The 85,177-nt window shown below is 45.6% G+C and carries 64 protein-coding genes; 36 read left to right on the forward strand and 28 right to left on the reverse strand.

Features of this window, described 5'->3' with window-relative positions:
- Positions 1-155 precede the first annotated feature (155 nt).
- The 15 genes from gspG to AAEY83_RS05650 all read left to right on the forward strand — a co-directional run bounded on the left by gspG (position 156) and on the right by AAEY83_RS05650 (position 17,823).
- Complete coding sequence (gene gspG / locus AAEY83_RS05580) at positions 156-617, forward strand: type II secretion system major pseudopilin GspG (protein WP_037058954.1); 462 nt, start codon at positions 156-158, stop codon at positions 615-617.
- Between the two features lie 307 nt (positions 618-924).
- The gene (locus AAEY83_RS05585; protein WP_025645103.1) at positions 925-1,497 is read left to right on the forward strand and encodes a protein-disulfide reductase DsbD N-terminal domain-containing protein; all 573 of its coding nucleotides are present in this window, start codon (positions 925-927) and stop codon (positions 1,495-1,497) included.
- Between the two features lie 55 nt (positions 1,498-1,552).
- Positions 1,553-3,799 carry a cytochrome c biogenesis protein CcdA gene (locus AAEY83_RS05590; protein ID WP_051397422.1) on the forward strand — a complete coding sequence of 749 codons (2,247 nt, stop codon included), beginning with the start codon at positions 1,553-1,555 and terminating at the stop codon, positions 3,797-3,799.
- A gap of 487 nt (positions 3,800-4,286) precedes the next feature.
- Positions 4,287-5,669: a phospholipase A gene (locus AAEY83_RS05595; RefSeq protein ID WP_025645107.1), complete on the forward strand. Its 1,383-nt coding sequence runs from the start codon at positions 4,287-4,289 to the stop codon at positions 5,667-5,669.
- A 23-nt stretch (positions 5,670-5,692) separates the two neighbouring features.
- Complete coding sequence (locus tag AAEY83_RS05600) at positions 5,693-6,538, forward strand: ComF family protein (RefSeq protein ID WP_025645108.1); 846 nt, start codon at positions 5,693-5,695, stop codon at positions 6,536-6,538.
- A 278-nt stretch (positions 6,539-6,816) separates the two neighbouring features.
- A complete protein-coding gene (locus AAEY83_RS05605; RefSeq protein ID WP_025645110.1) occupies positions 6,817-7,284 on the forward strand; it encodes a pilus assembly FimT family protein in 468 nt (155 codons plus the stop codon).
- A complete protein-coding gene (gene pilV, locus AAEY83_RS05610) occupies positions 7,284-7,925 on the forward strand; it encodes a type IV pilus modification protein PilV (protein ID WP_025645112.1) in 642 nt (213 codons plus the stop codon). Before AAEY83_RS05605 ends, pilV begins: the two co-directional genes overlap by 1 nt.
- On the forward strand, positions 7,925-8,860 hold the full coding sequence (locus AAEY83_RS05615) for a PilW family protein (RefSeq protein WP_025645114.1): 936 nt from the start codon (positions 7,925-7,927) through the stop codon (positions 8,858-8,860). The genes pilV and AAEY83_RS05615 overlap by 1 nt, the downstream gene beginning before the upstream one ends.
- A 13-nt stretch (positions 8,861-8,873) precedes the next feature.
- Positions 8,874-9,692 carry a hypothetical protein gene (locus tag AAEY83_RS05620; RefSeq protein ID WP_051397423.1) on the forward strand — a complete coding sequence of 273 codons (819 nt, stop codon included), beginning with the start codon at positions 8,874-8,876 and terminating at the stop codon, positions 9,690-9,692.
- Positions 9,693-9,778: 86 nt separating this feature from the next.
- Positions 9,779-13,693, forward strand: a complete 3,915-nt coding sequence (locus tag AAEY83_RS05625; protein ID WP_025645118.1) for a PilC/PilY family type IV pilus protein — start codon at positions 9,779-9,781, stop codon at positions 13,691-13,693.
- A gap of 57 nt (positions 13,694-13,750) precedes the next feature.
- On the forward strand, positions 13,751-14,338 hold the full coding sequence (locus AAEY83_RS05630; RefSeq protein ID WP_025645120.1) for a type IV pilin protein: 588 nt from the start codon (positions 13,751-13,753) through the stop codon (positions 14,336-14,338).
- Entirely contained in the window at positions 14,338-14,772 is a 435-nt protein-coding gene (locus AAEY83_RS05635) for a type IV pilin protein (protein WP_037058931.1), read from the forward strand. The genes AAEY83_RS05630 and AAEY83_RS05635 overlap by 1 nt, the downstream gene beginning before the upstream one ends.
- Positions 14,773-15,117: 345 nt before the next feature.
- Positions 15,118-15,609, forward strand: coding sequence for a pilin (locus AAEY83_RS05640; RefSeq protein ID WP_025645125.1), 492 nt, complete (start codon positions 15,118-15,120; stop codon positions 15,607-15,609).
- 220 nt (positions 15,610-15,829) lie between these two features.
- Positions 15,830-16,231 carry a prepilin-type N-terminal cleavage/methylation domain-containing protein gene (locus AAEY83_RS05645; protein ID WP_025645127.1) on the forward strand — a complete coding sequence of 134 codons (402 nt, stop codon included), beginning with the start codon at positions 15,830-15,832 and terminating at the stop codon, positions 16,229-16,231.
- A 98-nt stretch (positions 16,232-16,329) separates the two neighbouring features.
- On the forward strand, positions 16,330-17,823 hold the full coding sequence (locus tag AAEY83_RS05650; protein WP_025645131.1) for a fused MFS/spermidine synthase: 1,494 nt from the start codon (positions 16,330-16,332) through the stop codon (positions 17,821-17,823).
- Positions 17,824-17,867: 44 nt separating this feature from the next.
- Here the strand turns inward: AAEY83_RS05650 and AAEY83_RS05655 are convergent, their stop codons facing one another.
- The 4 genes from AAEY83_RS05655 to mutS form a co-directional block, all read right to left on the reverse strand.
- Entirely contained in the window at positions 17,868-18,971 is a 1,104-nt protein-coding gene (locus tag AAEY83_RS05655; protein ID WP_300314483.1) for an RNA-guided endonuclease InsQ/TnpB family protein, read from the reverse strand.
- A 174-nt stretch (positions 18,972-19,145) separates the two neighbouring features.
- Positions 19,146-19,469 carry a ferredoxin FdxA gene (gene fdxA / locus AAEY83_RS05660; protein ID WP_025646411.1) on the reverse strand — a complete coding sequence of 108 codons (324 nt, stop codon included), beginning with the start codon at positions 19,467-19,469 and terminating at the stop codon, positions 19,146-19,148.
- A gap of 41 nt (positions 19,470-19,510) precedes the next feature.
- Complete coding sequence (fdxA, locus tag AAEY83_RS05665; protein ID WP_025646412.1) at positions 19,511-19,834, reverse strand: ferredoxin FdxA; 324 nt, start codon at positions 19,832-19,834, stop codon at positions 19,511-19,513.
- A gap of 89 nt (positions 19,835-19,923) precedes the next feature.
- The gene (mutS, locus tag AAEY83_RS05670) at positions 19,924-22,941 is read right to left on the reverse strand and encodes a DNA mismatch repair protein MutS (protein ID WP_025646413.1); all 3,018 of its coding nucleotides are present in this window, start codon (positions 22,939-22,941) and stop codon (positions 19,924-19,926) included.
- Positions 22,942-23,224: 283 nt separating this feature from the next.
- Here mutS and secA point away from each other — a divergent pair, with 283 nt between their 5' ends.
- The gene (gene secA / locus AAEY83_RS05675) at positions 23,225-26,041 is read left to right on the forward strand and encodes a preprotein translocase subunit SecA (RefSeq protein WP_025646414.1); all 2,817 of its coding nucleotides are present in this window, start codon (positions 23,225-23,227) and stop codon (positions 26,039-26,041) included.
- A gap of 347 nt (positions 26,042-26,388) precedes the next feature.
- Positions 26,389-26,919, forward strand: a complete 531-nt coding sequence (locus AAEY83_RS05680; protein WP_025646415.1) for a hypothetical protein — start codon at positions 26,389-26,391, stop codon at positions 26,917-26,919.
- Between the two features lie 118 nt (positions 26,920-27,037).
- On the opposite strand, the gene AAEY83_RS05685 is transcribed toward AAEY83_RS05680, so the two are convergent.
- The 5 genes from AAEY83_RS05685 to AAEY83_RS05705 all read right to left on the reverse strand — a co-directional run bounded on the left by AAEY83_RS05685 (position 27,038) and on the right by AAEY83_RS05705 (position 32,922).
- Positions 27,038-27,724 carry a YsnF/AvaK domain-containing protein gene (locus AAEY83_RS05685; protein ID WP_025646416.1) on the reverse strand — a complete coding sequence of 229 codons (687 nt, stop codon included), beginning with the start codon at positions 27,722-27,724 and terminating at the stop codon, positions 27,038-27,040.
- Between the two features lie 171 nt (positions 27,725-27,895).
- The gene (locus AAEY83_RS05690) at positions 27,896-28,744 is read right to left on the reverse strand and encodes a DUF2382 domain-containing protein (protein WP_037059438.1); all 849 of its coding nucleotides are present in this window, start codon (positions 28,742-28,744) and stop codon (positions 27,896-27,898) included.
- Positions 28,745-29,174: 430 nt separating this feature from the next.
- Positions 29,175-30,356 carry a thiolase family protein gene (locus tag AAEY83_RS05695; RefSeq protein WP_025646418.1) on the reverse strand — a complete coding sequence of 394 codons (1,182 nt, stop codon included), beginning with the start codon at positions 30,354-30,356 and terminating at the stop codon, positions 29,175-29,177.
- Between the two features lie 145 nt (positions 30,357-30,501).
- Positions 30,502-31,827, reverse strand: coding sequence for a homoserine dehydrogenase (locus AAEY83_RS05700; RefSeq protein ID WP_025646419.1), 1,326 nt, complete (start codon positions 31,825-31,827; stop codon positions 30,502-30,504).
- Positions 31,828-32,058: 231 nt separating this feature from the next.
- Positions 32,059-32,922, reverse strand: coding sequence for a DsbC family protein (locus tag AAEY83_RS05705; protein ID WP_025646420.1), 864 nt, complete (start codon positions 32,920-32,922; stop codon positions 32,059-32,061).
- Positions 32,923-33,335: 413 nt separating this feature from the next.
- Here AAEY83_RS05705 and AAEY83_RS05710 point away from each other — a divergent pair, with 413 nt between their 5' ends.
- Positions 33,336-34,274: a DUF808 domain-containing protein gene (locus AAEY83_RS05710; RefSeq protein ID WP_025646421.1), complete on the forward strand. Its 939-nt coding sequence runs from the start codon at positions 33,336-33,338 to the stop codon at positions 34,272-34,274.
- A gap of 115 nt (positions 34,275-34,389) precedes the next feature.
- On the opposite strand, the gene AAEY83_RS05715 is transcribed toward AAEY83_RS05710, so the two are convergent.
- Complete coding sequence (locus AAEY83_RS05715) at positions 34,390-38,346, reverse strand: Rne/Rng family ribonuclease (protein ID WP_025646422.1); 3,957 nt, start codon at positions 38,344-38,346, stop codon at positions 34,390-34,392.
- A gap of 1,060 nt (positions 38,347-39,406) precedes the next feature.
- Between AAEY83_RS05715 and AAEY83_RS05720 the strand changes: the two genes are divergently transcribed.
- Both AAEY83_RS05720 and AAEY83_RS05725 read left to right on the forward strand, forming a co-directional pair.
- Entirely contained in the window at positions 39,407-40,417 is a 1,011-nt protein-coding gene (locus tag AAEY83_RS05720; protein WP_025646423.1) for an RluA family pseudouridine synthase, read from the forward strand.
- 64 nt (positions 40,418-40,481) lie between these two features.
- Positions 40,482-41,186 carry an HAD-IA family hydrolase gene (locus AAEY83_RS05725; protein ID WP_025646424.1) on the forward strand — a complete coding sequence of 235 codons (705 nt, stop codon included), beginning with the start codon at positions 40,482-40,484 and terminating at the stop codon, positions 41,184-41,186.
- Positions 41,187-41,297: 111 nt separating this feature from the next.
- Here the strand turns inward: AAEY83_RS05725 and yihA are convergent, their stop codons facing one another.
- Complete coding sequence (yihA, locus tag AAEY83_RS05730) at positions 41,298-42,056, reverse strand: ribosome biogenesis GTP-binding protein YihA/YsxC (RefSeq protein WP_037059442.1); 759 nt, start codon at positions 42,054-42,056, stop codon at positions 41,298-41,300.
- 270 nt (positions 42,057-42,326) lie between these two features.
- On the opposite strand from yihA, the gene AAEY83_RS05735 reads away from it, so the two are divergent.
- From AAEY83_RS05735 to AAEY83_RS05750, 4 genes are all read left to right on the forward strand, one after another.
- Positions 42,327-42,662, forward strand: a complete 336-nt coding sequence (locus tag AAEY83_RS05735) for a c-type cytochrome (protein WP_025646425.1) — start codon at positions 42,327-42,329, stop codon at positions 42,660-42,662.
- A 293-nt stretch (positions 42,663-42,955) separates the two neighbouring features.
- The gene (locus AAEY83_RS05740; protein WP_025646426.1) at positions 42,956-43,624 is read left to right on the forward strand and encodes a c-type cytochrome; all 669 of its coding nucleotides are present in this window, start codon (positions 42,956-42,958) and stop codon (positions 43,622-43,624) included.
- A 201-nt stretch (positions 43,625-43,825) separates the two neighbouring features.
- Positions 43,826-44,989 carry a hypothetical protein gene (locus AAEY83_RS05745; RefSeq protein WP_025646427.1) on the forward strand — a complete coding sequence of 388 codons (1,164 nt, stop codon included), beginning with the start codon at positions 43,826-43,828 and terminating at the stop codon, positions 44,987-44,989.
- The gene (locus AAEY83_RS05750; protein ID WP_227501903.1) at positions 44,977-45,348 is read left to right on the forward strand and encodes an RnfH family protein; all 372 of its coding nucleotides are present in this window, start codon (positions 44,977-44,979) and stop codon (positions 45,346-45,348) included. The genes AAEY83_RS05745 and AAEY83_RS05750 overlap by 13 nt, the downstream gene beginning before the upstream one ends.
- Here the strand turns inward: AAEY83_RS05750 and AAEY83_RS05755 are convergent.
- A complete protein-coding gene (locus tag AAEY83_RS05755; protein ID WP_037059445.1) occupies positions 45,345-45,791 on the reverse strand; it encodes an outer membrane protein assembly factor BamE in 447 nt (148 codons plus the stop codon). The genes AAEY83_RS05750 and AAEY83_RS05755 overlap by 4 nt on opposite strands.
- 298 nt (positions 45,792-46,089) lie before the next feature.
- Here AAEY83_RS05755 and fur point away from each other — a divergent pair, with 298 nt between their 5' ends.
- Positions 46,090-46,521 carry a ferric iron uptake transcriptional regulator gene (fur, locus tag AAEY83_RS05760; protein WP_025646430.1) on the forward strand — a complete coding sequence of 144 codons (432 nt, stop codon included), beginning with the start codon at positions 46,090-46,092 and terminating at the stop codon, positions 46,519-46,521.
- An 88-nt stretch (positions 46,522-46,609) separates the two neighbouring features.
- Here fur and AAEY83_RS05765 read toward each other — a convergent pair whose 3' ends face one another.
- The gene (locus tag AAEY83_RS05765) at positions 46,610-47,731 is read right to left on the reverse strand and encodes a PilT/PilU family type 4a pilus ATPase (RefSeq protein WP_025646431.1); all 1,122 of its coding nucleotides are present in this window, start codon (positions 47,729-47,731) and stop codon (positions 46,610-46,612) included.
- A 132-nt stretch (positions 47,732-47,863) separates the two neighbouring features.
- Positions 47,864-48,901, reverse strand: a complete 1,038-nt coding sequence (locus AAEY83_RS05770) for a type IV pilus twitching motility protein PilT (RefSeq protein ID WP_025646432.1) — start codon at positions 48,899-48,901, stop codon at positions 47,864-47,866.
- Between the two features lie 657 nt (positions 48,902-49,558).
- Between AAEY83_RS05770 and AAEY83_RS05775 the strand changes: the two genes are divergently transcribed.
- On the forward strand, positions 49,559-50,269 hold the full coding sequence (locus AAEY83_RS05775; RefSeq protein WP_025646433.1) for a YggS family pyridoxal phosphate-dependent enzyme: 711 nt from the start codon (positions 49,559-49,561) through the stop codon (positions 50,267-50,269).
- 56 nt (positions 50,270-50,325) lie between these two features.
- Here AAEY83_RS05775 and AAEY83_RS05780 read toward each other — a convergent pair whose 3' ends face one another.
- Together AAEY83_RS05780 and AAEY83_RS05785 are read right to left on the reverse strand one after the other, a co-directional pair.
- Positions 50,326-50,475, reverse strand: a complete 150-nt coding sequence (locus tag AAEY83_RS05780; RefSeq protein WP_264673171.1) for a transporter associated domain-containing protein — start codon at positions 50,473-50,475, stop codon at positions 50,326-50,328.
- A 146-nt stretch (positions 50,476-50,621) separates the two neighbouring features.
- Positions 50,622-52,334 carry an NAD+ synthase gene (locus AAEY83_RS05785; RefSeq protein ID WP_025646434.1) on the reverse strand — a complete coding sequence of 571 codons (1,713 nt, stop codon included), beginning with the start codon at positions 52,332-52,334 and terminating at the stop codon, positions 50,622-50,624.
- Positions 52,335-53,177: 843 nt separating this feature from the next.
- Here AAEY83_RS05785 and AAEY83_RS05790 point away from each other — a divergent pair.
- The 3 genes from AAEY83_RS05790 (at position 53,178) to epmA (ending at position 56,577) form a co-directional block, all read left to right on the forward strand.
- A complete protein-coding gene (locus AAEY83_RS05790; RefSeq protein ID WP_025646435.1) occupies positions 53,178-54,314 on the forward strand; it encodes an AI-2E family transporter in 1,137 nt (378 codons plus the stop codon).
- Positions 54,315-54,359: 45 nt separating this feature from the next.
- Positions 54,360-55,466, forward strand: a complete 1,107-nt coding sequence (locus tag AAEY83_RS05795) for a 4-phosphoerythronate dehydrogenase (RefSeq protein ID WP_037059447.1) — start codon at positions 54,360-54,362, stop codon at positions 55,464-55,466.
- A 91-nt stretch (positions 55,467-55,557) separates the two neighbouring features.
- A complete protein-coding gene (epmA, locus tag AAEY83_RS05800) occupies positions 55,558-56,577 on the forward strand; it encodes an EF-P lysine aminoacylase EpmA (RefSeq protein WP_227501902.1) in 1,020 nt (339 codons plus the stop codon).
- Between the two features lie 72 nt (positions 56,578-56,649).
- On the opposite strand, the gene AAEY83_RS05805 is transcribed toward epmA, so the two are convergent.
- The 6 genes from AAEY83_RS05805 to AAEY83_RS05830 all read right to left on the reverse strand — a co-directional run bounded on the left by AAEY83_RS05805 (position 56,650) and on the right by AAEY83_RS05830 (position 62,108).
- Positions 56,650-57,288, reverse strand: a complete 639-nt coding sequence (locus tag AAEY83_RS05805) for an NAD(P)H-binding protein (RefSeq protein ID WP_025646438.1) — start codon at positions 57,286-57,288, stop codon at positions 56,650-56,652.
- Positions 57,289-57,497: 209 nt separating this feature from the next.
- A complete protein-coding gene (locus AAEY83_RS05810) occupies positions 57,498-57,947 on the reverse strand; it encodes a YaiI/YqxD family protein (protein WP_025646439.1) in 450 nt (149 codons plus the stop codon).
- Complete coding sequence (locus tag AAEY83_RS05815; RefSeq protein ID WP_025646440.1) at positions 57,947-59,296, reverse strand: 5-(carboxyamino)imidazole ribonucleotide synthase; 1,350 nt, start codon at positions 59,294-59,296, stop codon at positions 57,947-57,949. Before AAEY83_RS05815 ends, AAEY83_RS05810 begins: the two co-directional genes overlap by 1 nt.
- Before the next feature lie 207 nt (positions 59,297-59,503).
- Positions 59,504-60,049, reverse strand: coding sequence for a 5-(carboxyamino)imidazole ribonucleotide mutase (gene purE / locus AAEY83_RS05820; protein WP_025646441.1), 546 nt, complete (start codon positions 60,047-60,049; stop codon positions 59,504-59,506).
- A gap of 143 nt (positions 60,050-60,192) precedes the next feature.
- Complete coding sequence (locus tag AAEY83_RS05825) at positions 60,193-61,137, reverse strand: metallophosphoesterase (protein ID WP_025646442.1); 945 nt, start codon at positions 61,135-61,137, stop codon at positions 60,193-60,195.
- 362 nt (positions 61,138-61,499) lie between these two features.
- Positions 61,500-62,108: a rhomboid family intramembrane serine protease gene (locus AAEY83_RS05830; protein WP_025646443.1), complete on the reverse strand. Its 609-nt coding sequence runs from the start codon at positions 62,106-62,108 to the stop codon at positions 61,500-61,502.
- Positions 62,109-62,603: 495 nt separating this feature from the next.
- Here AAEY83_RS05830 and AAEY83_RS05835 point away from each other — a divergent pair, with 495 nt between their 5' ends.
- Positions 62,604-64,274 (forward strand): hypothetical protein, encoded by a 1,671-nt coding sequence (locus AAEY83_RS05835; RefSeq protein WP_025646444.1) that lies wholly within the window; start codon positions 62,604-62,606, stop codon positions 64,272-64,274.
- 361 nt (positions 64,275-64,635) lie between these two features.
- Entirely contained in the window at positions 64,636-66,330 is a 1,695-nt protein-coding gene (locus AAEY83_RS05840; RefSeq protein ID WP_025646445.1) for an OmpA family protein, read from the forward strand.
- Between the two features lie 102 nt (positions 66,331-66,432).
- On the opposite strand, the gene nagZ is transcribed toward AAEY83_RS05840, so the two are convergent.
- Positions 66,433-67,554, reverse strand: coding sequence for a beta-N-acetylhexosaminidase (gene nagZ / locus AAEY83_RS05845; RefSeq protein WP_025646446.1), 1,122 nt, complete (start codon positions 67,552-67,554; stop codon positions 66,433-66,435).
- A 555-nt stretch (positions 67,555-68,109) separates the two neighbouring features.
- Here nagZ and AAEY83_RS05850 point away from each other — a divergent pair.
- Complete coding sequence (locus tag AAEY83_RS05850) at positions 68,110-70,332, forward strand: carboxy terminal-processing peptidase (protein ID WP_025646447.1); 2,223 nt, start codon at positions 68,110-68,112, stop codon at positions 70,330-70,332.
- A gap of 435 nt (positions 70,333-70,767) precedes the next feature.
- Here the strand turns inward: AAEY83_RS05850 and AAEY83_RS05855 are convergent, their stop codons facing one another.
- Positions 70,768-71,253, reverse strand: a complete 486-nt coding sequence (locus AAEY83_RS05855; protein WP_025646448.1) for an FKBP-type peptidyl-prolyl cis-trans isomerase — start codon at positions 71,251-71,253, stop codon at positions 70,768-70,770.
- A gap of 373 nt (positions 71,254-71,626) precedes the next feature.
- Here AAEY83_RS05855 and AAEY83_RS05860 point away from each other — a divergent pair, with 373 nt between their 5' ends.
- On the forward strand, positions 71,627-73,582 hold the full coding sequence (locus AAEY83_RS05860) for a M61 family metallopeptidase (RefSeq protein WP_156923976.1): 1,956 nt from the start codon (positions 71,627-71,629) through the stop codon (positions 73,580-73,582).
- 172 nt (positions 73,583-73,754) lie between these two features.
- On the opposite strand, the gene AAEY83_RS05865 is transcribed toward AAEY83_RS05860, so the two are convergent.
- The 4 genes from AAEY83_RS05865 to AAEY83_RS05880 all read right to left on the reverse strand — a co-directional run bounded on the left by AAEY83_RS05865 (position 73,755) and on the right by AAEY83_RS05880 (position 80,498).
- Positions 73,755-74,603, reverse strand: a complete 849-nt coding sequence (locus AAEY83_RS05865; RefSeq protein WP_025646450.1) for a DUF305 domain-containing protein — start codon at positions 74,601-74,603, stop codon at positions 73,755-73,757.
- A 194-nt stretch (positions 74,604-74,797) separates the two neighbouring features.
- Positions 74,798-75,424 carry a pseudouridine synthase gene (locus tag AAEY83_RS05870; RefSeq protein WP_025646451.1) on the reverse strand — a complete coding sequence of 209 codons (627 nt, stop codon included), beginning with the start codon at positions 75,422-75,424 and terminating at the stop codon, positions 74,798-74,800.
- Between the two features lie 153 nt (positions 75,425-75,577).
- A complete protein-coding gene (locus tag AAEY83_RS05875; RefSeq protein ID WP_025646452.1) occupies positions 75,578-77,797 on the reverse strand; it encodes an NADP-dependent isocitrate dehydrogenase in 2,220 nt (739 codons plus the stop codon).
- A gap of 481 nt (positions 77,798-78,278) precedes the next feature.
- Complete coding sequence (locus AAEY83_RS05880) at positions 78,279-80,498, reverse strand: NADP-dependent isocitrate dehydrogenase (RefSeq protein ID WP_025646453.1); 2,220 nt, start codon at positions 80,496-80,498, stop codon at positions 78,279-78,281.
- An 871-nt stretch (positions 80,499-81,369) separates the two neighbouring features.
- Here AAEY83_RS05880 and AAEY83_RS05885 point away from each other — a divergent pair.
- The 3 genes from AAEY83_RS05885 (at position 81,370) to glyA (ending at position 84,964) form a co-directional block, all read left to right on the forward strand.
- Complete coding sequence (locus AAEY83_RS05885; protein ID WP_025646454.1) at positions 81,370-82,683, forward strand: GNAT family N-acetyltransferase; 1,314 nt, start codon at positions 81,370-81,372, stop codon at positions 82,681-82,683.
- A 142-nt stretch (positions 82,684-82,825) separates the two neighbouring features.
- Complete coding sequence (locus AAEY83_RS05890) at positions 82,826-83,341, forward strand: chorismate--pyruvate lyase family protein (protein WP_025646455.1); 516 nt, start codon at positions 82,826-82,828, stop codon at positions 83,339-83,341.
- A 366-nt stretch (positions 83,342-83,707) separates the two neighbouring features.
- Complete coding sequence (gene glyA, locus AAEY83_RS05895) at positions 83,708-84,964, forward strand: serine hydroxymethyltransferase (protein ID WP_025646456.1); 1,257 nt, start codon at positions 83,708-83,710, stop codon at positions 84,962-84,964.
- The last annotated feature ends 213 nt before the right edge of the window (positions 84,965-85,177 follow it).

The raw sequence follows: 85,177 nt of genomic DNA on the forward strand, positions 1-85,177 counted from the left end.
CTTACCATTTTTATCTGCAAATCGCCTAAAAAATAGTCTCTGTCAGTGCCATGGTCGAATGTTCAACACGCCCTAAATTTTACAGCCCTTTATTACTGACTTTTATTATTAACCCAGTACGGATGCAAGCGATGACTAAGATGGATCAAGCGCAAATGATTAGCATAAAAGCACAACAGCATCAGCGCCACCTGACAAAAACAAGCTCACAAACCGGCTTTACCTTGATTGAGATTATGGTGGTTATCGTGATTTTGGCAATTTTGGCAGGCTTAGTGGTACCTAGAGTGGTAGGACAAAGTGACAAAGCACGAGTCAAAACCACGGAGACGGCGCTTGCGACCGTATCGAACGCGCTAGATATGTACAAAGTGGACAATGCGCGCTATCCGACGTCTGGACAAGGCTTGGATGCGCTAATCACGCCGCCAAGCGACGCCAAAAACTATCCGGAAGGCGGTTATATTAAGGGCGGCTATCCGACAGATGGTTGGGATAACGAGCTCCAATATGCCTCGCCTGGTAGCGAAGGGCGTCAGTATGATCTGTTCTCGTTAGGCGCTGATGGTCAGCAGGGCGGTGAAGGGCTAGACGCGGATATTTACGCACAAATATAGTTATCTACTGTCCATGGCTTCGATTAGCTTTTAGCCATACAGCTCTAGCCTATAAACACTCAATATCAATCAATAAGTCGTTATTGGTTGATATTTTTTATACGCAGCTATCATGAGTGACCATAATGGTAAAATAGAGTAATATATAAATTTATATTATAATAATTATTATGTTTTGCTCCGCGTTGTTTTCATCAATCTTCAATCACCATATGTAGGGTGTGCACCCATCACATTTAAGATTACAACGCAATATTTATCACTGAACACCGATAGCATTCAGAACTGCTATTAGAGGTCATTGTCTATGTCTATCAAAACGCTTTTGTCAGCGTCAGCTGTTATCAATAAAACTCACGTCAATAAAATGTGCTCAAAAACACCTCGTGTATGGGTCATTACTGTAGCCGCTAGTTTATCAGTGATCGGACTGTCAATGAGTGCGCAGGCTGCTGGTCTAAGCGATCTGTTTAGCAGCAGTAGCAGTAAGTCATCGAAGTTTTTACCAGTAGATGAGGCCTTTGATGTCTTAACTGACAGCAAAGCGACGAGTAAAGGCACGCGCCTAGCGATTACCTTTGATATCACGCCGGGCCATTATGTCTATAAAAACCAGCTCAAAGTTCGCTTTCCTAAAGGTATCAGCGCCACGCCTTTTACCTACAGTCAAAAGCCGGTGACTATCGATGATCCTACCTTTGGTAAAGTGCCGGTATTTAAACAAAGAACGGTTGTCGCGACCACCACTTTAGCAACCAAAAACGGTAAAGGTGCCAAAAATGCCCCGATCATTATCGATTGGCAAGGCTGCGCGACCGCAGGGCTATGTTATCCACCAGAAAAAGTAACCACTAAAATCAATATTCCGGCGACTCGTTAATAGTCTTTATCAGTACCTTGCTTGTGCAATATCAGTAATAAAAAGGTAGTCCTTTATGTCTATAAAGACGTCAATGAATCATCCTGCACCGACAAAAAAAGCCCGCTCAGCTGCCGCTTATCTACTGGCATTAGGGTTATCTAGTAGCTCGCTAGTAACCGGCGTGGCCGTCACAGGGTTGATGGCTGTTTCTACTACCTCGCAAGCGGCGTCCCTTAGCGATTTATTTGGTAATAAGAGCGCGGCGGCTCCTAAGTTCTTACCAGTAGGCGAGGCCTTTCAAGTCACGAGCAGCACTCAGCCTGTCGCTAAAGGCACACAGCTTTCTATAAATTTTGATATCACCCCAGAGCATTATGTTTATAAAGATCAGCTCAAGCTTGACTTGCCGGCTGGGGTAAGCGCCAGTGCGTTCAAGTTCAGCCAAAAGCCCGTTTCTATCGATGATCCGACTTATGGGCAAGTGCCCGTGTTTGACCAAGCCAATGTGGTGGCTAGCACGACGCTAACTAGCACCAACGGCAAAAGTGTGAATGCGGGCGAGGTGACGATAGGTTGGCAAGGCTGCGCCAAAGCGGGTCTGTGTTATCCGCCAGAAAAAATCAAAACCACAGTGTCTATTAATGCTGATGCTGATACTAGTGGGGACAGTAAAGGCAGTAATACGGCTACAATAGCAGCCACGAGCACTCAATCAGCCATGTCGTCTGCGCTCGCCACTGACGAAGCTATCGACTATGATGATTTAGACAGCGATGCGATTGATTACGATACTTTAGATAGTGGCACTTTGAAGAGTGGTACTTTAAATAGTGACATGACCGCGACTAGCTCAGTCTCTGGCGACGATAGCAGTATTGAGGCCGAAGATAGTGTCAGCCTTGCCAGTGACGGCACGACAACGAGTAGCCAGACTCACAATACTAGCAATACTAGCAATACTAGCAATACTAGCAATACTAGCAATACTAGCAATAACGGCATGATTAACGGCTTAGGTAACGAAGATCCGTTTGGGCTGGCAACGCATCCTTGGCTGGCTTTATTACTGTTATTCGTAGCAGGGTTAGGGTTAGCGCTGACGCCTTGCGTATTACCGATGCTGCCGATAGTGGCCAATATTGTCGCCCGTCAAGAGAACCCAACCGTCAAAAGGGGCGTTATCTTAACCACAAGCTATGCGCTAGGTGTCTCTATTGCTTACGGCCTGCTTGGCGCGGTGATTGCGATATTTGGCGAGTCGCTTGGCATCATTGGCTGGCTACAAAACCCTATTATCCTGATTAGCTTTGCCATTGTTTTTGTACTGCTGGCGCTGTATATGCTTGGCGTCTTTACAATTCGTTTGCCCCATGCTATGAGTAACAAGCTACACAAATTAAGCCAAGCCGGCGACAGCAAGCTTGGTAGTACTAGCGGTAGCTTAGTCACTGGGTTTTTATCCGCTTTAGTCGTCTCGCCTTGTGTGTCTGCGCCTTTGTTTGGCGCACTGTTGGCGGTTTCTACTATTGGCAGTCCGCTACTCGGTTTTATCGCTTTGTTTATGCTCGGTTTCGGTCTCTCTGCGCCGCTGATCTTAATTGGCGCGACGCAAGGCAAGATCATGCCCAAAGCTGGCGCGTGGATGGACTGGGTCAAGCAAGGCTTTGCGCTGTTATTATTCGCCGTAGCACTGCTAATGATTGAGCGGGTCTTTATCTCGCCGGTGATGCTTCTGGTTTGGGCATTATGGTTTATGGTGGTCGCGACTTGGGCGTGGAGCTGGGTCGGTCGGGCGCGTATGCTGACGCAAGCGCTAGGTTTAGTCGTCGGTATTTGGGCAACGATGCTGATTATCGGTGCCGCCTTAGGCAATGAGGATAGCTTACATCCTCTAGCGTCACTAACAGCAGCGCCAACGATGGTGTCATCAGCAGGACAAAGTACCAATCAAGCCTTAGGAACCAGCCAAGCCGCAGGAGCCCAAGCGACAGATGAGCATGTCACCACATTAGCAGAACTAGATACCATTATCGCCGCGAACCCTAAAGTTATCGTTGATGTCACTGCTGAATGGTGTATCGAGTGCCGTATTATGGAAAAAAACTTATTTCATAATCGCCCCGCGCAGATGCAGGACTGGCAATTGGTCAGACTCGATATCACTGAAACCACAGCGGACTCAAAAGCCATCTTAGCACGCTATCAGCTGTTTGGACCGCCTTCGCTGCTATATTATGTCGACGGAGAGCTCGTGAATAAGCAAGTCGGTGAGATCGGACGCCAACAGTTCGAACAGACTTTGACGGCTTTGAATAATTGATATCAGATTCAATCGTTTAAACGAGCGCGATACTTAACTTTTAGGTTGGATATCGCGCTTTTTTATGACCAGAGATAATCAACGTTATTAAGTCTTCTTAAATGCAGAATGCGTAATATTAAGTAGGGATAATGCTAGTATAATGTGCATAATTTTATTACAATAACGCAACAATATTTGATGGCTAATGCTATTGCCTTATTTCATATAGATTAAGCAGTAATAGTGTCTAAGAGCAGGCGATGACTTGTCTCTTATATCACTGACTATCACCGCTATAGTCGATTCAATCTAAAAAGTATGATGTGTTACTCAGATCACTCTGGTTCAGCGTCGAAAGTGAGCCGCGCGATAGAGAGACTGATATCAGTAATATACCAAAACTTTTGACCCTTTTTACTTTGAACTGAGTATAGTCTCTACTTATTTGTGCTGTCGTCAGCAGATAATATGCCGGCATCTTTGCCCCTCATGACCAAGGATTACTATGTTTGCTCAGGTTATTACCCGATATCAAGCTCAGCTTCAGCCGACTTTCAATACTGCATTAAAGACGCCTTTGAGCCTAGCTATAGGTGTCGCTTTAAGTTGCACCGCTTTGCAAGCCCAAGCCGCTAGCGAGGCGTCAGTCTACAATGAGATACCAGTAGCTGGGGCTAACGTAGAGTATTTAGGCGATGACGCTATTGAACCGAGCCAAATGCCTAGCGATGCTTTTATCGCGCAGCAAGCTCAGCTGTTTCTTGAATGTACCGAGGTTCAGACGAGCGCGGCACGTTTGGCTTGTTTTGATAAAGTAGCAGAGCAAGGCAAAACGCCTAGCTATACCATGAGTAAGCAGCCTGTAGATCTCGCCAAAACCCTTAAGACGACTATCTCCGGTAACCCGCAAGTGATACTCGCGCAAGACGACTTAGACGAGGCTGACGACACCTTAGACACGGAACAAGAGCAGACTAATACAAGTTTAAGTGCAGTAGGGCTGACAAAAAGAGAAGCAAAAGTATTAGAAGAGGTGGGAGTCACCCAAGAGCAGATAGAGAGATATTCGCCGCTAAGCTTAGCGTATGACTTAGATCAAAACAGCGAGCGCGGCACTTGGACGGTCAGACCGTATCGGCCAACTTATGTACTACCGCTATTTTATACCTTTGATCCTAATCTTAGCCCAACCCCTAGTAATCCAGATGAACCCGGTGAAACGTTTACTTCTAATGACGTTCGCAACACTGAGCTGAAATTTCAGTTATCGCTAAAGACAAAGGTTGGCGAGGATTTATTCGATACCAGTGCTGACTTATGGTTTGGTTATACTCAAGAGTCGCATTGGCAGGTCTATAACGAAGATAACTCAAGACCGTTTCGCGCGACGGACTATCAGCCAGAGATATTTTTGACTCAGCCAGTAGCTGCTGACTTACCTTTTGGCGGACGTTTGCGTATGCTAGGGGCGGGCGCGATTCACCACTCAAACGGTCAAGACGACCCTTTATCACGCTCATGGAACCGCGCTTATCTACTAGCCGGAGCGGAGTGGGGCAAGCTCTCAGTAGTACCGCGTCTATGGGCCCGCATCAACAATGAAGATGAGAGTAGCGAAGATAACCCAGATATCGAGGACTACATGGGCTACGGCGATATCAAGTTCTTATATGATCTACCTGATCAACAAAGCCTCAGTGGTACGCTGCGCTATAATCCAAGCACTAATAAAGGCGCGGCTCAAATTGACTATATTTATCCCTTGTCCGAAAACGTCAATGGCTATGTACAGCTATTCCAAGGGTACGGCGAGTCTATCATTGATTACAACCACGAAAACACCGCTATCGGCTTCGGTATAGTGCTCAACGACTGGAAAGGCTTTTAGGATAACTATTAGGAGTCTAGCCCTTGCGCCGCCCTGCACCTTATCAGCTCGGCTTATGGCTGGCAGAGTATGTCAATATACGCTGCCAGTTATGCGGCTGCTATCGTAAAGCACCCTATACTGAACCTGCAGATTCTAATCATGCAGACCTATCAGCCAGTCAATCTTCTAGCCTGTTTGCAACTGCTCATAAAAGCCTGCTTTGTAGTCGCTGTCAGCGCAGTATCGCTTGGCTACCGGCGCCTTTTTATGTTGATATTGCAGCATCCGTCACCTTGCCGATTCAAGCCGCTAGCTACTACGATTATCCGCTGCGCCAAGCCATTCGTGCTTTCAAACATAGTGAGGATATGAGCCGCCTACCTCTGCTGGTACATATGCTGCGGCAACTACCCAGGCCGAAAGGCTGTCATGCGGGTAACAGCGTCATCTTACCTATGCCCACGACCGATGACCGCTTACGTAAACGCGGTTTCGATCCGGTCACTATCCTCTCAATCCATCTCGCCAAACACTGGAAAATCCCCTTATGGCATGGGGTCGCGCGCATGGACGATACGGTTAGCCAGCAAGGCCTCACCCGAAGCGAGCGCCTAACCAATCTAAATGATGCTTTTGTACTGACTGAGACCCCGCCAGTCAAACGCTTACTGCTATTCGATGATGTCGCAACCACAGGTGCGAGCTTGCAAGCATTAGCGCGTGCCTTCTTACCAGACCAGCCTTATCTAACCCCTCTAGAAGCTACTAGAACAGCTCATGGTAGTATGAATTACGCTACTGATAGCGCCAGCCAGACTGCTGATGTTAAAACTAATAAGTACCATATTTCAGCGTACGCTCTAGCACACGGTAGTCAAAACCAATAATTCTTATAGACTGTATATCTATTGCTATAGTAAAGATGACTAGAGTCTTGACGTTTTTAGTGTTATTTTTGTATGTAATAAACCTCAATTGTTTTTGTATTATTTAAATGTGTAAAGGTATTCAGGCCGTATTGTCAGTAGCTAATAGCTTAGATAAACGGAACAAATATTGCATCTTTATAAGATATGACTGTTTTTATAACAGAATAAAAACAATAGCATTTCGCGAATTATTGCTAGTCAACTTAGCGCTAACTATAAGGTTTTAGGATTTGGATGTGACTACTGCTTTATCTAATTCGTCTTATAACAATAATCATTCGGCAGGGTTTACTCTGATTGAGCTGATGGTGACGATTGCGGTATTGGCTATTATTGTCGGTATCGCGGCGCCTAATATAAGTACGCAACTGGCCAATCAGCGAGTGAAAGCGACAACCGCTACTCTAGTGAGCGCATTGAAAGAAGCGAAAGCTGAAAGTGTTATTCGTCGTCAGGAGATTGAAGTCTCTATCGATGATGACGACTATAAAATCGAGATTGAAGATAATAGCTCAACTAGCATCGCAAGCTATACTTATAATACTAAGAGTGTTATAGATGGCGATGACGTAGTGTTTAAACCTAATAAAACTGCCGATGAAGAGACGCTGACTATCTGCGATAGCAATACCAATGCAAGTCCACGACTAGTCAAAGTGAGTAAGCTTGGACAGGTTAGCGTTTCTATAGGAGGAAGCTGCTAATGATGCATCGTCAGCGAGGCGTCGGACTGGTGGAAGTATTAGTGGCCGTGTTATTACTGTCAGTAGCGGTATTAGGGTTTAGTGCGCTGCAAATCAGAGCGGTCAGCGCCACCGATGAGAGCCTCGTGCGTACTAAGTCCATGACTTTAGTGCGAAACTTGTCTGAGGTGATGCGTGCCTACCCAGAAGCTTATGTGACAGGTAGTGGCACAGCTTTTACCACTGCCGCAGCTTCAGACCCTGGAGCTGTACCAACGATCCAAGCGGTTATAAGCGGTTCAGCGACTAGTACCGTTAAGGTTGACAATGATGATATCAGCATCACAGGCACAGACAGCTGTTTATCAACAAGCATTAAGACTGTTGATGACAAAAAAGTAGCTAAGCAAGCTTGCAGTATCAATCAGCTCGCAGCGCGCGATGCCCTTATGGTCAAAAAAATAGCGACTGACGAAGATATTAAGGTAAATGTAACCACCTGCCCCGGTACTACCACGCAAGCAATACAAACACAGATGTGTGTGATTACCGCTTGGAATAGCACTAAGGCGATACTTGATGACGATGACGAAAAAGCTTGCGCTGATAGCAATGGTGTCTATAAGAGCGGCAGCCAGTGCTTGATTTCGGAGGCCTACTAATGAATTATAGTGCTAAGCGTCAGGCAATGGCTGGGTTTACTCTAATCGAGCTGATGATATCGCTGGTATTAGGACTGCTGATATCTGCGGCAGTGATGCAAGTCTATCTGATTAATACTCGTACCATTACGGTGCAACAAAGCGCCTCAGAGGTACAAGACAGTAGCATCTTTGCTATGCAGAGTATCGAGGAGCATGTGCGCCTTGCCAATCTTGGCAATCCTATCAACTATATCACGGACAGTACCGATCATGGCGGCATCGTATTGGCTCAAGCTAATCTTGGTAATGCTAATTCTACAGACGTCAAATACTTCACTATTGATGCGAGTACGGGAGTGTCAAATATTAAAGATATTGCCAGCGATCAGCTGACGATTCAGTATAAAAACATTACCCCAGACGAGTTGTACGATTGTGAAGGGGGTAAGGTCGAACAAGGCGAAGCTGACTGGGTGGTAGAGCGTTACTTTGTGCGTCTTGCCAATGGTGCGAGCAGCTCAGACACAACTAAAAACTTGGTACTCGCATGCAGCGCTGGGCGCGTCGATGCTGATGGTAATGTCACTGCAGCATTTACAGACAATGGAGCGGTTGTGGTCGCAGCCGTTGATCAGTTCAAAGTGCTGCTCGGCGCACAAGCAGATGTTGATAAGCTCACCTACTTACCTCCAAGTGTCTATGCGCTAATAGACAAACCCACTGACGACGAAAAACCAGCCATCACTAGTGTCAAGCTTGGCATGATTGTCCGTAGTAACACGCCTTTGATCGCTGATGCTGACGCTGATGAATTTACCTTGTTAGGAGCTACTCATACCCTAAAGACAGATACCACGCGCAAAAAATACTACCGGCGCAGTTATGAGTCCACTGTACTACTACGCAGCGCTCGGGTGATGAGTGTTATCGCTACTGTCAATAGCTCCCCATAAAGGAAGAGATCAAATGTCTAATACGCTTCGCTCATATCCTCAGCAGCTGCCTACCACCCAACAAGGCGCTGTACTCATTGTGGTGCTGTTATTCTTAGTATTGATTATCTTTGCAGGCGTTATAGCCGTTAAGCAGAGTACCACCGATCTGCGTCTAGCGACTAGCGATCAGATTAATACCTTATTGTTACAATCAGCCGATAACGCCAATCAAAATATTGAGCAAAGTGTTAATGGTAGTAGTGATAAAGCCATCTATGATGATATGATCTCGCGCAGTGGCCCCTTTGGGCACTTTATGCTTAATACGGACAGTATTGATCATGAGTATATCTTTTGCTTTCGCCCGCGTGGGCAGTTCTTCGATATCAATAAAGCCTCGATTGTTGTGCCCTCAGGTAACTTGAATGATAAAGGCTACTGTAATCCTAATAATGCAGATGATTATGTCAGTGCGCGTAATGCCAGTATGACGCAGGTCAATGTCGCGCTGACCCCGCCCAATGCGACTAACGAGGCGTTTAGCAGCTATACCATTGGCCAAGACAGTAGCGAGATATCTAGTAAAGCCTTTACTTTTGATATCAATAGTACTGCCGTATTGCCGTCGTACGCTGATACCAAAGTCGATAATAAGGACTGTTTTGAGAAGACCAGCCGTCTACATTCTGTCACCGATAGCGCAGACACTATAGGCGGCTGTATGGTAAAAGCGGGCGTACCCAACGTGGTTGTTTATGAGATGGCCAATGTCGAAAACCAGTCCAAACGCACCAAATGCGTCGATTTTGGAAAAGGCAGCGGCAAACTATGTGCCTTGCCGGCCAGTTAATAGGATTTTGACAAAGCTAAAGCTATGTCTAGGTACAGCATTATCATTATAGAATAATTGCTTTTATCGCATATAAGGAATAGGTCATGAAACACAGAGATAAAGCACCATCTGATCGCCATGCATGGCCTGTTAAAGTATTGGCAGCAGCGATCATCACTGGGCTAATGACAACGCCCGCCTACACTGACAACAGCCAGATCAACCGCAAGCCCATTGGCGATCTGGAGATCTATGCTGCTGCCAAACCAGGTACGGCCACTATCTTTATGATGCTCGATATCTCAGGCAGTATGGACGAGCGCAGTATAGAAAATGACTATGGTGACGAATGTGAGAGCAAATATAAAAGCCAAAGCTCAGAAGAGATCACTGCAGTCATACGCGGGCGCGACGCTGATGGCAAGCTCAATAGCAACCTTGTTGAGAGTATTAATTTCACACCAAAGGGTTGTTATGTAGAAGATGACGATGATAATGATGTCATGCGCTTTGATAGACTAACGCGCCTACAAAAAGCGCTGATAGAAATGCTGGCTGACGAGGTTTATAAGGGCGACAAAATCAAAGCTAATAACAAGATCGAAGATAAAGACAAAGGCACATTACCAGATGATTATGAGGTAGGCGTGGGTGCCTTTAGTTACGATAGCGATGGTGACTCAGCATATGTATTAGCACCAACACGCGCTTTAACTCCCGATCAACGCATAGAGCTTATCAAGAAAATTAAAGAGTTAACAGCCAATGGCGGCACACCTACAGCGCCAGCTTTGACAGAAGCCGGTGCTTATATGATGGGTACAACTACTATTGACGATGTTACGGTCGCTGCTGAACGCGAGTATTATAGAGGAAATCCTTATTGGCGGCGCTGCTATAGTAATGAAAGCTCATTATCATACGATGATGAGTTAGATATATATGTTTATGATTGCCGTAATTGGGGCAGCTGGGATGATGAATATAGCTCAATCTCCGGTTATGTGAACTCTAGCTCTAATATTGATCATGATGATAGAGGTCGTACTTATTTTGCAGGTGATAATGAAAATAGTGGTTTCGCTGCCTCTATTACGACTTCTAAAGTAAAAAATGAAAATAAAAATGCGTATATCTCACCACTCAATGATGATGAGTGTAGTGGTAATGGCATATATCTGCTGACAGATGGTGTGCCGTCTAATAATATCAAGGACTCAGAATCAAAAGCGATAATGAACATGTCTTTGAAAGGCTCTACTTTATCAATAGACTCATGTGACAACAGCAGCTTAACAGGTCTATCAGGAAGCAGTAAGCAAGGCTGGGGCTGTATGGCAAGTTACTCTCAGCTATTACGTAACCCTGCTAATCCCGGTAAGTTACCTATTAAGACGGCTACGGTAGGCTTTGGTAAGACTTTTGATGGCCTGACAGGGACACGAGATATTATTACCAATGGCAAAAAAGTCAAAGTCGTTGATTGTGAAAGTGGTAGTGTAGGCACAAACGCCCGAAACCTATGTAGACTGGGCGAGCGTAAAGGCGACAATGAAGTTAAGACCTTTGGCGATGGCGGTTTTTATTACACTGAGGAGTCAAAAGACATCGCTGCCAGTGTAGCCGACTTCGCTGCAAACTTAGTACAAACGATCAATACCGCACCCTCGGGCACCATTACCATTCCAGATGATCCTTATCGCGCCGCCAATCAGCTGCCCTATGCTTATCTGCCTATGCTTGACCCCGATATTGCCTCAGCTGCTAGTATTTGGCGTGGTAATCTTAAAAAATATAACCTAGATGAAGGCACATTGTATGGTAAAAGCGATAATTTACTGTTTAAAAACATTGCAGGTGAACTTAATACAGGCACGCGGGACTTATGGCAAGATGGTAACTTTATCAAAGGTGGCAAAACCGCCAACAACGATATTATGGCAGGCGGCGTCTACGCACAACTAAAAACCCCAGCATCTGGGCTATCAAGTGTGCGTACGGTATATGTAGAAGACACCTCAAATAATCAACCTATCTTGCGTAAAGTATCGGTGGACAGTAATGGTAAGCCAGTAGGTTTTGATACGCTTGTTGATAATGTCTACAACAAAGGCGATGAGATTAATAAACGCCGCTTGCTAAGCTTTTTAGGCTTTGATGAAGTGCTTACCAATGACGGTCAGCCTACCAGTAATAAAGATGTCAATAAATTAAAGCTTGATAAGCCTGTTAAAGAAGTCAAAGTACTCGGCGGGGTCGTGCACTCGACTCCGACAGCGGTATCTTATGGTGCTGATCTTGATGGTAATGGCCGTATCACTGATACGCGCGACGATTACGTATTATTTGGCTCAATGGATGGGGCACTGCATTTGGTTGATGCGGAGACCGGTGAGGAAGAGTTTGCGATTATCCCCAAGCTGATGATGGAAACTCAGCCAAAAGCCTTAGTTGATGGCTCTTTCAAAGATGAAGTTGGCACGCCCTACTTTGGGGTTGATGCGCCGTGGTTAGTTGAGACTGATTATAACTATGATCTAGATAATAATAGAGTGACTGCCAGTAGCATGATGGCTTACGGCGGCCTGCGTATGGGCGGCGAGGCGTTCTATGGTATCGATATTAGTGAAAGGTCTAGCCCCAAGATTGAGTTTAGCATTACTCCTGAGGGTCTTAATGGTGACAAATCCACTAATTTTAGCCGCTTAGGTCAGATCTGGAGTAAACCCACCGCGGCCAAAATTCGTTTAACTAAAGGTTCAGAGACTAAGAAAAATACGGAGGCTACTGACGTGCTGATATTCGGTGGTGGCTATGATATGAGCTACGAAGATGCTGAATATTTACCCACTGCTAGTAAGCCTGCTCAAGGCAATGCTATCTACATGATCAATGCTAAAACTGGCGAGCTGATCTGGTCAGCTAGCAAGAGTGATAATGAAAATATGATTCACAGCTTCACGGGTGAAATTACGGTACTAGATAGAGATAACGATGGTTTAATGGACCACCTCTATGCCGCCGACCTCGGCGGGCAAGTGTTCCGCGCCGACTTCGAAAATGCGCGGATTGAACAGTTTGGCTTTGAAGCGGTCAGTAAGTTCGGCAATAAAGGCATCACCCGTATTTTACAGCCCAATAGCAACGATAAATATGCTTATCGTTTTTATAATCGTCCGGTGGTCAGTTTTTATCGTAGTGAAGGTGGCGTAAACAACGGTAAGATATTTGCTTTGGTCAACGTTATCTCTGGTAACCGCAGCTCGCCGCTATCGACCTTGCGTGATAACAACAAATATGCCAACCGTATCTATGGCATTATTGATAGCGACGTTACTAGTAACGATCTGTATAAAAACGGATTTAAGGCTTCCATAACAGAATTAAAAGATAGTGATCTGGTCAACCTAGCAGACAAGCTTGGAGCTCGGCCTAACGAGAAGAAAAAAACCACTACCAAAAACTTGATGATTACGGGTGATAAAAAAGGTTGGTATTATCCATTAACTCGCTTCGATGGCTATAACAACGTGCGCTATAATAAAGGCGTAGGCGGCATGACTGCGATCAATAACATCCTTTATACCACTGTTTATAATCCTGACAAGCTCTATGGCACAGTCTCAAGCTGTGCCGCACGGATTATGGGCGGCTCGGAGCGTCAGTTATACTGTCTGCCTTATGGTATCTGTATGGATGAAACCTCTATTACAGGTACTGGCGGTTTTATCCCAGCAGGGCAAGGTATCCAAGAGCTGACCCTTGGGGCCTATAATGCGGACAACAAAGACGTTAAAGTGTTGATCGGCACCACCACCATTACTGAACGTATTAAAGCGGCCAATCGTGCTGGTTACAATGAAGATAGCTTCAAAAACGATAGTAATATCAAGGATCTATATCCTGGCACAGGTAGTCCCACCTTCGTAGGCGGTGATGGCAGCGCTACCGAGTTTTTGTTCAATGAGCGCTATACTCTACAACCAAAAGCTTGGTATCAACAAAGAACGGGCGAATAATGCACTGGTGGCGAGTCGTGCTACTCCATAACGGTGAATAAGCGGGGACAACAGCAAATGGCAACTATGGCGACAGACCGCTTAGTATCAGAGCGTAGCGCTAGCGCAGGCTTCACCCTCATCGAGCTGATGATCATCGTCGTGATCATCGGTATCCTCGCGGCTATCGCTGTCCCTAGCTATCGCCGCTATGTGGTCATGAATGCTGAGCGCGATGCTCAGGCGAAGATGCTACAGCTACAGATTGATCTTGAGCGCTGGCGCGCGCGTGCCTTAACCTATCAAGGCTTTGAGCCACGAGTGATCGCTAATGATAGTACGGTGACTTATGGCTATGATGAAGCGGATAACACCACTATTTATGTGCCAGACGGGGCAGACTCTAGCAACTACCGCTACAAGATTACGCTAGTCGATGGTACAGCTACGGGCAATTCACTAGTCACTACGGTTGATCCTAACAAGCCAAATTTGGTCAATGCCACCACTGGCAGGTCGTGGAAGATGCTAGCGGAGAAGAGCAAGACGGGTATCACTCAAGATGCGAGTAATATCGTCCTAGCCAGTAATGGCCTACGCTGCCAAAACAAGAGCGCTATTGATATTGAAAAGCCTGATTGTGGTACAGGTCAGAAGGAGTGGTAATGCTAAAAAATACCAACGGCTTCACCCTAATAGAGCTGATGATCGTCGTCGCTATCATCGGTATACTCGCGGCTATTGCTTATCCAAGCTATCAGGGCTATGTGGAGCGAACCAACCGCGCTGATGTGATGAATGAGATGCAAAACATTGCTAATACAATAGAGAGCCGAAAGCTAGCACAAGGCAGCTATAGCACCATTAGCACGGCGGTGATGAGTGACTTCGATAATAAGGATTATCCGTCTCAGGGTACAGCGCTCTACACGGTGACGGTAACACCGGACCCATTGACTGCTAACTGGACTATTACCGCGACTCCAGTTGAGGGTGGTCAGATGGAAGCCGACGGCGTTTTAACTCTTAACCATTTAGGAGTTAAATGTCGAATGATCGATAATGTCAACACTTGCGGCAGCGGCGATCAGTGGAACTAAACGCCTTGAAATGGCAATGATGATATAAATTTTGTCAGTTGTCATAAGTAATTGACAAAAAACGTCAATCAAAGTTACGCTCTGTTATGTTAAGTGACTGAACTGACAAGAATTAGCAGGTTGACAGTAACATTATGTTAACGATACACTAACAAGCGGTCAAATTACTGTTATAAACGGTAAAAAATAGGGTAAAACCTATTATGTTCAATAAAGTCAGTGAGTTTTGATATTTGGCATGTAATATGCAGTTAATACTGTAAGGCGTAATAGCTAATTTTAATCTGTAAATTAAAGATAGGTCGTCTATAATCGACTGTCTCTATACTACCCTAAGGAGTTCTTATGAACACTGCTCAAAAAGGTTTTACCCTAATCGAACTAATGATCGTGGTTGCCATCATCGGTATCTTGGCGGCGATTGCTATTCCTCAGTATCAGAACTATACTGCTCGCGCTCAAGTATCTGAAGCCATGACCTTATTAGCTGGATTGAAAACGCCAGTTGTGGAAGGTATTTCTTCGAATGGTCTGGCAGCTTGTAGCAATTCAGAACCTGTTGAAGCGTCAGGAGAAGGTGAAAATAAAGTAGATGCTAAAGCCGCTGGTGCACTATATGAGATTACTACGGATGGCAAGTTTGTTGAGTCTATTACAGCTGCACCAAATGATACGGATAAAACCTGTGTATTAACAGCAAACTTTAAAGATGAAGGATTAAACGCTTCTGTAGCTGATAAAGATGTAAAGTTCACATATGATGAGGCTGCAGGAACATGGGAATGTACTTCTAATTTAGACCAAAAAGTTCGCCCAAAAACTTGTGATCAAATCTAATTACGCAAGCGTAGGCTGGGCTCTTAGCCCAGCTCAGGTAATACTGCTTTGCTAGACAACAGCTATCTCCTATAAAACAGCTTGTGAAGTGCCTCGCTTTATATAAAAAGCCAAACGAATTGTTTGGCTTTTTTATGTTTAATAACTGGCTAATCGCCGCAAACCTAACTGGCATACTCTCTGCACCATAGCAATTATCCCATTAATTGATAATAACGCTATGAAGTATCAACATCATACTGCCGCAAATCGTCACCTGACACAATCAGGCAGCGCGCAATCTGGCTATACCTTGATAGAGCTAATGATCGCCGTCGCTATCATCGGTATCTTGGCAGCGATTGCAATCCCCAGTTATAATCAACATATCGCGGAAGCCCAGCAGGGTGCATGTATGTCTGAGGCGAAGTCCTATAGCAACCATATCTATTATCTGCTCAACGACCAAGACGGCAACACTGTCGCCACCGCGCCGACACCTAGTGCCTGTCTCAGTATCACTGATGCAGCAGGCTGGACTACCGACACCGCGCAGCCTATCATTGCTGTTGCAAAATCGCCATCCAATGCCCGTATCGAGTGCGATATTCCTAATGGCTCGCCTTGTCGAATAATGCCTTAATTAAATTCTTTCTATTAAACCAAACAACCACTTCCCAAACACGCCCAACCCCAATAGTGTAAAATCACCTCATCTAAAATATGATGATGACTCATTTTATGCAAAAAAAGGTGTTAGGTGTTTGTCTCGCGATCGCCCTGCTTGAGGGCTTTGCCGGTTTGGGGATTGAGATATATGCCATTCGTATCTCCGCCACTTATATCGGCGCGTCCATCTCTATTACTGGCGTTATCCTCGCGATGGTGCTGATCGCCATTGCCTTAGGTTACTGGTATGGCGGTCGTCTCTCACAAGATATTCACACCCCAAGACAGGCATTACTTAAGGCCGGACACGTTTTATCCTTATCGGCTATCTCTCACGCCATTGCTTGTATTATTCAGCTGCCACTTCTTGCCGCCATGACCGCCAGTGTAGATAGTCCGATTATCGCTGCTATCGGCGTTGGGCTATTATTCGGGGTGGGATTGGCCTTTGGCTCGACCGCTATTCCGCTGATTACTCAGTTTTTATCTTTAAAGTATGAGAACGCTGACGGCGTTGATGCTGGCAAGAATGCCGGCATGATGGTGGCGGTTACTACTGTCGGTAGTGTGCTGGGCTCGACGCTGACGCCGATATTGCTGCTGCCTTATATTGGCCTAATGAGTAGCCTCGCGTTATTTATCGCCGCTTTGGCCATTAGCGCTTATTTATGTACGCGCTTAGCAGTGCAAATTGCGAGTGATGAGCCGCTAAGTTTATCGACCCATCGCATGAATTATAGCCTTGCGCTAGCGGCAGTCGCGGTGACTTTTATTTTTATATTCTTGAATAAAGTCGATACCGGCTATCAGACTGCGACAAACGCTTGGTTTATTAAGCAAACCGTCATCGATAAGCAATTAGCGGTGACTATTACCGATAAACCCGGACAGACGACCAGTAGCTGCTGGCTCTATCTCGCCAAAAAAAACTGCCATTGGTACGGTAAGATTACCGTCGAAGCCATTGATGACATCAAACCTGAGACTTTAGTATTCCTTGGCGGGGCAGGGATGGGCACACCTAGCGAAGTGGCGCATCATAATCCGGATATGGCGCTGACGGTTATCGACATTGATAAGGGGTTACCCGACATTGTAGAAGCGCACTTCTTAAAAGCACCAATCGCGCCCAATATTAAGTTCATCGGTGATGATGCACGTGGCTATTTAACCCGTCATCGCGAGGCGCGTTATGACTTTATGCTGATTGATGCCTTTCAAGGGCGTCATGTGGCAGGGAACTTGTACACTATCGAAGCACTACGCCAGTTTCAGAATAATAGTAGCTATATCATGGCCAATATGATCGGCAAGGCCAACGCAGAGCATGGCTATAGCCAAACGCTATTTAACAACTGGCATGAGGTATTCGGTGATGACGCTTATATTCTCACTAAAGCGACATCGAACCAGAGTAATCGCGAAGCGATACAGAACATCATGCTTTGCAATTTTCAATGTCCGGGTAGCGTCAAGCTTACGCAAGTGACGTTTTTTGAGCAGTCACAAGCGCTACACACCGATGATGTGCCGAGGTTGGATCGGTATTATTATCGGGCGATGTAGATACCGCTCAATGAAATGACTTACGGCTTGACTTCCTCCCCTCCCTAAAGTGAGGGGATTCCTTCTGCAAGACGGTCAAGCCCGACCGCAAGGATGTTCTTAGCGGCATTGATATCTCTATCATGCCATGTGCCACACTCAGCACACCTCCATCCTCTGATTCCAAGACCTGCTCTACCTTTCGGACTACTGGACATATCGCCACAGCACGAGCAGGTTTGGGTAGTGTATCTCTCATTTACTATCTCAAGCTGACAACCTGCATACTTGCATTTATATTCCAGTTGTCTTTTGAGTTCAAACCATCCTGCATCGTATGTTGATTTAGCTAGGTTGGTTTTCTTACTTGTGAATGAGCGTGATTTAACATCACCAACCACAATCAAAGCATTGTCTTTAACAAGCTTGGTGGTGAATTTGTGAATTGCATCTAACCTTGAATTTTTGATTTTGGCGTGTATTGCTTTGACACGCTGTTTGTTTTTCGCTCGTTGAGCTATTGCAAGCCTTTCAGCCCACTTTTGCGTTTGTTTGGTTGTCAGCTTGTCACCGTTTGATGTGGTAGCAGATTCCTTTAAGCCTAAGTCAATACCAACGCTGCCCATCCCACTTACTTGTCTAGGAAAATCTTTGACGGTAATACAGGCATACCAACGATTACGGCTGTCTTGCACTATCTCAAGCGTGTTGATTTGATACAGGCTTAGGTTGTAGCTATCAAAGACATCTATGATGAGCTTTTGACCCTTAGAGAGCGATAGCTGTATGGTTGATTTAAGTGCTTTCTTTCCCGTTTGTCTGGTGTGCAGATGTTTGATTGCTGACTTTTTAAAAGGAATCCAACCTAAACTTTTTCGCTTGGCATCGGGTCGGTTGGTTCGCCAATTTAGTTTGGCTTTTTTAAACTGCTTACGAGATTTGGTATGAGTTTCGTTTATGGCTTGCAGAGTTTGTGAGTGTAAGCCTAATAGTTCGCCACTGCCTTTGGTGTATTCGTTTAGGTCGTAGGCACTAAAGAATTTACCTGTTCGCTTTAGATGCTCAAAACTTAACGCATTAACATAGTTCCACGCATAGTTAACACTCCCAGCTATTTTGTTTAGCTGGTTTACGTGTTTGTCTTTGATGCGTAGCTTGAGGGTTTTCATACCTTTAGTATGGCGAGGTTAATTTCAACTTACAACCCTTTAAGTACTACTCACGACAGTATATGTCGCCTTATATCCACCCCCTGAAGTGGGTGGTTTTACGGCAACGTTGGATAAAAAAAGACCGCAGCAAAAGCTACGGCCTAATGTATAAAGATTTTGTTTATAGCGACATCACTTTTCTAAATACTGAATCTTACCTTCGACGCCATCCCACTTTTCGGCTTCTGGCAAGGGACCTTTCATCTCGGTAATGTTTGGCCACTTTTTTGCCAATTCGGCGTTGAGCTCAAAGAAAATCAGTTGGTCGTTGGGCACTTCATCGTCAGCGAATATCGCTTCGGCAGGACATTCGGGCACACATAATGCGCAGTCGATACACTCGTCAGGGTCAATGGCTAAGAAGTTTGGCCCTTCATAAAAGCAGTCTACTGGACAGACTTCTACGCAGTCGGTGTATTTACAAAGAATGCAGTTATCGGTCACGACGAAGGTCATAGCGAACTACCTGCTATCAAAGCGCCTATGGGTTAAATCGCCTACTTCTCTAAATACTGAATCTTACCTTCGACGCCATCCCACTTTTCGGCTTCTGGCATGGCTGGCTTCATCTCAGTGATATTTGGCCACTTTTGAGCAAGCTCGGCATTGAGCTCAATAAATATCTCTTGTCCTTTTGGCACTTCGTCTTCTGAGAAGATGGCATTGGCCGGACATTCAGGCTCACAAAGGGCGCAGTCGATACACTCGTCTGGGTCAATGACTAAGAAGTTCGGTCCTTCATAGAAGCAGTCCACTGGGCAGACTTCTACACAGTCGGTGTATTTACAAAGAATGCAGTTATCTGCAACGATAAAGGTCATAGAGGGCTACCTGTTATTGGTTTGACGAAATGCTAAATAGCAAAAATAACGCATATTTTAGCGCTTTTATAGTGTTTTCACAAACCCCTTTAACGACTAATGAGTTGTTTGAGACGATAGAGCATATCATGTGCTTGCTTGGGCGTTAGACTATCAGGATCGATACTGTCTAATTCACTCTGTAGCGTAAACCACTGATTTTGCTGCTGATTATCTATTGTATGAGTAGGCTGTCTATGGGGGCTATTGGCACTACTGTCTGCAAGGGTTTCATAAGGCTGCTGACGTTCTTCGATAATGGCATGAGTTAAGTCAGTTTTGTCATCAGTATGCGCGCCTTTGCTATGATCAGCAGCGCTAGTAGTAGCGGTGAGCGTATCGAGCAGATAGCGTTGTGCATCAGCGAGCACTGCCTTAGGAATACCGGCCATTTTTGCCACATGTAAACCAAAGCTAGAGCTAGCCGCGCCGTCTTTAATTTTATGCAGCAGTAATAATTGACCATCGACTTCGCTGGCCGCGACATGGACGTTACGAATACCTTTGTTCTGCGCTGCCAACTGGGTCAGCTCAAAGTAATGGGTGGCAAATAACGTCAAGCAGCCAATCTCGAGCAGTTTGTTAACACAAGCATGGGCGATTGCAAGGCCATCGGTGGTTGCGGTACCGCGTCCGACTTCATCCATGAGCACTAATGATTTATCGGTCGCTTGGTTTAGGATATTCGCCGTTTCTATCATCTCGACCATAAAGGTGGATTTGCCACCAGCGAGGTCGTCTGCCGAGCCGATACGGGTAAAGATACGATCGATATCACCAATATGGGCACTTTGCGCCGGGACAAAACTGCCACAGTGTGCGAGCAGTACAATCAGCGCAGTTTGGCGCATATAAGTGGATTTGCCGCCCATATTAGGACCAGTGATGAGCAGTAAACGCTCAGGATGCTCGCTTGCACCTAGCTGGCAGTCGTTAGCGACGAAATGATTAGGAGCAGAGTGAGCGTTGGACTTGGCATGATTCATCCTTTGTAGTACTGACTCGACGACGACGTGGCGTCCTGCGCGGATATCGATACGGGTTTGGCTATGGGCTTGAGAGTCGCTATCTTTACTCATCACCGGACGCTGCCAGTCATAAGTTATGGCCAGATCGGCCCAGTTAGCGAGCACATCGAGCTGTGCAATAGCGGCGCTCAGTTGCTGTAGCTCCGCTAAATGTTCGCTCAGCTCGCCAAGTAGCTGCTGATACAGCTGCTTTTCACGGGCTAGCGCTAAAGTCTGCGCGCTTAAGTACTCAGTCTCTAGCTCCTTTAGCGCTTCGGTGATAAAGCGCTCAGCGTTCTTCAGTGTTTGCCGGCGGATAAAATGAGCAGGCGCCAGCTTTGCTTGCATCTTTGGCAGCTCAAAATAAAAGCCGCTGACCTTGTTGAAGCCGACTTTTAGACTCGGCAAATTATGCTGTTGCCGCGCTTCATCTGCCATGTTATCGAGGGTGGCTTGAATATTATCATGCAAGTGCGTTAGCCGATCGAATTCTTCATCGAAGCCCGCAGCTAGCATCCCGCCATCGCGGATATGCGCTGGCGGCTCTGTAATGATAGCGCGCTCAATGCGCTGCGCAACTTGCTGCACGGCAGGTAAGTGGTCAGGCAACTGCTGCATGAGCATCGGTAATAGACCGCTTTGCTCAGCCTTGATACCAGAGGCAGTTAATAAGCGCGCGAGCTGTAGACTACTGGCGATACCGTCAGCGAGTTTGCGCAAGTCACGCGGTTTGGCGCTCATCAGACCAATACGGCTACTGATGCGCTCGATATCGCCGATGGTATTTAGAGTATCGCGTATCTCACTGATGAGCGACTGACTGGCTGCATGGTTGGCTGTATGGTTGGCCGCTAATAACTGCTCTATAGCGGCTAAGCGCAAATTGATACGCGTATGCTGACGTAGCGGCCGCTTCATCTGTTGCACCAGTAGGCGCTTACCCATCGGCGTTTGACACTGATTGAGCACTGATATCAAGGACGTGCCATTACTACTGACTGGGGTGAACAGCTCAAGGTTTTGCTGACTACCTCCATCAATGATCAGATAATCGTCGCTGTGCTCAATGATGAGCTGATTGACCTGCGGAATTTGCCGCTGCTGGGTTTGTCGCGCGTAGTGAATGAGCGCCGCACAGCTGGTTTGCGCAAGCGGCGAGCCGCTAATACCTAAGCCATCAAGGCGCTGCACTTGAAACTGCTCGCAAAGGGTGGCGCCGGCATGGTCCGGATGAAAATCGTTGGCCGCGACTTCGATAATAGAGCAGTCCAGTTCACTGCGTAGCCAAGCGAGCCACTGCTCATCGACGCCTTCACTAATGATACATTCACTGGGCGCAAACCGCGCTAGTACGGTAAGCATTTGCGTTTGTAGCTGGGCGCTAGCCGTATCATGATCGGCTAAGCGCTCTACCGTTAGCGTTTGTGTGGTCAGTGTACCGGCGGCTAAGTCGAGCTGACTGATCGCAGCTTGCAAAGGTTGTTTACTGCTTTTAGTCTTTGATGGTTCTACAAAGTCCGCCTGAATATCGATGGCAACGACGGTTGGCGTAGAGCCAGCGCTAATCAGCGCATCATCGGTGATAGTACCGGCGGTTAAGGTCTTGACTACTTCACGGCGCATGATGCCGCTAGCAGGCGTGGTTGCGGCATTCTTTTTTTGTTTATCGGCGAGCACGGGCGTATTATGATTGGCGGACTCATCGATTTGCTCGCAGACGACCACTGTCTCTCCCGCTGCAATCAGCCGCGCCATATAGCTATCGGCGGCATGAAACGGCACGCCGGCCATAGCGATGTTATTACCGGCTTTATCGTTGCCCCTGCGAGTTAAAGTAATATCTAATATCTGCGCGGCGCGTTTGGCATCATCAAAGAACAGCTCATAAAAATCGCCCATACGGTATAGTAACAAAGCGTTTGGATAGTTGGCTTTCATGGTCAGATATTGCACCATCATCGGCGTATGGTGCGCTAAGTCAAAGACGGTATCACTAATGGTTAATAGGGTATCTGAATTAGAGTTTGAATTAGATAAGGAGCTGACGGGCTTAACAGGCATGCATAATCTCTTATAAAGCTTTTATAGCGAAAGTTGAGGGGATAAAACCTCGGCGCTAGAGCGAAAAATAGTGTCTATTTTAACACGAGAGCGGGCGCTTCATGGCAGCGAATATCTAGTCGATGTCCCTTGTATTCATCAGCACCATAACCATATATAATGGCGACAGACTAAGCTGAGTAATGAAAAGTTGAGTAATGAAAAGTTGGGTAATAATAAAACGTTGGGCTACATCTGGGCTTACGCGCTTTAATTATTGAATATTTCCATAGGTTAATAAATTATGTTATCAAAGATTGTAGGCAGTGTGGTTGGCACCAAAAATGACCGTGAGCTCAAGCGTATGCGCAAAGTGGTCGCTAAAATTAACGCCCAAGAGGCTGGCGTGCAAGCCCTGTCTGATGAGCAACTGCAGCAAAAAACGGCGGAGTTTAAGGCTAGACATAAAAACGGCGAGAGCCTAGATGCGCTATTGCCAGAAGCGTTTGCTGTCTGCCGTGAAGCCTCACTGCGTGTCACCGGCATGCGTCATTATGACGTGCAGCTAATCGGTGGTATTACCTTGCACGAAGGTAAAATCGCTGAGATGAAGACCGGTGAAGGTAAAACTTTGATGGCAACCCTCGCCATGTACCTAAACGCCATCAGTGATAAAGGCGTGCACTTAGTCACCGTCAACGACTATCTAGCCGCGCGTGATGCCGACTTAAACCGGCCGTTATTTAGCTTTTTGGGTCTAAAGGTAGGCGTGATCTACTCGCAGCAGCCCGCGCAAGATAAGGTCGATGCTTATCAAGCGGACATCACCTATGGTACCAACAACGAATACGGCTTTGATTATCTCCGCGATAACATGGTCTTTAGCCTTGCAGAGAAAAAACAGCGTCCGCTAAACTTTTGTATTATTGATGAGATTGACTCCATCTTGATCGATGAGGCGCGTACGCCGCTGATTATCTCAGGGCAAGCGGAAGATTCATCACGCATGTATGCGCTGATCAATACGATTATCCCGCTGCTTAAACGCTCAAAAGATGAAGAAGCCAATAAAGAGAACGAAGACGAAGACTTCTGGATCGATGAAAAGAATCGCCAGATTGAGATTAGCGAAAAAGGCTACGAGAAGATTGAGCGCTTCTTAGTCAAAGTTGGCGAGCTTGGGGAAAACGAGAGTCTTTATAGCCCAAGCCGTCTACCGCTGCTGGCACACGTACAAGCTGCCATTCGTGCTCATCATGTCTTTGTCAAAAACGTCCACTATATCGTTAATGATGGTGAAGTCATCATCGTCGATGAAAACACCGGCCGGACGATGCCGGGCCGCCGCTGGTCAGAGGGCCTGCACCAAGCCGTCGAGGCCAAAGAAGGCGTCGAGATTCAGGCGGAGAACCAGACGCTTGCGACCACCACTTTCCAGAACTTTTTCCGTCTGTATGACAAGCTATCTGGTATGACTGGTACTGCCGACACTGAAGCGGCAGAATTTAAATCCACTTATGATCTAGACGTTATTGTCATCCCAACGCACAAGCCAATTGCCCGTATCGATATGGATGATCAGATCTATCTGACCAAATTAGGCAAGTATCAAGGCATCATCCGCGAGATTAAAGAGATTCAGGCCAAAGGTGCGCCAGTGCTCGTCGGTACTGCAACGATTGAAGCGAGCGAGGAGTTATCGTATTTGCTCGATCAAGAAGGCGTCAAGCATAATGTCCTAAACGCCAAGCAGCACGAGCGCGAAGCCGATATCATTGCGCAGGCAGGTAGCCCAAAGTCCGTCACTATCGCGACCAATATGGCAGGCCGTGGTACCGATATTATCCTAGGTGGTAACTGGGAGTCGTTTATCGCAGATCCAGAAGCAGTAAGTCCGGACGAGATGCAGCGGCTCAAAGCCCAATGGCAAGAAAAGCATGATCAGGTCGTCGCCGCAGGGGGTCTACATATTATCGGCTCAGAGCGTCACGAATCACGCCGTATCGATAACCAGCTGCGTGGCCGTGCCGGTCGTCAAGGTGATCCTGGTATGTCACGTTTCTTCTTGTCTTTAGAAGATGATCTGATGCGTATCTTCGCCGGCGACCGCGTGGTCAACATGATGAAGGCAATGGGCCTCAAAGAAGATGAAGCTATCGAGCATAAGATGGTTTCTAAGTCTATCGAAAACGCGCAGGGTAAAGTTGAGAGCCGCGATTTTGACGCTCGCAAAAACCTACTTAAGTACGATGATGTCGCCAATGAGCAGCGTAAAGTTATCTACAGTCAGCGCGATGATTTGCTTGCAGATATGGACTTGTTAGAAGCTATCGAGGCGATGCATTACGATGTCTATAACGCGATGATTGACCAATTTATACCGCCAGGCTCTATCGATGATCAATGGAATATCGATGGGCTAGAAGATGAGCTAGAGGACGAGTTCAAGCTCTACATGCCAATCAATGATTGGCTAGATGAAGATCGTCGTCTCGATGAAGAAGGTCTACGTGCCAAAATTATCCAGACGGCGTTAGAGCATTATCGAGGTCGCCGTGAGCAAATGGGCGAAAAAGAAGCCGCGCAGCTCGAGCGTCACTTTATGCTGCAAAGCCTAGATAAGCACTGGAAAGAGCATTTGACGCAGATGGATCAGCTGCGTAAAGGGATTCATCTACGCGGTTATGCGCAAAAAAACCCCGAGCAAGAGTATAAGCGCGAATCCTTTGAGCTGTTCCAAATGATGCTTGGCGCGATTAAGTCTGAAACGGTACAAGACTTATCTCGCGTACACATTCCTACTAAAGAAGAGATCGAAGCGTTAGAAGCGCAGCAACGTGCGGATGCTGAGCGTATGCAAATGCAGTTTGAACACAAAGACGCAAGCGGCCTTGCCGGTAATGAGCAACAAGCGGCTGCTCATAACCCTAATCAAAGCCAAGGTCAACGCCAAAGCCAAGGTCAAACGCAAACCGCACGCGCCAATCTAGCCGGCGCTGCAGCGGCGGGCGCTGCTAATGGCGCAGAGGGTAACCCTTACGCCAATATGAATATCAGCCGTAACGCGCCTTGTCCTTGTGGCTCTGGCCTTAAGTACAAGCAGTGTCATGGCAAGATCTAAGCAAAGCTGCGCTTAAAATCATTTATAGCTGTTATAAACCCTTATCTATCTTGGATGAGGGTTTTTTTATAGCGGTGAGTTCACTTACTAATCAGTTGCTAAATCGACTTTAAAACCCAGTAAACTATTTGCTAATATAAAGCAAAGAGCTAGTGACAGTTATGCTTGGTTTGGTTTGGTTTGTATTTGAAGCGCAATGCTGCTCGTTTACAAATCCGATATAGGCGCACAGACAGTGACAAGCTATAGTATTGAACATCAAAGGTATTGAACGTCAAGTTATAATAACTGATTAGCCTTACAAGTTAATATGGTCAGTTTTTAGCACATATATTTAGGAGATAGGCATGAGCCTAGGATTATCAAAATCGTTACGAGCGTCTGCAATGATGACCGGAGTATTCGCTTGCGTCATTAGCCTCAGCGCTTGCCAACAAGAGCCTGAAACTGAACCCAGCTTAGAAGAAGACATTGCCGTTGAGCAAGCCGTGCCGATGTCAGCAGAACCTGCTGAGCCTAATGATACCGTCGTTGCACCTGATGCTACGCTCAATGAAGTACAAGACGATACGGTCGCTGAAGTAAACACTGGAATCACCCAAATCACTTACTTGTGTGCGCCTGAGCTAAAAGTCGACGTCACTTATAAAGACGAGAGTAACGAAGCGGTGCTAAGCACAGATAAAGGGACGGTTACGGTCAGTAAAACCAATCAAGGCACGAACCCAGAAGTCTACGAAGGCACCACGGCAATTGATGGTAGCGCAGGCTTCACCCAGTGGCGAGTGGCGCATCAAGCGCGCGAGACTGGCATAATTCGTACCGCTAGTGAAGGCGAGTCTGATATCAATACTTATCAATGTGATGAAATCGACTAGTATTGTCAGACTTAGCGAAGTATTAGACTTAGCTAAACTGTAAAACTAAAAAAAGCAACGCTGCTTTATATCAGCGTTGCTTTTTTTATTCGATACGGTTTTGACCAAAAATGCAGACTTATTTTTTAAGCGCCTGTTGATTTTCGTGCTCTAATAGCCCTTCTTCTTTAACATCAAGCTCTTCATGCTTCAGTTCGACTTGAATCGTATCGGTATGGGTGTGCTTAGTTTTGCTAATATCGATTTCTTGGATAGCATAAGTATCTTTGGTAATAGTCGCTACTTGTCTGGATAGCACAATCTCCACCGGCGCATCACCAATCTCGACTTGCTTGCCATTAATAGTGACCACCGCTTTACTATCTAAAGTTGGCTCAACACGGCGTAAGATATCTTTGTCATCAAAATTACCTGATAGCATATCTTGGCTTTCACTATCTTCATAGGCGGTAGCTACGGTGATGTATTCTTCGACCAATTCGATAGGCACATCTATTGTTCTGGTGCGCGCATGCTTAGTGACAGTGACCTTGCCGACATCTAAACGCTCTTTATTGACTACAGGACGCTCTTCTAATAGCTCAAGATAGCCGCTGCCTTTATTGACGTTTGCTCCTGCTAAATGGTTGACGCCAGTTGCAGTGTTACTACCTTGACTTGTCACATCATCGGGAGCTGGAAGTTTATGCTCGCTGGCATGATCTTCTATTTTCTTATCCGTAGTATTATCAAGATGAGTGTTATCAAGATTAGTATTATTAATGTCGGTTGCTGGATTTAATGGTTTATTAGATTCATTATTCATAGTCGTCTTCCTTGTTATTCTCAGTTGTGTGCTATAGCTCATATAATAGCTGTTAGTAGTAAGCTCACTCTGAACATAAAAAAAGACCAGAGACTAGCTCTGGCCTTAATCTACTGAGATGACTCAGCTGCTTTTAACTATCATAAAGTATTTTATGAGTAGTGTAGCTTATTACATACCACGAGCGCGGCGGACATCTTCGGCAGTGATATCGTCACGGCCATATAAGTTACCTTCACGGTCAACGACATTACCTTCGTCATTAACATCAAGCTCTTCGCGCTGAATGGTTTCAACGATAGTTTCAGTATGACGCTCAGTCGTTTTACCAACGCTAACTTCTTCAGTGACGTAAGTCTCTTTACCAACGCGAGCACGTTCTGCTTCTAGCTCTACTTCGACAGTCTCGCTTGCATCGGCATCACCGATTTTACGGTCAGTAACACGGTCTACGTTAGTACGCTGAATATTAGCATGCTCTTCTTCTAACTCAACATTGACGTTACGCTCTTCAGTTACGACATGCTTACCCACTTTGACTAAACCTGCAACGATACGATCTTTATTTACCGTTAGACGTTCTTCTAGTAGCTCTAGAGTGTTTGGCGCCTCGTAATGGGTGTCGTCAATTTCTACACGCTCTTCAGTAGGCACAGTATCCGCTACAAAAGCCTGACGATCTTTTTCGTACTGCTCTTTATAGCTGTACTGATAATCGTGATCATAAACTTCCATCGCTTCTACCTGTGATTTAGTCAAACTATCAAAGAAAACATCATCACCAACAATACGAGCGAGACCCGCAGGTACCAATACTTCTTTTGAGCTGAACCAGCCGCCTGCGTCAACGATTAAGTAGCGAATACGACCAGTGGTATCTTCAACTAGAGCGCCATCGATTTTACCGATTTTTTCTTCGTTGACACCATAAGCAGTTTTACCAGTTGGGTCATAATAATCATCACCAATTAGGTCACGGTGAGTCGCTTGGATATCTTGTAAACGGATAAGTTGGCTCATTATTATCTTCCTTTTATATGAGTTAATTTTTATTGAAAATGAAAATTTGAATGATAAATACTAATACTTAGAATATAGCAGTCAAAATCTTAACAGCTGATCTGATGGCCGCTAATTCTGTAAAATCTGTAAAATTTCAGTTCAGTAAGTGAATTAGTTATTGTCAATTACCTCACCTCAACTGGTTATTAGAATAACAAGAGCACGGGGCAGGGGGTATATAAGCGAAGTAGCAAAATGTGCGATAGACGTAAAAGCGTGTAAAAGGCTGTAAGCGCTATAACATGGCAAAGGTATAAGTTAACGCTTGTTTACAGTAAAGACTTTTTTGTGCTATTTTTGGGATTTTGACTAAAATAAAAAACCGCATAGCCTGAGCTGATGCGGTCATAATGAATAAATGGTTAGACTAAAAACTGAGCATTTCGCTCTATGGTAGTTCGATAGCCACTGCTACTGCTTCGCCGCCACCGATACATAGGGTCGCGATGCCTTTTTTGCCGCCAGTACGTTGTAGCGAGTTGATTAAGGTGATCAAGATACGTGCTCCAGAGCAGCCAACAGGATGACCCAGCGCACAAGCACCACCTTCAACGTTGACTTTGCTATGCTCGATATTGAGCTCGTCCATAGCCGCCATAGTTACCATAGCAAAGGCTTCATTAATCTCCCAAAGATCGACATCAGCGACGGACCAACCTGCCTTATCTAAGACCTTTTCGATCGCTCCTATAGGCGCGATAGTGAACTCGCTAGAATGACGAGAGTTTGAGGCAGTAGCGATAATACGCGCTTGAAAATCTAAGCCTTCGTTTTTCGCCTGCGACTCTTTCATTACCACTACTGCCGCGCCGCCATCTGAGATGGAGCTGGCATTGGCGGCGGTGATAGTGCCTTCTTTGGCAAACGCAGGACGTAGCTTAGGAATGCGCTCGGCATTAGCAAGCCCTGGCTCTTCGTCGGTATCGACAGTTTGCTCGCCTTTACGAGTCTCGAAAGTGACTGGCGTAATTTCGTTCTCGAAATGACCGTCTTTGATCGCAGTTAACGCGCGATTTAGCGATTCGATAGCAAACTCGTCCATTTGTTCGCGGCTATAGCCTTTTTTATCTGCCATCTCTTGCGCAAACTGACCCATAAGCTTGCCGGTTTCGGCATCTTCTAGACCATCCAAGAACATATGATCTTTGACTTCTTTATGGCCCATACGGTAGCCTGCGCGCGCGCCTGACATGATATAAGGCGCATTAGTCATCGACTCCATGCCGCCAGCCACAGCGACATCAAAGCTACCGGCTTTGATACCGTTATAAGCCTCCATCACCGCTTTAAGGCCAGAGCCGCAAAGCTTATTGATAGTAACTGCGCCAGTACTATCTGGCAAACCGGCTTTGCGCATGGCTTGACGAGCAGGAGCTTGACCCAAACCTGCGGTCAAAATACAGCCCATAATCACTTCATCCACACTATCTGCGCTGACACCCGCGCGCTCAACAGCGGCTTTGATAGCAGCGGCGCCTAAGTCAGGTGTGCTGACGTCTTTTAGAGCGCCTTGAAAGCCGCCCATCGGCGTCCGTGCGCCATTGACGATTACGATTGCATCATTTGACATAGTTTTTCCCTTTTTTGATATTCGTTATTAATAGCTAGCAATAGCCGTGCTTTTATTATAAGGGCTAAAGGCTTGCTTTAAAATGCTAAACCACGTACTAGGCATTCTGCAAAAAAAAGCTAGCCACTAATCGATTAAGCCGCGGTTAAGCCAACTCGTCCAAGCGAATACGCACCACTTTATCCGTGATAGCCTCTAAGTTTTCTATCTTTTCAATCGCTAGGTTCATCTGACTCTCGACCACTGGCAAGGTTAAGATAATGACTGGCACTTGGCCGGCTTTATGCGCAGGCTTTTGCAAAATAGCATCGATATTGATACCAGCATCGCTGAGTATACGCGTAATATCTGCCAGCACCCCTGGATTATCAAAAGCATGCACACGTAGATAATACCCGCTAGTCATCTGCTCTGCTCGTAAAATGGGCGTATCAGATAGCTGCTCCGGCTGAAACGATAAGTGCGGCACATGTTTGGCAGCCACGTCACTACCAAGCACGCGTACCAAATCCATGACATCGGCCATTACCGCAGAAGCGGTCGCGCCTGCACCAGCGCCATCACCATAATATAGCGTCTGACCGAGTGGATGTGAGTTGACCAATACTGCGTTTTTGACGCCATTGACGTTCGCTAATAAAACATCTTGCGGAATCAGCGTCGGATGGACACGCAGCTCAATACCTGCCTTATCATTATCACCGTCTCCATCACGGCGTACCGCAAAACCGACGTGCTTGATACGGTAGCCCAGCTCTTCGGCATAGCTGACATCCTGTAAGGTGATATCGGTAATACCTTCGCAATAGACTTTATCAAACTGTAGCGGAATACCAAAAGCAATAGAGGCGAGCAGGGCAAGCTTGTGCGCCGCATCAATCCCTTCAATATCAAAAGTCGGATCAGCTTCTGCGTAGCCAAGCTCTTGTGCTTCGCTGAGCACATCAGCGAAAGGACGACCCTTATCGCGCATCTCGGTCATGATGAAGTTGCCCGTACCATTGATGATACCTGCTAACCAGTCGATTTTATTAGCTGCTAAAGCCTCTCGCATCACTTTAATAATCGGAATACCACCAGCGACCGCCGCTTCATAAGCGACATGAACGTTATTGGCTTCTGCTGCCGCGAAGATCTCATTACCGTGCTCAGCAAGTAGCGCTTTGTTGGCAGTGACCACATGCTTACCGTTATTGATGGCTTGCAGAATGACGTCTTTGGCAAGCGTCGTACCGCCGATCAGCTCAATGACAATATCAACATTATTACTGGCAGCAACTGCCATCAGGTCACTATTTTGGGTAATAGCAGGGTCGATATCATCACGCTGACGACGGGTGCCGACTTCAGTGATGGTAATATCGCGCCCACTACGGCGTTTGAGTTCGTCTAAATTGTCATTTATCAAATGGACGACGCCAGTACCGACAGTACCGAGTCCAAGTATCGCTAGTTTTATGGATTTACTCACAGTATCCTCGATGAAATAGATGGATAAAAATTCAAACTAAAAAGAAAAGCTTAATCGACCCTAGGTTGCATAGCCGTATCATACCGATAAGCAAAGGTGGCGTCTACCTAACGCCCCGTATCAATGTCACTTGACATTTACTATTGCAATTTGCTTTTTTTCATCAAGCGCCCTTATTTATGCAGGCGCTATGATTGAGCGTTACTATAATGGTAGGGCAATGGCATGGGCTTAGTTATTAAGCGCAGCTTCAGCCAATTGCGCCGCTGGCAAGTAGCCGCCGATCTGTTGCCCCGACTCAGTAAAGATGGCAGGCGTACCACGCACGCCTAAGCTTGCGCCTAACTGCATGTGCTTAGCCACAGGACTCTGGCAAGCAGGTGCTGAGATATTCACATCTTCATTTTTTGCTTGATCCATTGCCTGTACGCGATCGTCGCTGCACCAAATGGCTTCCATAAGCGGAATACTGGCTTCACTGCGTGGCCATGCCAGATAGCGAACTTCGATACCGCGGGCATTGATGTCATCCATCTCAGAATGCAGCTTAGTGCAATAAGGGCAATCAGCATCGGTGAATACGTAGACGACCGCTTTGGTTGCTCCAGTAGCCGGATAGATAATCAGCTCATCTTTGTCAACCGCTTCTAATGCTTGTTGGGCATTAGAAGCCATAAGTGCGGCGCTGATATCGACAGGCGCGCCGTCACCTATGCTGATGATTTGTCCTTGAATGATATGCTTGCCAGCTTTGTCAGTGAAGAAAGAGGGTAGACCCTCAGCGCTGACCCAGTAGATATCATCCATAGCGGTAGGCACAGCTGAAGTCACAGTCTCTTCAATGCCAGAGGCGTCTAAGTTGGCTTGCAAAGCGCTCACTACTGCCGCATCGTTATCAGGCGCGCTCGTCGCTGCAGCTGCTTGGGTGTTAGTAGTAATCTCAGGGTTAGTCGCGTCAGCGGCATTGTTTGAACATCCCGCCGCTACCACTACCAGTAAGGAGCTCATCATCGCTCGCGTTAGTTTGCTGCGTACAGAGTTATAAGCAAGTTTATAGCGAGCCGCGCGAGCTTTTGGAAAAGGGAGTACAGACATATAACGTTTCCTATAAGCGCTAGCGCTTATCTATGGTTTGGTAGTAGAGGCAGATAAAGCACGAATAAAGCTTAAATAAAATCTGAGTAAAATCTAAATAAAACATTGTATCTTAACATATTTTATTAAATAGGCGCGAAGCTAGATACGCTTATCTTAGCATCACCTAAAAAACAGAGGGCATCAATAATAGACAGTATTAATATAAGTATTCATGTCATCAGTGTCGAATTTTATACAGCCTTTATAAGGAAATCAAAAATAAAATACATTCTTACTATGTTATGTCGTCGTTATGTCATCTATAGTTTTGATAAACTACAACCAGTAGCTAATTTCATAACGCTCAAAATTAAATATAAATATTTAGATATTAGAGATGTTTAGATATAAACAATAATTAAGGAATACTCATGGCAAGCGGCAGCTTATTATTATTGCTTGATGATATTAGTCTACTTATGGATGACGTTTCTGTCATGACCAAAGTAGCAGCCAGAAAAACGGCAGGTTTGGTAGGGGACGACTTGGCACTAAATGCAGAACAAGTCACTGGTGTCAGACCCAGTCGTGAGCTGCCTGTCATTTGGGCAGTTGCCAAAGGTTCTTTCGTCAATAAACTCATTTTAGTACCAGCAGCGCTGATTATTAGTTATTTTGTGCCATGGCTGATTACGCCCTTATTAATGATTGGTGGTCTGTTTTTAAGTTATGAAGGTGCTGAAAAGATCATTCATAAGTTTTGGCCCACTTTACTCGATAGTGATGAAGAGCACGAGGCACGGCGAACGGTTAACGCGGAAAATGAAGATAGAGTAGCGTTTGAAAAGAGTAAGATTAAAGGCGCTATTCGCACTGACTTTATTTTATCCGCTGAAATACTCGTGATCTCTTTAGGGGCGGTAACAGATGTGGGCGGCGATATACTACAAAAAGGTATTGTACTATCTATTATTGCTATTGTAGTCACTGTTGGTATTTATGGTTTAGTAGCCGGTATTGTAAAAATAGACGACGCTGGACTGCATTTAATTGAGGGTTCTGAGGCGGGTGAGGGCAAACGTAAACTCGGTGAGTTTATGTTATCTGCTGCACCAAAGCTGATGAAGTTTTTATCGATAGCCGGTACGATAGCTATGTTCTTGGTCGGCGGCGGTATCATTACCCATGGTATTGGTTATTTAGATAGTTTGGTAAAAACAATAGTTGCGCAAATTGGGGTATTAGATGGCTTGGTAACCATGCTATTGCAAGGTGTGGTTGGTTTAATCGTTGGGATTATTGTCTTGGGGGTTTTGACTGTTATTGGCAAATTACGCGGTGATAATGATGCAAAGTCAGCTGCACATTGATTTATCATCAAAAGCATTCAGCAAATAAGGAGTCTTGACAAGCAAAAGCCCCGATAGTGAACTATCGGGGCTTTCTTACTGTTATTGCTGTTATTGCTTGCACGAGCAGCTGATATTAGCTATCTGCTGGTTTATCGACATTATCAGCTTCCGCCTTTTCTGCTTGCGTGGGCTTTTTGTGCTCAGTCTTTGGCTTACGCGTGCGTGCTTTGGGCACTTTTGGCGTGGTCAGATTAAACATACCGGTTTGTGGCAATAACTGCTCAGCCACATTTTCGATCATGTTTTTATAACTGGCGATAGTCGTTTTTGACTTCTCCGCTCCCGCACTGTCTGCCGCTGCCGTCTCACTATCAGCAGTAGCAACTTCAGCAGCTGTACTCTGCTTTTGAGCGTTCTCACTAGCAAGCGCCTGCTCCTCTTGCAGTAGCTGCTCGCTCTCGGCGCTGATGTTTTCAGCTTGCGCCTCTCTTGATAGCGCTGCCGCTTCTACGTCATCAGCGTCCACTTCACTTGTATCGCCTGTAACTTCAGGCACAGTCAAAGTTGCTTGCTTAGTCGCTCCTTGATAGTCAGGATGCTGACCACGAGGATCGTTACTTGCGCGCTGAGTGATAGGGCGCGGTGCTACTGAGGTTTTGCCTTGCTCTACTGCCACTTGGCTAGTAGCGCTAGTCATAGCGGCAAAACGCTGCAAATAATCGGCGCTTAGCGAATCATAGCCATAGTTGCTAAAGCTAAAGGTGCTGATATCGACAGTAGCAGAGCTCATGTTTTGCTCAGCAGTACTGTCTTTGGCACCCTCCGCTTGCTGTGAGTGCTCAGCTATCGCAGCAATGAAGCAAGCAATGACGCCTTCATCGGCTAAGCGCTTCTCAGCCGAAGCGAGAGTCGCGCGAATAAAAGCGCCAACCGAGCCGCGAATGCTAGGCGTAGAGCCGATGGTAGCAGCCGCTGAGTCGTCCGCTGGCGGCTGCGCATTTGCTAGGTGCTGACGACGCACGACGCGTGGATCATTGCTGGCTTGCCCGTATTTATTGGCCGTGACATAACGCGCTGCAAATAAACTATCATGGTCAAACGCAAAAGCGCCGCTTGCATCAGTAGTCGCTTCTTTATGCTCGCTCGTAACAGCATTGTCGGCGTTATCAGCGTGTTGAGTACTATCCGCCGGCTTCACGTTTTCCGCTTTTTCGCTAGCAGTGTTTTTATCAGCTGCTAAGTTTGGCGTTTGTTCGCGATTATCTGCATTCTCTTTAGCCGTCGTCTGACTTGCTTTTTGAGTGTCAGACTTAGGGCTGGCCGTTTGCTTATCTGCTTGCTTATCCACTTTCGACGAGCGAGCAGCAGGCGCTTTGCTATCATCTAACGATAGATGCACGACTTCTGGCGTCTTGAGCTGCACGGGCGCTTCATTGACCTGTAAGGTGACTTCGTTGGGGTCTTGCTTACTGCGAGCATTAGCTTGAGCGCTATTGTCATGATGACGCGACTGGCCGCTTTGCTTAGCACTATTTTGCTTGGCGTCCTGTACTTTAGCTTGCTCAGCAGTGCTAGATTTTGCTGTAGCGTCTAGCGTCTCGCTGCGCGCAAGCGTACCACGCGAGCTGCGTTTGCTATGCGGTTTGCGCTTAGCAAGGGTCTGCTCATCAGAGTCGGTACTGCGCTGATTGCTTTGACGCTCATTACTGCTATGGCGATCATTGCCTGTGTTACGCTCACTATGACGCTTATCAGCGCTGTTTTTATTGTCGGCTCTGTTATCTTGGCGACTGCCGTTAGTAGCGTTATTAGCAGTACTGTCATTATTGTCTTGACTGCGGTTGCTACTTGCGCCATCGCGTTGCTCTTTTCTTTGCTGCGCCTTTGACGACTGTGAAGACTTAGGCTTACGAGTCTTACGGCGACGTCTATCATCGCCTCTGCGGTCTTTATCGTCGCTTTTGTGTTGACGCGTTTGCTGACGATCAGAACCTGAATTCTCATTGCTTTGCTCTTGAGTTTGCACGCTTGCCGCTTCGTTTTGGCTTAAAGCGCTGCTATCAGTTTGACCCAGTGAGCCTAAGCTCTGTGCGCCAGTGTTGACTAAGGCTTCTATGGCTTCTGCGGCATCGCGACTACTGACATTAGCGACTTTAGCTTGCGGTGCCTGCGCAAATAGGTTGGATAACCAAGCGACAGCTTGCGGCTGCGCGGCTGTGCTATTCGCTGCGGCTTGGCTAGCAGCGCTTGAGACGTTCCGGCTGCTTTGATTACGATGCTCGTTACTGTGATCGCTGTGGTTGTTATTGCTATGGGTCGCCGTACGATCAGATGGCTGTTGCGCGCTTTGAGTCCGGCTTTCATTATTATTTCGGCGGCTACTTTGCGAGGTATGCGCCTGACGCGAGTTTGCACTATCGCTTTGAGCCTTATTTTGGCTGCTCTGGCTGTTATGCCCGTTTTGGCTGCTTTTACTGGGGCTATTGGGCTTTGAGTTTTGACGAGGCTGACGCGTTGGCTGCTGTTCTGGGCGCTCATTTTCGGCCGTTTGCCAATCGACATCGTAGCCCAAATCGCTATGCTCTTGCTGCTGAGTATCAGTGATACGCTCGTAGCTTGATGGCGCAAAGCCATCGCGATTGAAGTGCAATTTGAAGTTCGGCGATTCTAAATGCGCGTGCGGCAAAATAGTAATACGCGTACCGCTGTCTTGCTCAAGATAGACTAAGCTGTCGCGCTTTTCATTTAATAAAAAGGCGGCGATATCAGTTGGCACTTCGGCTTGCACTTCACCTTGACGCTCTTTTAGCGCAATCTGCTCGATTTGACGCATAATCGATAGCGATAATGAGCGCAAATCACGAATCATGCCGTTACCATGACAGCGCGGACAGATATAGCCGGTTGATTCTTCAAGTGACGGGCGTAGACGCTGACGACTCATCTCCATCAAGCCAAACTTAGAAATATCACCGAATTGCACGCGCGCACGGTCGTATTTGGTGGCATCAATCAGCCGTTTTTCGACTTCCTTTTGGTGCTTGTTATCATTCATATCAATAAAATCGATGACAATCAGTCCGCCCATATCACGCAGGCGTAGCTGACGGGCAATCTCGTCCGCAGCTTCTAGGTTGGTATGATAAGCGGTCTCAGCAACGTCCGAGCCTTTAGTCGATTTGGCTGAGTTGATATCGATAGAGACCAGCGCTTCGGTCTGATCAATGACGATAGAGCCGCCTGAGGGCAGGCGCACTTCACGCTGATAAGCGGTTTCGATCTGCTTTTCGATATTGAAGCGCGAGAACATTGGCTCATAATCGGTATATTTGCGCAGTTTTTCGGCTTGTTTTGGCATCACCGCATCGATAAAACCGGCCGCTTCAACGTAGGCGTTTTCGTTATCGATCCAAATCTCGGAGATATCATCACGTAGATAGTCGCGTACCGCGCGGGTTACGACGCCAGCTTCTTGATGCACCAGGCGCGGTGAAGGGTACTTTTTATTTTGCTCTTGAATCGCTTGCCAAATATTGAGCAGATGATTGAGGTCGTGCTGCAAGTCTTCTTGCGTTTTACCGATACCGGCGGTACGGATGATGACGCTCATGCCTTTTGGTAGGTCAAGATTGCCGAGCATACGCTTCATATCTTCGCGCAGCTTACCTGATATCTGACGAGAGATACCGCCACCACGTGGGTTATTAGGCATTAGTACTAAGTAACGCCCAGCCAATGACACGTAAGTCGAAAGCGCTGCGCCTTTATTACCGCGCTCTTCTTTTTCGACTTGTACGATGAGCTCATCGCCTTCTTTGATGAGTTTTTTGATATTTTCATCACGCGGATTGCCGCTTAAGTATTCGGTGGAGATCTCACGAATAGGCAAGAACCCTTGGCGCTGTGAGCCGTATTCGACAAACACCGCTTCTAATGACGGCTCGACACGAGTGACGTGGCCTTTATAAATATTGGATTTTTTTTGTTCGCGGGTACGATTTTCTAAATCGAAATCGTATAGATGATTGCCTTTACACAGGGCAACACGAATTTCTTCGTTTTGGGTAGCGTTGATCAAAATGCGCTTCATATTTATATCCTATGAGGACGCGCAAGCATGACAAGCTAGGTGTTAGGCTGATGGGCAAGTAGAGCTGATGGTGATCTCAACCCTTATAAAAATGTTTATAAAATAATATAGCGTTTAGCCTAGCGTATTTACTTTGCAACTCTTGTACAGCCAGTCGTTAGGATAAACCAGCCGTTTATATACGCTTTTCAAGGACTAAAAGGCTTTATCAAGCTCCTGATAAAATCTAGAGGGTGTAAAGCTATAGATTCTACTTTTTAGCGGCAGTCACAAAACTGTGATTTAAATAGGCTTCTAAAATCGATTGTTCTAACCTTGGTTGTCCTGACATAGTTGCCATTATAAGCAAACCAGCAAAACGATAAGTTTTTCGTTTTGAGCAATCAGTGTCCTTGATACAGTGCTTGTAAGCGTTCAGTTGACAACAGTGGTTGTAAGTCACGCGTTGTCAGTTTAGAGCTGCAAAAAAGCTATCTATCTATTATTTTATAAGTAAAGCATTCATTATAATGAGCGTTTTTTCGATAAGGTATAGCGGAACTTCAGGTTAGCGGGGCGTACTTGGCAAACAAAATAAATATTCAAGTGTTAGTCACCCTATTTTGCAGCGTAGTTCAGCACCTTTTTCGGTACATTTTAGGCATGTATACTAATTTGTATTATTAATACTCATGCTTATACGGTGTTGCAAATAGGGACTAGTATAGCTACTAAGCTGTAGGTAGGATGTCGTCGCTACCGGTTCAATCTGTTTGACCGCCAATAGTTTTTCAACTAATTGAGTAAGTCAGCTATTCATTATCCGTTCAAACTACTCTTACTTGCTCAATAGCGCGACCTTGACTGATGTATAAGCAGAGGGTTGTAAGTCCTCATCTAAACATAAGTTATTATTTAAGCTGTCATTATGCGCGTATTAAGTAAATGGTATTTGGTTTATTAGCAAATATCTTGCTTTAAAATCGGATGAGACGCGTAGCATTACCGCCACTCGTGCTCAACATGCTAAACTATAACAAATCTTTGTGTAAATACCTAACTAAAAATGACGAATTCGACAATGACCGATGATAAACCTAGCCATGACGCTCCTGTAATATTCAATAGTAAAACCCGTCCGCAAAGCGCTGACGACGAAATTGGTAATTTTGCTAAGGTGAATTACTTAGAAGTCACCCGCCATCAGCACGATCAGCGTTTAGATAACTTTTTGCTGAACCGCCTAAAAGGTCTACCAAAAGCGCATATCTATAAGATGATTCGCTCAGATGAGGTGCGCGTTAATAATAAACGCTGCAAAGCTCATGATAGAGTGCAGCGTGAAGACGTGGTGCGTATTGCGCCGGTACAATTAGCGACTCGCGAAAAACCTATCATCAGTACAGAATTTGCCGAGAGCCTGCTGGCACGTGTGGTCTATGAAGATGACGGATTGATAGTGCTCAACAAGCCCTCAGGTATTGCGGTACACGGCGGTAGCGGTCTTGATTTTGGCGTCATCGAAGCCATGCGCGAGGTCACTGGCAAAAAGTATCTAGAGCTGATTCACCGTATCGATAAAGATACGTCAGGGCTGCTCATGATCTCCAAAAAACGCTCAACGCTTAAGGCTTTGCAGCAGCACTTGGTTGATAAAACCATTCAAAAGCACTATCTGTGTATTGCCAAAGGTCAGCCAGTGATGGGCGAGCAGCGTATTGATGCGCCACTGCTGCGCTATACGGTAGCTAATGGTGAGCGCCGCGTCAAAGTTGACGCGCAGGACGAGCAAGCCAAAGACAGCCAGACCGATATTATCGTTCATAGCCGTTTTACCATTAATGAGCAGCCGGTCAGCTTAATAGAAGCCAAGCCGCTCACTGGTCGTACTCATCAGATACGTGTGCATTTAGCGCATATTGGCCACGCCATCTTAGGCGATGATAAATACAACGTCCATGACAAGTCAGGCGTCCATCGTCTCTGCTTGCATGCTTGGCGTTTAGATATACCAGGTTATGAGATGATTACTGCGCCGCTACCAGATGAGATGGCGGACTGGCTCCCTAAGCAAACTCAGCTACCAAAATAACTGAGCTATCCGGCTATAATTTTGAGAAGCAAATGAAGAGACAAGGTAGATTAAAGGCCAATTTATGACCGAAGCCACTATTGAGCGCAGTATCCCCACCACCGATTTATCCCCTGAGCATCATTTAGCCCATAAAGCGCTTATTATCTTTGATTGGGATGGGACGTTGATGGATTCAATCGGGCTAATCGTTGAAACCATGCACATTGCCGGTGAAGCGCATGGGTTTTTCACCGATGATAAAGCCATCAAAAATATCATTGGTTTAAGTTTACTGAGCGGCATTGAGATACTCTATCCGCAGGCAAGCGCCGAGCAGCAGTTGGCTATCCAGCAAAGCTACGCCGATTACTATATTGCTAATAGCCCGCGCACACCTTTTTTTGCGCCGATAGAAGCTATGTTAAAAAATCTAAAAGCTCAAGGGAAACAGCTGGCGGTAGCGACAGGCAAAAACCGTCGCGGTCTTGACCGCGTGATATCAGCCTCTGCTAGCGAGCATTATTTTATAATGACCCGCTGCGCTGATGAAGCAGGCTCCAAACCTGATCCGCAGATGCTCCATGATATTTTAGGCTTTAGCAAACAGCCGGTCAGCCGTGCGGTTTATATTGGCGATAGTATCTATGATATCCAAATGGCAAATCATCTAGGTATGACGAGCATCGCGGTCGATTATGGCACTGCAACTCATGCAGAGCTTGCCGCGCAGCAGCCCACTTATCAAGTTCAGACGCCTGAGGCGTTAGCGGAGTTATTGTCCAGTTAACTCAAGCACGGCGAACAAACCCTAAAAAAACAGGCTACCTTATTAAAAGATAGCCTGTTTTTTTTGCTCAATAATTAGTATTTAAACAAGCAGATTCAACGGTTACTCATTTTAGTGCTCACTATTATTACTGCTAGAGCCGTCCACTTCAATTTCATTAGTTTGTGTTGTAACCGTTTCGCTAGCTTCTTGCTCGATAGTACCATCTGTCCCAAGCTTGTAGTCGTACCAATGTCCCATCACTCCGGCCAGCTCCTCTAAACCTTCTTTTCTCAGCGCAGAGAACAGCTGAATACTGCAATCTAAGCCGATTTTTTTGAGGTGCTTACGCATATTGAGCAAAGCGTTTTTGGACGCGCCGTATTTGAGCTTATCAGCTTTCGTTAGCAAGATATGAACGGGCAGCTCACCTTCTTTTGCCCAGTGCAGCATTTGCTCATCAAAGTACTTCAAGGGATGACGAATATCTGTCAATAGCACTAAGCCTGCTAGGCTCTCACGCGAGACTAGATATTCCTCAAGCTCCACTTGCCACTCTTTTTTCATCTCCAGCGGTACAGCAGCATAACCATACCCGGGCAAATCTACCAAGCGTCTATCGGTATCGCCAATTTTGAAAAAATTAATCATTTGCGTGCGCCCTGGCGTCTTGGAGGAGCGAGCAAGCTGGCGCTGATTGGTCAACGCGTTGATAGCGGATGATTTACCAGCGTTTGAGCGACCTGCAAATGCAATCTCCAATCCAGCATCGGGAGGGCAGAGGCGAAAAGTAGGCGCTGAGGTCATAAACTCAGTCTGCTGAATGCGTTGACGCGACTTGGTGTTGAATACGGCGTGCTCACTAGCAACGTCGCTGTAAGGGGTGCTCATAACGGACTCATTATTGAAATAATTAATAGAAGCATTATATCAATAACCGCCCAACATTAAAGCAAATAGGTATTTAAGATGACTCAAAGTGCGCGAATGTGTTGATAGCGCTCATGATACTAAATGTTGAGCTCAAAAATAGCTTACTGCTTTTGCTCTGGTCAAATGTACCATAAGTAAACAGGAGTACCCTATGTTAATATGACATATATTGTTACAATACTAGTAGATACAGTCGTAAAACAAACCATGCACCAAAGGAGGTGTCTGATGCGTTCATTACTCAAAACGGTTGCAAAGACCAGTCGTACTTTGGGCGGTAGTTTCGCTGCGGTGATGTTAAGTGGCATGCTAATGAGTAGCCCCGCTATGGCTGATATTGCCACGACCTATGAAAATTCATGCGCCGCTTGCCATGATAGCGGTGCGCTGGGTGCAATAAAAAAAGGTGATAGTGCAGGTTGGGCTAAGCTAAAACAGCAAAAAGGAATGCCCGCCTTAGTCAGCTCAGTAAAAAACGGCATGATTCAGATGCCAGCGGGCGGCCTGTGTGATGAGTGTAGTGATGATGATTATCGTCAATTAATCGATTATATGAGTCAATAAGATCCAAATCATGGCCTGTTATTGACTGTTTAGGCGATTAATCTGGTGATAAAAACCCTGAGGTATGACGATTAAGTAGGCAAATCCATCAAAGTCTTGCTATAATAATCGCAAATAAACCCTGATGTTAGTAAGTACTTTTGGGCGGCTTGTAATTGAGACCTAAGAGGCAACTCGCTGTATGGACAGTGCAGTGACTATTATGTATCGGATGTCTGTACGTAGATATCTGGCTCCTTTATATTACAAATACTCCAAGTAATGCTTACGCCGAGTTAGTAGGATTCGTATCAATGAAAAAGTTAATCGCTGCCGCCAGCTTATGTTTTGCAAGTTACAGCGTTCAAGCTGCTATTATCGTTCCTGAATATGACGCTAATGCCGGTAAACAAATCGCTGAAACAGTGTGTGCTGCCTGTCACGGGGTCGATGGAGTAAGTGTCGTACCTGCACAAGCTAACTTAGGTGGCCAGAACGTTAAGTATCTCTATAAACAATTGGTCAACTTCAAATCAGGCTACCGAGTCAATGGTATCATGCAGTCACAAGTGGCAAACTTGTCACAGCAAGATTTGGCTAACGTGGCGGGTTACTATTCTGAACAACCAGTGTGGAGCGTAGGGTTCGCTAATCCGGCGACCAATGAGGAAGCAACGAAGCTCTACTTAGGTGGTGATAAGTCGCGTGGCGTTATTGGCTGTGCCGGTTGTCATGGTCCTGATGGTGCGGGTAACTCTTGGGCTGCGTTTCCGCGCCTAGGCGGACAACACGCTGAGTATATCTCCAATCAGCTTAAACTGTTCCGCGCTGCTGGCCGTGAAGACGATGTCACCGGTGATGAGCAAAAGCGCTACAACGATGCGGATAAAGAAGGCGAAAAAGGCATGATGCAGATGGTATCGTCAAGACTATCAGATCGTGATATTCGCATTTTGTCAGACTACATTAGCGCGCTGCACTAAAAGAGTTAACTAGAGCGTTAAATAGGTAAACTGAGTGAATCGCTTACTTGATATCGTCATTGTTTGATAATTAAACCCCGTTTTCGGGGTTTTTTTATAGCTGTTGAACCTTTACTATTTACTATCGATTCAATAATACCGTTTAAAGATGAGCGGATTTTTTGTACTATTACTAACCTTAGATTAGTTTGGATTGAGATTATGATGAGCCGCTATGCTTCTTATTTTATAGCAGCATTACTGCCGCTATTACTTTTTCGTTGGTTTGCACCGGAGGTAGTAGGGCAGATTGATTTTTGGCTACTGTGGTTATTGGCGATGTTACTAGTGTCGCTACCCGTAGTGTATGCTGAGATTGCCTTAGCTTACCGCAGTGTCGAAGCGCCATTGGCCGGAATGCAAAAGCTGACTCGGGAAGCAGACGCTAGCCCTGTCTGGCGCGGCTTTGGCTGGCTGGCAGCAGTAGTGACTATCGTCATCGCTGCGCTGGTCATATCAGGTGCAAGCAGTGGCATGTTAGCCGCATTGATGGAGCTAAATAGTGCGCCTAATCTACCGCATTTTGCGGTGGCAGGCGGCTTAGTCGTCATAGTCGTGTTATTGAGTTTACTTGGGGCCACGACTTTACCGATTGGGCTAGGACTCATTATCATAGGGTTATTGCTAGGGTTTGCTAATGGCTTGCCAAGCATTGACTTTGCTATGACTAATATTACGCTCAGCGAATGGGCGCGCGCTGTCGCTTTGGCGTTGGTTAGTGTTGGCGCAGGTACAGGGCTGTATTGGTTTGGGCAGCATTTAGTCAGTAAAGCATCTATAACTGCGGTATCTAGCGATCAGCAGAGCGGCTCATTTACTAATACTTCAACGTCTAGCCTCTCGACTGGCAGCGCGCAAACTAAGCTGCCAGCAACGAAGCGAGTATTACCGATTTGGATATTGCAGTTAGTGGTCGGGGTCGTCGCTTTATTAACGAGTGCCTTATCGTTACCGCCTATAGGGCAGTTGTCTTATTGGTTTGGGGTGTTATTTGTCGCCAGTTATTTGCTGCATTATAGTACTCAGCAATTGGCGCATAAGTTTGGCTTGCTCGTCAGCCTCGTGCTCACGCTAGTATTAGTCGCGATCTTAGCGGTTGCAGTTCCGACGATATGGCTCGTGGGTTTATTAGTCATCGTCAGCAGTATCGCAGTACTGTTGCTATCGATCTTTGCGGGCTGGCAGATGAAGATTAGCCATTTACGTAAGGCTTTGAATTTTAGTAGCGAGGCGCTATACAACCTTTGGCGTGTAGCGATACGTCTAGTGGTGCCACTAGCAATGATATTGGCCTTTGTCGGTTGGGTGCTATCGTGGTCGAGCTAACGGATAAGAGCAGTGCTGCCGTTACGACATCCTCTATGATTACCGTATACTTGGCGTATGCTGAAACCGCGCAGCGTCAACACTATAAACCGCTCACTGTAAAAGCGGGCACGACGCTATATGAGGCGTTAGCACAAGCAGGATGGCTATTGCAGTTTGCGGAGCTGGCAGTGTGGTGTGAGCAGATGATGGAGGTAGAAGTGCCAAAAGCTAAGCTTTGGCACGTTGGTGTGTACGCGCAAAAGCAGCCTCTAAGCTATCAGTTGCAAGCTTACGATCGCATCGAGGTCTACCGCAGCCTAAACGCTGATCCTATGTCTCAGCGTAAAAGCAAAAGCGTCGCGAAGTCATCTAACTAAGAGACGGGTAGTGAGTCAACCCCTTCGATACGCGTAACGATACCTTGCTCATCAAAATACACGATCAGATGCTGACTGGCATTTTTGACATCAGCAATGCCTTTACGCTTGCCTTCAGTGCCGGCCTGATAGTCATAAATATAATCCCAGCGATTAGGTGCAAGAGTATCTCGAATAGCAGGACTGCCTAGGATGTAGAGCACTTGGTTTTGATTCATACCCACTTGCAGTTTCTGCGCTTGCGTTTGGGTAATAGGTGTCCCTTGCGGCAAATCAATCGTATAGACGCTAAACAGCGAACAACCAGATAGGGCAACGCTAGCGCCCAAGGTCAATGCCAGTAGCCCTTTACGCAAAAAGGCTTTTGGTAAAGAGATTTTGCTAGAGGATAAAAGATTTGGAGTACGAAGAACTTGCGACTTTATCATGGTAAGATGACTCATAAAAAATGGGTGGGGCACGGCGCATCGCCACTATGGCGACTCTAGCCGGCAATCTTGAACAAATGATACGTTATTTACTTGCAATTGCCTACCACTTACGACATTATTTACGCAGCTCTTGGGGTTACTTTTAATGATTTATAGTGTAAATTCATGAGCTTGCGTTAAGGTTGCTAGGTAATGCTAGCGACTAATAACTGCATTATTTTAGCTTTAAATTGTCAGTATAAGGCTAACTACTTTTAATAATGATTTCTTTATTCTTATTTGTTAAGACTTAACAGTCAGAAGGGATATTATGACGATTACCAATCAAGAACTACGTAAAGCGGGGCTAAAAGTAACCTTACCGCGTGTGAAAATATTAGAGCTGCTTGAGCAGGCAGAGCGTCATCACATGAGCGCAGAAGAGGTCTATAAAGCGCTGATTGAGCAAGGAGAGGACGTTGGGCTAGCGACCGTGTATCGAGTGTTGACTCAGTTCGAGCAAGCTGGCATTGTCGAGCGCCATAATTTTGAAAATAACTTATCGGTGTTTGAGATCACCCAAGAGGAGCATCATGACCACTTGGTTTGTGACATCTGCGGCAAAATCGTTGAGTTTCATAATGAGGTCATCGAAGAAGAGCAGCTCAAAGTAGCGAAAGAGCATGGCTTTAAGTTATCAGGCCACTCCTTGGTGCTGTACGGCATTTGTAATAATCAAGCATGCCAAGATAACGCTAGATAGCTGATATCCTTGCAGCAAAAAAGCAGCATCTCCTTTTAGTGGCTTATCTTAAAAAGGTAAGCTGCTTTTTTGTATGCTTTAAATAAAACTAGCTGTTATTTAAAGACAAGCTCTCACTGTTGTCGGTGAAGCTGCGTTTATTCTTTTTACTATTGAGCTTAATCTGTAGGCGCAAATCATTCGGGGAGTCGGCGTGTTTAATCGCTTCTTGGTACTCTATCTCTCCATTTTCGTATAAGTCGAATAGTGCCTGATCAAAGGTCTGCATCCCGCTATCACGTGAGCGAGTCATGACATTCTTTATCTCATGAATCTCACCCTTACGAATATAATCACTGATTAATTGCGAGTTTAGCAGTATCTCAATCGCTGCGCGACGACCTTCACCATTGACAGTAGGAATGAGCTGCTGCGCGACAATACCTTTTAGGTTAAGCGATAGATCCATAAAGGTTTGCGTATGACGCTCGCTTTCAAAAAAGTGAATGATACGATCGATGGCTTGGTTGGCATTATTGGCATGTAAAGTGGCAAACACCAAATGTCCCGTCTCGGCATATTGAATGGCGTAGCTCATCACTGTTGGGTTACGAATCTCACCGATCAAAATAACATCTGGCGCTTGGCGCAGAGTGTTTTTTAGCCCTGCTTCAAACGAGTGCGTATCGATACCCACTTCACGCTGAGTGATGATACACCCTTGATGCTCATGCAAAAACTCAATAGGGTCTTCAACGGTGATGATATGACCGTGCGAGTTTTTATTACGGTGGCCTATCATCGCCGCTAAAGTGGTGGATTTACCAGTACCGGTAGCGCCTACTAATAAGATAATACCGCGTTTTTCCATTGCCAATTCTTTTAAAGAAGCGGGGAGACCCAGCTCTTCAACGGTTGGAATCTTACTTTCAATCTTACGCAGAACCATGCCCGCCATATCGCGCTGCACAAAAGCACTGACCCGAAAGCGCGCTTGCTGTGCTTCATCGGTAATGGCAAATTGACACTCGTTGGTGCTTTCAAACTCTTGTTGCTGACTGCCCGTCATGACGCTTTTGACCAGCTTCATGGTTTGCTCGCCATTGAGCGGTGTTTTACCAATCGGAAAAATCTGGCCATTGACCTTCATAGAAGGTGCGACATCAGCGGTAATAAACAGATCGGAACCGTTTTTTGCAATCATGAGTTGCAGCAGTTTTTCGAAGTCCATGGTTTTCCCAAACTATAATAATAAAATTAAAAATCTCTAAGTTAAAAAGCTATATAAATCCTTTCGCAATCTCTGTTACTCATTAGCCAGTTACTGCCTAGTCTCGTAAGATACTGTGACGGCCTATATGCGCTATAAAAAAGTCTCAGGCTGCTTGGCATAAGGACGCGCAACTTCCCGCGATATCGTACCTCGGCTAACTAAATTCTTTAAAGTTTGATCAAGGGTAATCATACCGTCGCCAGCACTGGTCTGAATCGACGAGTACATCTGGGCGATTTTATTTTCGCGAATCAGGTTACGAATAGCAGGGGTTCCAAGCATAATCTCGTGGGCCGCAATACGGCCGCCAGTCTGACGACGTAGCAAGGTTTGTGAGATGACTGCTTGTAGAGACTCTGATAGCATAGCGCGAATCATGTCTTTTTCGGCAGCTGGGAAAACGTCAATGACCCGGTCAATAGTCTTCGCCGCTGAGCTGGTATGCAAAGTGCCAAACACTAAATGACCCGTTTCAGCCGCGGTAAGTGCCAGCCGAATAGTCTCAAGGTCACGTAGCTCACCGACCAATATCACGTCGGGATCTTCACGTAAAGCTGAGCGTAGTGCTGGCTCAAAACCTAAGGTATCGCGGTGCACTTCGCGCTGATTGATTAAGCTTTTTTTAGACTGATGCACAAATTCGATAGGGTCTTCGATAGTCAAGATATGCTCTTTACGAGTCTCGTTGATATAATCGATCATCGCCGCGAGAGTCGTTGATTTACCAGAGCCTGTCGGACCGGTAACCAAGACAATACCGCGCTTAAAGTCTGAGACTTTTTTGAATATATCCCCCATGCCTAAATCTTCTAGAGTCAAAACAGTCGAGGGAATCGTCCGAAATACGGCTCCTGCGCCGCGGTCTTGATTAAAAGCGTTAACCCGAAAGCGTGCTAAATTGGGTATAGCAAAAGAAAAATCCGTCTCAAAAAACTCTTCAAAGTCAGCGCGCTGCTTATCATTCATGATGTCATAAATGAGCTGATGAACGACTTGATGGCTCATCGCCGGCATGTTGATGCGTGTCATCTCGCCATCGACTCGAATCATCGCTGGCATTCCTGCTGAGATATGTAGATCAGAGGCTTTGTGCTTGACGGTGAACTGCAATAAGTCTTCGATACTTATAGCGCTTTTTTTAGTCATGATAGGGCTTTCCTATTGATCAGTTCTTGGCAATCAGTTTTGTATAACCAGTACAATTAAGATAAGCGACTCATACGCTTACGTTAATTCGTGTAACAATATCATAACAAGACTAGGCTCATATAACCATCTGCTATATAAATAAAATGCAAAAATAGATTAGGGCGTGTTGAACATTCAAATGTGGCACTGGCGGCGGCTATTTTACAGGCAATACGCAGTGAAATTTTCGAATCCTAGTCATTCTAGGATAGACAATTTCGCCATGTATTGGCAAAAAAGAGCCCCGCCCCAAAGGGCTGATGCTAAAATCACCCCAAACGGTGTTGTAAACCTAGCTAAGGCCTCGACATTATCGTCGGTTTACGCCTAGTTTGGTGCGATTTTATCTATCAGCAGTCCTAATATTTGAATGTTCAACACGCCCTAATTTGATATATTTAGCTTATCTTGGTCTATAGTCTATTAAAAATAAAATTGTCATCAATTCAAATGCGCTACTGGTATAAATTTTTCTTGCGTGCTGCTATCACAGAGGCTGCGGAAAATTCACCCCAGTAGCGCTATAATACTTTTAAATTGAGTTTACTATAAGACGCGAAAGACACCTTTAAAATGTTTACAACACCTGAGTGACTTATGAATACTGATAATCGGGCAACTGATGAATTGATAAATAACTGGCAACAAGTCAACGCAGAAGTGGCAGAGGCGTGCAAGCAAAGCTCTCGCCATATAGATGATGTCAAGCTGTTAGCCGTCTCTAAGACCAAACCTGTAGAGAGAATAAAAGCTCTAGCGCAGAGAGGTCAGCGCGACTTTGGTGAGAACTATCTACAAGAAGCGCTGGATAAGATTACTCAACTGCGAGCAGAGGCGGCGACAGAAGATATCGTCTGGCATTATATCGGTAGTATTCAGCGTAATAAAACCCGCGATATCGCTGAGCATTTTGATTGGGTACAAACGCTTGAGCGTGACATTATTGCCAAGCGCTTAAATGATCAGCGTCCTGATAATATGACAGCCCTTAATGTCTTAATTCAACTCAATATCGATGACGAGGAGAGTAAGTCTGGATGTACGCCTGAGCAGCTACCAGAGCTGATAGCGACTGTTAAGGGGTATGAGCGCTTACAATTGCGCGGCCTGATGATTATCCCTGCCAAAGCGGACACCGACGCTTTTGCTCGCACCAAGCAGCTGTTTGATGAGGTGCGACAGGCTCATACAGAGCTGAGCTCATGGGACACCCTTAGCATGGGTATGAGCGCTGATATGACCGAGGCGATAGCAGAGGGCTCAACGATGGTACGCGTTGGCAGCGCTATTTTTGGCGCGCGTGATTAGGGTCTCTACGGTGAAGTACCGTTATTAAGCATTATTTTAGCGTTGTTTTAACATGATTACTGAGTATCGTCATCCAACTTAGTAACCAGCAACTGATTGATTTTTAGATGCTGTGTCGCCAAAATCTCAAAGCGATAATTGGCATATTCAATCGTATCGGTCTTTTTTGGGATTTTACGTAGCATATACATCATAAAGCCGCTGATGGTTTCGTGTTAGCAAGCTCATGACGTACTCGGATATAAAATGATAGATAAGTAGGGAATAAACCAAAAAACTTATTTATAAAAACTAAAAAAGCTGGGCAAGCACCCAGCTAATAATAAAAGTGAGACGACTGTAACAAGCGGGCTTAGCCTTTAATAGACCATTTATTAACCAGTGGATAGCGGCGTTCACGGCCAAAGGCTTTGTGACTGATCTTAGTACCGATTGGCGCTTGTAGACGCTTGTACTCGCTATTATCTACCATCTTGATCGTCTTGGCGACAAGCTTTGCTTCATAGCCTTTATCGATAATTTCTTGATAACCCATGTCTTCATCAACATAAAGGGTCAAGATAGCATCTAAGGTATCGTAGTCAGGCAAGCTGTCTTGGTCTTTTTGATCAGGGCGCAGCTCAGCCGATGGCGGACGCGTAATGACGCGCTCAGGAATAACAGGCGTGTCCTCCAAGCGATTGCGGTAACTGGCTAAATCATAAACTTGTGATTTGTACACGTCTTTTAGCACATCAAAGCCGCCTGCCATATCACCGTATAAAGTTGAGTAGCCGACCGCCAGCTCCGACTTATTACCGGTAGTAATGACCAAATGCCCAAACTTATTGGATAGTGCCATCAAGATAACGCCGCGAGCGCGCGCTTGGATATTCTCTTCGGTCGTATCGGCCGGTGATTTGTTAAATAAAGGCGCTAGCGTATGGCGAATGCCTTCAACAGCATCGAAGATCGGGCAGACGGTATAAGAGACGTTTAAGCGGCGTGCTTGTGCTTGCGCGTCCTCCAAGCTGATCTTTGAGGTGTACTCATAAGGCATCATCACCGCATAAACTTTGTCCGCACCTAGCGCATCAACGGCGATGCATAAGGTCAGTGCTGAGTCGATACCGCCTGATAAGCCAATAATTACCCCAGTAAATCCTGAGTGATTGACATAGTCTCGTAGACCAACGACTAAGGCTTGATACATCTCAGACTCACGGCTTAGGCTCAAGGGCGCTTTTTGCTGAGTGTCAAATTTTGCAGTGCTGACATCTAGGCTGGCCAATAATAGCTGCTCCATAAATCTTGGCGCTTCGTGAGCGATAGTGCCGTCTGCTTGCACCACCATCGAGCCGCCATCAAAGACTAAGTCGTCTTGGCCACCGACAGCATTGAGATATAAAATGGGCAACTGCTGCTCGCTGCTGCGTTTGGCTAGCATGGCCTTACGGTTGTCTTGTTTATCAAGCTCAAAAGGCGAGGCGTTAAGGCTAATGACCAAATCAGCGCCTTGTTTTTTGAGATCGCTGATAGGCGCTTTTTCCCATAAGTCTTCACAGATGAGCAGACCAATAGTGAGACCTTTGTAGTCGAATAAAACCTGATTACGGCCTTTATCAAAGTAACGGCGCTCATCAAACACGCCGTAGTTTGGCAGGATTTGCTTGTGATAAAAGCCCTTTTGATGACCATTATGTAAGATAGCTGCTGAGTTAAAAGTACCATGATGATCGACATGAGGATAGCCGACAATCATCACGATGTTTTCGATGTCACTGAGCGCCGATAGCGCGCTTTTGACTCGCCCTGAAAGGCTAGGGCGCAGTAATAGGTCTTGCGGCGGATAGCCAAGCAAGGCCAGCTCCGGAAAGATAATGACATCAGCGCCTTGTTCTCGAGCTTCGATGGCCAGTTTGCGCATTTTATCGGTATTGGTATTGATATCGCCGACTAAAAAATGCGATTGCGCCAACGCAAAAGTGACATTGCCGGTAGCATTATTAGCACCCGTGTCAGCATTCGCTTGGGCATGATTAACTCCGCCTTTGTCAGCAGAATTTGAGTTGTTGTCTTTTGACATTGTTATTTTCCTATAGATATATTATCTGAGTAGTGAATGGTTATAAGTCGAGCAAAATAAAAAATGCATTGTTATTTTTTTGGGTTGTGCTCAGGGTTAGGGCTGTTATTTGCCAGCAAAACTGCTAAGCTAAAATCATTATAATTAAGCTTTTGACATCTAAAATACTAGATGCAAAAGCAGAATAACCCTAGCGCTACTCTTTAAAAGCCATCTTATCGAGGGATCGTCTGAGAGCAGTTAAAAAACGAGCACAATGCCTTTAGTATAACATCAATTACCAAACCTAAGAGAATGCTGCGGTCATTTAGCCTAGTAGATGACTGACTAGTGTTCATGATAAGAATTGCAGGTTGGGTTAGATTTATCGGCTAGTTGCGCTTGTTTTAGAGGTATTATCCTTTATCAAAAATACAGCTCCTCTTTAGTTTTAAGCAACCTCAGGCATAAAATTGTAAGTAAAAATTACAACATACTATTACTGTTCTGTAGAGGCTTATTGCATAATAGCTATCGACGATTAGGCCTTTGCTCCTTCATGCTGTAACTAAAAAGATTTAGCTTTAAATAAGTAAAACTAGCTTATGAGTAGTCTACTTTCTATTACGGGTTATCCCGTCAATAGTTATCCTATTTGTAGTATCGTCAGGTAGCACTTTGGCTAAGATAGCGCTAGCGGGTTTATAAATAAGTACTGGCAGTACTGGCGCGCGAAACAGCAAACATACCTTATTAAGTCTGTCTTTATGAGCGCTATACTTTTTAGCAGTGTCATATCGTTATATTTATACATTTTACGATAAAAATCTCGCGGTTTTTATGGTGCCTTCTTGGTTGATAGCTATGATTGAAAACTGGACAAAAGAGTTTATTATTCAGCGCTTGCTGGCGATAACGCTGTTAGTGGTATTGTTCATTCTGTGCTTTCAGGTGATACAGTTTTTTATCATACCTGCGCTATGGGCGGCCATTTTAGCTTACGTCACTTTTCCTATTTATAAGTTTTTTAATGAAAAGGCGAAGTTTAGCTCAGGCGTTAGCGCCGGCATTATGACGGTTAGCATCAGCTTAATCATAGGCGTGCCTTTGCTGGTTGGGGTGTTTATCTTGCAGCAAGAAGCGCTGAGCTTGTATAGTAATATCATCTACCGCGTCAAGGCGGGCTATCTAGATGTGCCAGATGCGATCAAAGACTTACCGGTGATTGGTCAGCAGATTAAAGACATTCTTTGGAGTATCAATAAAAACCCTGAAGGCGCGCTTGAAGCGTTTCGAACTTGGATACAGTCGCATTTGTACTATGGTAAAGTGGCATTTGATGTTGTGTTCAGTAGTTTAGCGAAGCTTGGTATGGCACTGATGACGCTGTTTTTCTTCTACCGCGATGGTAATAGCTTGATGCGCCAAATCAGACAGGCGCTGCGTAATATCATCGGTAACCGTATCGATGGCTATATCGACTCTGTCGGTACCACGACACAGGCAGTAGTCTATGGCATTGGCTTGACGGCATTGGCGCAGGCTTTGCTCGCCGGTATTGGTTATTACTTCTCTAATTCTCCGAGCCCTATCTTATTAACGATTATCACCTTTATCGTAGCTTTGATTCCTTTTGGTACACCATTTGCGTGGGGAGCGGTGTCGATTTGGCTGTTAAGCCAAGGTCACACGACAGAGGGTATTGGGCTAGCGCTGTGGGGCATACTGGTCATCAGCTGGGTCGATAATTTGATTCGGCCGATTGTTATTAGCGGCGCGACTAAGATTCCTTTTATTATTATTTTTATTGGCGTATTAGGCGGCTTGACGGCTTTTGGTTTTGTTGGTCTGTTTATTGGCCCAGTCGTGCTAGCTATCGGTTTGGCTGTGTGGCGAGAGTGGATTTCTAATCATAAAAATGAGATCTTTGCCTCGCAAGATGTGGTACTGTCAGGTGATGGCATTGTCGCGCTAATAGATAAGCCGGATAGCAAAAGCTAAAACGCGCGGTAAACTTATACTCCCTATCTTAAAAGAAGCCTAACTATGTCTAATGCTAAAGCTGATAAAACGGCTACTTTGACTATCATTGCCGATAGCAACATCGCAAGCCTTGATGAGTTTTTTAATGCGCAGACGCTTGGCAAAAACACTCAGCAAACGGTCAACATTATTCGCGTAGCAGGGCGTGAGATTGACGCGCAATTGCTCGCTACCCATCAGCCCGACGTGCTGTTAATCCGCTCTGTCACGCCTATCAATGAGTCGCTATTAGCGGATAATCGTAGCGTGACATTTATCGGTTCGGCTACTATCGGCACTGATCATGTTGATCAGGCCTATCTGAGCGCGCGTAATATTCATTTTGCGAATGCAGCAGGCTCTAGCAAGCATTCAGTGGCCCAATATGTGCTCACTGCGATTTTGACTTTGCGGCCAGAGTACTGGTCTAAGAGCATAACCTTAGGGATTATCGGTTTAGGTAATATCGGCAACACATTGGCGCAATACGCCACTGACTTAGGCTGGCAAGTGCTCGGCTATGACCCTTTATTGCCGCCGTCGAAGTTCAATAATGCAAGCTTTGAGCAAGTGCTACAAAGCAATGTTGTCAGCTTGCATGTGCCTTTAACGGATAAAAAGACTAGCGACTATCCCACCTATCATATGATCGATATGGCAGCTTTGCAGAAGATGCCTACCGATACGTTACTTATCAATAGTGCCCGTGGACCGGTAGTTGAAGCGACAGCGTTAGCAGCGGATATCGAGCGTAGCCATCGGCAAGTGGTGCTCGATGTATTCGAGCATGAGCCGCAGGTGGCTGAGTCATTACTCGGCAAGCTTGCTATCGCCACACCGCACATCGCTGGCTATAGCCTAGAAGGTAAACTACGCGGTACGCAAATGATCTACGATGCGCTATGCGATGAGCTCAAAATTACACTTTCTCAGTCTATGCACAATTTGCTGCCAGATAACCTATATCTGTGGTCAGAGCTAAAAGCCAATCCTGATAAACTAGATAGATTCTACGATATCAAACAAGACGATGAGCAGCTGCGCGCGACAGTTAAGGATGGGCAAGTAAATGGCCATGACTTTGACCAGCTCAGGCGCGACTATCATCTGCGCCGTGAATGGCAGTCATAGCCCAAGTAAATTCGCCATAAAATAGTAACCAGTGAACATTCAATGAGCATTGAAAATAGCCGATTAGTAGTAAACAATAATGAGTATCACTATGTCAGATGATAGGCGCACTGATAAGCCCGCTTACGCCCCAACCATGACCTTAGAGATGGCGCGTAGGCGTGTGCAGATGCTAGTGGCGATTCGTCAGTTTTTTGCTCAGCGCCAAGTGTTAGAAGTACAGACACCGCTCCTCTCACAAGCGGCGAATACCGATACTTTTTTGCAGTCGGTTGCTGCTCGGGTCACTTATCAAGATAAACCGCGACCCTTTTATTTGCATACTTCTCCTGAATTTGCGATGAAGCGTTTACTTGCCAGCTGGCAAGTGGCGATTTATCAGATTTGCTCGGTATTTCGGGACAACGAAATCGGCTCGCGGCACAATATCGAGTTTACGATGCTAGAGTGGTATCAGCCGCACTATAGCTTGAACGATTTGGCTGAAGAGTTGGGCAAGCTGCTAGAAGCGCTGTATGGCTATCCGGTTATTATGAATCATTACCGTTACATTGATGCGTTTATGGATCATGTCGGTATTCATCCGCTAAGCGCTAGCCTTGAGGCGCTAAAAGCGGTAGCAGAAGATAAGGGGCTGGCGAATATAGATATCGCGCCGCCAGAGCCACTTGCGGTAGATAGCGAAGAGATGCGGCAAGGCTGGCTTGATCTGTTGTTTAGTCATCTCGTGGAGCCTAAGCTCGGTCATGATTTGCCCACACTGATTATCGATTATCCGCCCGCTACAGCGGCGCTAGCCAAAACCTGTCTCGATAAAGAAGGTAACCTGATTGCCAAACGCTTTGAGCTTTATATAGACGGTATTGAGATTGCGAATGCTTATGATGAGCTAGCAGATGGGCAAGCTTTGAGGGAGCGTTTTGAGGCGGATAATAGGCAGCGCGTAGCGCATGGTTTGGCGCAGATGCCGATAGATGAGTACTTACTAGCAGCTTGCGATGATTTGCCGCCGTGTAGCGGCATAGCGTTAGGAGTAGATAGACTGCTTATGGTGCTCACTGGCGCTGACAAGCTCTCAGAGGTGATCGCGTTGCCAAGTGGTTTGGCGTAAATAAGAAAAGGATAAGTTCAATAACTTATCCTTCTTTAACAAATTGCTCTTGTTTTAGACAAACGCTAGCGTTTATACACTGGCAATCGCTTCTTTGATAGCGGTCTCGCCATTTTGGATGTTAAAGACCTTTTTGCTAGTATTATCGGCATTTAATACCGCAACCAAAGTCGCTGCGACATCTTCGATAGCATTTTCACCGGCTTCATCTTTGTCGATAGCGATTTTGCCTGTGCCAGCTCGCTCTTTTAGTGCACCTGCCTGCACGATAGTATAATCAAGGCTGCTATCATTGACCAACCACTGATCGGCGTAGTGCTTACCGATATAATAGCCTTTTAGATCTTTAATGCCTTCGTTATCCCACTTGCTGGTGTCTAAAGAAAACACAGTGCTGAGCATGATATAGCGCTTAATACCTTTGTCTTGCACCGCTTGCATTGTCTTTACCGCACCATGCAGATCCACTTCTAATATCTCTTTGCCGCCGGAACCTGCCACAAAGTATACCGCTTCTATATCATCCTCTAGCTGCTGCTGGATGTTGTCTTTGTCAGCCATAATATCTAAATCTAGCTGAGTGTAATTATCGTCAGAGAACAGTTGCTCTTCTTGACGAGTGGTACCGATGACTTGATGATTCTCGGCTAGCAGTTGTTTGACTAAATCATTACCAACACGGCCACTAGTGCCTATTACTAAAATTTTCATATACTATCCTATTTTTATTGATTAATTCTCTTAAGATTTTGAATTTTGTTTAAGTGTTTACTTTGTTTACATGTTTTAAGAAATTAAAACTAGCATAACAAAAATAGATAGTATCTTGAGTGAGCGTAAGTGCCTATTACATAGTGTTTGGTAGCAGACTGTATACGCTTTGCAAAACAAGCAAGTCATGTAAAAACTTGCTTGAAGCTTTAGCGTACCAAACGATTCAGACCGTCGGCAAAAGCTTTTTTGTCGCGCTCGCCATAAGGTTTTTGACCACTCATCTCTTGTAGCTCTAACATTCCCGTACCGCGCATGGTATCCATAAAGTCGCGCATATTGAGCTTTTGCTTGATGTTGTTTTTATCATAAACCATCCCGCGCGGGGTCAAAACCATTCCGCCTTTCTCGAGTATGTCATTCGCTAAGGGAATGTCGCTAGTGATAGCCAAATCACCTGCCTGAATCTGCTCAACGATATAGTCATCGGCTTTATCAAAACCATGCGGCACGACCGTCATTAAAAGCAGCGGTGATTTACGCAGCTTAATGGGTTGGTTGGCGACAAATATCGCCATGGTTTGCGTGCGCTCAGCGGTCTTGATAATCAAGTCTTTGGCAACGATTGGCACCGCATCAGCGTCCACCCAGATCTGCATTATTTTTTGGCCTTGTGATTGGTTTCTTTAACTGTAGGACTGCTATTAGTAGCAGCGGTTTCGCTAGCTGCTGAAGTGGTTTGCGTCTTATCCTCACTTATAGCGCTAGCCTCAGAGTTTGCGTCTTTAGTGTTAGTGGATAGTTCGGTGGTTTTATCTAATCCGACTTTGTTTGGCAATACTGCGACAAGCTTAGCTAAAGCAGGGTCTAGATCAGCCACGTCGTTTGGCATCAAGGTAATATGAGCGATTTTACGATCTTCACGCTCTTCTTTATGATAGCTGTGATAGTGCGCGCCATCGATAGCGAGTGCGTCCTTGATATCAGGGTATTGTCCTAAAACATTGACCATAATCGCTGGATGAATATTGTCAGTATCGCCCAATGGCAAACCTACGACCGCACGGATATGATTCTCAAATTGACTAGTAATCGCCCCCTCAATGCTCCAGTGTCCAGAGTTGTGCACGCGCGGCGCGATCTCATTGGCTAGCAGATAGTCGTGACCTTGCGCGTCTTTACTGACGAAAAGCTCAAGCGCCATGACGCCGACATAGTCGAGATGATTCATCAGCGTAGTCATCGCCGCTTTTGCCTTAGGAAATAAGTGGCTTGTGCCGACAGCTGGCGCTCGAGTCTTGGCGAGTATACCGTGATGATGATGGTTTTCTACCAGCTCATAACAGCGCACCTCTCCTGCTTGTCCACGCGCTGCAATGATGGACACCTCGCGGCTAAAGTTGATAAAGCCTTCAGCGATCAGCGGTGCAGGAGTAGGGGTGAGACTACCTTTACCCGATACCGCGTCTTTGAGCGCTTGCCAAGCCGCTTTAATGTCGCTGTCTTCTTTGATGACATATTGACCTTTGCCATCATAGCCGCCGCGGCTGGTCTTCAAAACGATAGGCAGCCCTAAGTCTTGGCAAGCTTGCTGCAGCTCGGCCAATGAATGCACGGCCCTAAACGGCACTGTGGCGATATCTAGCTCATTGAACATCTGCTTTTCTTTTAGGCGATCTTGCGCGACATCTAGAGCGATAGGAGGCGGGAACATGCCTTTATTTTTACCTGATTTTGCTAGATTGGCGAGCTTCTGTACGGTTTGTGCCGGTGTGTTCTCAAACTCGAGAGTAAAGACGTCAGCGGCGGCGATAAAGTCCTCTAGCTGTTCGCTATGATAAACCGTACCGTAAAGGCTGGCTGGACAAGCGGCATTGTCCTCCAAAAACACACACTGATAGCCAAGCGGCAGAGCAGCTTCAGCGAGCATCATGCCGAGCTGGCCACCACCTAAGATACCGATGGTACGAATAGTTTGAGAAGTAGGATAGGCATTGGCGGTGGTCATAACAGGCTCTTTTATTTAGCAATGGGTACAGTGAGTTGGGTTTTCTAGGGATTTAAAATAAGCGATTTGGAACAGAGTAAAAATAAGAAAAGGTGCGCTATCGTTATAGGCACCTTAGGTTTAGTTAAACGCATCTGATAATAAATATCAAGTGAAACGACTGAAAAAGCGATTTTCTAATCATTTAGCTGCTTTGTACACTAACTATCAGCTATTAATGATACCAGGCGTTGGGCTAGCTAAGATAGTCTGTGTTTGCTGCTCTCTAAGCTCATGTAATTTATTAGCGATTGCTTCATCATGTAGCGCTAGTATTTGAATAGCTAATAACGCAGCGTTATAAGCGCCCGCGGTACCAATGGCTAAAGTGCCGACAGCGACGCCCTTTGGCATTTGTACGATAGAAAGCAGACTATCCCAGCCGCTGAGCATAGAGGACTTCACCGGTACGCCCAATACGGGTAGGGAGGTTTGACTAGCGCACATACCAGGCAGATGCGCTGCGCCGCCTGCGCCTGCAATGATCACCTGTAAGCCTTGGTCTTTGGCACTTTTAGCGTAGTCAAATAACCTATCTGGCGTACGATGAGCGGAGACTACTTCACAAGCAAAGGCAATATCGAAATCCGCTAATAGCTGCGCGGCCGCGCTCATAGTGGCCCAATCAGACTGCGAGCCCATAATGAGACCGACTTTTGGCTGACCAGCTGGGGAGGCAATAGGGCTTGGTTGTTCGACAGGTGGTGTGCTCATGATGCAATATCCTCAAAAAGCCCATCATACAAAAGTTTCCCTACTGCCGTAAAGACAAGTTTTTATAATAAGCTGATAGATGTAAATGATAAGGTTTTCGGCTTTATTAACGCTAGTAGACTTAGTAATGAACTATAAATCATCTACTCATGACGGTATTGCACAAAATTAGCATTATCTAGCGGCAATGGCTGCTCAGTATCGAGCTGATAACACGTCAAGTAGCCACTATCGACCGCCGCTGAATAATCGATACAGACTACCTGCGGGCTCAGCAGCTGCGGCTCACCGGTTAGCCAGTAGTGACCCACAAATACAGGCTTATCGGTCTTGAGGGCGAAGTCGATATTTTCAGCTAGCGCATCTTTTGGGATTTGCGCCAAGCCTGATTGGGGCGCCCGTGCTACTTCATGAAGGGTTTTTTTATTCAGCTCATCAAGCCACCAACGTACGCGGACTCGTGAGCGCTCAGTGCCTTCTTTATCAACCATGACTAAACCCTCGGGTAGCGGCGTCTCTACCCCTTTTAACACCCGCTCTAAGGCGTCAAAATGTACACTAGGCTGCTGCGAGGTCATGACCAACGCATTTTTTGTTAGGCAATTATCAGCGGTCAGCAAGGGTTTGAGTATCGCCATACTATCAACATCCCAGCAAGCATGGACAAAACAGGCGTAGTCAGTCTCAAGCCAAAGCGGAATCTCATAGAGGCGCTCAAGCCAATAGTGATGGCTGGTAGAGTTAAACGGCGCTTCTGCCAAAAATGCCTCATGCTGGCGAGTATGCAGCTCAGTATGCGAGCGCAAATACTGAGCCTCGTCATAAGGATCAAGCGTTGCATAAGCCAGTGCATTATATTCATGATTACCCATGACAGCGTCAGCAACATCAGCATCGAGCATCGCAAAGACGATCTCGAGCGTCCGTAGTTGCTGCGAGCCACGGTCAATCAAATCACCAATAAATAAGGCGCGGTGGTTGGCAGGTGGTACGTAATACTCACCATTATGCACATAACCCAACTGAGTCAATAACCCAGCAAGTTTATCTGCATAACCATGAATATCACCAATAATATCTATAATCATAACGGCTAATCTAATTTATCTCATATAGGGCGTGTTGAACATTCAGCCATGGCACTGACAGAGACTATTTTTTAGACGATTCGAAGGTAAAAATAGTAAGTTTAGTCGCTCTAAGCGTCTATTTTTACCAATGAAGCGGCAAAAAAGAGTCCTGTCCCTACGGCTGATGCTAAAATTGCGCCATACTGCGTTGCAAATCTAGCTAAGGCATCTGCATTATCGTCGCTTTGCGCCTTGTCTGGAACAATTTTAGCGATCAGCAGTGCCTATTTGTGAATGTTCAACACGCCCTAACTTATCTAATCTGTATAAGGCTCAACTAAAAGCGTCTACTACTATAAAGTGTGTAAAAGTGATCCACTCTAAAACCCAGGCGAGAGAAGAGCGTTTATAAAGTGAGGTAGTATCCGCGGCTCTAAGATAATAGTCGCAACCACCCCAAAAGCGCCGCCCCACATGTGTGCCATGTGATTGATATTAGAGCCGCCGCGCTTGTTGGCATAAATGCTATACGCCACATAAGCCACAGCAAACAAAATAGCAGGGATAGGGACGATGGCAAACAAATAAATCATATCCCATGGCGCTAATAAAATATAGGCAAACAGCACTGCTGACACCCCGCCCGAAGCTCCTAAGCTCAAATAACTAGCGCTATTCTTATTCTTCAGATAGCTTGGTATCATTGCCACTATGATAGCCAAGATATAAAAAGCGATAAACCCAAAGCCGCCTAAAAAAGGTTGATATAAGCCCTCAATGGCACGCCCAAAAAAGTACAAGGTAAACATGTTAAACAGCAAATGCATGCTATCTGCATGAATGAAACCATGAGTGACAAAACGGTCCCATTGACCATCAGTAATCGCTGGCGGATAAAAAATAAGCCGATTAAATAGGGCTTTATTTTGCCAAGCTAACAAGCTGACAATGACCGTAACGATGATAATAAGAGTGGTATGATTTAGCAAAAGACAATCCTTAGGCAACGCCTGATGGATAAAAATATAAATAAGTGGCAAATAGATGACACTAAAATCAATACCAAAATGGCTCAGCAAAAAACGAATAGAGGCCAAAAATTATGCTTTAATAATGATTGAATAGTAATGACAGGCATCTGCTTGTTCAGGCTGGGCAGCATAAGTTATATCACAAAGTATATAGTCGTCACCATATAAAAAAACTCTTCATTGACTATAAAAGCGCAGTAACGTTTTCTTAAAGTTTTTTATCTTTTCATGTTCGTACTAGCTATCGCTTATGTATACCTCATCTTAAGGTCTTTGACGATAAATCACAATTACCTGTCAGATGAATTTACATAGCTATACAAATTATGTTTTATAAGCGCGGCACATAATAATAGTATTGTGATGACCTAGTAATGTTACCTAATAACGATACCTAGTGGTTCCTAAATTAAACTTCTATCACTCTTTTTTAACCTTAGTAAAGATGACTTTATGACTATTATCGAACAGCTTGAGCAGAGCGTCAGTTTGCCCTTATTAGGAGCAGAGCAAAACATTGCTCATATCAGCTTATTAGAGCAGTTTTATGCACTACTGATTGCGCGTCTGGCTCGACCGCAGGTTTATACCCAGCTGCTACAAGCGACTGAGCTGCCAACTCCAGTAGCCTTGACAACCACTGAGTTATCGACAGCAGATACAGCAGCGAGCTCTTTATTCCATGAGCTATGGCAAGACCCAGACCAGCGCAAGCTTATTATCGACCAATTAGCTGCGACCCATCATCTTGATGAGAGTACCACGATAGCACTGATCACAAGTGCGAGCGTTTTGTCTTACCATGAGCTCAAAATATTAGCTGATGGTCAGTATTTACCGGCGTTTTTGCAGCAGCGGCAGGTAGAGATTCGTCATTATTTGCCAGTTTGGGCAGAGTCAGTATTGCTAGAGGAGAGGGCAGATAGTGACTCTGATTCGATTTTGGATTCTAATTTAGGTTGGAGCTCGGACTCTAACAGCGTTAGTAGTGAGTCAAACTCTGATAAAGTCGCTACTACAACGATAGAATCTAGCAAGCCTGCATCTACAATAGCTGCAACGGCTACAGGAGACCCTAGTGAGGCAAGCAGCGTACCACCGTCTATAGCGATCGATAACAGCGCTCATAGTCATAACATCAGTCAATTTAGGCAGACTCATAAGCGTAATAACAGACGTGATTTATTATGGCGTTTGCTGTTATTAGTCGCTGCGATAGCAGCTTTGGCACTCATATGGGTGTTGGTAATTCAGCCAAATTATATCAGCTCAGCCAGTACAGATGAGTCAATAAGCGTAGAGCCGGACGCGGCAGTTACTGATACAGTTAATGAGACAGTCACTGAACCCGTCGCTGCGCCATTGATGCCAGCCGAGCTACTGATTGCCGTGGATAATAGTGGTCAGCTGTATACTTGTAAGGGTGTCGCTGGCAGTGCGGCGCTACAAGAAGCGCTGAGTCGAGCGCTAGTGAGAAGCTTTGGCGAGCAAGCGAGTATTTGTGAATTACAGCGACAACCAAGTGTCGCAGATAGCCTGACTGCCGTTGATATAGAGCTGCTACCGAGTCTTTTTACCTTGCTAAAGTCGGCGCCATTTGCACGATTACAGCTACAAAACGACATCATCACCATAGAGTCGCCTGATAATCGCTTATCACAGCGTCTGCTCACCGATATGCGCGCTTTAGCACCGAAGGCTAACATCACGACTAATACCGACTTTAACGCGGTAGAGAACCCAGTAACAGCAGGCGAGGAAGGGACATTATTCGCGAATAATGCTGAGTGGCAAAACGAAACGCAGGACAATGATAGCTACAATATTCCATCTGTAGTCAATGACAGTAATAGCTCAAGTAATGATAATACTAACCTTATCCCTGGTGACGCGAACAATAACAATAACACTGTCAGCAGCAACACGAACAAGAACGCAAGCAATAGTACTTATACGGGTATTAATTCTAATCAAAATAATAACTTACCACCCAGACCTATAGCCAATACTCAAGCGATAGATGGCATGTCTGCAGCAGAAGTGGACGACCTGGCTAATAGTATTATCGTCGCTGAGCGCTTAGATAATGAGTCTCGAGTTGAGACAGATATTGGTTCTAACTGATATTGAGGCTTATTTTAATCGTTACAATGTAAAATATTCTGGCCAAATAGTCACCAAAGTTACGCGTCATACTTGAAACATTACTTAATGTATCATTTGTACAACAGCGCATTTATTGTGATATTTAGGCGCCTACTCCTATACTGTCTTTAGTAAAACTAAATAGCCATATCGTCATGTTCTATATCGTTAATCGAACTACTAAGATTAAGAATGTCTAAGATTAAAACATCAACGATGTGCGAAACAGTAATACGATAAATTTTAAGGACAGTTGGCTTAATAGAGATTAGCTCATTAAAGATAAGTCAAATCATATAATTTTTATAAATGAGATCATAATAATTGGAGAGAGCTTCTTATGGATATTATCAGTCATTTAACCCGCACGGTTACTCCTGCAGTACTTGGGGATGACCACAACCCTGCTAAGAGAAACTTATTAGAGCAGTTTTACGCCATCTTTGCCGCGCGTCTAGCGGATAAAGACACTCATGGGCGTTTTGCTAATGAAAACATCGCTCAAGACGATCAAGGCTTTTACGATAGAGTATGGACGGATGGTAGTCACCGTGACCAAATCTCTCGTGAGCTTGCAAGTCAGCATAACGTTGACGCAACAGCGTCTCGTGGCCTAGTCGCTATGGCGGCACCGCTCGCCTTTCATGAAATCAAAAGCTTAGCTGGTAACACGCCTGTACCACAGTTTTTGAATGATAATTTGTCAAATTATCAGCATCATATTCCAGCGTGGGCGGCAGGTGTCGTTCCGGCAGGTATGGTCGCTAGTGCGCCGGCCGGTGAGCGTATCTCTAATACTACAAGTACTGCGCCATTGGTTCGTGAAGAAGAAAAGAGCGGTAGCTTTATGAAAGCGCTACTGCCTATCATAGGTTTGATTATTCTAGGTGCTCTAGCTTGGGCGCTACTCAGAGGGTGTCAAGAAGACCCAGCTCCAGTAGCGACGCCAGTGGCGACTGAAGAGGTGGCAACTGATGAGCAAACCGTTGTAGCCGCTGATATTGAGCCAGCTTCACTAACGTTAGCTACTGGTGAAGCAAACACTCTATATGCTTGCCGCATGAATGTAGGTGACGAAGCGCTACAGACGAATGTTATGAATGCGCTATCTAATACCTTTGGCGCTGAGGCTGACAAGTGCCGCGCTGATGTTGATGATAGCTTTGCCGCTGATATGCCAGCCGCTGCGCAATTGTCTTCGATATTGCCTATTTTCCAAAGCGTACCAGATGCCAATATGGTCATCAAAGGTGAAGAGATTATCGTGAACGCCGCAGATGAAGGGGTACTTGACCAGTTAGTGAATGATCTGCAAGCTGCTGCGCCTGGTATGACAGTGAGCGCCGAAGGTCCGCTAGATCTGCAAGGCGAGATTGATGATAGCTTAGTCGCTACTGATACTGCGATGAATAATCTAGGTGAAAACCCAGATCCAAGAGATGTCGCTCGCGCTTTAAGCTTGCAAGTTATTAACTTTGAGCTTGATAAAGCGATCATCCCTGATGCCAATAAGCCGTATCTTGACCGCGCTGCTCAATTGATTACAAACACACCAGATGTGGAGCTGATGATCATTGGACATACAGATAAACTCGCTTCTAACGCTTACAATATGGAGCTATCACAAGAGCGCGCCAATGCTGTAAAAGAGTACTTAGTCTCTAAAGGCGTAGATGGCAGTAAGCTTATGACTAAAGGTATGGGCGAGACTGACCCTATCGCGACGAACGCTACTGAGCAAGGCCGTTTCCGCAACCGCCGTATCGAATTTAGTGTTTATGATGAGAGTATGGCTACAGATGATAACGCAGTAGTAGCAGGTGATACTCAAGAAATGGATGCTAATATGGACCCAGATTTGAATCCATTAGATGCTAATAATGATGATGTCACAGTAGATGGTGATGATCGTATGTTAGATGCTGATGGTACACTGGCGGATCCAGATCTAAATCCGTTAGATAATAATAATGATGATATCTTACCTGATAGTGATGATCCAAGTCAGGGAACTGATTTAGATCCAACGAATTAATAGATACGTCTTATTTTGATAATAATAAAAGAACCGCCCCTTTAATTAGGAGCGGTTTTTTTTATTTAGAACGGACGGTCTATTAGGCACTCAGCCACAAGGTTATTTATAATCAGTAGGATCTTTTAGATCGCTTAGGTCATCGGAGTGGTCTAAAGTATGGCTATTTTGCACCTGATTACCATCTGAGTTTGCTGTCTGCATATTAAAAAAGGTCTGTATAACACGGTGCCGAGCTTGTTGCCAATGCTCAAACTGCTGACAAGTAGAAGTGAGGTCGCCGCGCCATTCCGGAATTTGGCCACGCATTGTTTTAATACGCTGCTGGTCAGGGTAGGGCAAGTCTTGGGCCGCTTCTGCCGCTTCGTGCGCGGCTACTCGGTCATTACATACCAAAGCAATATCGCAGCCAGCATGGATCGCGGCGTGTACTCGGTCGCTGACATCACCTGCAGCCTGCGCGCCTGCCATCGATAAGTCATCGGAGAATAACACGCCATCGAACTGCAGCTGATCGCGAATGATGTCTTTTAACCAAACCTTAGAAAACCCTGCAGGTTTATTATCCACCTGCGAGAAGATTACATGTGCTGGCATCAACGCATCGAGCCAAGGTAGCGTCTGGGCAAAAGGCTGCATATCATGACCCATAATCTCATCAAGCGCGCGCGTATCGATAGCTTCAGCAACATGTGAATCCGGCGCAACTCCGCCGTGACCTGGGAAGTGCTTACCAGTCGTTGCCATACCGGCTGCGCGCATCCCGCGCATAAACTGAGTCGCTAAAGCCGTGATCACTTGTGGGTCTCTATGAAAGCTGCGATCTCCAATAACCTCACTCACGCCATTTGTATCTAACACAGGGGCAAAGCTCAAATCGATACCGACGGCTAGCACTTCAGCAGCCATCAAGTAGCCACAATCATAGGCACAGCTGAGCGCCTCACTAGGATTTTGATCAAATAATTCGCCCAGCCTTCCCATTGCGGGCAGCGGTGTAAAGCCATCACGCAGCCGTGCGACTCGGCCACCTTCTTGGTCAACACCGATTAAGATATCAGGATTATAATAGCGAATATCATCACATAGCTGCCGTACTTGCGCCGCATCGACGACGTTACGAGCAAACAAAATAATCCCGCCTACCTGAGCTTGTTCAATCAAGCTGACATCATCAGCCGTTAAGGTACTACCGCCAACATCTGTCATTATTACGCCATACATGGTTTGCTCTCCAAATTTGCTCTACAAAATAGTGTTCATCGCTATATCAATCATCCTCAATTATTCTAAGCTCAGTCCTTTCAAGCTTATGCTGAATGTAATGACTACGCTTTTAGGTTGAAGTGATATAGGCTACTTGATATATGAAGCTCTATAGATAAGTGTAAAAGTTAACTGTGAGACCATTATGCCAGTAATTACTCTGCAGTTATAATTTAACCACTCAGTTATTGTCACTACAATGCTTATGAATGAGTGCATAAATATAACAGAAAGTTTGCTCATACAGATTGAGACAGCGCAGGTCAATAAATCGTGATAATATTGATTGATTTTTAATAATAAACTGATAGTGGTGGTCGCTGGGCTGTCAGCTGCTAGTCATTGCAATAGGCGACTCGCTAGCATTGCTGTTCATAGATGGCTATCGAAAAAGTGCTATTCAAAATAGCCATAAAACACCATTATCATAAAGCATCGATACAAAATGGACTGCTCTTTATACTTTCACTATACAGCTCTTCAGATACTCTCTAAGACAACTAGGTAGATATAATGAAAAAACAACCCGCACAATGGTTATTAAGTATTGCTTCAATTGGCGTGGTCGGCGCTATCATGACGCAAAGCTACGGCACCGCAGTGGCAAACACAGATACAGGAAGCTTTGTACAAACCCCTGAGCAAAAAATTACCACTAGGCAAGTAGCCGCTTTGTTAGATCGTAGTCACTATCTGAATCAGCCGCTCGATACTCAGATGGGCAGCGATATCTTAGATATGTATATCGATAGCTTAGACCCAAACCATACGCTATTTTTGCAAGCGGATGTGGATGAGTTTAAGAAAAAATATGCCGATGACTTCGGTAACAGGCTCAAGCGCGGAGATCTATCTGCTGGTGTCGATGTCTTTGAGCGCTACCGCAAACGCTCCAATGAGTATTTTGAGATGGCAAAAAAAATGCTCAAAACAGATATCGATTTGACCAGTGATGAGACGATTATTCTCGACCGTGAAGAGCTGCCTCATTTCACAAGTAAAAAAGCGCAGCGCGATTACTGGGCGCGTCAGCTAAAGTTTCAGCTGATGAGTATTACTTTGGGTCAAGAGAGCGAAAAGGCCAAAGAAAAAGTCTTTTTGGATGATCCTGATATCACTTTGGGTCAAGATCTGGTTCGTGATGATCAGCGCACGCCAAATGAGATTTTACTCAATCGTTTATCCAGACAGCAAGGGCAGATGGAGCGTCTCAAAGATGATGAGATCATGGAGACGATCTTAAATACCGCGATGCTCACTTATGATCCGCATAGCAACTACTATGCGCCAATTCAAGCCAATGAGATGCAAATTCAATCGAGCCTGCAACTAGAAGGTATCGGTGTCTCTATTCGCCCTGATCGCAAAAACCCAAACTATACTCGTATTGTCACACTAGTCGATGGCGGTCCTGCTGCCAAGACAGGACAAATCAAGCCAAACGACTTGATTATCGCTATCGCTAAAGACGGCAAGACCATGACTGATGTGGTCGGTTGGTCCACTCGTGAGATTGTCAGCCTCATTCGCGGCAAGCGCGGTACACCAGTTACCATAAAGCTGCGTCAGCCAAACGCCCCTGATGCCAGCGCTCGCACGGTTACGGTAGTACGCGATATCATCGAACAAGAAGAGTCGGGCGTGAACCATCGCATCGTTGAGGTACCGCACGCAAGTGACGCAGAGGATAGCGATAGCACCTTAAAACGTATTGGTGTGCTAGAGATACCGAGCTTTTATTTAAACTATAGAGCGCGCCGCAATGGCGAGGACTACCGCAGCGTCAGCTTAGATACTGAAAATGCTATCAAGGAGCTTAATAAGCAAAACATCGACGGCTTAGTGATTGACTTACGTAATGATCCAGGCGGCTCTTTAGACGAAGTAGCTAAAATGCTTGGCTTATTTATCAAGAGTGGTCCTTTAGTCCAGATCAGGGATAACCGTGGTAATATTCAAGTCTATCGCGACGATGATGGTGGCAAGCAGCTCTATGATGGCAAGCTAGTCGTGATTACCAACTTAGCTTCCGCCTCAGCTAGTGAAATCTTTGCCGCAGCGATTCAAGATTACGGTCGCGGTTTGGTCGTGGGTAGCACGACGACTGGTAAGGGCTCAGCGCAGATTCAATTAGACAGTCTAGCGTTAGGGTCAGCAACTTTGACTCAGCGTAAGTTTTATCGCATTACCGGCGGTAGTACGCAGAATAAAGGCGTAGTGCCAGATGTAGAGCTTGTCAATATCTACGATGATGCCACCTTTGGTGAGCGCGCGCAAAAGAATGCGCTGCCATGGGATACTATCAAGACCGCTGCTTACAAACCTGAAGGCAAGTTTAGCACTGATATGCTCAAGACCTTAAATCAGCAGTCTAAAATTCGTCAAGAACAAAATCCGCAGTTTGTCTACTTATCTACGCTCAATGACATTCGAGATATGGATGACGAGAAAAAACCTATCGCCTTAGATATTAGTAAGCGCCGCGCCAAAATGAAGCTGATCGAGCAGCGCTCTTTAGAGGCTGAGAATAGAAGACGAATCGCTACAGGCTCTAGCCCTTATGCCAACTGGAACACCTATCAAGCTGCGATGGATGCTAAGTTTGAAGAGCGTAGTAAAATGAAGGAGAGCGAACGTCCAGAGCTGCCAGAAGACGAAGTGTATATCTTTGAAGCGGCGCGTCTCATGCTAGACGCTGAGCCTACTATGATTGCGAGTCCTGCGGAGGAGTTATAAGCTCATCTATAGCATGTAAGCATATGCTTACATGCGTTGACGCTTAGACGTCTTACTTATCATCGTCTAATTTGCGATTATAGTGTCACTGCACAGTTTATTGATACTGTTTATTTACACTAGGGATTGGTGTTATAAGATAGATGGTTTATGAATTGCGTCAGGGATGGACTGCTGATCAAGGAAGATAGGGCTTTAAGCCGCTTTAAGCCTAAGTAGCGATATATCTCGGGATTAGATATGGCGTTATATTAACAAGGATGTTAAGTAATAAAGACCGCATAGTGCTTGTCACTATGCGGTCTTTTTACGTTTAAATAAAAAAACCTTGAATAAGCTCTACAACGAAAAAGAGCCAGTAGCTATTAGACTACTGGCTCTTGCGCTTTATGACTGAGTGATAAAACAACTCAGCGATAAAAATCTGATAGCAGATTAGTGCTCAACGCCGCCTGCACCGTGGACATGGCCGTGGTTTAGCTCGTCTTCGGTCGCTGCGCGTACTTCTTGAATCTCAACATCAAAAGTCAAACGCTTACCCGCTAGAGGGTGGTTAGCATCAACAGTCACTTCTTGATCGTTGACATCAGTTACTGTCACTAGCATGACTTGGCCGCCAGCTTCTGACTGGAACTGCATACCAGGCTGGATATCATCAACGCCTTGGAAGTTATCGCGAGGTACCTTTTGTACTGCTTGCTCTTGGTATTCGCCGTAGCCATCAGCAGGCTCAACCACTGCATTGACTTTTTCGCCAGCAGATTTGCCTTCTAGTTGCTGCTCAAGGCCTGGAATGATGTTGCTATGACCATGAAGATAAGCAAGAGGCTGACCTTCTGGCGACTGATCAAGGATGTTACCTTCATCGTCTTTTAGCGTATAGTTGAATTTGACGGCAGTATCTTTTGCGATAGTAGTCATAAATTATCCTAAATTGAATATCGTTATAAAATTAAATTTGGAGGTAATAAACCTAAAAAGGTCGATCAGCTAAAGAGCCATATCAATAATCAATTATCATCAGTTTATTAAGGTAACTGTTAAATAGAAACTGTTAATTTCACTATTAATTAGAGTAACTGTAGCAGTTAGCCTCTTTAATTGAGATGGTTTTGATAACTTTCAAGGTATAAAACACAAAAAAAGCGGATTTATCGTATATTCATGGGATTTATAGTCTGTACCACTCTCAATTTATACTATTGCTAGCGCCAGCATACGCTTTAGCCGTTGCGTTTTTGTGCAAGGACTTCTACCATAATGATAAATACTATCAAGATAATAAGCAGAGATAATGACCGTGACTACTTTTAATCCCTTCAAAAGCTTGGACAATAATAACACGACTGCAAGTGATCATACCGCTACCATTAGCTACAGTCTAGATTTTGCCCGTTTTAATGAGCACTTAGTCGATGTGACTCTTAACTTTACAGCGACTACGGATTGCCCTGAGCTGTGGCTGCCAGCATGGATTCCGGGTAGTTATTTGATGCGTGAGTTTGCGCGTAATATTACTGCGGTCCATTATGAGATAGTAGCAGCTGAACCAGCTAGCGCTTACCGCGCACAAAAAATAGATAAGCACAGCTGGCAGCTACCGAAGGCAATGACAGGGCAGGCGATAAAAGTACAATATGAAGTCTACTGCTATGACTTGTCCGTACGTACCGCTTATGTCGATCAGCAGCGCCTCTATGGTAATTTTACCTCGCTAGCGCTAGCTGTGACAGGGCAAGAGCACTCTTCTGTACAAGTGAATCTATTAGTACCCGCTACTTTTTTAGCAGATAAAAGTGAGGATGATGTCAAATTAGCTTGTGGTCTCAAAGCGAGCCATTTGCAGCTAGATTATCATCATGGCTACGGTCTGCAGGCAGATGACTATTATCAGCTGATTGATCATCCGTTTGAGATTGCGCTGCAGCAGTCCTTTGATTTTATTATTCAAGACGATGAGCATCAAACCTTGCCGCATAGCTTTTATCTCTCAGGCAGACATAATGCCAATATGGGGCGTTTGCAACATGATGTCACCCAGATTTGTCAGACTTATCTGAACTGGTTAGGGGACGCGCCCTTTAGTGATTATACCTTTATGACATATGCTAGCGGTCAAGATTATGGCGGCCTTGAGCATATTAATTCCACGAGCTTAATTACGCCGCGTAACGATCTGCCAAGTGGTGATGAGCCAGTATTGCCAAGCCCTGATTATCAGCGCTTTTTGGGACTATGTAGCCACGAGTATTTTCATGCGTGGTGGGTGAAGACCGTGCGCCCTGATGTGATGATGGAGGTGGATTTACGCCGCGAAGCTTTCACCCCGCTGCTTTGGGTGTTTGAGGGTTTTACCTCTTATATTGACGATTTTATGCTACAAGCTTCAGGCGTCATCGATAAGCCCAGTTATTTAAAACTATTGGCGGAGCAGATCAACCGCTACTATCAAACCGACGGCCGCGCCAATCAAAGCGTCGCCGAATCGAGCTTCGATGCTTGGATTAAGCTCTATCGTAGCGATGAAAATACCGGTAATGCAGGTATCAGCTACTATAATAAAGGCGCTTTAGTGGCGCTGTGTTTGGATCTAACGCTGCTACAAAGCACCAATGGCCGTTATCGCTTATTCGATGTGATTAAAGCCTTTTATGCGCGGGCTAAGCAAAACGACAAGCAGCGTATCGGTATCAGTAGCGCCGATATGGGAGCAGTGATTAGCGAGTTTATGCCAAAGGCGCAGTGGCAGGATTTTGAGCAGCGCTATATCAATGGAGTGGAAGAGCTGCCTATTGAGTCGCTGCTGCGTGCTAATGGTATCGGCTGGCATGAAAACGAGGTAGAAACGGCGGATAAAAACATCCCTTGGGGTATGCGCTGTAGCGAGACGGCTACGGGGCTAAAAGTGAATCGCGTGCAGCGCGGTAGCATAGCGGCAACGGCTGGTATCTCAGCCAATGATATCATCGTCGCTATTGACGGTATTAAGGCTACCCGTAAGCAATTAGCAGTATTTAGTCCTCTTAACCAACCGGTAAGCTGTCATTTGTTCCGCCGTGACGAGCTTATGACAATGACGGTACTGCCAAAACAAAGCGCCGATACTGCCACTACTGCTACTTCGAGTCAACAAACACAGGGTCAACAAGTGTTTCCGCATAAGATAAGCTTAACGCTAGTCAGTGCCGATAGTGCTGAACAAGAAGCTGACAAGACAGCTTCGGCTTGGCTGGATGTTTTATCGGACTAATCGTTTTTAAGCCTTAATAATGAATAAGACTTTTACCATGAGTAAAAGTCTTATCGTCGATCTGGAGGTTTTTAGCGTTACGGTTTTAGTGTCGCTACGCTAGTAACTCATAGCATTATACATGAGTAGCTAACCGCTGCCTGCTTACCAGTGCTCTTGTTATCTTTACTTGTTATGCTGGCTCGTCGCGTTTAATAGTATCGCCATCTTCTTCTAGCTCTATACTCTCTTCTGCTTCTGCTTCTGCTTCTGCTTCTGCTTCTGGAGATGGTGCGGGAGCATTGTTGGCAAGCCAGTCTTCTAATACTTGTATAATACGCGGCTGATCTCTAGTGATCTGTACCGCCAGTCGGCGCATCTCAACATCAGTACCATATCTCAGCTCTACTTTGGCGAGCTGCAATACGGCTCGCTGATGAGCCAGCATCCCGCGGGCAAAAGCTAAATCGGCGACAACAGACTCGGTACCCATTCTGATGTTGTAGTTCATAGAAGCCACGATATCTGCATAGTCGAGCTGCATAGCTTCAGTATTAGGCTTAGGATTAGGAATATCAGGATGGCTGGCTAGCCACTTATTGCTGATGTCGATCCTTTGCTGCTGAGAGTCGATAATCTCTTGAGCCAGTAGCAAAAGCGCGTTATCTGTTCCATATTTGAGCTGTAGCTGCGCCATATTGACAGCGCCGCGATGCAAAGCGAGTATGCTTTTGGCAAACGCGGTATCTGGATCGTTATAAACCATACCAATGTTGACCTCATTATTCATTCTAGTCAGCGCTTTGGTATAGTCTTCCATCATCGGCGCACTATCGATTACACTCTCATCTGTTTCATCCGCGACTACTGCTTCGTCCGTCTCTGCTTGCGCCGCTGTGTCTTGCGTGACGACAGAGGTGTCAGGAGTATCTGTGGTCTCTGTTGGCATATCGCTAGGGTCAGAGGCCGGCTGACAAGCGCTTAGGGCAAGCCCTACCACAACGCTAATGAGAGAAGCGCTAAAACGCGATGACAGTATCATAGTAGTCCTTAACATAAGCCGGCGGGAACAAACGTAACCACAAAAATGGTAGTTAAATACTAGCAGATTTAGCAGATAAATCTAGAGCGTTTGAGAGAGCTATTTAATATTATTAAAGCGCTTATCGTAGCTTGAGCGATAATGGCTAGTAGCTTAGGTGACAATGGCAATGTACTCAACCAGATCACGGTCTGCTAGTCAGTAATCCCTAACTGCTGACAGCGCTCAGCATTGAGATGAATCCGTACAAACTCGCCGCTCGCAAGCGTCCCTAAGTCAAAACCGGCAACCGACCAGCGGATCAGGCGTAAGCAAGGTAAGCCCACGTGCGCGGTCATTCGCCTGACTTGTCGATTTTTGCCTTCATAAATTGTCAGCATCAGCCAAGAAGTCGGCACGTTTTTACGCTCGCGTATCGGCGGATCGCGTTGCCAAAGCTCAATAGGCAGCTCGTCTTCTGCGACTATTTTTGCTGTTGCAGGCAACGTCATGCCGTCTTTTAGCAAGACGCCGTTCGATAACTCATCAAGCTGCTCTTGGCTTGCAGCCCCTTCAACTTGCACCAGATAAGTTTTACCTTGCTTGTATTTATTCTGATGAAAAGTTTTTTGACTAGGCGGCTGGGTAATGGCTTTATTAACACGGCCATCACGAGTCAAAATAAGTAAGCCCTCTGAAGTGGCATCTAAGCGGCCGGCGACGCGCAATGACTTATCGGTGAAATACTGCGATAGAGTGATATGATTATTATTACTGTCATCACGAAACTGACTTTGAACGCCATAAGGTTTATTAAAGAGCACTAAGCTTGAGGTGGCCATGAGAAGAGCGTTCCTAATTAAAGATCAGAGATAGTCATACTATCAATCTTTGCCATAAAAAACACCTCAACAGTATTATACCATTGAGGTGCGGCTATCATTTGAGCGTTCTATATTGCTCAACTAGCGTTATAGCGACTTGTTAATCACTATTTATAATGAAGCGATAGCTTCGTTAAAGATTTTACTCGGACGCATGGCTGCTTCAGCTAGTTTTTCATCAGCTAAGTAATAGCCTTTGATATCTACAGGTTTGCCTTGCGCTTTATTCATCTCTTCAACAATCGCTTGCTCATTATTTTCAAGCTGCTCAGCTAGAGGTGCAAACTGAGCTTTGAGGTCGGCATCTTGATCTTGCGCTGCAAGCTCCTCAGCCCAGTACTTAGCTAAGTAGAAGTGGCTACCACGGTTATCAAGCTCACCAGTTTTGCGTGATGGCGATTTGTCGTTGATTAGTAGCTTCTCAGTGGCCTTATCTAGTGAGTCTGCAAGGACTTGAGCCTTAGCATTATCATCGCTTTTGGCTAAATGCTCCAAGGATTCGGTCAAGGCCAAGAACTCGCCTAAAGAGTCCCAGCGTAGATGGTTTTCTTCAACCAGCTGCTGCACGTGCTTAGGAGCAGAACCCCCTGCGCCGGTCTCAAACAAGCCGCCGCCTTTCATGAGTGGTACAACTGAGAGCATCTTAGCACTCGTTCCAAGCTCAAGAATAGGGAACAAGTCAGTCAGATAATCGCGTAGGATATTACCAGTGGCTGAGATGGTATCAAGGCCGCGAGCGACACGCTCTAAGGTATAACGCATGGCGCGGACCTGCGACATGATCTCAATATGTAGACCATCGGTATCATGGTCTTTTAGGTACATATTGACCTTTTTGATCAGCTCGTTTTCGTGCGGGCGGTATGGGTCTAACCAGAAGACAACCGGTGTATTTGATTCACGTGCGCGGCGCACGGCAAGCTTAACCCAGTCTTGGATTGGCTCATCTTTGGTCTGACACATGCGCCAAATATCACCCTTCTCAACATACTGCTCCATGAGCACTTCATCAGTTTCTTCGTCAACAATACGAGCGGTACCTGAATCGGCGGCTTCAAAGGTTTTGTCGTGCGAGCCGTACTCTTCTGCTTTTTGCGCCATAAGACCGACGTTAGGAACGGTGCCCATTGTGGTCGGATCAAAATTGCCATGCCATTTGCAGAAATTGATCATTTCTTGGTAGATACGCGCAAAAGTAGATTCAGGCATCACGGCTTTACAATCATACATTTTGCCATCCGCGCCCCACATCTTACCGCCTGAGCGGATCATCGCTGGCATAGACGCGTCAACAATCACATCGCTAGGTGAGTGAAAGTTAGTGATACCTTTATTAGAGTCGACCATCGCCAGACGAGGACGATGCACTTGGCAGGCATGTAAATCGCGCTCAATCTCTTCTTGTAGAGATGTTGGCAGCTCTTTGATTTTTTCGTAAAGTGATGCCATACCGTTATTGACATTGATGCCTAACTCATCGAAAAGCGCGCCGTGTTTTTGAAAAGCGTCTTTATAATACGTTCTGACCGCATGACCGAAGACGATTGGATGCGAGACTTTCATCATTGTTGCTTTGACGTGTAACGAGAATAAGATACCAGCTTCGCGGCAGTCTTCCATTTCACGCTCATAAAACTCAAGCAAAGACTTTTTACTCATAAACATAAGGTCAATGACTTCTTTATCTTGCAAAGCGAGACCTTTTTTGAAGACATGAACCGTACCATCATCAGTAACACGCTCCATACGTACAGTGCGCGCTTTGTCTAAAGTCATCGATTGCTCACCGGCGTAGAAATCACCACCATGCATGTGTGAGACGTGCGTCTGTGACCACTGCTTCCATTCGCCCATCGAGTGCGGGTGTTTACGCGCGTAGTTTTTGACCGCTTTTGGCGCGCGGCGATCGGAGTTACCTTCACGCAGTACAGGGTTGACTGAGCTACCTAAAGCTTTGCCATAGCGGCGGCGAATCTCTTCTTCTTCCTCTGTCTCTGCCTCATCTGGAAAATCAGGTAACGCGTAGCCTTTACCTTGTAGCTCTTTGATAGCGGCTTTTAGCTGACCAACAGAGGCACTGATATTTGGTAGCTTAATGATATTAGCGTTTGGATCTTGCGTGAGACGGCCTAGCTCCGCAAGATTATCAGGAACACGCTGCTCCTCTTCAAGATAGTCAGGAAACTCAGCTAAGATACGCGCAGCAACAGAGATGTCACTCATCTCTACTTCAACGCCTGCGGTTTTGGTAAAGGCTTCAACGATAGGCAAAAATGATAGGGTGGCTAGCGCTGGGGCTTCATCGGTTTTTGTATATATAATTTTTGACATTGTAATCTCTTATTCCTTTTGGTTGTCATTAAGCGTTTGATTCTTATAAAAATAAAAGGTGTTTGCAAATTGAAATAAAGACAGCTGCAAACGGGTAGCGCGGTAAGTGGTTCATTTATCAAAGTGATACTAGTGATAATATGGGTAAGCTAACCATCGAAGGGAGTACTTAAATCTTGTAAATGATAGCCACGAGATAGTTAATAGTCGTCTACGGTAGTTGTTCGTCCCTTTTAAACGTTCCAAAATAAACGTTTGAAGTTTAAACAAAGTTTAAACATAGTCTCGTTTTGAATAGCTTAAGGCTAATTTTAACATTAGCCTGCAAAGAACAACAGCGACACGACTGTTTTTTACCATAATGCGACTAAAATAAAACGTCTTAAGCCCATATCAGCAACTATCTGCGTAAATAGTTGAAAGTATGAGCATCAAGGACTAGGGCTAAGCTCATCGTTATAAGCTTAACCCTATTTTAGCCTTATTGTACCGAAGCGATAGTGTCGTTTAGCAGTTTGCTTGGGCGCATGACATTTTTAGCCTGTTCTTTGTCTAGTAGATAATAACCACCGATATCAACAGCGTGTCCTTGCACCTCATTGAGCTCTTTGACGATGGCGTCTTCATTCTCAGCAAGCGCTTTGGCGAGGGGTGTAAAGGTCTGTTTTAACTCGCTATTGTCATCTTGCGCGGCGAGCTCTTGCGCCCAGTACAGAGCCAAGTAAAAGTGGCTACCACGGTTGTCAAGCTCACCAACTTTGCGTGAGGGCGACTTATTATTCATCAGTAGCTTCTCTGTTGCGCCATCTAGGGTATCGGATAACACCTGAGCTTTATCATTGTCCTCATGAATCGCTAAGTGCTCTAATGATTCCGCCAACGCTAAAAACTCGCCTAATGAATCCCAGCGCAGATGGTTCTCTTCAACCAACTGCTGTACATGCTTAGGCGCTGAACCGCCAGCTCCAGTCTCAAACAGACCGCCGCCATTCATCAGAGGTACGATAGAGAGCATTTTTGCACTGGTGCCTAGCTCCAAAATTGGAAATAGATCGGTAAGATAGTCACGCAGCACGTTACCGGTGACTGAGATGGTATCTTTACCTGCTTTTAGGCGCTCTAAGGTAAAGCGCGTGGCTTCGCGTACCGGCATGATACGAATGTCTAAGCCCTCAGTATCGTGGTCTTTTAGGTAGCGCTCTACTTTTTTGATAAGGGCGGCATGATGCGGGCGTTTTTTATCTAACCAGAATATCGTAGGAACGTTGCTAGCACGGGCGCGCGTAACGGCGAGCTTCACCCAGTCCTGAATCGGTGCGTCTTTAACCTGATTCATCCGCCAGATATCGTCTGTTTCGACTTGGTGCTCAGTGAGTACGTTGCCAGCAGCATCTAATACTTGCACATTACCTGCAGATGGAATCAAAAAGGTCTTGTCATGTGAGCCATATTCTTCCGCCTTTTGCGCCATTAACCCGACATTTGGCACTGAGCCCATCGTTGCTGGATCAAAGGCGCCGTGCTCTTTGCAGAACTTGATGGTCTCATCATAGACACAAGCGTAGCTACTATCAGGAATGACGGCTTTGGTATCGTGCAGCTCATGATCAGCGCCCCACATTTTGCCTGAATTGCGAATCATCGCCGCCATGGAGGCATCGACAATGACATCGCTAGGCACATGTAAGTTGGTGATACCTTTTTCTGAATTCACCATCGCCAGATCAGGGTTGCGCTTATAAATATTGGCAATATCCGCTTCGATAGCTTGACGCTTATCATCCGGTAGCTCTTGTATTTTGGTAAGCAGGTTACTAAAGCCATTATTGACATTGACGTCTAGCGCTTTGAACGTATCGCCATACTTTTTGAATAGATCTTTAAAGTAAACTCTTACTGCTTCACCGAAGATAATAGGGTCGGAGACCTTCATCATGGTGGCTTTTAGATGCAAAGAGAACAGTACCTCTTTGGCTTTTGCGTCCTTAACTTGCTCGTCCAAAAACGCCACTAAAGCGTCATGTCTTAACACTGCTGCATCAATCACCTCGCCTGCGAGTAGCGGCGCTGGCGCTTTTAGCTCAGTGACCTCTCCCTTGTTGCTTGTGAATTCAATGCGATAGTCTGTGGCTTGCTCGACCGTCACCGAGGTCTCGGTATCAGCAAAGTCACCATAATCCATAGTAGCCACGTGCGACTTAGAGTCTGGGCTCCATGCGCCCATAGAGTGCGGATGACGTCGAGCATAAGCTTTGACGGCTTTTGGCGCGCGGCGATCGGAGTTACCTTCGCGCAAAATCGGGTTGACCGCACTGCCTTTTACTTTGTCATAACGAATACGCACGTCTTTTTCTTCGTCCGTTTCTGGATGATCGGGATAATCAGGCAAGGCATAACCTTTGTCTTGTAGCTCTTTGATTGCAGCCTTGAGCTGCGGGATAGAAGCGCTGATATTAGGCAGCTTGATGACGTTAGCGCCGGGCGTTTTGACCAGTTCACGCAGCTCTTGAAAGGCGCTAGGAATGCGCTGCTCTGCGGTCAAAAAGTCGGGAAACAAGGCGATGATGCGTCCGGCCAACGAGATGTCAGCAGTTTCTACGTCGATGCCTGCGGTACTAGCAAAAGCTTTGACAATAGGTAAAAAGGAGAGGGTGGCCAGTGCTGGGGCTTCATCCGTTTTTGTATAAATTAGTTTTGACATTATAGTAGTTATTCCTTTACGTGATTATTTATAATAAGTATTAAGTTTGGCTATGTTATCGCTGATAATAGTAGGTCGCTTTGAGTTGCATTTAGTCTTAAGTTAACAGGGGCTACGTCTGTAAATATATGATTTTTGCGTGACGATTTGGCGGAGGATTTTTCGATTATCATCTTTGATACCTATTTCTATACCTGCCTTGATACTTTTCTTTATACTTACTTTTATATTTAAATAGACAAGCCGCCCAAAACCAGTGTTAGTCAGTAATAAACCATGCATTACATTTACGAAGTATAAATTCAAGACGATGTCAATGTAACAAAATGAACTAGGGATAGTATGATTGCTAATATCTCATATCTCAGAATTATATTAAACTATTAAAAGCCTTATTCTAACAGTCATCCATACTAAAAACATCCTTTTGCCAGCTTAAACATCAGCTGTTTCTGCAGTTTTCAACGAACAACATAGTTCACTCACTGCCAAAGATACATAGAGAATAGCTAGGGCGTGTTGAACATTCGACCATGGCACTGACAGCGACTATTTTTTAGGCGTTTCGATGTTAAAAATAATAAGTTTAGTCATTCTAAGCGCTTATTTTTAACGATGAAGCGGCAAAAAAGAGTCCTGTCCCTGTTGTTGTCGTGAGGGCTGATGCTAAAATTGCCCCATACTGCGTTACAAATCTCGCTAAGGCATCTGCATTATCGTCGCTTTGTGCCTTGTCTGGAACAATTTTAGCGATCAGCAGTGCCTATTTGCGAATGTTCAACACGCCCTAGTAATATTTTGCAAATTGTAACCGCATTTTTAGCAAAGTTTGGTAGGCTAATGGTGACTTTATACAAACAAAGTAGGTGTCATGAATTTAGAGTATGCGTTAGTAGGCGATATGAGTTGGAAGACCCAAGCGGATTGGCAAACGCCTGACACGCCATTTATGTCTTTTACCTTTTGGCAGGCGCTCAGTGATACCGGCGCTATCGGTGAAAAAGCCGGCTGGCTACCGATCTATATCGTGGTTTATGATGGTGATAAGCACCGTCCTGTTGCGGTGATGCCGGTCTTTGTCAAAGGCCATCATCAAGGCGAGTTTGTGTTTGATTACTCTTGGGCGCAGGCTTATGCGCATTACGGTTTGGATTATTATCCGCGTCTAGTGACGAGCGTGCCTTATACACCAATTACGGGTCAACGTCTGTGGCTTGCGGCAAACCAAGGTTTAACACCTGAGATAATACAAACTGCTATCAAAGGGGTAGATGATGTTGCGCAGCAGGTCGGGGCGTCTAGCTGGCATTGCTTATTTGCTGAGTCTCAGCTTGCAACTATAACGGCTTCATCAAGCCAAGAGATTGCAGCCGCTATTGATGAGAGCCGGATAGCCTTAGCTGGCGCAGATGACAGACAAGAGCAGCCACCAGAATCAACACAAACAAGTAAAACGTCCTTACCTGTTTTTGAGCGTCAAGGCTGTCAGTTTTTATGGCAAAATCAAAACTTGCTTGCCGATGCTCAGCCTTTCACTGATTTTGAGAATTTCTTAGCGACGCTAAGAGCGAAAAAGCGCAAAACTATCCGCGCTGAGCGCCGTAAAGTCACTGAGCAAAATATCGTCTGTGCACGCAAATGCGGTAGCGATATTACTGATAGTGACTGGAAGGCGTTTTATCATTGCTATGTAATGACTTATGCGGTGCGCGGTCAGCAGCCTTATCTGACATTAGACTTTTTTATGGCGCTCGCGCAGAGTATGCCTGAGCACTTGATGCTGGCGCTTGCATACGACAGCGACAACGAGATTATCGCTAGTAGTTTGTTTCTCTATGACAGTCCTAATAACGAGCATTCAACGCTGTATGGGCGCTATTGGGGCGCGCTTGCCGATTATGACAGCTTACATTTCGAGCTGTGCTACTATCAAGGCATAGAGTTTGCTATTGAACAAGGTTTGCAGTATTTTGACCCAGGTACGCAAGGCGAGCACAAGCTAGTGCGCGGCTTTATTCCGACCACGACTCACTCCTTACACCGCATTTATGACGAGCGTTTTATTCCGGCGATTAGTAATTTTTGTATGGAAGATAGGCAGCGCATGGCGCAGTATCGTCAGCAAGCGCATCAGGCTCTGCCGTTCAATGCTGATAATATGCCAGTCTTTGATAGTGAGCAATAACTGCCATCCCTTAAACTAGCCTCTATACTTTTTGCCTTTATGCTTTAGTACTGAATACTTTGCTATTGGATACTTGGCTATTGAATACTAAGGTACCGAGTGCTGTTTTTTATATCCGTCATAACCTATAATTTTGTTAACTATGCCCAGTCACTCTTTTAATGCTCATACTTCTTCTACTATATCACCGCCGGCAGCGCTATCTTCTTGGCTTAATGTCGAAGGCTCACTGACTGCTATGCTTGAGGCAAAGTCAGGTCAACCGCTGCGAGTAGAGCGCTGTTTTGAAGGCTATCGGCGACTAAGCTTGACGCAAAAAAAGCAGCTCGGCATATCAGTAAAGCAGTACAACAGACCGATACTGGCTTGGGTACGCGAAGTAGAACTATATGGCGATAGTGACCAGCCTTGGGTATGGGCGCAAAGTATTTTTCCGCTACCGAGTCTGCAAGGCTCAGCCAAGCGCTTGCAACAGCTAAAAGGTACGCCCATCGGTTATGTGCTCTTTAAGCGTCGCCAAACGCTACCCAATCAGCGCTTTATTACGCATACTGAACACGGCTGGCAGCGCCAAACCCGCTATGATTGGTACGGTAGAAAGTTATTAATTAGTGAGACCTTTTTGCCATATTTTTTATCTGGTCTTGATGAGTGCTAGGCGCTGAGTAAACCTCAGCGGTATGGATTTAATAACTGAGAAGATTGAGACCCCACAATGCCTATCAGTTACCTAAATAAGTGACTCATCAAAGCCTGCTACTTGGGCACTTTTTTAGATTTTAAAAAATATCTTATTTACCTAGCGCAAAGTGAGTTTTTGCATTTACCTTATCTGGTTTCATGTTAAACTCAAATCACAGCAAAATTTCAGTAGGATATGACCTGCAAGATGAATGCTGGAATATCGTCATCAAGCATGAGTTTAATTTAGGTGTATCATAAGCCTGCACTCATCGCTTACCCTTCTATTTTTAAACCTTTTTTTTTTATCACTCTTAATAAAAATATGCTATAGGACATAACTATGTTTAAAGATATCTCTATAAAAGAATTTGACCCAAAACTTGCTGAAGCCATGGAAGCTGAAAGCCAGCGTCAAGAGAGCCATATCGAGCTTATCGCTTCAGAGAACTACTGCTCGCAAGCAGTAATGGAAGCACAGGGCTCAGATCTAACCAATAAATATGCTGAAGGCTATCCGGGTAAGCGTTACTATGGCGGCTGTGAGCACGTCGATGTGGTTGAACAGTTGGCTATTGACCGCGCCAAAGAGCTATTTGGCGCAGAGTACGTCAACGTGCAGCCGCATTCAGGCAGCCAAGCCAACTCGGCGGTATTCTTAGCGTTACTGGAAGCGAATGATACGGTGCTCGGCATGAGTCTGGATGCTGGTGGTCACTTGACCCATGGCGCGCATATCAACTTCTCAGGCATCAACTACAACGCCGTACAGTATGGTTTGGTAGAAGAGACAGGCCTGATTGATTATGATGAAGTCGATCGCTTAGCGCGCGAGCATAAGCCCAAGATGATCATCGCAGGTTTTTCTGCCTACTCACAAGTGGTTGATTGGCAGCGCTTCCGCGATATCGCTGATGAAGTCGGCGCTTATTTGTTAGTCGATATGGCACACATCGCAGGCCTTGCTGCTACGGGCGCATATCCAAATCCAGTACCATATGCTGATGTGGTGACTAGTACTACGCATAAAACCTTACGTGGGCCGCGCTCAGGTATCATCATGTCACGCGACGATAAGCTTGCCAAAAAGCTTAATTCTGCGGTCTTCCCAGGCAATCAAGGTGGCCCATTGATGCACGCCATCGCCGGTAAAGCGGTCTGCTTTAAAGAAGCACTCGAAGATAACTTCAAAACTTATCAAGAGCAAGTGGTCAAAAACGCCAAAGCTATGGCAGAAGTAATCATCGATCGCGGCTATGAAATCATCTCTGGCGGTACTGAAAACCATTTAATGCTCATCAGCCTTGTGAAACAAGAGTTGACCGGTAAAGAAGCAGATAAGTGGCTTGGTGAGGCTTTTATTACGGTTAATAAAAACGCCGTACCTAACGATCCAAAATCACCGTTTGTCACCTCTGGTATCCGTATTGGTACGCCAGCCTTGACCACTCGCGGCTTCAATGAAGCAGATGTCAAAGAGGTGGCAAACTGGATTTGTGATGTGTTAGATAGCCGCGGTGATGAGCAAGTGATCAGCGATACGCGCGACAAAGTCAAAGCTATCTGTGCCAAAAAGCCAGTTTATGAGAAAAATCAGTAAGACTTGAAAATTATAAAAAGAACCGCTTGGCTTTGGCTGGGCGGTTTTTTTAGCTCTTTTTCCATCCTGTTATTTGATGCATGGCTCTTTGTAGTCTTATAGATATGTCAGTATCCACAAAATCTATGAACTCTCTTTTAGGGCGTGTTGAACATTCGACCATGGCACTGACAGAGACTATTTTTTAGGCGATTTGCAGATAAAAATGGTAAG

Origin of the sequence: Psychrobacter sp. TB20-MNA-CIBAN-0197 (assembly GCF_040309765.1) — a bacterium.
Taxonomy (GTDB): domain Bacteria; phylum Pseudomonadota; class Gammaproteobacteria; order Pseudomonadales; family Moraxellaceae; genus Psychrobacter; species Psychrobacter submarinus.

Bases quoted from the DNA above. Each gene is read 5' to 3' on its own strand.
- gspG (WP_037058954.1), top strand. From the start codon at position 156: ATGATTAGCATAAAAGCACAACAGCATCAGCGCCACCTGACAAAAACA.
- AAEY83_RS05585 (WP_025645103.1), top strand. From the start codon at position 925: ATGTCTATCAAAACGCTTTTGTCAGCGTCAGCTGTTATCAATAAAACT.
- AAEY83_RS05590 (WP_051397422.1), top strand. From the start codon at position 1,553: ATGTCTATAAAGACGTCAATGAATCATCCTGCACCGACAAAAAAAGCC.
- AAEY83_RS05595 (WP_025645107.1), top strand. From the start codon at position 4,287: ATGTTTGCTCAGGTTATTACCCGATATCAAGCTCAGCTTCAGCCGACT.
- pilV (WP_025645112.1), top strand. From the start codon at position 7,284: ATGATGCATCGTCAGCGAGGCGTCGGACTGGTGGAAGTATTAGTGGCC.
- AAEY83_RS05615 (WP_025645114.1), top strand. From the start codon at position 7,925: ATGAATTATAGTGCTAAGCGTCAGGCAATGGCTGGGTTTACTCTAATC.
- AAEY83_RS05620 (WP_051397423.1), top strand. From the start codon at position 8,874: ATGTCTAATACGCTTCGCTCATATCCTCAGCAGCTGCCTACCACCCAA.
- AAEY83_RS05625 (WP_025645118.1), top strand. From the start codon at position 9,779: ATGAAACACAGAGATAAAGCACCATCTGATCGCCATGCATGGCCTGTT.
- AAEY83_RS05630 (WP_025645120.1), top strand. From the start codon at position 13,751: ATGGCAACTATGGCGACAGACCGCTTAGTATCAGAGCGTAGCGCTAGC.
- AAEY83_RS05635 (WP_037058931.1), top strand. From the start codon at position 14,338: ATGCTAAAAAATACCAACGGCTTCACCCTAATAGAGCTGATGATCGTC.
- AAEY83_RS05640 (WP_025645125.1), top strand. From the start codon at position 15,118: ATGAACACTGCTCAAAAAGGTTTTACCCTAATCGAACTAATGATCGTG.
- AAEY83_RS05645 (WP_025645127.1), top strand. From the start codon at position 15,830: ATGAAGTATCAACATCATACTGCCGCAAATCGTCACCTGACACAATCA.
- AAEY83_RS05650 (WP_025645131.1), top strand. From the start codon at position 16,330: ATGCAAAAAAAGGTGTTAGGTGTTTGTCTCGCGATCGCCCTGCTTGAG.
- AAEY83_RS05655 (WP_300314483.1), bottom strand. From the start codon at position 18,971: ATGAAAACCCTCAAGCTACGCATCAAAGACAAACACGTAAACCAGCTA.
- fdxA (WP_025646411.1), bottom strand. From the start codon at position 19,469: ATGACCTTCGTCGTGACCGATAACTGCATTCTTTGTAAATACACCGAC.
- fdxA (WP_025646412.1), bottom strand. From the start codon at position 19,834: ATGACCTTTATCGTTGCAGATAACTGCATTCTTTGTAAATACACCGAC.
- mutS (WP_025646413.1), bottom strand. From the start codon at position 22,941: ATGCCTGTTAAGCCCGTCAGCTCCTTATCTAATTCAAACTCTAATTCA.
- secA (WP_025646414.1), top strand. From the start codon at position 23,225: ATGTTATCAAAGATTGTAGGCAGTGTGGTTGGCACCAAAAATGACCGT.
- AAEY83_RS05680 (WP_025646415.1), top strand. From the start codon at position 26,389: ATGAGCCTAGGATTATCAAAATCGTTACGAGCGTCTGCAATGATGACC.
- AAEY83_RS05685 (WP_025646416.1), bottom strand. From the start codon at position 27,724: ATGAATAATGAATCTAATAAACCATTAAATCCAGCAACCGACATTAAT.
- AAEY83_RS05690 (WP_037059438.1), bottom strand. From the start codon at position 28,744: ATGAGCCAACTTATCCGTTTACAAGATATCCAAGCGACTCACCGTGAC.
- AAEY83_RS05695 (WP_025646418.1), bottom strand. From the start codon at position 30,356: ATGTCAAATGATGCAATCGTAATCGTCAATGGCGCACGGACGCCGATG.
- AAEY83_RS05705 (WP_025646420.1), bottom strand. From the start codon at position 32,922: ATGTCTGTACTCCCTTTTCCAAAAGCTCGCGCGGCTCGCTATAAACTT.
- AAEY83_RS05710 (WP_025646421.1), top strand. From the start codon at position 33,336: ATGGCAAGCGGCAGCTTATTATTATTGCTTGATGATATTAGTCTACTT.
- AAEY83_RS05715 (WP_025646422.1), bottom strand. From the start codon at position 38,346: ATGAAGCGCATTTTGATCAACGCTACCCAAAACGAAGAAATTCGTGTT.
- AAEY83_RS05720 (WP_025646423.1), top strand. From the start codon at position 39,407: ATGACCGATGATAAACCTAGCCATGACGCTCCTGTAATATTCAATAGT.
- AAEY83_RS05725 (WP_025646424.1), top strand. From the start codon at position 40,482: ATGACCGAAGCCACTATTGAGCGCAGTATCCCCACCACCGATTTATCC.
- yihA (WP_037059442.1), bottom strand. From the start codon at position 42,056: ATGAGCACCCCTTACAGCGACGTTGCTAGTGAGCACGCCGTATTCAAC.
- AAEY83_RS05735 (WP_025646425.1), top strand. From the start codon at position 42,327: ATGCGTTCATTACTCAAAACGGTTGCAAAGACCAGTCGTACTTTGGGC.
- AAEY83_RS05740 (WP_025646426.1), top strand. From the start codon at position 42,956: ATGAAAAAGTTAATCGCTGCCGCCAGCTTATGTTTTGCAAGTTACAGC.
- AAEY83_RS05745 (WP_025646427.1), top strand. From the start codon at position 43,826: ATGATGAGCCGCTATGCTTCTTATTTTATAGCAGCATTACTGCCGCTA.
- AAEY83_RS05755 (WP_037059445.1), bottom strand. From the start codon at position 45,791: ATGAGTCATCTTACCATGATAAAGTCGCAAGTTCTTCGTACTCCAAAT.
- fur (WP_025646430.1), top strand. From the start codon at position 46,090: ATGACGATTACCAATCAAGAACTACGTAAAGCGGGGCTAAAAGTAACC.
- AAEY83_RS05765 (WP_025646431.1), bottom strand. From the start codon at position 47,731: ATGGACTTCGAAAAACTGCTGCAACTCATGATTGCAAAAAACGGTTCC.
- AAEY83_RS05775 (WP_025646433.1), top strand. From the start codon at position 49,559: ATGAATACTGATAATCGGGCAACTGATGAATTGATAAATAACTGGCAA.
- AAEY83_RS05785 (WP_025646434.1), bottom strand. From the start codon at position 52,334: ATGTCAAAAGACAACAACTCAAATTCTGCTGACAAAGGCGGAGTTAAT.
- AAEY83_RS05790 (WP_025646435.1), top strand. From the start codon at position 53,178: ATGATTGAAAACTGGACAAAAGAGTTTATTATTCAGCGCTTGCTGGCG.
- AAEY83_RS05795 (WP_037059447.1), top strand. From the start codon at position 54,360: ATGTCTAATGCTAAAGCTGATAAAACGGCTACTTTGACTATCATTGCC.
- epmA (WP_227501902.1), top strand. From the start codon at position 55,558: ATGTCAGATGATAGGCGCACTGATAAGCCCGCTTACGCCCCAACCATG.
- AAEY83_RS05805 (WP_025646438.1), bottom strand. From the start codon at position 57,288: ATGAAAATTTTAGTAATAGGCACTAGTGGCCGTGTTGGTAATGATTTA.
- AAEY83_RS05810 (WP_025646439.1), bottom strand. From the start codon at position 57,947: ATGCAGATCTGGGTGGACGCTGATGCGGTGCCAATCGTTGCCAAAGAC.
- AAEY83_RS05815 (WP_025646440.1), bottom strand. From the start codon at position 59,296: ATGACCACCGCCAATGCCTATCCTACTTCTCAAACTATTCGTACCATC.
- purE (WP_025646441.1), bottom strand. From the start codon at position 60,049: ATGAGCACACCACCTGTCGAACAACCAAGCCCTATTGCCTCCCCAGCT.
- AAEY83_RS05825 (WP_025646442.1), bottom strand. From the start codon at position 61,137: ATGATTATAGATATTATTGGTGATATTCATGGTTATGCAGATAAACTT.
- AAEY83_RS05835 (WP_025646444.1), top strand. From the start codon at position 62,604: ATGACTATTATCGAACAGCTTGAGCAGAGCGTCAGTTTGCCCTTATTA.
- AAEY83_RS05840 (WP_025646445.1), top strand. From the start codon at position 64,636: ATGGATATTATCAGTCATTTAACCCGCACGGTTACTCCTGCAGTACTT.
- nagZ (WP_025646446.1), bottom strand. From the start codon at position 67,554: ATGTATGGCGTAATAATGACAGATGTTGGCGGTAGTACCTTAACGGCT.
- AAEY83_RS05850 (WP_025646447.1), top strand. From the start codon at position 68,110: ATGAAAAAACAACCCGCACAATGGTTATTAAGTATTGCTTCAATTGGC.
- AAEY83_RS05855 (WP_025646448.1), bottom strand. From the start codon at position 71,253: ATGACTACTATCGCAAAAGATACTGCCGTCAAATTCAACTATACGCTA.
- AAEY83_RS05860 (WP_156923976.1), top strand. From the start codon at position 71,627: ATGACCGTGACTACTTTTAATCCCTTCAAAAGCTTGGACAATAATAAC.
- AAEY83_RS05865 (WP_025646450.1), bottom strand. From the start codon at position 74,603: ATGATACTGTCATCGCGTTTTAGCGCTTCTCTCATTAGCGTTGTGGTA.
- AAEY83_RS05870 (WP_025646451.1), bottom strand. From the start codon at position 75,424: ATGGCCACCTCAAGCTTAGTGCTCTTTAATAAACCTTATGGCGTTCAA.
- AAEY83_RS05875 (WP_025646452.1), bottom strand. From the start codon at position 77,797: ATGTCAAAAATTATATATACAAAAACCGATGAAGCCCCAGCGCTAGCC.
- AAEY83_RS05880 (WP_025646453.1), bottom strand. From the start codon at position 80,498: ATGTCAAAACTAATTTATACAAAAACGGATGAAGCCCCAGCACTGGCC.
- AAEY83_RS05885 (WP_025646454.1), top strand. From the start codon at position 81,370: ATGAATTTAGAGTATGCGTTAGTAGGCGATATGAGTTGGAAGACCCAA.
- AAEY83_RS05890 (WP_025646455.1), top strand. From the start codon at position 82,826: ATGCCCAGTCACTCTTTTAATGCTCATACTTCTTCTACTATATCACCG.
- glyA (WP_025646456.1), top strand. From the start codon at position 83,708: ATGTTTAAAGATATCTCTATAAAAGAATTTGACCCAAAACTTGCTGAA.